The sequence below is a fragment of the Pseudomonas sp. JL27(2026) genome (assembly GCF_056933555.1).
The window spans coordinates 4,107,557-4,220,820 of sequence record NZ_CM167794.1 but is presented as its reverse complement, the minus strand read 5'-3'; the positions used below and the strand labels follow the sequence as shown (position 1 = coordinate 4,220,820).

Here is a 113,264-nt window from a genome sequence, read left to right as displayed (position 1 = left end):
TGGGCGGTGGCCTGCGCGGCAGCCTCGACGACGCCCTCACGGCCAAGGGCTGGGAGCAGATGCGTGGGGCGGTGATAGGCAGGGGGCCGTGGGACCGTGTGATCAGTTCGCCGTTGCAGCGTTGTGCACGTTTTGCCGAGGCATTGGCTGGGCAACTCGGGCTGCCAGTGCAGCTTGAGCGCGATCTGCAAGAGCTGCATTTCGGCGCCTGGGAAGGGCAGAGCGCAGCAGCGCTGATGGAAACCGACGCCGAGGCGCTGGGGCTGTTTTGGGCCGATCCCTATGGGTTCACGCCACCGGATGGCGAGCCGGTGACGGCGTTTTCTGCACGAGTGTTGGCGGCGGTAGAACGCCTGCATCAGGCCTATGCAGGTGAACGGTTGCTGCTGGTGAGTCATGGCGGGGTGATGCGTTTGTTGCTGGCGCAGGCGCGGGGATTGCCTCGCGAACAATTGCTCAACGTCGAGGTGGGGCACGGGGCGCTGTTTACGCTGCAAGTGCAGGCTCGGGGCCTGCTCAAGGAAGAGGTCTGAACGTGTTGCCATTGTGGATTGCCCTGCAGTTTCTCAGCAGCTTGCCAATTCGTCTGCCGGGTATGCCGCAACCTCGGGAGTTGGGGCGCTCGCTGCTGTTCTATCCATTGGTGGGGCTGTTGTTCGGCGTGTTGCTGTGGGCGTTTGACAGTCTGTTGATTGGTACGCCGCCGTTGTTGCACGCCGCTTTGCTGCTGACGGCGTGGGTGGTGCTCAGTGGTGGTTTGCACCTGGATGGCCTGGCTGACAGCGCCGATGCGTGGCTTGGCGGCTTCGGTGACCGCGAACGCACGTTGACCATCATGAAAGACCCACGCAGCGGACCGATTGCGGTGGTCACGCTGGTGTTGGTGTTGCTGCTTAAATTCGCCGCGTTGCTGGCGTTGGTCGAGCAGGGGCATGGTGTTGTTTTGATCATCGTTCCATTGATCGGCCGCGCCGCGCTGTTGGGGTTGTTCCTGACCACGCCCTATGTGCGTTCGGGTGGGTTGGGTCAGGCGTTGGCCGACCACTTGCCGCGTAAGGCCGGGTGGTGGGTGTTGGCGATCAGTGCGTTGGTGTGTGCGTTGATCGGCGGTTTTGGCGGCGTTTTGGCGATTGTTATCGCGGTGCTGGTGTTCGTCTGGTTGCGGCAGGTGATGCTGCGCCGTTTGGGTGGAACGACGGGCGATACTGCGGGGGCGTTGCTGGAATTGCTGGAGATGGCGGTGTTGGTGGGGTTGGCGTTGGTCTGATGGTGATTTTTTGAATTTACGGCCGTCATCGCGAGCAGGCCCCTCTCCCACAGAGGGGCGCTCGGCAGTACCTATGTGGGAGCGAGCCTGCTCGCGATGGCGGTCTTGTGGGCAGCACACTGTCTATCTGTAACTTGATTTAACAGACTCGCGGGTATATACACGCACCATGCTTGCCTCTCAATGTTTATGCACCAACCTGCGTCGTGCCGCCCGTGGCGTCAGCAGGCATTACGACGGCGCCCTCGACGGCTTCGGAATCAACGTTGCCCAGTATTCTTTGCTATGCAACTTGCAGCGGCTGGACCAACCGAGCATTTCCACCCTGGCTGAGGCCATGGGGCTGGATCGCAGCACGTTGGGGCGCAATCTCCGGGTGCTGGAAGGCGCGGGGCTGGTGCTACTGGTCGAAGGTGAAGACCAGCGCAACCGTATCGTGCAACTGACCCAGGCCGGAAGCGAGCGTCTCGCGGCGGCGTTACCCGCCTGGGAAGCGGCGCAGCAGCGCTTGATTGATCGTTTGGGTGCCGAGAAGCGTGCAACCTTGCTGGCCTTGCTGGACGAACTCGCCTGAGGTGGCGGGCCTTTCCAAACGTAAGCCCGAATTTAAGCCCGAACTCAAGCGGGTATATACCCGCGAACGGAGAATAAAAATGACATCGATGTGGCGTACCAGCGGTTGGGTGCTTCTTGGGAGTGCGCTGATTCTTGCGTTGTCATTGGGCGTGCGGCACGGTTTTGGGTTGTTCCTGCCGCCGATGAGCGCGCAGTTCGGCTGGGGGCGCGAGGTGTTTGCCTTTGCCATCGCCCTGCAAAACCTGATCTGGGGACTGGCGCAGCCATTTACCGGTGCGTTGGCTGATCGCTTCGGTGCCGCGAAAGTGGTGCTGGTCGGTGGCGTGTTGTACGCCGTGGGCCTGATGTGCATGGGCCTGTCCGACTCGGCAGTGACGTTGTCGCTGAGTGCCGGGTTGTTGATTGGTATCGGCCTGTCGGGCACGTCGTTCTCGGTGATTCTGGGCGTGGTTGGGCGTGCGCTACCGCCGGAAAAACGCAGCATGGGCATGGGCATCGCCAGTGCGGCGGGGTCGTTCGGACAATTCGCCATGCTCCCCGGGACCCTCGGATTGATCGGCTGGCTGGGCTGGTCGAGTGCGTTGCTGGTGCTCGGCCTGTTGGTCGCGTTGATTGTGCCGTTGGTGAGCATGCTCAAGGACAAGCCGCTGCCGGTGCTGGGGCACGAGCAGACGTTGAGCGAAGCGCTGCGTGAGGCCTGCTCCCATTCCGGTTTCTGGCTGTTGGCATTCGGCTTTTTTGTCTGTGGCTTTCAGGTGGTGTTCATCGGCGTGCATTTGCCGGCGTATCTGGTCGATCAGCACTTGCCGGCCGGCGTTGGCACCACGGTGCTGGCGTTGATCGGCCTGTTCAATATCTTCGGTACGTACACAGCAGGCTGGCTCGGCGGGCGGATGTCCAAGCCACGTCTGTTGACCGCTTTGTACCTGCTGCGCGCCGTGGTCATCGGGTTGTTCCTTTGGGCACCTGTCACGCAAACCAGCGCCTACCTGTTTGGCATGGCCATGGGCTTTTTGTGGTTGTCGACGGTGCCCTTGACCAATGGCACCGTGGCAACGCTGTTCGGTGTACGAAACCTCTCTATGCTCGGTGGTATTGTTTTCCTCTTCCACCAGTTGGGTTCGTTCCTCGGCGGCTGGCTGGGGGGGGTGGTCTACGATCGGATGGGGAGCTATGACTTGATATGGCAAGTGGCGATTCTCTTGAGCCTGTTGGCGGCCGCCCTGAACTGGCCCGTGCGCGAGCGTCCGGTGGCGCGGTTGCAAACGCTGGTGAGCGCGGCGTGAATCGTGTCGCAGTGTGGCTTGGCGTAGCCAGCCTGGGCGCGTTGTTGCTGGTGCTGGCCTGGTGGGGCTGGCATCAGGGCGGTCTGGCGCTGATGCAATTGGGCATGGGCGTTTGCTGAATCGCTGCTTGCGAGGTCTGCGCAAGGGCGAGTAACGTCGCCCTCTGACCTCTATCAAGGACGTACGACATGCTGATGCGCTGGTTAGCCGTTCCAGCTGTTCTGTTGGCCATGGCCGGTTCAACCCTGGCGGCCGAATGCCCGCCGTTGCTTTCTGGCGCTTTGCCCAAGTTGCATGCCAAGGAATCCATTGATCTGTGCCAGCGCTTTGCTGGCAAGCCGCTGGTGGTGGTCAATACCGCCAGTTTTTGTGGTTTCGCCCCTCAGTTCAAAGGCCTTGAAGCCCTGTATCAGCGCTATAAAGACCAAGGGCTTGAGGTGTTGGGCGTGCCGTCCAATGACTTCAGGCAAGAGTCCAGGGACGGTGCCGAAACCGCCAAGGTCTGTTATGTGAACTACGGCGTGACCTTCACCATGACCGAGCCGCAAAAGGTTCGCGGCGACGATGCCGTCCATTTGTTCAAAGCCTTGGCGCAGCAGAGCAGTGCGCCGAAGTGGAACTTCTACAAATACGTAGTCGACCGCCAAGGCAAGGTGATTGCCAATTTCTCCAGCCTGACCAAGCCCGACAGCGCGGATTTCATCGAGGCCGTGGAAAAGGCCCTGGCCTCCAGACCCTGATCGACGCCCATGAAAAAGCCCCGCTCTCTGACGAAGAGGCGGGGCTTTTTCAATTCAGCGGGCGAGCCGCCAGGGCTCGCGGTGAATCAGAAGCGGTAGGTTGCGCCTACACCGAAACCATTTGCCCAGTTTTCATACTTGGCGTTGTAGCTCTGGCCACGGTTGTTGTGGTTGTTGACCTTGACGGCTTCTTCCTTGAGGTAGGAGTAAGCGACGTCGATGGTCAGGTCGTCCGTTGGGCTCCAGCCAGCACCGAGGCTGAAGATCGTCCGGTCGCCAGTCGGGATGCGTGGGGAACGGTCGACGTTGTTGGTCGGTGCCTGGTCAAACGACAGGCCGGTACGCAGTACCCATTGCTTGTTCAGCTTGTACGAAGCGCCGATGGCGTGAGCCCAGGTGTCGTGCCAGTTCTGCTCTTCGGTGATGGAACCGAACTGACCGCCCAACGCAGGCTGGACGCCTTTGTTCTCGACGGTGATGTTTTCCAGGCGGCTCCAGCGGGTCCAGGTGCTACCGGCGTAGATCGTCCATTGGTCGTCGAGCTCGTGAGTGACCGAGAAGTCGACCGACTCAGGGGTTTGCAGTTTCAGCGAAGCGTCGTACTTCTGGCTCGGGTTCAGGCCAGCGGCGGCAAGCAGGCTGTAGTTGACCTTGGTGTCGCCTTCAAGTTTGTACTTCACTCTCGAGTGATAGGTCAGGCCCACGCGAGTGCTGTCGGTAACCTGTGCCAGGACACCGATGTTGTAGCCCAGCGCAGTGTCGTCGCCCTTGATCTTTACCTTGCCGTCTTTAGCGAGCGGGGTAATCGACAGGTTGGATTCCAGGGTGCCGTCGATACGGTTGATGGTCGGGCCGAAACCGATCGAAACCTTGTCGTTGAAGGCATAGCTGACGGTAGGTTGCAGCGTCATGACTTTAACGTCGCTCTTGCTGCCGAAGTAGCGGCCAGCAAAGCCTTTTTCGTAATCGGTCACGAGACCGAACGGTGCGTACATACCGATACCGAAGGCCCAATGGTCGTCGATTGGCTTGACGTAGTAGCCCATAGGTACGGCAATGAACGGCACCATGTCGCCGTCGTTGGTGCCTTTGTTCGGGCGCGAACGGGCGTCGCTGATGTCGGTGTGAGCGTCGAGCATGGCGACACCGCCAGTCACTTGTTCGCGCTTGATACGCGACATACCGGCAGGGTTACCAAAAATTGTACTTGCGTCGTCGGCGACAGAAGATCGCCCGGCAAAACCAGTGCCCATCCCACTGATGCTCTGTTCGTTGATGGCAAAGCCACTCGCGAAAATCTGCGTGGATGCCAACGTTACGGCGAGGCTGAGGGTGGTTTTGAGCATTACTTTTTTCATTATTAGAACTCCTGGTGATCACCGGGGCGAAAATTACCAACATTTTCGTTCCAGCGCCATAGGCTGTATCGCTTGAGTTAGAGCGGTTTTGTAGGACAATCCGACCAGATTCGTGTCTTTTGCGCGATCTTTAAAAAGTGGCGGATCAACAGGCGAGTTCGTTCAGGGGGCAAACGCAGGTTTGCCAGGCGCAGGTGAAGTCTCTCAAGCGGCCTTGGGGCTGGAATGTTTGACGCCAGATTCTTGCCATTCCCAGCAGGTCGTCTGCTTCGGGCAGCGGGGTGTTCTGTTCTTCTATCAGCAACCAGGCGATGGCGGTGGCGTAGCGCAGGTTGACGGTCAGTTCCAGGTGCGGGCCGCTCAAAAAAGCATGTTGGCTGGCCAGGCCGCGAACCAGGCTTGCGCGCTCGGGGTCCAGTGCCAGGTAATGGTCCCAGAGTGCCTGGTGACGAAGCTCGGCAATCCGGTATAGCCCATGTCCACGGCGGTCATGCAGGGCTGAGCCCAGGGCGGACTGACTGGCGGCAATGCCCAGCAGGAGGGATTCGGCGGTCCGGCTGTGGCGCCCGAGATAGATCAGTGTCGGGCGGATCACATAACGGCACAGTTCGCTGGCGGCGATACCCATAAGGCCCTCGAAACACGAAGTGGGCGGCGATACCTGAAGGGAGCTTGGCAGCTGTGAATCGACTCAGGCTCGCCGGAAGCGGATCAAGCCGCTTGAGTTGAAGTGTAGTGTCATATTCGAGCTGTAAAGGACTGTATTTAAAATATTTTCGGCTACGAGTTATAACCGTTATACCGGTTCGTGCTTAGGGTCGATTCAGTGCAAAGAGAAATATCGGGCAATAAAAAGCCCTGCTGGTTGGGCAGGGCTTTTGAGGTTTTCAGCCTTTCTGGCGTCTCAGGCAACCAGTGCCTGACGGGTACGCTCGATCACGGCCTGCAGCGGCTCTGCGCTGGAGTATTGATCGGGATACAGGCGTTCGCTGTGACGGGCGATGCCGTGTTCGTTCACCAGAGTGAAGCTGAAGCAGCCTTTGCGAGCGGCCATGATCAGGCAGTTCATTGGTGCAAAAGCGTTGGTTAGGGTGCGAATGGCATCCTGAGTATGGATTTGAGTCGACATAGTTATTAGATGTTCCTGCAAATGACACGGATAAGAACCGTGCAACGTTAAAACGTTCCAGTAACGTCGACCACCATTGGTCAAACGAAGAACCCGACTGGAACAAAGCAGCCAGTTTGAAGCGCATTGATTTTTGCGCGCTTGGGCCGGCAGGTAGGTACTTAGGAGGGCAGGCAACACATCAAGGGCAAAGGTTCTGGGCCCGGGGTGAAGATCCTGATCAATATGCAGGTTGGTTCGGTCAGAGTAAGTGAGCTTCGCAACACCCTTTGCATTCGATTCAAAGGCAGTGTTGACGCAAGGTTTACCTGGAAACCATCGAGGTGGTCGATCCCGCGTTGTCGGTAGAGGCTTCTCTTTAGGGAAGGCTGACCGTGAGGATTTGTTCGACCAGAATTGACTTTCAGCTTGGTACTAACGCCGCGGATACTAGCGGTTTGAATTTGAGAAAGGAAGTGTGTTAGGCAAAAAAGATTCGTGGCGCCGTCAAAAACGGCCTGGGCTAGGCGCTGGTGAAAGGGGGTAAGCCACGAAGACTGCAGGTTTCACGGAGGCGGAAGGTGCAGGTGACCGTTGGTCGGTTGGTCATGGCTTTACGACCGTGGAGTGCGAAGGGGGCTCGATATTGGTCGGCCCCACCTTGGGGCCCGGAGTTTTTGTAAGTGTGCGAAAAAAGTGCACCGATATAACCACCTCAACAGTACTTGTGCACATTAGTTGCGCGGATCGTCACCGCGCTGTCATCTGACCCTCAGCGGCAGTGGGTGCCTGTACTGAAAATTTAAGTCAATGAAAAACATCGGTTTTTTTTACTGGTGAAAAAATCGTCAGTTTGACTGCGGGCCCCATTCCACAGGGCTTGTGGCGAGTTCAGGGGCGGTTGTCCACTGAGTTATCCACAGCTTCTGTGGATTGTCCCTAGCGCTTGCTCTAGGACGGGCGTGCCGGGTTTTTTCGCCTTTACCCGTACGAAAAAAGGAGTAGAGTGGCGCGCCTTCTGATCTGCCTCACAGTGCTTTATGAAGTTTCGCTCAGTATCAACCTCTGCTACCTCCGCACCCACCGGTGTTACCCCACCCAAGCGATTTTCCATGCGCGTCGCCGAGTGGCTGCTCGACAGCCCGACCCTGGGCGATAACCCCAACGTCAAGCATTTCGCCGGGCGTTTGCTCAAGCAGCCTGCGCGTGAAGGTGTAGTGGCTGCGCAAAGTCGCCTGGGCCAGTTGATGTGCCGCGAGTGCGGCAATGCGCGAGACCGTCGGATCGGCCAGGACCTGCTGCGCCAGGCTGCTCGTGCGGGCGACCGGCGCGCCCAGCAGGAACTCGGTCGGATCGAAGACTGAGCTGTCCAAGCCTGCACGGCTTGGTTAACCTTCAAGCTTTATCTCATCGGCAGGAGTCGCCATGGCTATGGACTTGACCAGTGTATTGCTCGGTCTGGCAGGCGCGGCGCTGCCGCTGTTGGCGCTGGCCTGGCAACTGCAACGGCGCATGAGTGCCAGTCAGGCTGACCTGGCCCTGCTTGAAGAGCGTCTGAGCACGGCCCAACTGGCGCAGGACGGCCTCAATGCGCAACTCGATGCCTGCCGTGACGAAATCAGCGACCTGGGGCAGGCCAATGCAGCCAAGCAGGCCGATCTGGCGGCGGTCAATCGTGAAGTCGAGTTGTTGCAGATCGAGCGCGACAACGCCCGCGATGCGGCTCACGCCTGGAATCTGGAGCGCAGTAGCAAAGAGGCCGAGTTGCGTCGGTTGGACGCCCAGGCCGCCTCGCTCAACGCCGAGTTGCGCGAGCAGCAGGACAGTCATCAACAGCGCCTCAGCGACTTGCAAGGCTCGCGGGACGAGCTGCGGGCACAGTTCGCCGAGCTGGCCGGGAAGATCTTCGATGAGCGCGAACAGCGGTTTGCCGAAACCAGTCAGCAGCGCCTCGGGCAACTGCTTGACCCGTTGAAAGAGCGCATCCAGTCCTTCGAAAAACGTGTGGAAGAAAGCTATCAGGCCGAAGCCCGCGAGCGTTTCTCCCTGGCCAAGGAGCTTGAACGCTTGCAGCAATTGAACCTGCGCCTGAGCGACGAAGCGACCAACCTGACCCGCGCACTCAAGGGCCAGAAAACCCAAGGCAACTGGGGCGAGTTGATCCTTGAGCGTGTTCTTGAACATGCCGGCCTGGAGAAAGGGCGCGAGTATCAGACCCAGGTCAACCTCAAGGGGCCGGATGGCGAGCGTTTCCAGCCCGATGTCATCATCTATCTGCCTGGCGACAAGCAGGTGGTGGTCGACTCCAAGGTCAGCCTCACCGCCTATCAGCAGTATGTCGCGGCCGATGACGAGCAGATCGGTCAAGCGGCCCTCAAGCAGCACGTGCTGTCCCTGCGCAATCACGTCAAAGGCCTGGCCGGCAAGGACTACAAGCGTCTGGACGGCTTGCACAGCCTGGATTTCGTTTTGCTGTTCGTGCCGATCGAGGCCGCGTTTTCCGCGGCGTTGCAGGGTGAGCCGACGCTGTTTCAGGAAGCGTTCGACCGCAATATCGTGATCGTCAGCCCGACCACGTTGCTGGCGACGTTGCGGGTAATCGACAGCCTGTGGAAGCAGGAACGCCAGAGTCAGAACGCTCGGGAAATCGCCGAGCGTGCCGGGTGGTTGTACGATAAGTTCGTGCTGTTCATTCAGGATCTGGACGAGGTTGGCAATCGCTTGCAGCAACTGGACAAGGCCTACAGTGCTGCCCGTAACAAACTGACAGAGGGGCGCGGCAACCTGGTCAGCCGCAGTGAGCAGCTCAAACTGCTCGGTGCCCGTGCGAGCAAGAGCCTGCCAGCGGACCTGCTGGAGCGGGCGATGACGGATGCCGATGGGTTGGTCGAGCTGCCTGAGTAACTGCTGTTGTGGCCAGCCTCCAGGCCGTAATCACAACGGCAAATGCCGACTCAGCAACGCCCGCAATGCCGCCGGTTTCACCGGTTTGGCCAGGTAGTCCAGGCCCGCCGCATGCACCTGGGCCACCATCTCCGGCCGCCCATCGGCACTGATCACCACCCCCGGCACCGGCTCGCCCAGTTGCGTGCGCAACCAGGCCATCAGTTCGGTCCCGGTTTCACCGTCGTCGAGGTGGTAATCCACCAGCGCCAGGTGCGGGCGCACGCCGTCGCCCAGCAGCGCCGCACATTCTTCGCGGTTGCGGGCTGTCCAGACCTGACACCCCCAGCGTGTGAGCAGGCTATTCATGCCGATCAGAATGCTGTCTTCGTTGTCGATGCACAGCACTTGGGCACCATTCGGCAACGCACCGTTCAACTCGACGACTTGTTTGGGCGCGCTGGTTTGCGCACGCGCCAGAGGCACGCAGACACTGAACACGCTGCCCCGGCCCGGCCACGAACGTACCTGCAATGGATGGCCGAGCACGCGGCAGAGTCCGTCGGCAATCGCCAGGCCCAGCCCCAGGCCTTTTTCGGCGCGGGTCTGGTGGCTGTCGAGGCGCTTGAACTCTTCGAAAATCACCTGGCGCTTGTCTTCTGCAATCCCCGGCCCGCGATCCCAGACTTCCAGGCACAACTGATCGCCCTGGCGCCGAACGCCCAGCAGTACCGGGCCTTTGGCGTAGCGGAAGGCGTTGGTCAGGAAGTTTTGCAGCACGCGGCGCAGCAGTTTGATGTCGCTGTCGACCCGCAACCGGCTACCGCGCACGCGGAACTTCAGGCCCTGTTCCTGAGCCAGTGCCTTGAACTCCGCGCCGAGAATGTCGAACAACTCGTTGAGCACGAACGGCTTGCGGTCCGGGTTGATCTTGCCGTTTTCCAGGCGTGAGATATCCAGCAAGTCGCTGATCAGGTCTTCGGCCGAGCGCAGCGAACTGTCCAGGTGCTGCACCAGTTTCTGGGCTTCGGCGGGCAAGCCGTCGTCCTGGTGGGAGAGGGCGGCCGAGAACAGCCGCGCGGCGTTCAGGGGCTGCATCAGGTCATGGCTGACCGCCGCCAGAAAGCGGGTTTTCGACTGGTTGGCCGACTCGGCGGTGCCCTTGGCTTCGGTCAGCGCAACGTTCAGTTGCGACAGTTCATGGGTGCGCTCGGTGACCCGTCGCTCCAGCCCTTCGTTGGCCTCGGTCAGCGCTTGCTCGGCTTCGCGGAACGCGGTGATGTCGGTGAAACTCATGACGAAACCGCCCCCCGGCATCGGGTTGCCGATCAACTCGATCACCCGGCCATTGGGGAACAACCGTTCAGAGGTATGGGCGCGGCCCTGACGCATCCAGTGCAAGCGCCGTGCGACATGCACTTGCGCCTCGCCGGGGCCGCACAAGCCACGCTCGGCGTTGTAGCGAATGATGTCGGCAATCGGTCGGCCGACGCTGATCAGCCCGTCCGGGTAGTTGAACAGTTCCAGGTAACGCCGGTTCCAGGCCACCAGTTTCAGCGACTGGTCGACCACGCTGATGCCCTGGGTGATGTTTTCAATCGCGCCTTGCAGCAGGGCTCGGTTGAATTGCAGCACTTCCGACGCTTCGTCGGCGATCCGCACCACGTCCTCAAGCTGCATTTCCCGGCCTTCGATGGCGGCTTTCACCACGGCGCGGGTTGACGAGGCGCCCAGCACGCCGGCGAGCAGGCGTTCGGTGTGGGCGATCCATTCACCGTCAGCATTCTGGTTGGGATTGAAGCCTTTGCCCTGGCGATAAGCGAAGCGGATGAAGCTCTGGCGCGCCCGTTCTTCACCGACAAACCGCGCCGCCAATTGCAGCAGGTCGTCAATCTGCACCGCCAGCATTGAGCGGGCGTTTGGCCGGGCGCTGATCTCCTGACCAATGAATCGCCCGGCCTGCCAGTGTTCCGAGACCCGCGTACGCGACAACACCGAGACCCAGGCGAACAGTGTGAAGTTGCCGGCCAGCGACAGCACCACGCCTTGGGTCAGCGGCGTGATTGGCAGGTTCAGCGGGTTGCTGTGCAACCACGCCAGCCCCGGAAAACTGCTGAGAGGCCAGCCAAGGCTGTGGGCCGCAATCGGCAGAATCAGCGTGTAGAACCACAGGAAGGTCCCGGCGGCGAGGCCGGCGAACACGCCACGGCGGTTGGCCTGTTTCCAGTACAGCGCGCCGAGCATGGCCGGTGCCAGTTGGGTCACGGCAGCGAAGGCGATCTGGCCGATGGTCGCCAGGCTGGCGGTCGAACCGAGCAGGCGATAGGCGACATAGGCGAGCAGCAAAATCACCACGATGCTCACGCGGCGCACCGAGAGCATCCAGTAGCGGAATACTTCAAACGGCCGCTCGGCGTTTTTACGCCGCAGCAGCCACGGCAGCAACATGTCGTTGGAGACCATGGTCGACAACGCCACGCTGGCCACGATCACCATGCCGGTGGCGGCCGACGCGCCGCCGATGAACGCCAGCAGCGCCAGGGCTGGATGGGCCTGGGCCAGCGGCAGGCTGATCACGAACGAGTCCGGTAGTACGGAGCTGGGCAGCAGCATTTGCCCGGCAAGGGCAATCGGTACCACGAACAGCGCAGCCAGGGCCAGATAGGCCGGGAACACCCATTTGGCCAGGCGCAGGTCCTGGGGTTCGATGTTCTCCACCACGGTCACATGGAACTGCCGGGGCAGGCAGATGATTGCCATCATCGCCACACCGGTCTGCACCACCATCGATGGCCAGTTGATGGTTTCTTTCCAGTATTGCTCCAGGCGCGGCGCGAGCATGGCCTGATCGAACAAGTCATCGAAGCCGTCGTACAGGCCATAAGTGACGAACGCACCGACCGCGAGGAAGGCGAACAGCTTGACCAGCGATTCGAACGCAATCGCCAGCACCATGCCCCGGTGGTGTTCGGTGGCGTCGAGGTTGCGGGTGCCGAAGACAATGGTGAACAGCGCCAGAATCAGCGACACGATCAGCGCTGTGTCCTGGGCGCGGGTGCCCATGGCGTCGGCACCTGCACCGATCAGCAGGTTTACGCCGAGCACGATGCCCTTGAGCTGCAAGGCGATGTAGGGCAACACGCCGACCAGGCAAATCAGCGCCACCACCACGGCCAGGGATTGGGATTTGCCGTAGCGGGCGGCAATGAAGTCGGCAATCGAGGTGATGTTCTCCTGCTTGCTGATCATCACCATTTTTTGCAGGACCCACGGCGCGCATACCAGCAGCAGGATCGGCCCCAGGTAAATCGGCAGGAACGACCAAAGCTGTTCGGCAGCCTGGCCCACGGCGCCAAAGAACGTCCAGCTGGTGCAATAGACGGCCAGCGACAGGCTATAGACCCACGCACGCATGCGCGGCGGCAACGGGGTGCTGCGACGGTCGCCGTAAAAGGCGATGGCGAACATGATGGCCATATAGGCCAGGGCGACGGCGGCGATCAGCCCGCTGGACAGCGACATGGAAACTCCAGACAAAAGACACCGGACCTGCGACCGGCCTGACAGTCTCGCACGATGGTCGGGGTTCGTCAGTGTCGACCAAGGTCGTGGGGTGGCGGGGTGTCGCAGGCGCGGGTGCCAGTTGGATCTTTAGTGCATTTATGGGCCGTGAGCACAAGACAGCGGAGCACCCTCAATGCCAATGTGGAGCGAGCCTGCTCGCGATTGGCAGCCTCACTGATGCAACGCAATCTCGATCAACCGATGCAGTTCTTCGACTTCCAGCGCCGCCGCCGAAAACAGGATGCGAAACACCGTCGGCGCCACCACCAGATTGATCAGCCGGTCAACGCTTGGCTTCGGCTCGTCAGGGTAACGATCCAGAATGCTCTGCAATTGCCCGCCAATGATCGTCACGCAATAACCCGGCGTAGTGCTGGCTTGCACGTCGCGCATCATGTTGCGGCCGGGCTCGGAGCTCATCTCGTCCAGGTATTGCTCGGCCCAGGCCCGCAGGTCGCCGCGCAAGCTGCCGGTACTGGCCGGTTCGCTGTCGGGGCGCATGCGGGCGAGGGCGACGTCGGCCAACAACGCCGACAAGTCGCCCCAGCGTCTGTAGATCGTCGACGGTGTCACGCCTGCGCGGGCGGCGATTTGCGGCACGGTCACGGTGGAGCGCTCCTGTTCTTCCAGGAGTTGGCGCACTGCCAAATGGATGGATTCCTGCACCCGGGCACTTCGGCCACCGGGGCGTAACGCTTCTTTAATTGCCATGCAGCGGACCTTAACACAAAGAATTTGCTTTAAGCCTGGGCCGGTAGCACACTCCGCAAAAGCAAAATATTAGCTTTAGCGGAGCGTGCCCATGTCCAGCCCTGTCTCAAACCGTTCCAGTCTGGTGTTCCTGGCGATCACCTTACTGAGTTTTCTCGCCGCTTCCAGTGCGCCGACGCCGCTTTATCACCTCTATCAGGATGCGTTGCAGTTCTCTGCGGCGACCCTGACGCTGATTTTCGGTGTGTATGCCCTGAGCCTGCTGGCGGCGCTGCTGACGGTGGGCTCGCTGTCCGATTACCTGGGCCGCACACCGGTGATTTTCGCAGCATTGCTGCTTGAGATACTCGCGATGCTGCTGTTTATCAACGCCGAGACAGTTGCCTGGCTGATTGCCGCGCGGGTGATTCAAGGGTTTGCTACCGGCATGGCCACCAGCGTGCTGGGCGCAGCATTGCTCGATACCGACCGCCAGCAAGGGCCGCTGGTCAACAGTGTGGCGCCGTTGCTGGGCATGGCGTGCGGCGCGCTGGGCACCGGGTTGTTAGCCGAATACGCGCCGCAACCGCTGCAACTGGCGTACGGGATATTGGCCGTGGTGTTTCTGGTGCAGGCGTTGTATGTCTGGCGGCTGCCGGAGCGCGTCAGCCGCCAGCCGGGCGTCTGGGCGTCCCTGCGGCCAACCTTGCATGTGCCGCCGCAAGCGCGGCGGGCGTTGTGGCTGGCGTTGCCGGTGGATGTGGCGGTCTGGGCGGTGGGCGGGTTCTTCCTGTCCTTGGCACCTTCACTGGTGCGAGCGGCCACCGGGTCGACCTCGAACCTGATCGGTGGCGCACTGGTGGCGGTGTTGACGGTGAGCGGCGCGCTGATGATTTTCTCGCTGCGCAACCGTCCGGCGGACAGCGTTCTGCGGTTGGGCGCGAGCCTGTTGGCCGTGGGGATAAGCTTGATTCTGGTTGCCGTGCACAGCGCGAGTCTGCCCTTGTTCTTTGTGGCCACGCTGGTGGCGGGCAGTGGTTTTGGCGCGGGTTTCCTCGGTGCCTTGCGCAGCGTTGTGCCGCTGGCCTTGGCCCATGAGCGCGCGGGGCTGATGTCGGCGTTTTATGTGCTCAGTTACCTGGCGTTCTGCTTGCCGTCGCTTGCCGTCGGGAGCCTGACCCGCACCTTCGGCCTGATTGCCACCACCGATGGTTACGGCGCGGTGTTGATCGTGTTGTCCCTCGGTGCGCTGCTGGGGTTGAGGTTGCAGCGTCCGGCCAGCCTCTGCGGGGCGCCGAGCAACCCTTAGGCGCAGTTATTACCTGTTTCGGTTAGCCTTGGCGACCGCTGTGACTCACCTTCGAAGGAATGAACCGCGATGAAGATCATCCGCAGTAAAAGCTTCACCGGCGAACGCGCCTGGGCAGCGCTGGATATCGCCAACATGAATGGCATCACCACCCGGTTGCACTGGACCGATCAGCCCTACAAATGGCACACCAACGATGGCCAGGAAGTGTTCGTGGTGCTCGATGGCCAAGTGCAGATGCGCTACCGGGAAAACGGTGTCGAGCACGCGGCTATGCTTGAGGTGGGTGACATCTTTTACGCGCAGGTCGGCACTGAGCATGTGGCTCATCCTCAAGGCGCGGCGCGGGTGCTGGTGATCGAAAGCGAAGGCAGCGTTTGATCGATATATCTATAAAGTAGATAACAGATAGAGATATTACCCGTTATATAGATATTCGATTCAGTTCTACCATGGGCGCTACCTCACCAGAGGAGAGGAGTTCGCCATGTCATGCCCCAACAGCGTCAAACCCGGCCTTCGGCCATTGAGTCATTTGCAGCACCCCCGTGAAGTCGTCCGCCAGTTCACCCCCAACTGGTTTGCCGCCACCATGGGCACCGGGGTGCTGGCCCTGGCGCTCGCCCAACTGCCGACGTCGATTCCCGGCCTGCATGCCTTCGCCGAAGGTTTGTGGATGTTCAATATCTTCCTGTTTCTGCTGTTCAGCGCGCTGTATGCGGCGCGCTGGGCGTTTTTCTTTGAGGAAGCACGGCGGATTTTCGGGCACTCCACGGTGTCGATGTTTTTCGGCACGATCCCCATGGGGCTGGCGACTATCATCAATGGCTTCTTGCTGTTTGGCTTGCCGCGCTGGGGGGAGGGCGTGGTGCACGTGGCCGAGGTGCTCTGGTGGCTCGATGTTGCCCTGTCGCTGGCCTGCGGCGTGTTGATTCCCTACTTGATGTTCACCCGCCAGGAACACAGCATCGACCAGATGACCGCCGTTTGGCTGTTGCCGGTGGTGGCGGCGGAAGTTGCCGCGGCCAGCGGTGGTTTGCTGGCGCCGCACCTGACCGACGCGCATGCCCAACTGGTGGTGCTGACAACCAGTTACGTGTTGTGGGCGTTCTCAGTGCCGGTGGCCTTCAGCATCCTGACCATCCTTCTGTTACGCATGGCCTTGCATAAACTGCCTCACGAAAACATGGCCGCGTCGAGCTGGCTGGCGTTGGGACCGATCGGCACCGGGGCGCTGGGCATGTTGCTGCTGGGCAGCGACGCGCCGACGATCTTCGCGGCCAATGGCTTGCCAGGTGTCGGCGAAATCGCCGCGGGCCTGGGGCTGGTGGCCGGGATCACCCTGTGGGGGTTCGGCTTGTGGTGGATGCTGATGGCGGTGCTGATCACCTTGCGTTACCTGCGCGCCGGGATTCCGTTCAATCTTGGCTGGTGGGGCTTTACCTTCCCGCTGGGCGTGTATTCCCTGGCGACGCTGAAACTGGCCAGTACCTTGAACCTGACGTTCTTCAGTATTTTTGGCAGCGTGCTGGTGGTGGCGCTGGCGTTGATGTGGCTGATTGTTTCCGCGCGCACCGTGCAGGGCGCCTGGCGTGGCGAGTTGTTTGTTTCGCCATGCATTGCAGGATTAAAGAAATAATCGGCAAAGATTAGGTAAGCTTTTGTCCCTGGATGGTCTTTCGACATTCCAATAACAGCCTCCAGGCCACTCAGGGACATGGACGATGAGTCACCCTTCGCAATTCACCTTGCTTCGCACACGGCGTTTCCTGCCGTTTTTTGTTACGCAGTCCCTGGGGGCGTTCAACGACAACCTCTTCAAACAGTCGCTGATCCTCGCCATCCTCTACAAGCTGGCCATCGAGGGCGACCGTTCGATCTGGACTAGCCTGTGCTCAATGCTGTTCATCCTGCCGTTCTTTCTGTTCTCGGCGCTGGCCGGGCAGTTTGGCGAAAAGTTCGCCAAGGACTCATTGATACGCCTGATCAAGCTGTGTGAAATCGCCATTATGGCGGTGGGCGCTGTCGGGTTTGTCTTCGATCACCTGTCGCTGATGCTTGTGACGCTGTTCGCCATGGGTACTCATTCGGCGCTATTTGGCCCGGTGAAGTATTCGATCCTGCCCCAGACCTTGCACGAAGACGAGTTGGTCGGCGGCAACGGTCTGGTAGAGATGGGAACGTTCCTGGCGATTCTCGCGGGGACCATCGGCGCCGGGGTCATGATGTCCTCGACGCACTATGCGCCCATTGTCTCTGCGGCGATCGTGGCGGTGGCCGTGCTCGGTTACCTGGCCAGTCGCAGCATTCCCCGCGCTGCTGCATCGACCCCTGAACTGCGCTTGAACTGGAACATCTTCACCCAATCCTGGGCCACCTTGCAGTTGGGGCTCAAGCAAACACCTGCGGTGTCGCGCTCGATTGTCGGCAATTCGTGGTTCTGGTTCATGGGCGGCATCTACCTGACGCAGATTCCGGCCTACGCCAAAGACTGGATGCACGGTGACGAAACCGTGGTGACGCTGATCCTCACGGTGTTTTCGGTGGGCATCGCCCTGGGTTCGATGCTGTGCGAGAAGCTCTCCGGGCGCAAGGTCGAGATCGGCCTCGTGCCGTTCGGCTCCTTCGGCCTGACAGTGTTCGGGCTGCTGCTGTGGTGGCATTCGGGGGCGGTGCCGCAAAATGTCCTGGCGAACGACTGGCTGGCGGTACTCGGTTACCACGAAGCCTGGTGGGTGCTGATTGATATTCTCGGGCTGGGGATTTTCGGTGGTTTCTATATTGTGCCGCTGTATGCGTTGATCCAGTCGCGCACGCCGGTGCATGAGCGCGCCCGAGTGATTGCGGCGAACAACATTCTCAATGCGTTGTTCATGGTGATCGCGGCCGCGTTCTCGATCGCAATGCTGAGTGTCGTCAAGCTATCGATCCCGCAGTTGTTCCTGGTGATCTCGCTGCTGAACATTGGCGTCAACGCCTACATCTTCAAAATCGTTCCCGAGTTCAGCATGCGCTTCATGATCTGGCTGCTCAGCCATTCCATGTACCGCGTGCAGCACCGCAACCTGGAGGCTATCCCGGACGAAGGCGCTGCGTTGCTGGTCTGCAACCATGTGTCGTTTGTGGATGCACTGTTGATTGGCGGTGCGGTGCGTCGGCCGATTCGCTTTGTGATGTATTACAAAATCTACAACCTGCCGGTGCTCAACTTCATCTTCCGCACGGCGGGGACGATTCCGATTGCCGGGCGTCAGGAAGACATTCAGATCTACGAAAAAGCCTTCAAGCGCATCGCCCAGTACCTGAAGGACGGTGAGCTGGTGTGCATTTTCCCTGAAGGCAAGTTGACCGCCGACGGCGAGATCAATGAATTCAAGGGCGGGTTGACGCGGATTCTCGAAGAAACCCCGGTGCCGGTGATTCCGTTGGCGTTGCAGGGGTTGTGGGGGAGCTTCTTCAGTCGCGACCCGAACAAGGGCTTGTTCCGTCGGTTGTGGTCGCGGGTGACGTTGGTCGCTGGCGCGGCGGTGCCGGTCGAGGCCGCTCAGCCGGCACAGTTGCAGGCATTGGTAGGCGAGTTGCGCGGTGCCGTCCGATAGTCGGTGCCGGTGTTGGCCTCATCGTCGGATCGTCGCCCGGAACAAGCTCGCTTCCACGGTGGAGCGCGGTCAAATGTGGGAGCGGGCTTGCTCGCGAAGACGGTAGAGGCCTAAGCGCTGACTTTAAGCCCGATCAACCCGGCAATGATCAGCGCAACGCTGGCCAGCCGGAACAGCGCCATGGACTCGCCAAACAGGATGATCCCTGCGATGACCGTGCCGACCGCGCCCACGCCGGTCCAGATCGCGTAGGCCGTGCCCAGCGGCAGTTCCTTCATCGCCAGGCCCAGCAAGCCGAGGCTGATGGCCATGGCAATGATGGTCAGGGCGGTGGGGAGAGGGCGGCTGAAACCGTCGGTGTACTTCAGGCCGACAGCCCAGCCCACTTCAAACAGGCCGGCGAAAAACAGAATGATCCAGGACATGAAACACCTCCATCAATTGACGGGGCCGTCCCCTGATTGATAACTCGATCGAGCCGCGAGGTCGTCCCCGCGTTGGCGCGTAGAGTGCCCATTATCAATCTGGGGATCAAGTTTTCACTCAGTCCGCTGCTGGTTGGGCATCTCGTTCGCGGCCTTGCTTTTGTGGGAGCAGGCGGAACGCTGCCCGACCCGCTCCCACATTAGAGATCACACACTTTAGATGCCTTGCGGTATCTCTTCCCCGCCCAGCGCTTCAACCAGCGCCGGGAGGAATTCGCCGAAGGTCAGCATCATCAGGGTGAAGCTGGCGTCGAGTTGGCCGAGGGCTTCGTCGCCACCGTCCTGTTCCGCCTGATCCTGCAGCAGGTCTTCGAACTTCAGGCGCTTGACGGTCATCTTGTCGTCGAGCATGAACGACAACTTGTCCTGCCAGGCCAGCGACAACTGAGTGACCACTTTGCCGGTGCTCAGGTGCAACTGGATTTCTTCGCTGGTCAGGTCCTGACGCTTGCAACGCACGATGCCGCCGTCTTCGTGGGTGTCGCGCAGCTCACACTCGTCCAGTACAAAGAAGTCGTCCGCGGCTTTCTGGGTGGTGACCCATTCAGTCATGGTCGCGGTCGGGGCCATTTTTACGGTCAGTGGACGTACCGGCAACGAACCGATCACTTCACGCAGGGTGGACAGCAAGTCTTCGGCGCGTTTCGGGCTGGCCGAGTTCACCAGGATCAGGCCCTGTTTTGGCGCGATGGCAGCGAAGGTCGCCGAGCGGCGGATAAAGGCACGCGGCAGGAACGCCTGGATGATTTCATCCTTGAGCTGGTCACGCTCCTTCTTGTAGACCTTGCGCATTTGCTCGGCTTCGATCTCTTCGACCTTTTCCTTGAGCGCGTCACGCACAACGCTGCCCGGCAGAATGCGTTCTTCTTTACGGGCAGCGATCAGCAGGAAGTCCTGGCTGATGTGCACCAGCGGAGCGTCTTCGCCTTTGCCGAACGGCGCGACGAAACCGTAGGTGGTCAACTCCTGGCTTGCACAGGCACGCGCCGGTTTGGTCGCCAGTGCGGTTTCCAACGCCTCAGCATCAAAAGGCAGATCTTGGGTCAGGCGATAGATAAGCAGGTTTTTGAACCACATGGGGTGAGTCTCTCCTTTATACAAAGGAGCGCATTATTCTCTGCGAAGCGTCATAGGCCAACCCTCAGCTAAGCCTTTGGAAGGCTTGTAAAAATTATTTAAAAAAGTGCTTGCCAGAGGTTGGGTCGCTCCGTAGAATGCGCGCCACACCGAAGCGAAGGGTGATTAGCTCAGCTGGGAGAGCGTCTGCCTTACAAGCAGAATGTCGGCGGTTCGATCCCGTCATCACCCACCATTCGTTTCAAGTGTTACGCGCAGCGGTAGTTCAGTCGGTTAGAATACCGGCCTGTCACGCCGGGGGTCGCGGGTTCGAGTCCCGTCCGCTGCGCCATATTCGGTAACCTGGAACGCTGAACGCCAGGTCACCACAGGAAGCCCGCTAACGCGGGCTTTTTGCTGTAAAGAGTTCCATGCGAAGTGTATTGTTTCATCGAAATTCAGTTTTTTTAATTTTTTATCAATTAAATCAACACCTTACGAATTTTTGTGGCATAATGCGCCCCGCAACGAAGGTAAAGGGTGATTAGCTCAGCTGGGAGAGCGTCTGCCTTACAAGCAGAATGTCGGCGGTTCGATCCCGTCATCACCCACCATTTACGTTCAACGCTACGCGCAGCGGTAGTTCAGTCGGTTAGAATACCGGCCTGTCACGCCGGGGGTCGCGGGTTCGAGTCCCGTCCGCTGCGCCATATTCGGTAACCTGGAACGCTGAACGCCAAGTCACCACAGAAAGCCCGCTTAATGCGGGCTTTTTGCTGTCCGGGATTTGATAAATACCCGGCAGCTTTCTCGTCTGTCCGGCTGTCGATAACCGCCTCTTTATCTCCCGTTTTCCCGAATCTCTCCGCGCGCTTCGTTTGCGCAACTGAACCTCCCCCTGATTCACGTCAACGACCGCCCGAGCCAATTCCTTTACAACGAGGGTGGGACCTGAGTGGCTAATGCCCGTCAGTTAAGTGAAATCTCTGTGGGAGCGAGCCTGCTCGCGAAAACGGTGTGTGCGCAAACATTGATGTTGAATGTGCCGACGTCTTCGCGAGCAGGCTCGCTCCCACATGTTTCGTGCCCTAACTGACAGGCATTAGGCCTGAGTGGCCCCGTTCTCTGCCTGATGAACCTATAAAAACGAAAAGGGACCTGGCCAACGGGACCACCCGGCGCCAGTCCCGAAAAGGGATATTTCAATGGATTTGACTCTGCCGCGGCTGGCCATTCTGGGCTCGTCGTTGTTGTTCGTGCATCAACTCCACGCCAGTGAGCCGACCCCGGCAACGGTTTCTGTCACCCCTGCCAGCTCACTCATCGAGCAGGGCAAGTACGTTGCCCAGCTCGGCGACTGCATCGCGTGTCACACCGCCAAGGGTGGCGCGGTCATGGCCGGGGGGCTGGAGCTGAAAACACCGATGGGCACCCTGTACTCCAGCAACATTACGCCGGACCCGGACACCGGGATCGGCCGGTACACGTTCGAGCAATTTGATCGTGCGATGCGCGAAGGCGTGAACCCGGCGGGCGATAACCTGTACCCGGCGATGCCTTATCCGTCTTACGCGAACATGAGCGAGACGGACATGCGTGCCCTCTATGCCTATTTGCTGCAAGGGGTGACGCCGGTCAGCCAGGTCAATCTGGAAGCGGACATGAGCTGGCCGTTCAATCAGCGATGGGGGTTGTGGTTCTGGAACCAGATGTTTGTCGACAGCCAGCCTTTTGTACCGGACCCCGGCAAGGATGAAGTCGTTAACCGTGGCGCTTACCTGGTCCAGGGGCTGGGGCATTGCGGCGCCTGCCATACGCCGCGCGGCATTGCCTTCCAGGAGAAGGCCATGAGCGACGCCGGTTCCAGCGGCAAGCACTTCCTGGCAGGCGAAACGGTGGAAGAGTGGCGTGCCCTCAGCCTGCGTAACCTGTGGACGGTCGAGGACACCGTGCAGTTGCTCAAAACTGGGCAAAATCGCTTTGCCACGGTGTCCGGCAACATGGCGGACGTGATCCATCACAGCACCCAGCATTTCACCGACGGCGATCTGACCGCGATTGCGACGTATCTCAAGTCCCTGCCTGCCGGCAAAGACGATCTGCCGATGCCGCTTGAACCACGAACCCCGGCCGAACCTCCGGCAGCGTTGTTCACCAGCCGCGGCGGTTTGGGCTACACGCAATTTTGCGCCGACTGCCACCGGCCGGATGGCGGCGGGGTGAACGCGATGTTCCCGCCGCTGGCAGGCAACCCGAGCGTGGCCTCGGCCAACCCGACCTCGCTGCTGCACATCACCCTCACGGGTTGGAAAACCGCAGAAACGGCGACCCATCCACGGGTCTACACGATGCCGGGTTTCGCCCGGCTCTCGGATCAGGAAATCGCCGAGATCCTGAGTTTCGTGCGCTCCAACTGGGGCAACAGCGGCTCGGTAATCAGCGCTGCCCAGGTCAAACAGATGCGTGCGCAGCTCAATCCGACCACCGATTCCTCAACCTTCGAGACGCCGCGCCTGGCTGACATGCTGGCGGCACCCAATGCCGACCAGGTGGTCCGTGGCATGCGCCTGCACCTGCAAACCAAAGCGCTGTTGCCGGACAACGTGGGCAACTCGCTGAACTGCACCAGTTGCCACCTCAACGCCGGTACGGTGGCCGATGGCTCGCCGTTTGTCGGGGTGTCTGCGTTCTTCCCCGGTTACGCACCGCGTGCGGGCAAACAGATCACTTTGCAGGAACGTATCAATGGCTGTTTCAGGCGTTCGATGAATGGCCAGCCACTGCCGGTGCAGTCGCCGGACATGCAGGCGATGGTGGCCTACTTCGACTGGATGAAGCTCAACACCAAACCCGAGGACAAAGTCGCCGGGCGAGGTGTCGGCAAAGTCGACACGGCGCTCAAGCCGGACATGGAAAACGGTCAACGGGTCTACGCCAAGCAGTGCGCGGTATGCCACGGCGCCGAGGGCGAAGGCCTGAAACGTGCCGACGGGGCGCTGGTGTTCCCGCCGCTCTGGGGGGATGAGTCGTTCAATATCGGAGCGGGCATGGCGCGGGTCTACACTGCGGCGGCCTTCGTCAAACGCAACATGCCGATCGGCTTCCACGAGAAATTCCCGTTGGGGCAGGGCGGTCTGTCCGATCAGGAGGCCGTGGATGTCGCGGGCTACTTCTCCCGGCAACCGCGTCCGGACTTCCCGGACAAGGCGAAGGATTGGCCAAACGGCGGTAAACCGGTGGATGCGCGTTACTGATGCGATGCGCAATGCCTGGCCCCTGACGTGTTGTCCGCGTCAGGGGCCGGTTTGCCGTTACTGCTCAGCGTTGCGAGTGTGACGGTAATCACTGACGGCTTCGTACACTGCTTTGCGTAGCCGGTTGATACCGCCAATCGGTCGATGATCTTCCAGGCCAAACCACGGGTTGAACGACAGGTTATCGCAGTGCCGGTTTTGCGCCGGCGTGTCGAAGTCCTGGGCCGGGACCTTGATGCGCGCCACGGTCTCGAACGGTGCATCGCTTTCGCGCCACTCGATACTGGTGTCTTCGATAGGCATGTACTGGCTCGGGTCCTGACGCTGGATCTGCAAGACGAAACAGGCCGGTACCCGGTCGATGGACAGTTGCTGATTCAGCGCTGCACGCAGGAAGTTTGGCAGCGCCTGATTTTGCGTGGGCAGTGCATACGCCGGGCAGCTCTGTGGGTCAGGAGCCACGCGGAACTTGATGTTGGCCTTGCCGAATGTGTAAGGCGAAACGGAAAAGTACGTAGTCTGCGTTGGGCTGGCCGGGGCGGGTGCCAGAGTCGACAGGGCAATGAACAGATGACGCACCTGCCAACTGCGCGGGTCGACGCTGGGGAAAAACGCCATCGCCTTCTTGCCATCGGCCTGCGCGGCCACGTTCTGACGGTATTCGGCGACATCACTGACGAAGAAGTTCGGATGATTGAACATCACGAAATCCTGCTCGCCACGGCCCTGCTGTTCCTTGAGTAACTGGGGCCCCGGCACATCGAGCAACTTGATCGCCATGCCCCGAGCGTCGCGGATGCTGTCGAACTGCGGATAGGCATTGCCGTTGGACAGACGCAGGATCGCCTGCCAGGTTTTTCCACGGTCGGCGAAAACCCCTTGGCGCAGTTCGGGCGCCAGGTCCTGCAACACCTGAACCTCGGCCTTCACACAGCCATGGGCTTTGGCATGGGCATCACGCAGGTAGCGGGTGTTGTCCCGATGCTGGTCGACGATACGCACGGCCGTTTGAATGATGTCCTGGGTCATGGCGGCCTCGCCCTCGGGGATTTGCTCTTCCACCGACACCGGGCCTTGGTGTTGCCAGGCAAACACCGCCGTCGCCACTGCCCAGCTCAGCAGGCCAAGGCCCGCCAGCAACAGCAAGGCCTTAGCGATGAAGGTTGTGATGCGCAGCCAAAGGGTGCTCAACATGCGCGTGTCCTTTTCATCATGGGGAGGGTCATGGCAGTTGCGCTTCCAGAGGGCCGCCCAACACTTTCAGGTATTCCAGCAGCGCCCAGCGCTCCGTGGGTTTGAGCCAGCGGCCGATCACGCCGTTGCCTCGTTCGCCCGCGCGGAACTCGTGCCCGCCGTTGTGGTTGCCGGTGATCCGGGTGTCGAACACAAAACCGTTGGTGAAGGCCTCGGTGCGATAACCCAGGTGCAAGGGGTCGTATTCAAACGTGCCTTTATAGAAGGTGCTGTCGCGTTCATCTTGTGGCGAGAGCAGTTGATAGAGGTTGGGCACCGAGCCGTTGTGCAGAAACGGCGGTGTGGCCCACACGCCCGCCAGTGGCCGGGCCTTGTAGGCGCGTAGCTCGCGCACACCGATGGGCAGGCCGAAACCGTTCAGGTCGTCGCGTTCTGCGGCGCTGACATTGGCCTCGCGGTAGGCGCGCTCCTCCACGAACGCCGTGACGTACGCCAGGCCTTTGGCCACCGACACGCTGCTCAGGTCCAGCGGCTCGTGGGGCGTGGGGTGCAGTTTGACGTCCAGTTGCGCGAGCTCGGCCGGGTCCCATTGCAGGGCCGTCAGGTCGAAGCGCTGATCAGCAATGTTGCTGGCGGCACCGGGGTCGGTGCCGATGACTTCCACCGGGAGCATTGTCAGCGTCTGGAGCGGGCGGCCGTTTTCCTCGCTCACCTTCGGCACGTGGCAGCCTGCGCAGTTCTCGGCAAACAGGGCCCGGCCCTTGGCGGCGAGTGGTTTGTCGACGGTGCCCAGTAGGGGTTCCGGCCAGGTCGGTGGCTTGAGCTGTTTCAGCGTTTGCTCGATCAGGTGCAGGTCGCGTACCCGCACGCTCGACGGGTAGCGTGCATCACCCTTGAGCGGCTGACCGGCGCTGTCAAAGAAGCTCAGCGTGGCGCCTACGCCCAGGGCTTCGCCGATGTTGCGGGCCATGGGTTGTTGCGCAGAGCCGTTCCACTGCACCCAATCGAAGGTCCACATGTCCCACAGGTGCGGGTAGTCCACCGGGGCGTTGGCCACTCGGTAATTGTCCGGGGAAATGGCATCGCCGAAGCTTGCGTTGGCGATGCGCCCGAAGGCGTCGGTGCGGCCAGGGCCTTCTTCGGTAGGGTAGAGGCCGCGATGGGTGTCGTTCCAGGCCACGCCGAGGAAGGTGTCCAGTGAGGTTTTGAAGTCTTTGCGCAACTGCTCGTGACGGGTTGCATAGTCCTGACCCAGCACCTCGCGGGCAAAACGCTCGAACTTCCACGGGTTGTAATAGGTGGCGGCAAGGCTGGCCACCAGCGCCTGCCCGAAGCTGCCGCCACGCAAGGTGGGCACGCTGGACGGCAGCACGTGCTGCGCTGAACCACCGTCGATACGAATCGCCTGGCCGTTGAAACGCAGCTCGCCGGTGTGGCAGGCAGCGCAGGTAATATCCAGAAACTCTTCTTGGCTGCCGGTATTTTGATGGCGTGCGAAACCCACTGGAAGATTGCCAGGGTTGTTCAGCGAAGGTTTTTGGACCGGGTCTACCAGAAACCCAAAGCGCGCCAGGTACTCGGGGCTGGCAAAGCGTTGTGGCGAGAAGGGCAGCTCAAGGGCGGTGAACCAGGTGTAACGCAAGCCTTTGACCTGTGTGCCCTGGGGCGTGAAGTAATAGAGCTGACGCTCGGCGGCCGACCATTGATCGAGATAATGCACCTGCTCGGCCGGGGTATAAGCCGGCAGCCTGGGGTTGGCGACGTAATAAATCACCAAGGTCAACACGGCGAACAACAGCAAAAAAATCAGCAGCAACACACGGTGAAAAAGACGCAAGAGACTATCCTTATGATTTTTTGTCGTCTTATGCCTGAGCTTGAAAGGTGCGGCAAGTGGCCATTACGTCGGCAGTCGTCAGATGGGGCTGGTTACGCTATGAGCGGGGGATGACGGACGGCTCCTACCGATTATGAAAATGCGTTTAAATGCCTGAACTTATCAGACGTTTCCTGCTCTCATGCCGGTAGCCATTGGTCGTGGCGGCCTGATAAGCTCGCGGCTTTACTCGATTGCCCTTTAGGCGCATGAACAAGGAAATAGCATGAAACAGCATCGGTTGGCGGCGGCGGTAGCCCTGGTTAGCCTGGTACTCGCGGGTTGTGACTCGCAGACCAGCGTAGAGCTGAAAACTCCGGCGCAAAAAGCTTCCTACGGCATCGGCCTGAACATGGGCAAGAGCCTGGCTCAGGAAGGCATGGATGATCTGGATTCCAAAGCCGTAGCCCAGGGCATCGAAGATGCCGTCGGCAAGAAAGAACAGAAACTCAAGGATGACGAACTCGTCGAAGCCTTCGCCGCGCTGCAAAAGCGTGCTGAAGAGCGTATGGCCAAGATGAGCGAAGAGTCGGCAGCCGCTGGCAAGAAGTTCCTTGAAGAAAACGCCAAGAAAGCCGGTGTGACCACCACGGCTTCGGGCCTGCAGTACGAAGTCGTGAAGAAAGCCGATGGCGCTCAGCCAAAGCCGACTGACGTCGTGACGGTTCACTACACTGGCACCCTGACCAACGGCACTGTTTTCGACAGTTCGGTTGAACGCGGCAGCCCGATTGATCTGCCGGTCAGCGGTGTGATCCCGGGTTGGGTCGAAGGCCTGCAACTGATGCACGTAGGCGAGAAGTACAAGCTGTACATTCCTAGCGAACTGGCCTACGGCGCACAAAGCCCTAGCCCGGCAATCCCGGCCAACTCGGTGCTGGTATTCGACCTGGAACTGCTGGCCATCAAGGATCCGGCAAAACAAGACGCCGCCAAGTAATCCGCGTCTGTTATAAAACAACGCCCCGTTTATACGGGGCGTTGTTGTATCTGGCGTTCGGTGATGGATAAATGGCACGAACGGACGGGGTTGCCGGGAGTCATAGCATTGAGGGTGCCGGTGCTAGACGCACAAGGGTGCCAAGTCAATGAATTATTGGGTTTTTTTATGTGAGTAAAAAACGCCCGATCTGAGTCAGGCCCTTATGAAACGGGGCTTTCAGGCGTGAAATGCAGCTCTGTTCACAAGGTTATCCACAATTTGTGTGGATAACATTTCAGCAGGAGGGATGATGAAGACACCCTGGAGTTTCGCTCGGTTTTTACCTTTGGCGGGTCGGTTGATCAGCCGTGGGCGTTTACCCACCCTGTTGTTCGCCGTGGCCAGCAAGGGCGCCAGCCAGGGCAATCGCCTGGGCAAGCTTAAAGATGACCTGAAATTATTACAGGCATTGTGCCTGGCCTACTGGCGGGGCGAGTACCGGGCCATCAGCGGCAAGGCGATTGTGTCGGTGGTGGCGGGGCTGATGTATTTCCTCAGCCCGGTGGACGCCATTCCGGATTTCATCCCGGTGTTCGGCATGCTCGACGACATCGCGGTACTGGCCTGGCTGATGAAAACCCTTGATGACGAACTCAACGCTTTTCGCGCCTGGCGCAACCGCCAGGTGCCGGAAAAGCTGGCCGTGGTCGAGCGTTTGCCCGATACGCTGCAGCAACTCCAATTGCAGGGACCGAAAAAAACCTGAGCCGTTTCAGGATCATCCACAGATTGTTACCCCCTCGCGACCTTGGCGGCTGTTAGGATTACACTTCTAGGGAAAGTGCCGACTCGCTAAGTGTTGTTGTCCTACGGGGTAGTCATGGATATTCAGATAATTGCACGCGATGGTGAACCCGAATATGCGGTTCTGCCGTGGGCTCAGTATCAGGCTCTATTGAAGGCAGCAGGTGTCAACGAAACACCGCCACGTGAAACACCGGTCCGCCATGCGGCCGTACCTGGCCAGATTCTTCCGGGCCTGGACCAACTCAAAAGTCTGCGTGAAGGGAAGGGCATCGCCCTCGAGGCGCTGGCCCGCACAGTCGGAATCAGCCCGTCCTATCTAGCCCTGATTGAAAGTGGCGAGCGTCTGCCTGACGCTGCGATCCGCCGCAGTCTGGCCTGGGAGTTGACGGTGCCGGGTTGGAGGGACGAATCGTGAGCGTACGCATCAGCCGTCAACACTGGGACGGGTTGCTCGGCGAACTGGATCAGGCCCGTCGCCAGCGTCATCTACTGACCTACCGGGCGCTGCTCGAGCGTTTGCAGTTACCCAGCCCGGCCATGCAAACCCTCACCGCCGCCCTTGAGCATCTCGCGGCCCTGGACGCCCGAGCCGAGCAGCCACTGCGCAGTTCACTGGTGATCAGCCAGGGTGCCAGCCGTTTGCCGCGCACCGGTTTTTTTGAGTGCGTGGAACGCCTGGGACGTTTTTCCGGACCTTCCGATGGTGTCGCCGCAGCGTCCTGGCATGCCTCGGAAGTGGTGCGGGTGTTTGAATACGAATACCCTGAATCAGCGGAGGCCTGAATGCTCTGGCGACTGAAAGCGCGTGCCAGTTACTGGCTGGCACGTCGACTGTTTCACTGGACCTGGCTGGTGCGTCAACCGCGAGGCTGGAGCTGGCTTGAAGGGCAGTTTGCGCGGATGGCCAACCTGGGCGATGTAGGGGCGCAGAGTTTCTACGGCCACATCTTGGCGTTCCGGGGCCAAGGCCTCGGCGCACGCGAGGAGGGCGTGCGATTGTTGCGTCTGGCAGGGTTGGCGGGGGATGGCAAGGCGGCCTATCAGGTGGGCGTGATCAGCCTTGCCGGAACGCCGAGCAAGGCCCCGGATGCTGCCGAGGCGGCGCGCTGGTGGGCAATGGCGGCCAAGGCCGGGCATCCGCTGGCAGAACTCAAATTGAGTGAACTGGCGGCCCGTGCCGGCGCCGAGACTCAGACACCGTCGTCCACATGACCTGAGTAATCCAAGACGGCCCGTGAAGTGCAAGGCTTCCGGGCCCGGGTTTCTGCGAACAATCCGGGACGATTCAGTCAGTCGCCTCGGATTTTTCCGGTTTAACGAAACACCCTACAGTCACCGCCTACTTCGCTGACTTCTTTCCCTGCCCATTCGCTGCACAGTCTCGCGCTCCACTCCACATGCGCGAGACCTTGCAATGTTCGACCCCGGCGGGGCTTCGGTCCTGAGTAACATCATTGGCCATCTCGTCATTGCGGCCCTGAATCCTGAAAGCCCCGACGTAGAACAGCTCTTCAGCGATTTTCGGCTTAGCCTCAACGACTATGAGGCCTGGGCCGAGAGCTTCTGGACCGGTTGGGCGCTGGATGTCGAGCAGGTGTTCAATGTCGGCGATGACGTCAGCCTGACGGCGCCGAAGGGGTCGACCGAGCCTGTCAGTTCGAGCGTCGTGATGTGCCCGGCCGATGGCCCGTTGACCCTGGTGCACATGTTCCAGAGCACGCGTTTCGTGCCCATCGGCAACACGCCGGTGATGCTGGAACCCGTGCTCAAGGGGCGCAATGGCGACGTCGTCATCGGGGAGGCCATTCACAAGACCATCGGTCCCAGCGGCATTCTGGAAATCCCCGAATGCTGGCGCGGCCAACGCTATCGCATCACCTTTTACCCCGACGTTTCCCAAGACCAGGTCAAGGCCCTTTACGCCTCCTATCAGGAGGTGCTCGACAAACTGGAAGGCTGGCTGCGCAGCGAGTGGACGAACGAGTTTCAACCCCAGTGGGCGAGCTTTTCCGAGGCGGGTGTTCTCGGTCGCTTCAGCATACTGCAAGAGGCGGACTGGCGCGGGGTTGAAAGTGCGTTTCTGAGCCTGTGGGATGAGGTTCATCAGCTCTATCAACTGCTGGCCGGCCTGCACACCAACAGTGAAAAACTCCTCGAGTACCTGACCCAGGCAGAGCTGGACATCCTGCTCAAAGCCCCCGCGCAGGCAATCGCCAATGCGCTGCTGATCCTCAGTGATGAACCGCTGATGTTCATCTATCTGGCGGCCGTTATCAGCTGGCTGCGCATGCTGCCCCCCCAACACGAAGCCGAAGTCATGGCCCAGGTTCGTACCGAGGTGCTGATCGGCGTGTTGCTGGCGTGTGTCACCGGGGGGCTGGGCCTGGGGCTGGGCCTGAGCGCCAAGTCGCTGGGCAAGATCAAGTCCGAGCGTGCCCGCCACTGGCTGGCGGCCCTGAGCCTCAAGCTGGCGGAGCTCTCAAATGATCAGCGCCTGACAGCGCACGCCTCGGTGCTCAAACCGTTGATGGTCAATGCCCGAAACGCGCCGCTGGCACCGACCCCGAGTGTGCCGCTGAAAATCACCCCGGGCGAAGCGCCGACGCTCTACGTGAAAAACCCGGCGGCGCTCGCCCGGAACAAAACCGAACCAAGGTCGCGCCTCAGTCAGCAGGAACACCACGACGACGCCCCGAATCAGGCGAAAAACCCTAATGGCGACAGCGCTGATTGTGTGGCCCTGACCTGCACCAACAACTGCCCGGTGTCGATGGTCACCGGTGAGGAACTACTGACCCTTACCGACGGCGAACTCGATGGCGTGCTGCCGTTCGCCTTCACCCGCTTGTACCGCACCAGCGCCGTGGAGATCGATTGTGGCCTGGGTTTTGGTTGGAGCCATTCGCTGACACAGCGCCTGCACCTGACTGAGCAGGAGGTGGTCTGGACCGACCACGAGAACCGCCGCACGTCTTTTGTGCGGCCCACGGCGCAACGTCCGAGCATCCACAACAGCCTGTCCCGGGCGGCGATTTACCTGGGTGAAGACGCCAATGAACTGATCGTTGCGCCGGCTGGCGAGAGCGCTCGGTTCTATCACTTTCGCGACGGCCACCTGAGCGCAATTAGCGACGCCTACGGCAACCGTTTACGCATCACACGCGACCGGCAGGACCGGATCAAACGGCTGGACAACGGCGCCGGTCGGGCCTTGTTGTTGCGGTACGAGCGGGCGCACCTGATTGCCGTCGACTACCAATGTTTTCACCCGGCCGCGAACCTCGACGAAGCCTGGCGCACCGAGCAAACGCTGGTTAGCTATCGCTATGACGAATGCGATCACCTGGTCGAAGCCTGCAACGCTGCGGGCGAAAGCGAGCGTTACGACTACGACGAGCGGCACGTCATCCTGCAGCGGCAACTGGCCGGTGGCGCGAGTTTTTTCTGGGAGTGGGAGCGCGAGGGCAAAGCGTCACGCTGCGTTCGGCACTGGGCGAGTTTTGAGCAGGTCAACGCGCACTACGTCTGGGGTGACGACGGCCGCGTGACAGTGCAAAACGCCGACGGCAGCGAGGAGGTTTACGTCCATGACGACCGGGCGCGGCTGCTGCGCACGGTCGATCCGGCCGGGGCCGAGCGGCTCAATGCCTACGATGATCAGGGCCGGTTGATCGCCGAACAGGACGCCCTCGGTGCCGTCACCGAGTACCGCTACGACGAGGTCGGTCGGCTCATCGCACAGATGCCGCCCGAAGGTGAACCCACGATCTTCGAGTACCGCCACGGCTTCCTGTACCGGCGGTGCCGGGGTCAAGCCGTGTGGACAACCCTGCGCAACGCCCAGGGCGACATCACTGAAGCGAGCGACCCCGACGGCCACGTCACTCGCTACTACTACGACGACAAGGGTCAGCGGTTGTTGGTGCGTTACCCGGACCGCAGCGGCCACCAATGGACCTGGAACGCCCTCGGCCAGCTCACCGAAGAACAACTGCCCGACGGCAGCATACGGCGTTATGGCTACGACCCACTGGGCCGGATGGTGGTGCGCGAGGATGAACACGGCGCCGTCACCCGGTATCAGTGGGACCTGGTCGGGCGGCTGGTGCAGACCACGCTGCCCGGCGGCGCTCACCGCGCGTTCAACTACAACGCCTACGGCAAGGTCACCGCCGAGCGCGATGAGCTCGGCCGCGTCACGCGGTATGAGTACGACGACGATCTGCACCTGATCAGCCATCGCATCAATCCCGATGGCTCGCACCTGCGCTATCGCTATGACAACGCGCGGTTGCGGCTCACCGAGATCGAAAACGAAGCGGGCGAACAGTATCGGCTCGACTACACGCCCAGTGGCCTGATCGCTCAGGAAACCGGGTTCGACGGCCGACGCACCGCTTACGCCTATGACCTCAACGGTCACTTGCTGGAAAAAACCGAGTATGGCGACGACGGCTCGCAGCTGATCACGACGTACCAGCGTGATGTCCACGGTCGGTTACTGCTCAAAACCCTGCCTGACGGCAGCCCGGTCGAGTACCGCTACGACAGCCTTGGCCGGTTGGTGGGCGTCGATGACAGCCACGACTGGCCGCTGGAATTTCGCTATGACCGCCAGGATCGGCTGATCACCGAACATCAGGGCTGGGGCACGCTGCATTACTGCTATGACGCCTGTGGCCAGCTCAATCAGATGCGCCTGCCGGACACCAGCACGCTCGACTACCACCACGCGCAGGGCGGCGCACTCACGGCCATCGACCTCAACGGCGCCCGGCTGACCACCCACCACGTTGAATTCGCTCGCGAGCGTCAGCGTCAGCAAGGGCTGTTGCTCAGCGACTATCAGTACGACGAACAAGGCCGGTTGCAGGCGCACGCACTGTCGCAACAGGCCCAACCGCGCTATCGCCGCGACTACGCCTACAGCGCCAACGGCAACCTCGCCTTCATCGCCGACAGCCGCAATGGCCAGCGCAACTATCAGCACGACGCGCGTGACCGGCTGACCCACGTCCATCACGTCCGCGACCCGCAACCGGAGCGCTACAGCCACGACCCGGCCGGTAACCTGCTGATGCAGGACCGTCCCGATCACGCGATGCTCAAGGGCAATCGCTTGCTGATGCACGGCGACCGGCACTATGACTACGACGCCTTCGGCAACCTGATTCGTGAGCGTCGCGGCCGAGGGCAAACCCTCGTCACCGAGTATCGCTACGACTGCCAGCATCGGCTGATCGGCGTCACGCTGCCCGATGGCAGCCAGGCGAGTTATCGCTACGACGCCTTCGGCCGACGCACCGCCAAAACCGTCAACGACCTCACCACCGAATTCTTCTGGCAAGGCGAGCACCTGATCGCCGAACACAGCCGCGAGCATCACCGCAGCTACGTCTACGAGCCCGGCAGCTTCCGCCCGTTGGCCCTGCTCGACGGCGAAGGCCCGACCAAGGCCTGCCCGTTCTACTACCAACTCGACCACCTGGGCACCCCGCAGGAACTGACCGACTACAGCGGTGGAATCGTCTGGTCCGCGACCTACCAGGCCTACGGAAAACTCACCAGCGTCGAGCAGTCTGGCGAAGACGCCCTCGACCAGCCGCTGCGTTTCCAGGGCCAATACTTCGACCCCGAAACCGGCCTGCACTACAACCGCCACCGCTACTACCACCCCGACATCGGCCGCTACCTCACCCCCGACCCCAGCAAACTCGCGGGCGGGCTCAACGCCTATCAATACACCCCGAACCCTACGGGCTGGGTAGACCCGCTGGGGCTCAACACCTGCCCGGGCGCCAGCACCTGCAAGAAACCGGGAGAGGCGGAAGACCCGACGGGGCAGGCGAAGGTGGATGAGGGGGAGCCTGGGCTAGCAGCCCCGAAGGGAGAAAAAGAGTATCTGTACCGGGGAGATCAACGTGAGCCTGAAGATGTGTTTGACAATGGATTCAAAAGCAAGGGTAAAAGTAATGATTTACTACTCCACTCTATTGATAGCGATTATCCGCCAAGTGATTTCATTAGTACGTCGTATTCGAGAGATGTCGCGGTGCAGTTTGCGACAGGATTTCATACAAGAATGGGGTATTTGTATACGTTGAATAAGATCCCAGGTAGGGACCTTAAAAAGGAATTGGGAGCGATGTATCAGTTCGGAGCTGAAAAGGAGATTGCGATCCAGGGTGTTATCAAGAATGAAGATGTTCTAGGAGCGACATTGATGATAGATGATGGTCGTTCATTCGGTTACTCCATACCGAATCTGAATAGGAAGGTGAAGTGATGGTGTCTGTAAGAATAACTATTGGTGTGAGCGGTGCACAGGACGATGCAGTGTTTATCCTTGATGAAAAGACTGTTTCCATAAGGTTTGTAATGAATAACGGTTTTGAACGAGCTTATTCGGGTACGAATTTTTTTGATTGCTTTTCGCAGGTTAGGCTTGACTGTATTGATGTGACATTTTTTTGTAAGGGGGCTAAGATTAATGTTTATCCATCTAGTATGGCGTTGCAAATGTCTCTTGGTTTGAAGGCCTATGAACTTACTTTAGGGCGGGCTTGTGCACTGACTGATATGGTGTATATATTTGACTATGAAGATGAGGGGCTCGTGACGAATCCGGATTTGCAACGGGACTTTTTTATGCGTTGGTTGGCTTCGGATAAGATTGATGGCTGAGTTGTAAGTGTTTTTATGATTTTCTGTTGGCGGTAGATTGTGAATCATACACATGGTCTTTAATTTTGAGAGTGGTGTACTCTTGGTTTTTGACTGGATGGGTTGATTTGAAGTTTGGTGGTGAATGAGGTAGCTGTCACGCTGCTCGAAGTGGAGTATGGTGAGTAGCTTGTTCTATTTCTATAGGGCGACTTTTGTTGGTCGGAATTTAGAGTTGCGCGGCCTTTCTGTATGGGGATATATGTAATGTTGAAGTGGCCGGGAACTCGTCTTCCATTTGAACCTCGGCTTTCATACTGGTTGGGTGGGATCTCTATATACGATAGAGAGGAAACTCTTGGCGAGGAACTGTGGGTTTATAATCCGAACGAGATAATGCATAGAGAAGCTATTATTAAGGGTTATTTGTTGAGTAGGTATGAGAGCTTACCTTGTAGGCATAAATTTTTATTTTTTAAGATTCTTGAGGATGCGCTGGTATTGCCTGGTTATGATTTTTCAATAGAGTTTAAAAGTGACTATGATGTGAATTCTACTGTTGCATGGGATGAAACAGAGATAGACGATCCCCGTGGATTTTTTGAGGACATATATAGATTGGCAAGTGAGGCGTGGAAAGACGACCTTCACAAAGCCAGCCTTGAAGATCAATCCACTTGGTAACAGAGTGCTGGATGTTGCGAGCGCTGCGCACTCCTACGGGATGATGGTGATCTGTAGGAGCATGGCTTGCCCGCGATGGCGGTGGTGCAGGCAGCGAAATTTCTGGGCAAGGTTGTCGGAGATTTCGTTCGCATTGCGGCGGTGTGCGTGAACTGGTGCGTGATGGGCTTCGTCGATAGTCTTTGGTGGTCACTGCAAATTCAGTGACAGGGTGTGGAAGCCCTTCTATTGTTAGGCGCACAAAACAGCACCAGTTCGGCGTTTTTTGTCTGTGTTTTATGGTGGCTGTGCGCGGGGCACTTTCGAGTGCGCCGGGTGCCTGACGTCCCGGTCTTCCACATCCGCGTACAGCCGCCACCTATCGCGTGGAAGCGATTTCTGACGGTTTCAATCCATACGTTAGGAAGCCAGATCATGAAAACACTCACCCCGGATCCACCGTACGTTCCCCCGACTTCCCATCCTTCCAACCGTTACATGGCCCTCACCAGCAACTGCTCCGACATGCCGACCTTGTTCGTCGATACCCATGCACCGCTCGATGTGTTGCATGATGCGGCCGGTTATCGCATTCGTGCGGTCACGCAGGTGCTGGAAAACCTGGCCATGCGCGGAGAGATCAGCGCTGATTCGGTCATCCTGAATGATTTTGCCTTGCTGTGTGCCATCCCGCTGCGCGATGGTTGTGACCTGCTGGATGTGATCGGGCGGCGATTGCAGGCGCAGGCATCCACATAGCCGGATCGTTCCCACGCTTAACTGTCCACGTGGGAATGCTGTCGACAGATGCTCTGCGTTATCCCTGCGTGAGGGTGAGCAGAGCGTCACTTGGGGCATTCCGACCCGGGAGCGTGGGAACAACGATTGGATGGAGGACGTGTTGAGGGAAATGGACGTAATGAATGAATCGTTGGATCAGTTGATTTCAGACTTCCTGGCAACGGTGGAAGAGGCTGTGTCCCTGTTGGAGAAAGCGTTCGGTGAGCGCTGCATTCTTGGTTTGTGGCGCGGCGGGGCGTTAGAGCGCTGTGGAACCGTGGTGGATGACATCACGTATGAACTTCATGGGGTGGGCTGTGCGGTTTGTCTGCCGGATGTATGCATTGATTTTGATTACGGCCCGGATGGCCGAACAGACGGTTTTGATGCGTGGAGGTTGTACCTCTATGCCTGTGAACGTCCACTCGACTACCCGAAATACGTTGATCAGAACGTGCTGGACGTTGAACTTGCCCAGTACCTGGCCTCCGGGAAGGTGGAAAGGTTGTCGGATCCCTATTGCAGTTTGTATTTTTTGAAGGCTCGGTAATTGCCTTGGAAGTGGGTTAAACAGGGATGAGTCAGCGATATGTTCATTGAAGTAACCGATGTGTTTGTTTCAGGCACAGCCATCAACGTGAACTTTTCCTCGCCATTCGGTAGCGCCGCAGCCTTTTGGGACGGGAGCACTCCTGAGCCGGGCCGGAACTATGAGATTGAACTCACCTTGGACGAACAATTTTCCTGGGGTCACAACATCGAGCCCGCCCACAACAACGTTCCCTCCATCGATAGGGTTGAGGGGACGGTGCGCATCAGTGCTCGCCTGGTTTGCGTCGAAGCGGACGGTATTGCCGTCCTGGACCTGGGCGGTTCGGTGGTGTCTGCCGAGGTGGCAGGTGAGGTGGCAGTGATGCCGGCGTTTGTTTCGTTGAGATCGCAGGCGTTATCCGTTTGCCCGACGGGCGTTTGAAGTCGAGGGCAAATGCCGTGCTGGCCAGAGACGTTCATTTTTATATGCACCGATAAAGACCCCACCATGCAGCCCTACGAACCTGATGAACGCTACGAAGAACTCAACACCTGGATTGGCGATTCGCAGGAAACCCACTGGACCGCCTATACCACCGAGTTGGTGGCAATCACCGTGCTTTGCGACTTTACGCCGGCTCAATGGTCGCGCTTGGAGGCAACGGTCCTGTCAAAACCCGAGTACTGGCAGCAGCGCTGCGCCGTTTCTTTGGGGGAAGACCGGTCAGCGGCGGCCCTCGATATTCTCAAGTTGATGTTGATGAAGTCCGCGTACACCGATGTCCGGATCATGTGCATTTACGAACTGGACTGGGCCGAGATTCCGATAGAGCGCCTGTATGTTTCCAGCATCAAGGACGTTATCAATAGTCTCCCTGTTGGCCACGTAGAACCCGAGTTGAAAAGCCTGCTCGCGAAGGCAGAGTCGGCGGCGCAATAGTCTCAGCGGTGCCCGTTCAGCAGGGCTTCGGGTGCCACCGGCAATGCCCGGCTATCAATCACATGAACGCTGTACCCCGGCACATTCTTGGCGTGGTGTTTGGCTTGTGATGCGAGTTCCGCCAGTTGGCTGGCGTCGAGTTGGCCGCAGGCCTCCAGGTGCAGGTGAACGACGCCAATCGACAGCGACAACAGCGGGAATTCCTGACGCACACCCTGACGGTTGGGCGCGATAAAGCAGCCGGCCTCCAGGTGTTCGCTGCGGTAGAAGCGTCGGCACTGGCTGTGGAAGTCGTCGAGCAACTGGTTGAGGCGTTTGCGCCAGTCTTCCGGGCCGAGCACCAGCAGAAAGTCATCACCGCCGATATGCCCGACAAAGTCGCGGCTGGGGTCGACGCGATCATTCAGGCATTGCGCCAGGCACAGCAGGACTTCGTCCCCACGGCCGTAGCCGTAGATGTCGTTGAAGGGTTTGAAACTGTCGATGTCGACGTAGCAGATCACCGACTCACGGCCCTGTTGCAACAGACGCGTGAGGCATTGCTGGATTGGCACGTTGCCGGGCAGCAAGGTCAGCGGGTTGGCGTAGCGGGCCTGCTGGATTTTCAGTTCGGTAATCAGCTTGAGTACATCAATCACCCGGCCCAGCCCCAGGTAGCCACCGTTGAGGGTGATGATGAAATCTTCCTCGATGCGTTGACGCGCGCGGCTGGTGATGAGGCGGCTGACCTGTTGCAGCGACTGGCTGAGTTCGACGGCGAGGAAGTCGTCGTTCATCAAGCGGCTGATCGGCTTGCGGGCAAACAGGTCGGTCGCGAACGGCTTGAGCAACGCATCCGACAATGAATGCCGGTGGACGATGCCGCACGGCTGACCTTGCTCATCCAGCACCGCCAGCGAGTTCAGATTGGCCTGGCGACGGAACGCTTCCAGCACCGTGGCTGTGGGCGTATCACGGTCCACGGCCGGCTGCTCGTTGAGCAGGGCGCTGAGGTCGCTGCCTTCATCACTCAGTGCCACGGCGCTGCTGTCGTGCTTGGGCATCATGGCGCGGGCATCGTGAGGCGGGTGTTCCTGGGGGCGGCAGAGCAGGTAACCCTGGATCAGATCGACGCCCATTTCGGTGAGCACCGCCAACTCCTCGGGCAGTTCAATGCCTTCGGCGATCACCTGGGCCCGCGAGGCTTTGGCTATTTGCAGGATCGAGCCAACGAACTCTCGCTTGAGGGCGTCCTGGTGGATGCCGTCGATAAAGTGCCGGTCGATCTTCACATAGTCGGGCCGTAACTCGGACCACAGGCGCAAGCTGGAATACCCGGCGCCCAAGTCATCCAGGGCGATGGAAAAACCCATGGCGCGATAGTGATGCAGGGCGTTTTGCAGCAGCTGAAAGTCGTCGGTCGGCGTCTGTTCGGTGAGTTCGATTACCACCTGGCTCGGCGGGATGCCAAAGTCCTGGAGCATTTGCAGGGTCCGGCCCGGTTGGTGGCTGGCTTCAAGCAGGGATTCGGGGGAGACGTTGAGAAACAGTTTGCCCGGTAGTTGTTGCTCGCTGAAACGCCGACAAGCGCTGTGGCGGCAGGCCATTTCCAGTTCACTGAGGCGGCCCGCCTGACGGGCGACAGCGAACAGTGCGATGGGCGAGTGCAGCGGGCTATTGGAAGGGCCGCGGCTGAGGGCTTCGTAGCCCAGGATACGGCGTTCGGACAGTGAGACGATCGGCTGGAACAGGCTGTGCAAACCGCTTTGAGCCAGAATTGAACTCAAGGCACTCAGCTGTTCGGTCATGGTCATGGCGATCTCTGTCGATAAAAAAAGGACCGGACACCTGAGGTGTCCGGTCCTGTATTTCACGACAGAATGATGACTGTTTGATGACGCTCCGGGGAGCGTCAGCATTAAATTGCCATCACTTCTTGTTGCTGGCGACCGTGCTGTTCATTTTCAAGTAGTCCAGCAGAATGCGCCCGGTCTCGCTCAGGTAGGCATCGTCTTCTGGCTTGGTTTTGTCCGGCTCGGCGGCGACAGCGTCTTCGTCCTCTTTCTTCAGTTCCTTGAGCGGTTCTTCGCCTTTGGCCTTGCGGCGCATGTTTTCCATCGCCAGTTGCTTGGCTTCGATGTCGGCGTGTTGCGCACGGCGCTCGGCTTCGTTGAGGCTGACGGTTTTTTCCGCCATCAGCTTCTGGGCCAGTGCCAGTTTGTCGCGGATGAACACAAACTCTGCATCCTTGGCGCTACGCGCGTCATGTTCGGCTTTGAGCTGTGCAATGTACGGCTTGAACGGGTCGATGGCCGGCTTGATCGCAGGACGGATGGTGTCCCACGGCATGGCTTCAGGCAGGGCGCTTTCGCCGATTTCCTTGGTGTCGATGATCGACGGGTAGTCGATGTCCGGCAGCACGCCCTGATGCTGGGTGCTCTGCCCGGAAACCCGGTAGAACTTGGCCAGGGTCAGTTTCAGCTCGCCATGGTTCAACGGCTGGATGGTCTGCACGGTGCCTTTGCCGAAGGTCTGGCCACCGATGATCAAGGCGCGGTGGTAGTCCTGCATGGCGCCGGCAAAGATCTCCGAGGCCGAGGCAGACAAGCGGTTGACCAGTAGCACCATCGGGCCCTTGTAGAACGCGCCCGGGCTTTCGTCTTCGAGCACATCGACCCGGCCGTCGGCGTTACGCACCAGCACGGTCGGACCTTTGTCGATGAACAGGCTGGTCAGTTCGGTGGCTTCCTGCAAGGAGCCGCCGCCGTTGTTGCGCAGGTCGATAACCACGCCGTCGACTTTGTCTTTTTGCAGTTCGGTCAGCAGTTTCTTGACGTCGCGGGTGGTGCTCTTGTAATCCGGATCACCGGCACGGAACGCCTTGAAGTCGAGGTAGAAGGCCGGGATTTCGATCACCCCGAGCTTGTAGTCCTTGCCGTCCTGTTTCAGGTTGAGGATCGACTTCTTCACCGCTTGATCTTCAAGCTTCACGGCTTCGCGGGTGATGGAGACGATTTTGCTGGTCTGGTCGTTCGGTGCATTGCTGGCCGGGATGACTTCCAGGCGCACCACGGTGCCTTTCGGCCCACGGATCAGCTTGACCACTTCGTCCAGGCGCCAGCCGACCACGTCGACCATTTCCTTGTCGGCCTGGGCCACGCCGATGATCTTGTCGGCCGGAGCCACTTGCTTGGTCTTGTCCGCCGGGCCTGCCGGCACCAGGCGCACGACCTTCACCTGATCGTTGTCGCTCTGCAACACGGCGCCGATGCCTTCCAGCGACAGGCTCATGTTGATGTCGAAGTTTTCCGCGTTATCTGGCGACAGATAATTGGTGTGCGGGTCGTAGGACATGGCGAAGGTGTTGATGTACGCCTGGAAGATGTCTTCGGCGCGGGTCTGATCCAGGCGCGTGAGCTGATTTTTGTAGCGCTTGGTCAGCGTTTCCTGAATCTGTTTGGGCTCTTTGCCGGCGATCTTCATGCGCAGGACTTCGTCCTTGACGCGTTTGCGCCACAGGTCGTCCAGCTCTGCGTTGGTTTTGAGCCACGGAGCGTCCTTGCGATCGATCAGCAAGGTTTCCTTGGTGTTGAAGTCGATTTTGTCGACGCCCTTGTTCAGTTCGACCAGGGCGAATTCCAGACGCGCCTTGACGCGGTCCAGGTAGCGTTTGTAGATGATGAAGCCTGCGTTCAGGTCGCCGCTCTTGAGGAAGTCGTCAAATTGGGTTTTCCATTTGTCGAATTCGGCAATGTCGCTGGCCATGAAGTAGCTGCGCGAAGGGTCCAGCAGTTTCAGGTAGCTGTCGTAGATGATCACCGAGCGGGCATCATCCAGCGGTGGTTTGCTGTAGTGGTGGCGCTTGAGCAATTCGACGACATTAAGGCTGGCAATCACCTCGTCACGATCGGGCTGAAGCTTGTCCCAGCTATTGGCTGCGAACGAATGACTCGGCAGCGACAAGGTGCCGAGGCCAATAAATAGAGCGAGTGCGGTGCTGGGGAACAAATGCTTCATGCTGATTCGACGCGGGGGCAATTGATAACGCATATTAGGCCGTCTTTGAAGTTGCCGGTTCCACGAGGGCCGGTCGCATAATGCAAAAAGCCCGGCGCTACAGCAACGGGCTCAGTCCAGACTCACTATGGAGGCACTGTGAAGGCATTGCAAGGCGTTGAAGGTCATGTGGAGTGGGTTGAAGAGCCAAGTCCTGCGTGCGATGCAGGGCAAGTTCGCATTCGAGTGGCGGCGGCAGGCCTCAATCGTGCCGATTTGTTACAGCGGGCAGGGCTTTACCCTGCGCCTCCCGGCGCCAGTCAGGTGCTGGGGCTTGAATGTTCCGGGGTGATCAGCGAGGTCGGGCCGGGCTCGTCGTGGCAGGTCGGTGATCGTGTTTGCGCGTTGTTGGCGGGCGGCGGCATGGCCGAAGAAGTGGTGGTCGACGGGCGGCACGTCTTGCCAGTGCCGGAAGGTTTGTCGTTGGTCGAAGCGGCGGCCTTGCCTGAGGTTTACAGCACGGCGTGGCTGAACCTGTTTCAACTGGCGGCGCTCAAACCCGGTGAAAAAGTGTTATTGCACGCTGGCGCCAGCGGCGTGGGCTCGGCAGCGATCCAGTTGTGCAAGGCGTTCGGTAACCCGTGCTGGGTCAGCGTCGGTTCGGCGGATCGGCTGGCCTACTGCCAAGCGCTTGGTGCCCAGGGCGGCGTGGTGCGCACCGATGGCCTGGACAGCCTGACTGATCTGGGGCCTTTCGATGTGATTCTGGACCCGGTTGGCGGCAATTACTCGGCCCTGAACCTCAAGCTGCTGGCGCGCGATGGGCGTTGGGTATTGATCGGTTTGATGGGCGGTCGCGAAGCACACCTGGACCTGGCGCAGGTGCTGGCCAAGCGCATTCAGTTGCTGGGTTCGACATTGCGCAGCCGTGACGATCAGTTCAAGGCCGACTTGTTCAGCGACCTCAATCAGCACGTCTGGCCGCTGTTTGTCGAAGGACGCCTGAGCCCGCAACTGGCCCGGACCTTCCCGATCAAGGATGCCGAGGCGGCGTTTGCCGAGCTGGCGACCAATCAGGTGTCGGGCAAGTTGGTGTTGGTGATCGACGAAAGCCTGGTCTGACCTTGTGGGAGTGGGCTTGCTCCGGGCGGCGTTCCGATGAAAGCGGTTAATCATTCAACATTCATGTCGACTGATACATCGCCTTCGCGAGCAAGCCCGCTCCCACACGGGGTCTCGGTTACTTCCAGTGATGAATTGGCCAACCTGCTTTTTCAGCATGTTCGAGCAGGACCGGATCGGGATTCACCACGTGCGGGAAATCGACCTTGAGCAGCAACGGCAAATCGTTGCGTGAGTCCGAATAGAAACTCGCGCCTTCCAGGTTCTCCTCTTCGGCGTCCAGCCACTCCAGCAGCCGGGTGATCTTGCCTTCGCGGTAGGTCAGGGTGCCGACGGTATTGCCGCTGTACACCCCATGAGCCACTTCCAGCTCGATGCCGAGAATCTCGTCGATGCCCAGGCGTTCGGCAATCGGTCCGACCAGGTGGGTGCCTGAGGCGGAAATCACCAGAATCCGGTCACCGGCCTTGCGGTGGGCCGCGATGGTTTTGGTGGCATCGCTGAAGATGATCGGCTCGATGAAGTCCTCGACCCAGGGGCCGACCAAGTGCTCGACTTCTTCCGGTGTGCGACCGATCAAGGGTTCCAGGCTGAAGGCCATAAAGTCTTCCATGGCCAGTTTGCCGTGGCTGTAGGCGTCCATCAGTTCATTGTTGCGACGCATGAAGGACTCGGGGTCGACCCAGCCCAAACGGCCCATCTGTTCACTCCAGAGGGTGGCGCAGTCGCCGTGGATCAGGGTTTCGTCCAGATCAAAAATTGCCAGGGCCATTAATTCAGCTCTCTCTTTAACATCGGTGTGCACAGCAAAAGCATCAGGCTACCTCACACAGGGCCGTCGGATCGATGGAAAGTGCCAGGCGTTGACCGTCGGCATGCAAGTCGGCCGCCGAGCGGTTCAGTACGTCTACCACCAGTTCCACGCCACGGGCCTCGACCCTGTAACGGATGACGTTGCCCAGCAGGCTGTGGCTGCGGATGAGTGCATCGGGTTCACCCAGGACGCTCAGTTCGATGGCTTCGGGGCGAATCGCGATGCGGCTGTTGATGGGCCGTTGCAGCAGTTTGCTGGCGCTGGCGGCATCAAGCAGGTTGTAGTTGCCGATGAAACCGGCGGCAAACACATCCACGGGCGCAGTGTAGAGCGTCTCGGCATCGCCACTCTGTACGATCTTTCCCTGGTTCATCAGGAAAATCCGGTCAGACATGGTCAGGGCTTCTTCCTGATCGTGAGTGACGAAAATCGTGGTCAGCCCCAGTTCGCGCTGAATCTGTCGGATCTGTTCGCGCAGGTGTTTGCGGATCCGCGCATCAAGTGCCGACAACGGCTCATCAAGCAGCAACAGGCGCGGTCGGGTGACCAACGAACGGGCGAGGGCAACGCGCTGGCATTGGCCACCCGACAGTTGATGGGGGTAGCGGGTGGCGAAATCGTTCAGCTCCACCAGTTGCAACACGTCGAGCACGCGTTTGCGGCTGTCGTCGGCGTTGACCTTCTGCATGCGCAGGCCGAAGGCGACGTTCTGTTCCACGGTCATGTTGGGGAACAGCGCGTAGCTCTGGAACACCATGCCGATCCCGCGTTTTTGCGGGCTCAGCGGCACGAGGTCCTGGCCTTCCAGCAGGATCTTGCCGCCGTCTACCGCTGTCAGCCCGGCGATGCAGCGCAGCAGGGTCGACTTGCCGCAACCCGAGGGGCCGAGCAGGGTGACGAACTCGCCTTTCTGGATTTCGCAGTTGATGTCGCTGAACACCGGGGTGCCTGCCTGCCCTACTTGGGCGTAGCTTTTTTGCAGGTGTTGGACGCTGACGTAGCTCATTGGCTTTTGTCCTTGTTCAAGATATTGGCCGCCCAGGTCAGAACCAGCACAAAGAAGAAATAGGAAATCACCAGCGCGCTGGTGAAGTGACCGCTGCTGTTACGCATGTTGTTGAGGTAAACCTGCAAGGTTTCATAGCGCGTGCCGACGAGGATGTTGGCGAACACGAACTCACCGAACAGGAAGGAGAACGACAGCAGCAACGCCACCATCAAACCCTTGCGCAAGTTCGGCAGCACCACCAGGAACGCTGCCTGCCAGGTGCTGGCACCGAGCAGTTGGGCGGCGTCCATCAGGTCGCGCAGGTTGATCGCTTGCAGGTTATTGGTGATCGCCCGGTACATGAATGGCAACGCCACGGTGAAGTAGCAGCCGACCAGGATCCACGGTGTACCGACCATTGCGAACGGCCCCGAACCGTAGAGCTGCAACAGCCCCACCGATGACACCACCGGCGGCACGGCGAAGGGTAGCAGGATGAGGATGTTCATCAGCGCGTCGAGTTTCGGAAAGTGGTAATGCACCACGAACAGCAACGGCAGAATCAGCACCACCGAGAGGATCAGCGCACCCACGCACACCAGCAACGATTGGCCGAAGGCACTGAGAAAGCGCGGGTCACTCCACAACTGGATGTACCACTTGAAGGTAAAGCCGCTGGGCAGGATGGTGGCCGACCAACTGCTGGCGATCGAGTAAATCAGCGTACCGGCCAGCGGCAGCAACAGGATGGCAAACAGCAGGTAAACCACGACGCGGTGGTAAACCGCGACGGAGCCGGGTTCAGCGCGAGACATGGTAGCTCCTCTTCAACAGCAACTGATGGACGACGGTTACCAGGGTCATCAATGCCACCAGCACCACGGCCAGGGCACTGGCCATGTTCGGGTCCAGGGATATATCGCCCGAAACCATCGCTGCGATACGGATCGGCAGCACGTTGAAATTGCCGGTGGTCAGGGCGTACACCGTGGCGTAGGCGCCGAGGGCGTTGGCCAGCAGGATCACGAACGTGCCGAGCAGTGCCGGGGTCAGCACCGGTAAACCGATGTGGCGCCAGAACTGCCAGCCGTTGGCGCCGAGCAGTTCGGCCGACTCGCGCCAGTCTTCACGCAGGGCGTCAAATGCCGGGTACAGCAGCAACACGCCGAGGGGAATCTGGAAGTAGGTGTAGAGGATGATCAGCCCGGTTTTCGAATACAGGTTGAAGTCCTGAATGATCCCGGCCTGTTTGAGGATGATGGTGATGCTGCCGTTGAAGCCCAGCAGGATGATGAACGCGAAGGCCAGGGGCACGCCGGCGAAGTTGCTGGTCATGTTGGCGAACGCATTGACGAAGTTGCGCAGCTTTGAATCGACCCGGCGCAGCGAATAGCTGCCGAGGATCGCGATGACGATCCCGAACACGCTGGACCAGAAGCTGATCTCAAGGCTGTACTGGATCGCTTGCAGGTAGAACTTCGAGTTGAAGATCTTGTTGAAATTGGCCAGGCCCCAACCGAACTCCTCCGATTGCAGGCTGTTGATCAGCACCCAGCCGAGCGGGGCGATTTGAAACACGATGAAGAAGAGCGCGAAGGGCACCAGGCACAACGCCGCGAGCCATTTACCACGGGTGATGGCATTCACTTGAGCAGCTCCCGGCACACGGGTTTGTCGTGGGCAACGCCCAGCAACTCGCAGACCGTGCCGCACAGTTCGGTTTGTCTGGGGGTTGCATCGGGGTTGAAGCTGAAGGCATCGCCGATGACGAACAGCGGCACTTCGCGCTCTTCGGCGAGCAGGCCGTTGTGGGAGCGGTCGTTGTTCATGCCGTGGTCGGCGGTTACCAGCACCTGATACCCGGCGTCGAGCCAGCCTTGCAGGTAGTCGGCCAGGATGATGTCGGCCGAGCGGGCGCTGTTGCGGTACTGCGCGGTGTCGAGGCCGTGCTTGTGCCCGGCGTCGTCGATGTTCATGGGGTGCACCAGCAGAAAGTCCGGCGCATGGCACAGCCGCAGGTGTTCGGCGTCGGCGAACAGGTGCGAGTCGGGGTAGTGATCGGACCAGTAGAAATGCGCGTGCTGGATCGCCAGTTCGCGGTTGTCGGTATGGCGGTCGCGCGCCGCCATGAACGGCGAACGGTTGTACAGCTCACTGACCCAGTGATAGGCCGCTGCTGCGGTGGTCAACCCGGCATCGCGGGCGTAATGGAACACGCTGCGCTGGTTGGACAGGCGCGACACATTGTTGTGGACGATGCCGCTGGCAATCGGCGGGACGCCGGTCAGGATGCATTCATAGAGCGGGCGCGACAGGGACGGTAACTCACACTCCAGTTTGTAGAGTGCGGCACGGCCGGCCTGTGCGTAGGCCTGCAAGTGCCCCATGGCATGGCGGGCGACCTCGTAGTTGAGACCGTCGAGCACCACAAGGATGACGTTGTGCTTCATGGGGGAGGGGACTCCGCAAAACAGGAATTCAGGACACTCAAAACTCAACTCGATCCTTTGTGGAAGCGGGCTTGCTCGCGAAAGCGGATGGTCAGCCACATTGATGTTGAATGTGCCTGCGTCTTCGCGAGCAAGCCCGCTCCCACAGGGATCTCGATCAGATCTCCAGTCGGGGACCTATAGCGTTATTGCATGTTGATGATGACTTCTTCCTGCCATTTCTGTGGCAGCGACTTGGAGGTCTTCTCCCACGCATCCGCGTCCTTGATCGGGGTAACCTTTTTGTACTGCTCGTTCGGCAGCAGGTTGGCCTGTACGTCTGCCGGCAGGGTCAGGTGTTCGGCACGGATCGGGCGAGCATTACCGCGTGCCAGGTTGGTTTGGCCGGCATCGCTGAAGATGTATTCGCGGGCCAGTTTGGCGGCGTTCGGGTGCTTGGCGTATTTGTTGATGATGGTGGTGTAGCCGGAAATCACCGAGCCGTCAGACGGGATCAGCACGATGTAATCGTCCTTGTTGACCATCTTGTTGCGGTAGCTCAGGCCGTTGAAGTCCCAGACCACGCCGACTTCGACTTCACCCTTTTCCATGGTGGCAATCGTCGGGTTGGCCAGCGACAGGCGACCTTGCTTGGCGATCTCGGCGAACATCAGCAGCGCCGGTTGAATGTTCTTTTCATCGCCACCGTTGGCCAGGGCCGCCGCCAGTACGCCGTTGGCGGCCTGGGCTGCGGTGCTCACGTCACCGATGGACACCTTGTACTTGCCGGTTTTCAGGTCAGCCCAGGTTTTGGGGGCTTCGGAACCGTGCAGCAGCTTTTTGTTGACGATGAACGCGATGGTGCCGGTGTAGGCCAGCGCCCAGTTACCGTCCTTGTCCTTGGCCCAGTCCGGGACTTGGTCCCAGGTGCTTGGCTTGTACGGTTGAACCACGCCTTGCTTGACCGCAATCGGGCCGAACGCTGCGCCCACGTCGCCGATGTCGGCGCTGGCGTTGTCTTTTTCGGCGGCGAACTTGGCCACTTCCTGAGCCGAACTCATGTCGGTGTCGATGTGCTTGAGGCCGTAGTTCTTGGCCAGGTCTTCCCAGGTGCCTCGCCAGTTGGCCCAGTCATCGGGCATGCCGACGCTATTGACTGCGCCTTCCGCCTTCGCAGCGGCTTCGAGGGTTTTTAAGTCGGTGTCAGCCGCCATGGCTGCGGTGCACATGGCAATGGTCGAGCCTAACAGTGATGCCAGGAAAAGCTGTTTCATCCGAAGCTCCTTTGGGCGTATTGAACGCTGCGTGTTGCGATTGTTGGTCTAGGTCAGCAATACCTGAGCCAATGTAGGTGGGCTGGATGACACTTTGATGTCGGTGTCAGCGGCGCACGCTTTTTTTTCGCTCGGGAACAGGGGCCGCGAGGTAAGCGTAGACCAAGACCATAAGCCCGTTTTGCGGGGACTTGGCCGCTAATTTGCAGCGTTATGGCTCAGCCCTTCGGTGGCGTTGTCATGGTTCAGTCATATGGATTGCCTAGGCTTGCGCTATGTCTCAGGACGCTTTTTTTGGCGCAGTCCTGCCCCGAAACAGTGCTGGTCTAGTCCAGATAGGTAACGTTGATGCGCGATGAGGCAATCAAAGCGGTGACAGCCATCGGCCAGGTCCTGCAAGAGCAGATCGACCATGGCCTGCTGGCACCGGCCAGCAAGCTGCCGGCCGAGCGCAAGCTCAGTGAGTTGTTCGACACCACCCGGATCACGGTGCGCGAGGCGTTGTTGCAGCTCGAAGCCCAGGGGCAGATTTATCGCGAGGAGCGGCGCGGCTGGTTTGTCTCGCCGCCACGCCTGGCCTACAACCTGATGCAGCGCAGCCACTTTCACGCGATGGTCAGTGCCCAGGGGAGGGTGCCGTCGACCGAGGTGATTTCGGCACGCCTGCAACCGGCGTCAGCGGCGGTGTGTGCCTGGCTGCAACTGCCGGCATTGTCGAGCGTGATTCAGATCTGTCGTTCGCGGCGCATTGATGGGCGGTTGGTTTTGTATGTTGAGCACTATCTGAACCCGCAGTTTTTTCCGGGGATTCTGGGCTTCGATCTCAATCAGTCGATTACCGAGTTGTACGCACGGTATTACGACTTGCACTACGGGCGGGTACGGTTCGAGATTGTGCCGACCTCGTTGCCGGTGGATGCGGCGGCGGCGCTGAAAGTGTCGCTGGGGAGTCCGGGATTACGGATTGCGCGGGTCAATTACGATCAGCACGAGCGGCTGATCGATTGTGACCTGGAGTTTTGGCGACATGATGCGATTCATGTCGGGGTGGATGTGGTTTGAGTTTGGTTCGAGTGATATTGCAACGAGTGCAATGTCCTTCAAGATAACTTTTCGGGTTTGGCTGCTATCGCTATTTCGTTAAGTTTACGGTGTTGTGAGTAGTGTGTCCGTGGTGGAAAATTAAATATCTTGAAAGGAACGAGTTCACATTTGTCTGGTTAGGTTTGTGGGTTTCTATGTAAGGTTGGTTCAGTCGTTCATGTGGGCGGCTAAGGAGTTCTACTTACATAAGGAGTTGGATATGTCTCTCTCGAGGTTTTCGTTTTCTGCAACTATGGAGATTTTAGGGCGTTCGGTCAGAATATTGCCGGGAGGGCGCATTGGAACGCAATGGAATTATGGTAAGCCGACGCTGTTCCATTTTTTTTGCAGTGGTAATATATGCTCTTTTGGTGTTGCGGAGGGGGAAGAGGTCGGCTATGTAAATTGTGATAAAGACGGATACCTCCACCTTCAAAGTACAGCCAGGATGTTCTATTTGGCGGACGCTGATACGGGTTTGAATTTGTCGGGAGCAGATCTTCAAAATAACGCAAGAATAAGTCTGCATGCTTTTGGTGGTGGGCCCGTTCTGCAGTTTGAAGGGGCGGACGGCTTCAAGGATGTAGAAGTACACTATAATTTTCTGATAGCTGCGAACAAAGTAAAGATTGAGCGCATAGATCGTAGTTTTACATTTATCGTGCCAAACGGTAACGGTGCGTGGATTGATTACCCGAAAAGTGGGTCTTATGATCCCGAGCCTGTATCGATAGTATTGGATGTTAAAAGTATAGAAGTACAAGCCTCTTGAGGCTTTTACAGTAGGTTGCACGACTCATGTACTTCGATTTTTAGGGGCGGTCTGAAGTACCCACCGTTTTCTTGATACTCCAACCATTCGGAAATCAAAAAAACGGTGGCCTGCAAAAGTCAGGCTTTGGCTTCTCTTAATTCATTGTTTTTCCTTGAGTAGCACCTTGTTTTCACGCATCACAGGCGCACCTCTCCCGCAACCAGCAACCGTTTTCGCATCATCCATAGGTTCGACAAGGCAAGTAACGTGGTCTGTTGCGCGGTGTTTTTCATCAAGCCGCGATAGCGCACTTTCGTATAGCCAAACTGGCGCTTGATCCCCCGGAACGGATGTTCGACCTTGGCTCGCATCTAGGCCTTTGCGTATTCGAGCTACCGCCTAATGAGTCGGGTTGGTAATGACCACATCGGCCTCAGGAATGGTGTCGCCATCATCCGCCGCCGGGACATTTCGTACAGAAGCGGGCGAGCCTGCTGTTTGCCCCCGCAAAACTAGCAGTTCTGCTAGTACCCATCCCTCACGACTTTCTCAATACTCAACGCCTGCACCCAGAACCGTCGAGGCGCTCATCCCATGCCAACCCAACGCGACACACTGCTCTGCCTTTATCGCTATGACCCACTGGACCGCCTGACCGGACAGGCGCCACCCGATACCCCGAGCGTCAGCGCTTCTATTGCAAAAGCCGTTTGGCCACCGAGATACAGGGCGCAATTGGGTCTTCCATCGTCCAGCATGGCGACCAACTGCTGGCGCAACAGCAGAGCGACGGTGCTGCACTCGACACCACGCTGCTGGCCACCGATCAGCAGCGTTCGGTGGTGCACACACTCAAAGCCAATCACCCACGACAGTCCATCGCCTATTCGCCCTACGGCCACCGCCCCGCCGAAAACGGGTTGCTCAGCCTGCTCGGCTTCAACGGTGAACGACCGGACCCGGTGACCGGGCATTATTTGTTGGGCAATGGGTATCGGGCGTTTAATCCCGTGCTAATGCGATTTAACAGCCCGGATAGTTTGAGTCCGTTTAAAAAAGGTGGGTTAAATACCTACGCGTATGGCTTGGGGAATCCGGTTAACAGCAGCGACCCAACTGGTCATATCACTATTACTGGTATTGTATCTGCATTTCAACACAACGAACCTTTCTCGAAGATACCGCGTGCTTCAATTTCAACCAAAATAACAAAGCCAACAGTCGTAGCCCCGAAGGGATATCAACTTGCAGGATTCCATGGATCATCAAGCCAATACATAGAAAGTTTTGGGAAAGGAGTAAATCAAGAACACGTACGACGCCAAGCTCTGGGGAAAGGATTTTATGCAACACCAGATATTAAAGTGGCTGCAAGTTATGCTCGATCAACCGAATTCGGTAAGTACTCGCGTCGACTGGAATACAGTGAGCTTTTTCCTTACGCCGGGTTTTCTAACGATCCAATTACCGCCAATACCTCATACGTACTGACTCCCACTTCAGCGACCGTATATGGCGTTTACGTAAAAAATTACAACCTTATGAAACCAGATAAAGACTTCATTTTTAGCCCCAATAGGTTTCGCAGCGATACACCGACTCCTCTTAGGGATGCGGTACTTGTATTTCCACCTGAGATGCATAAAAGCATCATAGTGAGACCCCTCGACTCGCTAATTAACCTACCAACCCCTTATACAGATAATTTAAACATCAGGTCAAAATAGGGGGGCAGATAGAAGAAGTGGTAGAAAAAGTGGCAAAAAATAGACAAGTCTGAATTCCAGTTACTTAGGGAAGGTCTGAAGTAGTCAGCGATTTTTGATGCCTTCCTTGCTTGAAGTTCAAAAAACGCTGGCTTGGCCAGAAATCAGACCTTTCCTGTTCTTAACTCATCGTTTCACCCTTAAACAACTCCTTTTCAAGGCGCTTTTCCCGCATTACAGGCGCACCTGTCCCGCAACCAACAGCCGTTTTCGCATCATCCACAGGTTCGACAGGGCAAATAGCGTGGCCTGTTGCGCGGTGTTTTTCATCAGGCCGCGAAAGCGCACTTTCATATAGCCAAACTGACGCTTGATTACCCGAAACGGATGTTCAACCTTGGCGCGTACTTGGGCCTTGGCGTATTCGATCTTGCGTCGCAGACGACCGATCAAACTCCGTTTTCCGTGCTTTTTGTAGCTGCTGGGCCGCGCCGCAATCGACCAGATCATTTTGCGGCGCTGATGCTCAGGACGTTTGTCCACGCCGGTGTAACCGGCATCGCCTGACACGTAAGACTCCTCGCCATGCAGCAACTGATCGACCTGCGTCACGTCCGCCACATTGGCCGCCGTGCCCACCAGGCTATGCACTAACCCGGATTCGGCATCAACGCCGATGTGCGCTTTCATCCCGAAGAAATACTGATTTCCTTTCTTCGTCTGGTGCATTTCAGGATCGCGCTTACCGTCCTTGTTCTTGGTCGAACTTGGCGCATGAATGATCGTCGCATCGACCACCGTACCTTGGAGCAGCATCAAACCACGGTCGCCCAGATAGCCGTTGATGACCTGCAAAATCCCGCCGGCCAACTCATGTTTTTCCAACAGACGTCGGAAGTTAAGGATCGTGGTTTCGTAGAGGGCTTCTTCCATCGCCGGATCGCTGTAACCGAACCAGTTCTGCATCGAATGAACCCGCAACATGGCCATCAACGGATACGCCGGACGACCGCCTTCACCCTTCGGATAATGCGGATCGATCAAGGTAATCAAGCCCTTCCAGGGCACCACCTGATCCATCTGATCAGGAAACGCTCACGGCGGGTCTGCTTGCGTTTGCCGGCGTACTCGGCATCGGCGAAGGACATCTGTTTCATCGGGACTCAACCGTCGTGTTTGGGGCAGGCGGGTATTTCACCAGATTTGGAATCTCTTCTTCAGCGTTTCCTTAGGGTCAAGGCAGTCTTGGGGGCTTGCGAGCTGCCTTTTCCCATTATTACTTCGGTGGCCCTTCACCTGTGGCAATCACTTGCACGCTCATCCTCGGCGTCGCCAGGTCCAGCCCGGCTTCATCCAGATGCCGCTTGAGCGACAGGTTGAACGCCCTTGAAACTTCCCACTGTTTGATCGGTGCGGTCTTGAAGCGTGCGCGAAGAATCGCGCTGCCGGACTCGAAGCTTTCTACCCCTTGAATCTCCAGTGGTGACCAGATGTTGCGGCGTTGCAGTGGATCGGTGCGCATTTTCTGGCCGACATCGCGCATCAGTTTGATCGCGTCGTCGATGTCCATGTTGTAGGGCACGGCCACCCGGAAGATCGCGTAGCCGAATTCCCTGGAGTAGTTCTTGATGCTTTTGATTTCACTGAACGGGATGGTGTGGACGATGCCGTCGATGTCGCGCAGCCGCACGGTGCGGATGGTCAGGCCTTCGACGGTGCCCAGGTGGCCGCCGACGTCGACGTAGTCATCGATGGCCAGGGAGTCTTCGATGATGATGAACAGCCCGGTGATCAGGTCGGCGACCAGCGACTGCGCCCCGAAACCGATGGCCAGGCCGATCACGCCGGCACCGGCCAGCAGGGGCGTGACGTTCATGCCCATGTTGGCCAGGGCGACGATCAGCGCAATGATGAAAATCGCCACGAACAGCACGTTGCGGATCAGCGGCATCATGGTTTGCGCCCGTGCATTGGCCAGGCCTTTGCGTGAGCGAGTGAGGGCGTGATGCACGGCGGTGTCGCTGAGGATCCAGATCAGCCAGGCAAAGATCAGTGTGCCGGCGAGGCTGAACAGCTTGACGCTGACTTCATGGCCTTCACCTTCGGTAAAGCGGATCAGCGACATGCCCCAGACCCGTAAACCAAGTTCGATGAACGCCAGCCACACCATCAGGTGTGCCAGGGTGTAGAAAAAGCTTTTCAGGCGTTCCGAATACAGCGCATGGCGCTTGGGGCCGCGTTGGGGTTTGAGTGAGTGACGGCGGACCAGCCCGTTGATGACCATGCACAGCACCAGCAACACGGTGCAGATCAGCGACTGGCGCAGCGCGGTACTGGTGTCGCCCGCCGAGACGAAGGTGGCGAACAGCGAGATCGCCACCAGCACCAGCGCCGGCAAGTACCAGAAGGTCCCGAGGATATCGATGGTGTCGCTCAGGGCGCGGCGGGTCAGGCGTCGTGACAGCGGTTGATTGCGGATCAGGTGGGCGATGGGTCGACGGAATCGCAGGATGAACAGCCCGGTGGACAGCGCGGCCAACACATTGGCGAATGTCGCGGCGGTGTGGGCCAGGTGGCTGCCGAGGCTGGCGATCAGGCGCGGGTCGCCCAGGGCTTCGCCGAAGGCGGCAAAGCTGCCGATCAGCCAGAGTGGGCGAAAGGCGCGGTGACGCAGGATGTACAGGGCGCGATGGCGATGCGGGCCGTCGAGCAGGGAAAACGCGATCACGCAGATGGCCGAGAAACAGGTGCCCACCACCAGGGCATAGGCCAACACCATCGCCAGCTCCTTGCCCAGGGAAGAAGGCAGGGCGTAGCTCATGTAGACGGTGATCAGCAGCGCGATCAGCCACGGGCCAAGTTTGCGCAAGGCGAAGCGCAGCATGTCCAGGGCCTTGGGGTGTTGTGGCAGCTCTTCGGTCAGGCCGAAGCGCATCCGCACGCGGTGGCCGACCCAGATCAGCGCGGCGGCCAGCAGGCTCCAGAGCATCAGGATCAGGGCGAAGGCAAAGATGATCGGCAGCCATTCGCTGGCCGGCAACATCAGGGCGCTCAGTTCGTCCTGGGCCAGGTCGAACTCTTCGGACCAGCGGGTAATCGGGCTGTCGGCACCGGAAAACTGCTTTTCGAAATTGGCCAGGGTTCCGCCGATCAGCCCCAGTACGCCTTCTTCGGCGGGTGCCTGGGCTTTTTGGGTGACGTCACGCAGTTTCTTCAGGTCGGCCAGCAGCTTGGCCCGTTGCTGGTCGTTCTCCAGTGACTTGATCACTTCGTCCAGCGATTGCCCCAAGGGTTCCTGTGCTTGCGGCTGGGGTTTGTTCTGGCCAAGCAGGCTCGGCAGGCCGACGGCTTCGGCGGGAGCCATGGGCAGTAAAACCAGCAGACAGACAAGCAGGGTCAATGGCAACGCGAAGAGACGAGTGAGCACTGGGCGATCAACCTCCAGAGGGGCGGGTGGACCGAGTGTACGAGCCGACCAGAACCAATGCGAGGGTCACGGGTGCTTTATTCGTTGAGTTTGGCGAGGATCTTGTAAACCACGGTGGCGAGAATCAGCAGCATGCCGATCCACATCGAGAACACGCCAGCGTTCTTGTCGCGAAAGTTGAAGCCGATGGCCAGCAGGATCATCCCGGTGAGAATCGGAATGAGCATGGAGTGAAACGCGGACATCGAGATCATGGCGACAACCTTGTTTGAAGGGATACGTCCAGTCTAGGTGGCTTTTGTGAGACCGGGGGTGATGTGTATCAGAAATGAACCAGTAGAGCAGCAAAACCGTGTGGCGAGGGAGCAAGCGCCCTCGCCACATAGGCCCATCACTAACCCGGGGTTACGGCAATTCGCGGCAGGCGTAGAACGCGCTCAGCACTTTGACCAGGTGCGCCAGGTCATGGCTGCCGCACAGCTCGCGGATCGAGTGCATGGCAAACGTCGGCAGGCCAATGTCCACGGTGCGCACGCCCAGGTGGCTGGCGGTGATCGGGCCGATGGTCGAGCCGCAGCCCATGTCGCTGCGGACCACGAAGCTCTGAACAGGGACTTCTTCGGCCATGCACAGGTGACGGAAGAACCCGGCGGTTTCGCTGTTGGTGGCGTAGCGCTGGTTGCTGTTGACCTTGATCACAGGGCCGGCGTTGAGTTTCGGGCCGTGATTGGCGTCGTGCTTGTCGGCGTAGTTGGGGTGCACACCGTGGGCGTTGTCGGCCGAGACCAGCAGCGATTTTTGAATGGTGCGCACGAATTCGTCACCTTCAGGCAGCAGGCGGCGCAGGGTTTGCTCCAGCATCGGACCATCGGCGCCACACGCCGAGCAGGAACCGACTTCTTCGTGGTCGTTGGCCACGAACACGCAGGTTTCGTCGGTGTCGCTGGTGAGCAGCGCTTGCAGGCCGGCGTAGCACGACAGCAGGTTGTCCAGGCGCGCGCCGGCAATGAAGTCGTTGTTCAGGCCAATGACCGCCGCACTTTGGGTGTCGTAGAAACTCAGCTCGTAGTCGAGCACCACGTCGGCGTTCAGGCCGTGTTCACGGGCGAGTTGGTCGGTGAGTACGGCGCGGAAGTCCACGCGCTCGTCACCGGCAAATTGCGCGAGGATTGGCGGCAGTTCGGTCTGTGCGTTGATCGCCCAGCCCTGATTGGCTTCACGGTTGAGGTGAATGGCCAGGTTGGGAATGATTGCGATCGGCGCCTTGAAGTCGATCAGTTGGCTCTCGACCTTGCCGTCGCGGCGGAAAGTGACACGGCCGGCCAGTGACAGGTCGCGGTCGAACCAGGGGGCGAGCAATACGCCGCCGTAGACTTCGACGCCCAGTTGCCAGAAGCCCTGGCGTTGCAGCTCAGGCTGAGGCTTGACCCGCAGGCACGGGCTGTCAGTGTGCGCGCCGACCAGGCGGATACCGCCATGGAGCGGTGAGTGACGGCCCATTTTGATTGCGACAATCGAGGAATCGTTACGGGTGACGTAATAGCGACCATTGGCTTCGGTGGTCCAGGGCTCGCGCTCGTCAAGGCGCTGATAACCCGCCGCTTCCAGGCGCTGAACAAGGCTGGCCGTGGCGTGGAACGGGGTAGGGGAGGCCTTGAGGAAGTCGATCAGGCCTTGGTTCAACTCTTCGCGCATAAGTAGCTCCAGACAGCAATGGACGGGAGTTTAACGTATTGATCGCAGAATTGGCGGTGGACTATGGCAGTGGTTGCCCCCGAGATTGCGTCTGGAGGCGCCCCCCCCTGTGGGAGCGGGCTTGCTCGCGAAGGCGATGTATCAGGCAACATTGATGTCGACTGACACTCCCTCTTCGCGAGCAAGCCCGCTCCCACAGGTTAATCATTGGCCTTAGAACGGCGCCGGGCACTCAAAGCGCAAGCGCTCGCCCGATTGCGGATGGGTAAAGCTGAGCATGCTCGCGTGCAGGCACAGGCGCGGCCAGGCGGCCAGGGCTTGTGGATGGGCGTAGAGCCCGTCGCCCAGCAGCGGATGGCCAATGGACAACATGTGCACGCGCAACTGGTGCGAACGGCCGGTGATCGGTGTCAGTTCTACCCGGCACCAGTCGCCACAGCGTTCCAGCACGCGCCAGAAGGTCAGCGCGTTCTTGCCGAACTCATGGTCTACCACGTGGCGCGGTTTGGTCGGCGGGTCATAGCGCAATGGCAGATCGATGCTGCCGCTGTCCAGCTCCGGCTGGCCCCAGCACAGGGCGGTGTAGGCTTTTTCGGTTTCGCGGTCGTGAAACTGCCGAGACAGTTCGCGATGGGTATCCGGGTCGAGAGCCAACAGGATGATGCCGGAGGTTTCCCAGTCCAGTCGATGGACGATGCGCGCTTGCGGGTAGCCGTTCTCTTGCAGGCGAGTGATCAGGCAATCCTTGTTGTCGTCGGCGCGGCCGGGCACCGAGAGCAGCAGGGTAGGCTTGTTTACCACCAGTACGGCGGCGTCCTGATGGATGATGTGAATATTGGACAACGGCATTAAAACAGCCTCGTAACAAACGTGTGGGAGCGGGCTTGCTCGCGAAGAGGCCGGAACATCCAACATCACTGTTGACTGTACCGACGCCTTCGCGAGCAAGCCCGCTCCCACATTAGACCGGCAGGTGTTCTGACTGCCGTGGTTCCCAGCCGGATCGACTCAGCGATCTGGCAGGGTGATATTGAGTTCCAGAATCGAGCAGCTGCCCTGGTTTTCCAGTGCGACATGCACGTCATCGGACCCGATATTGACGTACTTGCGGATCACCTCTACCAGTTCCTTCTGCAAGGCTGGCAGGTAATCAGGGGTGCTGCGCTGGCCGCGTTCATGCGCCACGATGATCTGTAGACGCTCTTTCGCTACCGACGCGGTGCTTACTTTCTTGTTGGCACGAAAGAAGTCAAAAAGATTCATTATCTACCTCCAAACAGGCGCTCGAAGAATCCCTTCTTCTCTACATCGAGGAATCGATGCTCCACGGTCTTGCCCAGCAGACGGTCGACGGCATCGCTGTACGCCTGGCCGGCGTCGCTCTGGTCGTCGAGAATAACGGGCACGCCCTGGTTGGAAGCCTTGAGGACCGCTTGCGATTCCGGGATGACGCCCAGCAGGGTCACCGCCAGAATCTCTTTGACGTCTTCGACGCCCAGCATTTCGCCGTTACTCACGCGCTCAGGGTTGTAGCGGGTCAGCAGCAAGTGTTCCTTGATCGGGTCTTCGCCGTTTTCGGCGCGGCGCGACTTGCTGGCCAGCAGGCCCAGCATACGGTCGGAGTCACGGACCGAAGACACTTCCGGGTTGGTCACGACAATCGCTTCGTCGGCGAAGTACATGGCCAGGTGGGCGCCTTTCTCGATGCCCGCCGGGGAGTCGCAGACCACGAACTCAAAGTCTTCCTTGAGTTGCATCAGGACTTTTTCCACGCCTTCCTGGGTCAGCGCGTCTTTGTCGCGGGTCTGGCTGGCAGCCAGTACGTAGAGGTTTTCCAGACGCTTGTCTTTGATCAGGGCTTGTTGCAGGTTGGCTTCGCCGTTGACCACATTGACGAAGTCATACACCACGCGACGCTCGCAACCCATGATCAGGTCGAGGTTACGCAAACCGACGTCGAAGTCGACGATGACTGTTTTGTGGCCGCGCAGAGCGAGGCCGGTACCGATAGCGGCGCTGGTGGTGGTCTTACCCACACCACCCTTGCCGGATGTAACCACGAGAATCTTGGCCAAGGTGTTTCACCCCTAAGGAAAAAGGACATTTAGCCCCTGAAAAACATCTCTTGAAAAACTACTGCAGTCGGACAGCCTTGGCTGGAATTTGGACAACAACAGGGTTTACCGCTGGCAAACGCTGTTTTGCGCCTTTTTCCTACTTCGTTTGAGCCGTTTTCGCTACGTTTTAGAGATGCTTGGAAAATGCGGCAGTATCCGTTAAAGCCGAATGATGTTCAACACGTCACCCGACAGGCTGACTTGTACGCCGTAGCCCCACAGCGGATCGCGCCGCAGGTCTTCGGAAACCTTGTAATGGCCCGCGATGGAGAGTAGTTCAGCGCTCAATTGCTGACAGAAAATCCGTGCCTTGGTATCACCCTTTACACCGGCCAGCGCACGACCGCGCATCGGGCCGTATACATGGATGTTCCCATCGGCGAGAAGTTCCGCGCCCGGGCTGACCGACGAAATCACTACCAGATCGCCACCTTGGGCATAAATCTGCTGCCCGCCACGCACCGGCGAGGTGATGATCCGGGTGGGTTTGACGGTCGGTTCCGGTGGTTTTTCCGGTTTTTTCGCAACGACGCCTTCGTGAGGGTCAAGCAGCCGTTCGCGGGCGCCGGACGGCGGCAGCACGGGCAAATCCACGGCAATGGCTGCCGCGATGTCTTCGATGCGGCTGGCGCGAATCGCCAGGGTGCGCAGGCCATGCTGGCGACACACGCGCATCAGGCCCGGCAGGTCGACCGCGCCTTCGCTGGCGGGCAGTTTGTCCAGAGCCAGGACCAGCGGCGCATTGCTGAAGAAATTCGGCGCCTGGGCAACCTTGGCGGCCAGTTGGCGGTCGAGGTTGTCGAGGTCATTGCGGGCCAGTTCCAGCACCGTGATGGCGAGCATGCTGCCCTTCAACTGGAACACGGGATCTTGGTCTAGCAGTTCGGTTTGGCTCATGGTCGGCATACAACGGCTTGTCACTAAAAGTGCCGAGACTTATAACGAGAACGCCCGCGAGCCGCAAGCCGGGCGAACCGTTGTAGAATGCGCGGCCATTGTCTTTCCGGAACCGTTAATGGATCGCCCGCACTTTCGAGCTGCATTTTTTCTTCCGCGTTTTTGGCCGCTGTGGCTGGGTTTGGGCCTTTTATGGCTGATTGTCCAGCTGCCTTATCCGGTTTTGCTGCGCATTGGCCGAGGCCTGGGCGCGCTGATGTATCGGGTGGCCGGCGACCGACGGCGCATCGCGCAGCGCAATTTGCAGCTGTGCTTCCCGGAAAAATCCGCCGCTGAACGCAAACGCCTGCTCAAGGACAACTTCGCGTCTACCGGCATCGCCTTCTTCGAGATGGCCATGAGCTGGTGGTGGGCCAAACCGCGCCTGGCGCGCCTGGCGCATGTCGAAGGGATGGAGCATTTGAAACAGGCCCAGCGGGACGGCAAAGGCGTGATTCTGATGGCGCTGCATTTCACCACGCTGGAAATCGGCGCGGCGTTGCTCGGCCAGCAGCACACCATCGACGGCATGTACCGCGAGCACAAGAACCCGTTGTTCGACTTCATCCAGCGTCGGGGCCGTGAGCGGCACAACCTGGATTCGCTGGCGGTCGAGCGCGACGACGTGCGCGGCATGCTCAAGTTGCTGCGCGCCGGGCGGGCGATCTGGTACGCGCCGGATCAGGACTACGGCGCCAAGCAAAGTATCTTCGTGCCGTTGTTCGGGATTCAGGCCGCCACTGTCACCGCGACCAGCAAGTTTGCGCGTCTGGGCAAGGCACTGGTGGTGCCGTTCACCCAGGAGCGTCTGGCGGACGGCAGCGGTTATCGGCTGGTGATTCACGCGCCGTTGAGCGGGTTTCCCGGCGAGAGTGAAGAGGCCGATTGCATCCGCATCAACCAATGGGTCGAAAGCGCCGTGCGCGAGTGCCCCGAGCAATACCTCTGGGCCCATCGCCGCTTCAAGAGCCGGCCACCGGGCGAACCAAAACTGTACGACAAGCGCGGCTGATACGCTCCCGTCAACCCGATCCCTAGCAATGGAGTGTTGCGATGAACCCAGCAGAACCGGTTACAGGGTTGATTCTTTCCGGCGGCGGGGCTCGGGCGGCGTATCAGGTGGGGGTGCTGGCGGCAATTGCCGAGCTGTTGCCGGCCGGCGCGGCGAATCCGTTTCCGGTGATCGTCGGTACCTCGGCCGGGGCGATCAACGCGGTCAGCCTGGCCAGCGGGGCAATGGACTTCACGGCAGCGATCCAGCGCCTGACTGCCTTCTGGCAAGGCTTTCGCAGCCATCGGGTGCTGCGCAGCGACTGGCCCGGCGTGATCCATCAAGCTACCCGGTTTGTCAGCCACAGCCTGCTGGGCATTGGTGCTCCGGTGCCGGTGGCGCTGCTCAACAGCTCACCGCTGCGGGACCTGTTGAACGACAAACTGCACCTGTCCGGCATCAACGAAGCCATTGCACAAAAGCAACTGCATGCGGTGGCGGTCACGGCATTCGGCTATGAGTCGGGGCAAGCCGTGACGTTTTATCAGGGCGGCCGAACCATCGACGCCTGGTTGCGTCACCGGCGCATTGGTGTTCCCACGCAATTGACCGTCGAGCATTTGCTGGCGAGTTCAGCCATCCCGTTGTTGTTTGCCCCGGTCAAGATCGATCAGGAGTATTTCGGCGACGGCGCGGTCCGTCAGTCGGCGCCAATCAGCCCGGCCCTGCACCTGGGGGCGAGCCGGGTGCTGGTGGTGGGGGTGAGCGGCAACCCGCGCGGCCTCGATCCCGATAATCCCTTGCAGCGTACTTACACCGGTCAGCAGCCGTCGTTGGCGCAGATCGGTGGACACATGCTCAACAGTACGTTCATTGACAGCCTGGAAAGTGATATCGAGTTGTTGCAGCGCTTGAATCAATTCAGCCATTTGATGCCGGCCGGTACGCCGACCCACAGCCTGGGCGTGGCACCGGTGGAGGTGCTGGTGATTGCGCCGAGCCAGCCGATCGATGAGATCGCTGCTCGCCATCGCCAGGAGTTGCCGGCCGCATTGCGCCTGTTTCTGCGCGGGCCGGGTGCGACCAAGACCAGCGGTGCCGGGGTGTTGAGTTATTTGCTGTTCGAGGCGGGATATTGCAGCGAGCTGATCGAGTTGGGGCGGCGCGATGCCTTGGCCAAGCGCGGGGAGTTGTGCCGGTTTCTCGGCTTGGCGGAGCCTGTGGTTTCGGCTTGAAATCGGCGGTGACGCCATCGCGAGCAGGCTCGTTCACACAGTTGATCTTTGTTGTGCTTAAGATCCCCTGTGCGAGCGAACCTGCTCGCGATGCTTTTGACGGTCAGAAGTGGAACTTCACCAGCAAGCTCGCGGTGTTCTGATCGGTATCAAAGTACTGGCTGTCCTTGATCCCGTACTTGTTCTTCCAGTAGTCGTATTCGATACCCACGTACAACTGCTTCTCACCGAAACTCAGGGCTTTGCCCAGGTCGTATTTGATCTGCGGGTTGATGTGCAGGTTGGCGTGGTACTCGCCTTTGGAGTTCTTGTCGTTGTCGACGACCCAGTCGATGAAACCATCGATGAGAATGTCCGATTTGCCCACGGGAATGGTGTAGGCCCAGACCGGTGTGATCTGCCAGACGTTGTCGCCGGCACGTGAACCTTCGGTCTGACGGTTGTAGAAGTTCAACTGGAAGTAGTCGAAACCGGGAATCGCCAGGTCGAAGCCCGGGCCGACCAGGTACGACTCGGTGTCGCCTTCACCAAACTCGTAGGTCATGGCCAGCAGGACGTCCTTGATCGGGCCGAACGCCAGTTTCTGATCGAAGATCTTGCCGAACGAAAGACGCGGGCTGATTTCACCGTAGTAAGTGTTCGGGCCGAGATTGCCGTCCTTTTTGCCGTTGTAGAAGATCTTGTCGACGAACAGGAAGTTGTCCCCGTACTTCCACGCGTCGGCATGTTCGAAGGTGACTGTCTGCTGGATTTGCGGGTTGACTTCGAAGTTCTGGCCGTACAAGTAAGTCAGGCTGTTGTTTTGCCATTGCAGCAGGTCGCCAGCCATCGCCTGGCCCCCGGCCAGCAAGCTTCCCGCCAGCATCAGGCTATTCACGGTGCGTTTCATTCGGTGCTCCCAAAAGTCAGTAGTTCCACGTTTTTTTAAACCGGCGCTCTGGTGTGGCGCCTTACTTCGATGCAGCAAAAGTTATCCTTTCGGTCAGCTTTCTGGCTGTTGGCAAGTGCTGAGTCAAGGTTTTAAAAAGCCAAAAAACTCCCGATCGGCTGTCCGCAAACAGTCGATGGAGAGTGATGTCGGGTTGCCTTGGAACTGGCCAGCGCCGGGATAAGTTGGCTTGCTGGTCAGGAATTAAATCCGGGCTTTTTTTTAGACCCGTTTCAGGCGGCCGCGCAGAATACTGGCTACCGCCCCATGGCTCAAGCGCCCCGCAACAGAGCACTGCTATCAAGTCTGTCATCGTGTTGTTCCTCGATTGTTCTTATTGTGAAGGCGCAGACAGCCGCTGACGGCGACCGGGCGTATCGCCGGCCGGCCTGTCATGCGGGTATTCGTGTCACGGGTGAAACCGGATAACGATGGAGGGACGGGCGGACCGTCCGGTTATCCGTCAGTGCTGATGAGCGTGGCAGTCGTTGATGGCGGCGCGTTCGGTGCCGCCGAGGATGTTGAACAACAGGTTCAGCGAGAGCGCGCTGAGGGTCGCCATGGCGATGCCGCTGTGGGTGATCGGGCTCATCCACAACGGCAGGTGGGCGAAGAATTCCGGGCGAACCACCGGGATCAGGCCCATGCCGATACTCACGGCCACCAACAGCTGATTGCGGCGGTCGGCGATGTCGGCTTCCTGAAGGATCTTGATGCCGGTGGCGGCGACCATGCCGAACATGGCAATCGCCGCGCCGCCAAGGACCGCCGGTGGAATCGAGGCCACCAGAAACGCCGCTTTGGGCAGCAGGCTCAGCATCACCAGCAAGCCGCCGGCGACAATGGTCACTGAGCGGCAGCGTACGCCGGTCATCTGCACCAGGCCGATGTTCTGGGCAAAGGAGGAGTGGGTGAAGGTGTTGAAGAACCCGGCGAAGAACGACGCGCCGGCATCACACAGCAAACCGCGGCGCAGCATGCGTGGGCTGACTTCCTGGCCGGTGATCTTGCCCAGCGCGAGGAACATCCCGGTGGATTCGACGAAAATGATCACCACCACCAGGCACATCGACAGGATCGGTGCCAGTTCAAATTCAGGCATGCCAAAGTGCAGTGGCGTGACGATTTGCAGCCAGGGTGCCTGGGCCATGCCGCTGAGGTCGACCATGCCCAGCACGCCGCAAAGCACGTAACCCAGGCACATGCCGATCAGCACCGAAATGTTGACCCAGAAGCCGCGCATGAAGCGATGAATCAGCAGGATGGTGCCCAGCACCAGGGCGGCGATGGCCAGGTAGATGGGTGAGCCGAACTGGGCGGCGCCGGCACCGCCACCGGCCCAGTTCACGGCGACGGGAAACAGCGATAAACCGATCGAGGTGATGACAGTGCCGGTCACCAGCGGAGGGAAGAAGCGCACCACTCTGGACATGAATGGCGCGATGATCATGCCGAAGAACCCGGCTGCGATGGTCGCGCCGAAGATCCCTTGCAGGCCGATACCGGGCATGCCGGCCATGGCCACCATACTGCCGACGGCGGCGAAACTGGCGCCCATCATCACTGGCATGCGAATGCCCATGGGGCCGATGCCCAGCGACTGCACGATGGTGGCGATGCCGGCGACCAGCAGGTCGGCGTTGATCAGGAAGGCGATTTCTTCACGACTCAGGTCGGCAGCCTGTCCGATGATCAGCGGCACCGCGATGGCCCCGCCATACATCAACAGAACATGTTGCAGGCCGATCAGGATCAGTTGCAAAAGGGGCAGTCGGGCAATGGCGGGTGCGTCGGGGATGCGCGCTTCGGATGACTCGGACATGCAACACCTCGGATCTTTTTTATTCTTGTGATTGAACAGCCGTCGGGTTGCTCACAGCTGTCCTTTGCAGCATTCATATTTGTGGCAAGGGAGCTTGCTCCCGCTGGGTCGCGAAGCGGCCCTTCTCTTTGAAGAGCCGGGGGGCTGCTGCGCAGTCCAGCGGGAGCAAGCTCCCTCGCCACAAAAGCCCGCTTTAAACAGGCCTTTGTGTTGCTTAGTTGGTGCGGGCTCCCTGAACAATCCAGGCGCCGATCAGGTCACGTTCCTGCTGGGTCATCTGGGTAATGTTGCCCAGTGGCATGATCTGGCTGGCGACAGCCTGAGCCTGAATGCGCGGGGCGTTTTGGCGGATCTGTTCCGGGGTGTCGAACATCACGCCGGCCGGTGCCGTACTGAACAACGGGCTCGTCGGCTTGGCCGAGTGACAGACCGCGCAACGCTCCTGAATCACGCTGTGCACCTTGTCGAAGGCCGGGCCGGTATTCGAGGCTTGGGCCGGCGCCGTTGCAGGGGCTGTGGCCGGAGCGGATTCAACCGGTTTGGCACCACCACCGAGGGCGGTTTCCGGCAGCGGTTGGTACTCGATCTTTGCCGGTGCCTTGGCCACTTCCGGGCTGTTCATCGGCGCAGGGCCGGTGACGTAAGCCAGGCTGATCATGCCCACCGCCGCGACGGGCAAGGTCCAGGCGAACTTGTGGCTGTCGTGGCGGGTGTTGAAGTAGTGACGCACCAACACCGCCAGTACTGCGATCCCGGCCAGGATCAGCCAGTTGTATTGGCTGCCATAAGTGCTCGGGAAGTGGTTGCTGATCATGATGAACAGCACCGGCAAGGTGAAGTAGTTATTGTGCCGTGAACGCAACAAGCCTTTGGCCGGCAACGCCGGATCGGGCGTGCGGTTCTCGGCAATCGCCGCCACCAGTGCCCGTTGGGCCGGCATGATGATGCGGAACACGTTACCCACCATGATGGTGCCGATGATCGCGCCGACGTGCAGGTAAGCCCCGCGACCGCTGAACACTTTGCTGAAGCCGTACGCAGCACCGATGATCAGCACGAACAGGATTGCGCCTAGCAGAGCAGGGCGTTTGCCCAGCGCCGAGTCGCACAGGAAGGAGTAGATGAACCAGCCGACGAACAGTGAGCCCAGACCAATGGCCACGCCTTCCGGTCCGCTCAGGGTGCTGCCAGGTGCCAGGAGGTAAAGCGTCGGGTTGGAGTAGAACACCACGCACAGCAGCGCGATCCCCGACATCCAGGTGAAGTAGGCTTCCCATTTGAACCAGTGCAGGTTGTCCGGCATGGTCGGGGGGGCCAGTTTGTACTTCTCCAGATGGTAGATCCCGCCACCGTGAATCGCCCAGAGATCGCCGGCCAGACCGTTTTTCGGGTTGACCCGATTGAGGTTGTTTTCCAGCCAGACAAAGTAGAACGACGCGCCGATCCAGGCCACGCCAGTGATCATATGAACCCAACGCACGCTCAGGTTCAGCCATTCCAGCAGATGTGCTTCCACAGTCTTTACCTCTCGCCCGTCACGCGCGTTGTCGCGTGATGGACCTTCTCTTATTGGTGGGGGGCGAGGATCAACCGCTCATCCTCTTTGAAGAAATGCTCATCGCAGTTATTGCCTGTGCCACTGCGATCAACCACCAGGAAGTCATCCCGCTTTTCGATCGTCAGCACCGGGTGGTGCCAAACGCCGCGATGGTAATTAATGCCCTGCCTGCCGTTGGTGACGAAGGCGCGGACCAAGCCTGATACAGGTTCATCGCCAAGTGGCGCGACCACGATCAGAAAGGGGTTGCCGAGCAACGGTATGAAAGCCTGGCTGCCCAGCGGATGGCGCTCCAGCATGCGCAACGTCAGCGGCATGTCCTGCGCGTCGGCGCGGAAGATGCTGATGATCGCCTTGTCCTCTGGCGTGGCGGTTTCCACCGTCGCCAGTTTGTGGAAGCGCAGGGTCGAACCGTTGTTGATCATGAAGTGATCGCTACCGTCGGTTTCAATCACGTCACCGAAAGGGGCGAAGGCTTCTTTGGTCAGCGGTTCAATCGTCAGTGTGCGCATGCTGGTCTTCTTACCTTGAATTCGTTGTTGTCTGTTCTATTGCTATCGCGAGCAGGCTCGCTCCCACATTCGACCGCATTCCCCTGTGGGAGCGAGCCTGCTCGCGAATGGCCTCACCGCTTACTTCGCGACCTTGCCCAATACACGCAGGCGACTGACACCACCATCCGGGAACACGTTCAGGCGGATGTGGGTGATCGGTCCCAGTGCCTTGATCTGCTCGGCGAAGGTGTGTTCGGCGTGCATTTCCAGCTTCTGGCTTGGCAGCAGTTCGCGCCAGAACAGCGACTGGGTTTCGATCTGGCTGTCGGTGCCGCCCTTGACGAACGCACCCTGGACCGAGCAGGTATCCGGGTAGTTACCCTTGAAGTGCAGGGTGTCGACGATGATTTTTTCGATCTCGCCCGCATGGCCCAGCGCGACGATGACCCAGTCATTGCCTGGCGTGCGGCGACGGGCGGTTTCCCAGCCATCGCCCATGTTGATGCCGCGGCCCGGGTTGAGGATGTTGCTCATGCGGCCGAAGTGTTCGTCGGAGCAGGCCAGGGCACGACCGCCGTTCAGGGCGGCGGCCAGGTCCACTTGCTCGTTGTCGCCCACCGCCGACCAGTCGCGGAACGGAATGCCGTACACCCGCAGACGGGCGACGCCGCCGTCCGGGTAGATGTTGAAGCGCAGGTGGCTGAACGCCTGGTCGTTATTGATTTCGTGGTAGTGGTGGCTGTTGCCTTGCAGCTCGACGGCCGACAGCACTTCAGTCCACTGGGTGTTTTCGTCCGGTTCGCCCGAGACCAGGAAGCAGGCTTCCAGGGAGGCCGATGGTGGGTAGTTGCCGGTGAAGAACGAAGTGTCGATGTCCACGCCCTTGATTCGGCCCGGCACGCCGAGGCGGATCACGGCGCTGTCGTAGCCTTCGAAGCGCTTGCGGCGCGACTCCCAGCCGTCCATCCACTTGCCGTTGTCATCGAACACGCCCTCCTTCCATACGGCAGGGGTCGGTTGAAACAGACGATTGGCGTCTGCGAACCAGTCATCGGTGACCGAGATGATCTTGGTGCCCAGGCGGGCGTCGGCCAGGTTGACGAACTTCTCGAAAGGTACGGCGTAAGCTTTCATTCTTCTTGTCTGCCTTTAATTAAGTTGGCTTGGGATGCTTGCAGGGCCCTGGGCTCGTTCTGCGTTCGGAAACTCGCTCGGGCCAAGGTCGCTATAGGGTCAGTAATCGGAACAACGCGATCTTGTTGATCTCCGCCAGCGCGCATTTGAATTCGGTGTCGGCCGAGTTGTGAATGCGCGTTTCGAACGCCGCGAGGATCTGATGCCGGTTGCTGCCTTTTACCGCCATGATGAAGGGAAACTTGAACGTGGCTTTGTAGGCGTCGTTCAGCTCGGTGAAGCGCTGGAACTCATCGCTCGAGCATTGGTGAATACCGGCGCCAGCCTGTTCATGGGTGCTGGCTTCGGTCAGTTGGCCCTGGACGGCAGCTTTGCCGGCCAGGTCCGGGTGAGCGTTGATCAGGGCCAGCTGGCTTTGGTGATCAGCGCGGAGCAGGATGTCGCTCATGCGCTGGTGCAGGGTTTCGATCTGGTCGATCGAAGCGTCCTGGCCCAGGTCGAAGGCCTTCTCGGCCACCCATGGCGAGTGTTCGTAGATGTCGGCGAAGGCTTTGACGAAGGCGTCGCGGCTCAGGGTCGATGGCTTCAGGGTCTGGAAGGCAGTCATTGTGCAGCCCCTTGGTACGGGTGGGTTTGGTGCCAGTGCCGGGCGATGTCGACCCGGCGGGTGAACCAGACCTGATCAAAACTCTTGGCGTATTCGATAAAACGCTTCAACGCGGCCAGTCGGGCAGGGCGGCCGATCAGGCGACAGTGCAGGCCGATGGAGAGCATTTTTGGCGCGTCGGCGCCTTCAGCGTAGAGCACGTCGAACGCATCCTTGAGGTACTGATAGAAATCGTCGCCCTTGTTGAAACCCTGAACCTGAGTGAAGCGCATGTCGTTGGTGTCCAGGGTGTAAGGGATCACCAGGTGCGGCTTGCCGGTCGGGTTGTTCGGTTCCCAGTAGGGCAGGTCGTCGTCGTAGGTGTCGCAGTCATAGAGGAAACCGCCTTCTTCCATTACCAGCCGACGGGTGTTCGGCCCGGTGCGGCCGGTGTACCAGCCCAGCGGGCGCTCACCGGTGATTTGGGTGAGGATGCGGATCGCTTCGAGCATGTGCTCGCGCTCTTGCGCTTCGTCCATGTATTGGTAGTCGATCCAGCGGTAACCGTGGCTGCAAATCTCGTGGCCGGCATCGACCATGGCGCGGATCACGTCCGGGTGGCGCTGGGCGGCCATGGCCACGGCGAAGACAGTCAGCGGAATGTCGAATTCCTTGAACAGTTTGAGGACCCGCCAGACGCCGGCACGGCTGCCATACTCGTACAGCGATTCCATGCTCATGTTGCGCTCGCCTTGGAGCGGTTGTGCCGAAACCATTTCTGAGAGGAAGGCTTCGGATTCTTTATCGCCATGAAGGATGTTGCGCTCGCCGCCTTCCTCGTAATTGAGCACGAAGGACAAGGCGATGCGGGCATTGCCCGGCCAGTGCGGGTGAGGAGGGTTGGAGCCGTAACCGATCAGGTCGCGTGGGTAGTCAGCGCTCACTGCAGTCTTCCTTCTTATTCGAGGTTGCTTATTCGCGATAAGGGGTGTGTGGCGGCCTGACGATGAGGTGGCAGGCTGGTGTCACAGCGATGGGCTGATTGTATACAACTTTATATTTGTTTTGTAAGCCTGATTTTTTGACTTTTTCATCGGCTGTCACCGGCTCGTTGGTTCAACGTTAATGTGCAAGAAACCTGCCTGATCGATCAGCTAATGGATGAAAGGTCTTTGCTGTTCGGGGTTTGGCTGAGGATTGGCGTAATCACCCGGTTTAGAGAATTGAGGGAAAATACGTCGTTTTTATTGTGTACAATTTGTGTTGAAAGTGTCTTAATCATCCGCTCGCCGCTGCTTTTCGTGCTCCGAAAAGGTGCGGTCTCCTTTTAAACTGACTCCGGGAGGCGCGAGGTCTGGCTGCCGTGAAGGCAGGCAGGCACGCAGAATCAATGGGACGTTTGACTACACACGTTTTGGACGCTGCACACGGTTGCCCGGGCGGCTCGATCAAGGTCGAGTTGTACCGTGTTGAAGGTTCGCAGCTGGAGCTGGTCGCCAGTGCGCTGACCAACAGTGACGGCCGTTGCGATGCTCCGTTGCTGCAAGGCGATGACTACCGTTCCGGGGTTTATCAATTGCAGTTTCATGCTGGTGATTACTACCGCGCTCGCGGCGTGCAACTGCCACAGCCGGCCTTTCTCGATGTGGTAGTGCTGCGGTTCGGCATCTCGGCCGAGCAGGATCACTACCATGTGCCGTTGCTGATTTCGCCCTACAGCTATTCGACCTACAGAGGAAGCTAGGACTCCCCCCAAGCTGGTTTTCTCAGAAGCCACTGCGCAAATAGCTTCTTTGGTCTTTCGCCCGCTCACACTGCGGGCTTTTTTTCGTCTTCAGGAATGAGGTGTGTCTGATGACGCCTTCGCGAGCAAGCCCGCTCCCACATTTGATCGTCGTCGAGCACAGATACTGTGTGCACTGAAGATCCAGTGTGGGAGCGGGCTTGCTCGCGAAGCTTTTGCTCTTTAGCGGCTCAACAGCGACGCAGCACCCGCGCCACCGAACAACCCCGCACTGATCCGGTTAAACCAGCTCTGGCCCTTGCCGCTGCGCAGATAGCGCGCCGCGCCATGGGCGCCGAGGCCGTAAGCCAGCTTGCACAGCAGGTCCAGCACCGTCCAGGTGGCGATCATGATCAGCAGCTGTGGCAGAAACGGCTGCTGCGCGCTCAAGAATTGCGGCAGGAACGCGGCGAAGAACAGGATGTCTTTCGGGTTGCTGGCGCCCAGCACAAACGCGCGCCCGAACAACGCCCGAAACCGTGGGGTCGGCGCTGTTTGCGGGACTTCAGTGGCGTGGGCCGGTTGTCGTGATTGCTGCCAGCTCTGCCAGGCGAGGTAGAACAAGTACAGCGCACCGATGATTTTCAGCGCGCTGAACAGTTGCTCTGAAGCCAACAGCAGCGCGCCCAAACCCAGCGCCGAAGCGCTCAGCAGGCAGATCGAGGCAATCACCCCGCCCAGAAACGCCGGGTAAGAGCGGCGTAACCCGTAGTTCAGGCTGTTGCTGATCATCAGCAACGACAAAGGGCCCGGTATCAGGATCACCACCAGGGCGGCGCCACTGAACAGCAGCCAGGTTTCCAGACTCATGACGTTCCTCCATTTGCACAAAAGCCCCACACGAGGAGGGTGAGGCGATTCAAACGGCTTGCTGCAAACGATCAGCAGCAAGCTATCTTCGCAACCTACAAGAAAATGAACTTGGCGATGAAGATCGCACACAGTACCCACAAACTGATGGAAATTTCCTTGTGCTTGCCCGTGCCGGCCTTCAGCACCACGTAGGTGATGAAGCCCAGCGCAATGCCATCGGCAACCGAGAAGGTCAGCGGCATCATGATCGCGGTAACGATGGCCGGAATGCTGTCAGTGGCATCGTTCCACTTGATGTGTTCCATGCCGCCCATCATCAGCATTGCGACATAAATCAGCGCGCCGGCGGTGGCGTAAGCCGGAATCATCCCGGCCAGTGGGGCGAAAAACATTGCCGCAATAAACAGCACACCTACGGTCACGGCGGTAAGCCCCGTCCGACCACCTGCGGCCACACCCGCGGCGCTTTCCACATAGCTTGTTACTGGAGGCACACCGACCAACGCACCCAATACGCTGGAAGCGCTGTCGGCTTTCATGGCGCGGGAGAGGTTTTCGATCCTGCCGTCTTCGCCGACCAGATTGGCACGCTGGGCAACCCCCATCAGGGTGCCGGCGGTGTCGAACATGTGCACGAAGAGAAACGCCAGTACCACGCTGATCATGCTGACGTTGAACACGCTGGCAACGTTCATGGCCATCCAGGTTGGCGCCAGGCTAGGTGGGGCCGACATGATCCCTTCGTAATGCACCAGGCCCAGGCCCCAACCGGCCAGGGTCACGGTGATGATGCTGATGAGGATTGCACCGAATACACGGTGGTAGCTCAGCACCGCGATCATCAGGAAGCAGATGGCCGCGAGCAGCGGGCCGGGCTCGCGCAGGGAGCCGAGTTTGATCAAGGTCGCCGGGCTGTCGACAACGATGCCTGCGGTTTTCAAACCGATCAGCCCCAGAAACAGGCCCACACCGGCACCCATGGCAAAGCGCAGGCTCACCGGAATGCTATTGAGCAGCCATTCACGGATCCGGGAAAAGGTCAGGATCATGAACAACACGCCGGAGACAAACACCGCACCGAGGGCTGTCTCCCAGTTGTAGCCCATGGTGCCGACCACGGTGTAAGTGAAAAACGCGTTCAGGCCCATGCCCGGCGCCAGGCCCACGGGCCAGTTGGCGTAGAGGCCCATCAACAGGCAACCGAGCGCGGCGGCGATGCAGGTGGCGACAAATGCCGCACCGTGGTCGATACCGGCGTCCGCCATGATGTTGGGGTTGACGAAAATGATGTAGGCCATGGTGATAAAGGTCGTGAGACCTGCAATCAATTCGGTCTTCACCGTGGTGCCATGCAAACTGAGTTTGAAGATGCGTTCCAGCCAGCCATTGCGTAACGGCGGCGAGAGTTCCAGCGTCGGGGATTCGGATTTGCGGCTTTCCACAGCGAGTACTCCTCAAGAGTTTTATTGTTATTTCCAGAGCCGGACACAGGAGGTGGGCAGCGGCTCTTTGAGGTACTTGCGAATTTGTTGACTGACTGGTCAGGAACTCGCACGTGGCGAATTATGCTTTTGTATACAAATAAAGCAAATAATGTTTTTTGGTTTGTCGACGAAAAGAGTGGCGATAAGGATATATCGCCAGAAAGGACACCTTCGCGAGCTGACGTTCGACGGTGCCAGCGCCATGCCGATTGTCAGCCGCTTGAAAAAGAGCAGTTTCGTCATCACCTGAGTGAGCTGCGGGACTTTTACTGTGTACGTCGCGATGCGTTCCAGTCGGCGCTGGAAACCCGTTTTGCTGATTTGGCGGAGTGGAATGTGCCGCAGGGCGGGCTGTTTTTCTGGCTGACGTTGAAGCAGCCGCTGGATACCCGGACGTTGCTCAAGGCGGCGCTGGCCAATGATGTGGCGTTCATGCCGGGCGAGTCGTTTTTCCCTGAGCCGGATCGCAATCATGGGCATCTGCGGCTGAACTTCAGCCACATTGACCCGGGCGCGACTGGACGAAGGGCTCAAGCGATTGGCAGCGGCGGTGCGTCAGGCACAGGTTGCGCAAGTCGCGTGAGGGAAGGCTGAAAACAAATAAACCGGCGAATGGGCTAATGCCAATCAGTTAACGTCACTTTTACGAGGAATGCTTCAGGTTGTTTGCCAGACTCGAGAACCACCCCCTCACCCTAACCCTCTCCCCAAAGGGGCGAGGGAACTGACGGCGGTGTTCATTCGAGTGAAATCGACCTGAAAGTCCGAGTCGAACTCAGGTTTTGAAAGGCGTGGAGATCTGCTCCCTTTCCCCTCGCCCCTTTGGGGAGAGGGTTGGGGTGAGGGGTAGATTTCAGATCAAAACAGAGCATCCAGACGCTGAGTTTTCTTAACTGACGGGCATTTGGCGAATGGGTCGGTTTATTTTTGTGCGGGATTTGTGCTGATTGTGCTGGCCTCATCGCGAGCAAGCTTTGCTCCTACGAGGGCAGGGGTGATCAAAATATTTGTGAACGCCACTCATCTGTAGGAGCAAGGCTTGCCCGCGATGGCGCCCTCAAGAACACCTCAAAAGCATCAGGCCGCTGCAAACCGCTTGTCCAGATAATCGATGATCACCTTGGACTCATACATCCAGGTGGTCTGGCCGTTCTCTTCGATGCGCAGGCACGGGACCTTGATCTTGCCGCCTTGCTCCAGCAGGGCCTGACGATCCTGTTCGTTGTTCTTTGCATCGCGCAGGGCCACCGGCACGTTCAGGCGGCGCAGGGTACGGCGGGTTTTCACGCAAAACGGGCACGCGTGGAACTGATACAGGGTCAGGGCCTTCGCGGCTGTTTCAACTTGAGCCTGAGCAGCGGCAGGGCGCTGCTTTTTGCCTGGACGGGTGATGAAGTCGATGAAAATGATCAGTTGGCCGAGGCCGACGCGTAGCCCTTTGATAAGTTGTGCTTTGACGGACACGAGAGCCTCACAGGCAATTGGAAGGGGCGCGCAGCTTACCTGATTTTTCACAGGCAAAAAAAACCGGCGATGAATGCCGGTTTTCTTCGTGCTGCGTGTTACTTGATCAGGCTGAGAAACTCGCTGCGGGTTGCCGCATTTTCGCGGAATTCACCGAGCATCACCGAGGTGATCATCGTCGAGTTCTGTTTCTCCACACCGCGCATCATCATGCACATGTGCTTGGCTTCGATCACCACTGCAACGCCCAGGGCGCCGGTGACCTGCTGGACCGCATCGGCGATCTGGCGGCTGAGGTTTTCCTGGATCTGCAGGCGACGCGCATACATGTCGACGATGCGTGCGACTTTCGACAGGCCCAGTACTTTGCCGCTCGGGATGTAGGCCACGTGGGCCTTGCCGATGAACGGCAGCAAATGGTGTTCGCACAACGAGTAGAGCTCGATGTCCTTGACCAGCACCATTTCGCTGTTGTCGGAGCTGAACAAGGCACCGTTGGTGACTTCTTCGAGGGTCTGTTCATAACCGCGGCAAAGGTACTGCATGGCTTTGGCGGCACGCTTTGGCGTGTCGAGCAGGCCTTCACGGGAGACATCTTCGCCCAGTTGGCCGAGGATCTGGGTGTAATTCTGTTCCAGGGACATGAAACTACCTGTGGGATTTTACGCAAAGGGCAAGGGTACGGCGGCGGGCACGACGCTGCAAGCGTGATGACAGCGCTTTACTCGTCGCGACCTTCCATCATGGTTCGTTTGAGCATCACATAAACCGCACCGGCGCCGCCGTGTTTGGGCTGGCACGACGTAAAGCCCAACACCTGTGGATGCTGGCGCAACCAGGTGTTGACGTGGCTTTTGATCATCGGCCGCTTGCCGTCCAGGCGTACGGCTTTGCCGTGGGTGACGCGCACGCAGCGGATTTCGAACTTGGTTGCTTCGGCCAAAAATGCCCAAAGGGTTTCCCGAGCCTTTTCGACGTTCATGCCGTGCAGGTCGAGGCTGCCTTCGAACGGAATCTGGCCGATCTTGAGCTTGCGTATCTGGCTTTCCTGCACACCGTCGCGGGCCCACATCAGTTCGTCTTCCGGGCCGACGTCGATCACGAACTGGTCGGACAGGCCGTCCACCGCCGCAATGTCGGTACGCACGGTAGCCGCTTGACGCAGCTTGGCGATTTGCGTGCGGTCAGCCTTGGGTTTGCCGGTTTCGGCGCGATCGTGCTTGATCGGCTTGACGCCTTGGATCGCGCTTTTGAACAGGGAAAAATCGTCGTCTTGCATGTCAGCCTCCGCGAAGGGCGGCCAGTTTACCCAACTCGGGCGATGCGGGCGCGGCAAAACGCCGTGGGTGTCGTTCAGTCGTGTTTTTTCATCAGGTGCGGGGCCATGTTCAGCGCCCGGGACTGGCGCGAGCGGCGACGGCAGCGGCGCCAAAGCGCGATGCCTGAATACAACAGCAACAAGCCGATGGCCAGAACCACGGCCGAACCTGCCGGGCTCGCGTTGAGTTCGCCAAGGGCCGTCGGACGGCCAAACAGGCTGGCGGCACCGGCCAGGGCCAGTAATACGCCGAGTGTGGCGAGCAGGGCAGAACAGGCTGCGCCGAAGCGAAACCGCCAGTTGCTGGGGCCTTTGGGCCGCAAGCGGCGTGCGTCAAAACCATCGGATAGCTTCATTCCGACCTTCCTCAATGGGTATCGGCCCTTCGACCGGGAGATGACGGGGATGTTCCTGAGGCTAAGGCAATTGCAGCAAATGAGAGTCTTTTACGGATGAGCGGCGCGGGCGGCCGCTCACCTGTTTTCGATCAAGTCAGATCTTTGGTCAGGGCGAGGGTGGCAAAGTTGTCGGCCATGATCGCCATTTCGGTCTGCTGTACATGTTCGGCGCTGAGGATTCCACCTTTGTAGGGCAGGTCCCGCGTGGCGCAGGCGTCTTCGACCAGGGTGCAGCGAAAGCCCAGGTTTTTTGCCGCGCGCACCGTGGTGCTGACGCTGGAATGGCTCATGAAACCGCAGACGATCAGGTCCAGGGAGCCGAGGTCTTGCAGGCGTTTTTCAAGTTCCGTGCCGTGGAAGGCACTCGGCAGCAGCTTGCCAATGATGGTTTCGTCGGCGTGCGGCTCCAGGCCTGGAATGAATTCACCGCGCTCACCTTGCGGGTCGAACAGGCCACCGACGGTGCCGAGGTGGCGAACATGCACAACCGGCCGGCCGGCATGGCGGGCGGCGGCGACCAGCAGCTTGATGTTGTCGACGGCAGTATCCATGCCGTGCAGGGCCAACGGGCCGCTGAGGTACTCTTTCTGGGCGTCGATGATCACTAGGGTCGCGTGGCTCAAACTGGCAGGTGCATAACCGCGGCCGCTGAGTTGAAACATCGTCTTTGGAACGGACATTCTGGGGCTCCTTCGAGTGGGGCTTTTGCGACATTGTCCTCTGGCTGAGCGCTTCTGTGAATCGCTACTATCGTAGGCACCGTCGTTGCTGGCCTGCAGACTCTCAAGAGCAGCGCCTATGTTCAATCAAAAGCTAAAAATCAGGATGGCTCCTACATTTGCGCGATCCTTTTTCATGCGTCGTCGGGGCGGGTTTAGGCTGTTAGAATCGCCAGTCGTTTTTTTTGGAGTTTTGCCCCGTGATCACTTCCCGCCTGCGTACTTTGCGCGACCATATCCGTTGGGCCGTCAGCCGTTTCCATGGGGAGGATCTGTTTTTCGGCCATGGGACCGACAACGCCTGGGACGAAGCCCGTCAGTTGGTGCTCGGTGCGTTGCATCTGCCGTGGGAAATCGCCGACAGTTACCTTGACTGCGCCCTTGAAGACGATGAACTGGTGAACCTGCAACGCCTGCTCAAGCGCCGCATTGAAGAGCGCATCCCTACTGCGTACCTGCTGGGCGAGGCGTGGTTCTGTGGCATGTCGTTCATTGTCGACGAGCGGGTGTTGATCCCGCGCTCACCGATTGGCGAACTGATCGAGAAACGTTTCGAACCGTGGCTGGGTGCTGAGCCTGCACGGATTCTCGACCTGTGCACCGGCTCGGGCTGCATCGGCATCGCGTGTGCGTATGAGTTCCAGAACGCCGAAGTGGTGCTGGCCGACCTGTCGTTTGAAGCCCTGGAAGTAGCGAACCAGAACATCGAGCGTCATGGCGTCGATGAACGTGTGTTCACGGTTCAGGGTGATGGTTTTGACGGTTTGCCGGGTCAGCGGTTCGACCTGATCGTGTCCAACCCGCCGTATGTGGATGCGGAAGATTTTGCCGACATGCCGGACGAGTACCAGCATGAACCCGAATTGGGCCTGGCCTGCGGTGACGATGGTTTGAACCTGGTGCGGCGCATGCTGGCCGAAGCGGCGGACCACCTGACCGAAAAGGGTCTGCTGATCGTTGAAGTGGGCAACAGCCAGGTTCACGTCGAAGCGTTGTACCCGGAGGTGGATTTCGCCTGGCTGGACTTCGAACGCGGTGGGCATGGTGTGTTTATGCTGACTGCCGAGCAGTGCCGTCAGCATCAGGCGGTATTTGCTTCCCGCGTTTAAGTTCGGTCAATGTGGCGAGGGAGCTTGCTCCCGTTGGGCTGCGTAGCAGCCCCTTGCTTCTCAATGAGTTGGCAGGATTGCGACCGCTTCGTGCTGGAACGCCAGCCCGGTCGAACGGGAGCAAGCACCCTCGCCACAAGCGCTTTAGCGGTGTGTCGCAATCCAGATCAGCAACCCGGCCTGGAACACCGAGAACGCCACCAGGCAGGTGATGGTGAAGCGCAGCCCGCTGTCTTCGCGCTTGAACTTGGCGACTTTATCGTCCTGCTTCTTGATTTTGACTTCCTGTTCCGCCAGGTTCTGTTCGGCTTGCTGAAGCATCTGCGCGGCTTCGAGAATTTCCACGAACTGCAGTTTTTCGGTGTTCCAGTCACCCAGCAGGTCGCCGACGGTCGTCTCTTTGACGCTGCCCTTCAAATGCTGGGCGTCTGCGTAGACCACATCGAAACCTTGAACGCGCAAAAAGTGATCGCGGCGCAGGCGCGTGTCTTCGTTGAGGGCGTCCTTGTTGTTCAGGTTCATGCCGTCGACCTGATAGCTTGACCACTTTTTCTTCGCCCAGGTAATCCCTTGAGCGGCCAGAAAACGGCCGATACCACGGTTCGACGGTTCGATCTGCAAACCGCTGTCCGGGCCGAAGTGCACACGCCGTTCGGTGTGGTCGACCCACACGTCCAGATGATTCTGCTCTTTGCGCACGCGCTGGCCGGGCAGGGTGATGCTCATGCGCAGCAAGCTGTGCTGCTTGTTGTTGCGCTCGGCATAGCCGAACTCGACAAAGCGCAATGGCCGCCCACCCGTGGCGCGGTCAGTTTGCAGCGGCGCCAGGCGGAGCATCTTGTGGTGCTCGACATGGACGTCCGACCACGGTAGCTCGACCGCTTCTTTGGCGGTTTTGTCGGCTACTGTTTCGGTTGAATTCTGGGTATCAGTCATAACGGCGAGATCCTGTCCAAGCCCGGCATGTCGGCAGCAAGTGAATTGTCGACAAAGACTTATCGGCCGCTTTTTTCAGGACTGGAGAACAAAACCGCTTAACTGGCGGGAAGTCCGTCTATAAAGCTCAAGATCCGTGCCCCGAGTTCAGCGGCCAAGGGCAATTGCGGGTCCTTGTACGATGCCATTTGTCGCTTGACGTCATTGGGCACGATGCGCAGCACGTGGTTCATGCCCTCGATCAACGCCAGTTGGGCGTCGGGTTTGGCGGCCTTCAACAGTTGAGCGTCGCCGACGCCGACCTGGATGTCGTTGCTGCCCTGGATAATCAGTGCCGGCATCTTCAGTTGGCCGAAAACGGCTGCCGGGTCCTGGCGAAACAGCGAGATCAGGTACGGTTGCACGCTGGGGCGGAAAATCACTTGCAGCTGTGGCGGCACATTCTCGTCGACCTGGCCGGCCTTGAGGCTGTCGAGCAGTTCGCTTGCGCGCAGCATCAGCGCAGGCGGCAAGCGATAGCCCAGCTGCTGGCGCAACACCTGGTCCACCGGGCGGGCGCTGCCGGACACGGAAATCACTGCCGCAGCGCCAGCCTTCGGCGCAGCCAGGCTGGCGATCAGCGCACCCTCGCTGTGGCCGAGCACAATCAAGGGGCCCAGGCGTGGATCGGCCTTGAGCTTCTGCCCCCAGGCCACCGCGTCGGCGACGTAGGCCTCGACCGACAGATTGCGTTCGTCCGGTGTCGCGGCGAGGCTGGCGGCCACGCCGCGTTTGTCGTAACGCACGCTGGCGATGTTGTGTTTGGCCAGCACCCAGGCCAGGCGCTTGAGGCTGTCGTTGCGCCCGCCGTCGGGGTTATTGCCGTCACGGTTGGTAGGGCCCGAGCCCGGAATGATCAGGACAACCGGCACCGGGCTGTCGGATTTTGGCAGCAACATCGAGCCATACAGCTCGCCGTTGCCGGTGTCCAGGCTGATCGGACGTTGCAGGACAGTGGCCTGGACCACACTGGAAAGCAGGCCGGTAAACAGGGTAAGGCTCAAGGCAATAACTCGCAGCATCATCACGCCATCATTCACAAGGTGTCGGTTGGACTTGCAGGCACCGATAAGGTTCGAGGATGAACTAGTTGGGTAGCCTGCGTATACTCGCCCGCACTACATATTCAGGTTGAGTTACTCAGCGATTTCACGGAGCGCCCTGCATGTCCGGCAATACCTACGGCAAGCTGTTCACTGTCACCACCGCGGGCGAAAGCCATGGCCCGGCGTTGGTCGCCATTGTCGACGGCTGCCCGCCGGGGTTGGAGTTGTCCCTGGACGACCTGCAGCGTGACCTTGACCGCCGCAAACCCGGCACCAGCCGCCACACCACCCAGCGTCAGGAAGCCGACGAAGTCGAAATCCTCTCGGGCGTGTTCGAAGGCCGCACCACCGGTTGCGCCATCGGCCTGCTGATCCGCAATACCGACCAGAAGTCCAAGGACTACTCGGCGATCAAGGACCTGTTCCGCCCGGCCCACGCCGACTACACCTACCACCACAAGTACGGCGAGCGCGATTACCGCGGCGGCGGTCGCAGCTCGGCGCGTGAAACCGCCATGCGCGTGGCGGCCGGGGCCATTGCGAAAAAGTACCTGGCCACCCAGGGCATCGTCATTCGCGGCTACATGAGCCAGCTCGGTCCTATCGAAATCCCGTTCAAGACCTGGGAGTCGGTTGAGCAAAACGCATTCTTCAGCCCGGACCCGGACAAAGTGCCGGAGCTTGAGGCCTACATGGATCAACTGCGCCGCGACCAGGATTCGGTCGGCGCGAAGATCACCGTTGTGGCAGAAGGGGTGAAGCCGGGTCTTGGCGAGCCGATCTTCGACCGTCTCGACGCAGAACTGGCCCACGCGCTGATGAGCATCAACGCAGTAAAAGGTGTGGAAATCGGCGCCGGTTTTGCCAGCGTGGCCCAACGTGGCACCGAGCACCGTGACGAGATGACCCCGGAAGGTTTCCTGAGCAACAACGCCGGCGGCATTCTGGGCGGGATCTCCTCGGGCCAGCCGATTGTGGCGCACCTGGCCCTCAAGCCCACGTCGAGCATCACCACGCCGGGCCGTTCGATCGACGTGCATGGCACCCCGGTGGACGTCATCACCAAGGGCCGCCACGACCCGTGCGTCGGCATCCGCGCCACGCCGATTGCCGAAGCGATGATGGCCATCGTGTTGATGGACCACCTGCTGCGCAATCGTGGGCAGAACGCCGACGTGCGTGTCAGCACGCCGGTGCTGGGCCAGCTGTGATGCCATGCCCTGACGTCGCTGCGGTCTGATGGCCGTGGCGGCGCTGCCGTACTGGCGGTTATCCAGTTTCTATCTGTTCTATTTCGCCTTGCTCGGTTCGACGGCGCCGTTCCTGGCGCTGTACTTCGATCACCTGGGGTTTTCGGCTGCACGGATTGGCGAGTTAGTGGCGATCCCGATGCTGATGCGCTGCGTGGCGCCAAACATTTGGGGCTGGCTCGGTGACTACACCGGTCGACGCCTGGCCATCGTACGCTTTGGCGCGGTCTGCACGCTGCTGACCTTTTCCCTGATCTTTGTCAGCAAGAGCTACGCCTGGCTGGCGATGGTCATGGCGTTGCACGCGTTCTTCTGGCATGCGGTGTTGCCGCAGTTCGAGGTCATTACCCTGGCGCATTTACAGGGCCAGACCTCGCGCTACAGCCAGATCCGCTTGTGGGGTTCGATCGGTTTCATCATCACCGTGGTTGCACTGGGGCGGCTGTTCGAATGGTTGAGCCTGGACATCTACCCGGTGACGCTGGTGGTGATCATGGGCGGCATTGTCGTCAGCAGCCTGTGGGTGCCGAACGCCCAGCCGGCGCAAGGCAATCGCCTGTCGGGCGAGGGCTTTCTCATGCAACTGCGCAGCCCCGGTGTGTTGGCGTTTTATGGTTGTGTGGCGCTGATGCAGATGAGCCACGGGCCGTATTACACTTTTTTGACCTTGCACCTGGAGCGCCTGGGCTACAGCCGTGGCGTGATCGGCCTGCTCTGGGCCCTGGGCGTGGTGGCCGAAGTTCTGATGTTTTTGTTCATGAGCAAGATTCTTGCGCGGTTTTCCGTGCGCCGGGTGCTGATGGCGAGTTTCCTGCTGGCGGCGTTGCGCTGGTTGCTGCTCGGCTCGTTGGCTGAGTTCCTGTGGGTGCTGCTGTTTGCGCAGGTTTTGCACGCGGCCACTTTCGGCAGTTTTCACGCCGCTGCCATCCATTTCGTGCAACGTAGCTTCGGCGCTCGCCAGCAAGGTCAAGGGCAGGCGTTGTACGCCGCGCTGGCCGGCACCGGCGGTGCGCTCGGCGCGTTGTATTCCGGTTACAGCTGGAACGCGTTGGGCGCTACATTGACCTTTAGTATTGCCAGCCTCGCAGCTTTGGCTGCAGCCGTTATCATTGCCACACGTATGCAAGAGGACAGGCCATGAGCCTTACCCGTGAAGAACTGGCCCGACAAATTATAGATGCCGGGCGTTTTCTGTATGGCCGCGGCTGGTCGCCGGCCACCAGCAGCAATTATTCGACAAGACTGTCGGCCACCGAGGCCTTGCTCACCGTCTCCGGCAAGCACAAAGGCCAGTTGGGCCTCGACGATGTACTCGCAACGGACCTGTCGGGCAATAGCCTGGAACCGGGCAAGAAACCGTCCGCCGAAACCCTGCTGCACACGCAGTTGTACCAATGGCGTGCCGACATCGGGGCGGTGCTGCACACCCATTCGGTGAATGCCACGGTGCTGTCGCGCCTGCTCCAGAGTCACGTCATCACGTTTGAAGACTATGAGCTGCAAAAGGCCTTCAGCGGCATTGCGACGCACGAGTCCAAGGTCCGCGTGCCGATTTTCGACAACGATCAGGACATCGAACGCCTGGCGTCCAAGGTTCAGCCGTGGCTCGACGCGCACCCCGATTGCGTCGGCTATCTGATTCGCGGTCATGGCCTGTACACCTGGGGCTCGAAGATGAGTGATGCACTGCGCCAGATCGAGGCCTTCGAATTTTTGTTCGAGTGCGAGCTGAAAATGCGTTCGTTGACCCACCGATAACGCGCACTTCACCCGAAGTCGCCAACCGTCTGATGAAATGCCTTGCCAGACCGGCCTGTAAAAGCCGGACGGCAGCGCCGCTAATGAGGAATTGCCAGTATGAGCAGCCTGTCCGTTTACCACGTTTCCAGCCCCGACCTGCCGAACAAGGTCCTGACCCATTTCGAAGACATCGCCTCGACCCTGGCCGAGCAGGGTGTGCGCTTCGACCGCTGGCAGGCCGCCGCGAAGATCCAGCCGGGCGCGAGCCAGGCAGAAGTGATTGCCGCTTATCAGGTGCAGATCGACAAACTGATGACCGAGCGCGGTTACATCACGGTCGATGTGATCAGCCTTAACAGCGACCACCCGCAAAAAGCCGAGTTGCGCGCCAAGTTCCTTGACGAGCACCGCCATGCTGAAGACGAAGTCCGGTTTTTTGTCGCGGGCCGTGGGTTGTTTACCCTGCACATCGGTGACTATGTGTACGCCGTGCTCTGCGAAAAAAACGACCTGATTTCTGTCCCTGCCGGCACCCCGCACTGGTTTGACATGGGCGAGCACCCGCACTTCGTGGCCATCCGCCTGTTCAACAACCCGGAAGGCTGGGTGGCCAATTTCACCGGCGAAGACATCGCCAGCCGTTTCCCGCGTCTGGAGGACTGAAACGATGACGATCAAAGCCATCCTGACTGACATCGAAGGCACCACCAGCGCCGTGAGTTTTGTGTTTGAGGTGTTGTTTCCGTATGCCGAGCGACATCTGGCCCTGTTTGTTCAGCAGCAGGGAGGCCGCCCGGATGTTCAGGCGCAACTGGAGGCGGTGCGTGTCGAGAGCAACGAGCCCCAGGCCAATCTTCAACGCGTGATAGAGATTTTGCAGGGCTGGATTGCGCAAGACCGTAAGGCCACCCCGCTCAAGGCCCTTCAAGGAATGATTTGGGAGCAAGGTTATCGAGACGGAGAGCTCAAGGGTCATGTATACCCGGACGCCGTTGCGGCGCTGAAACAATGGCACCAGGCCGGTTATCAACTGTTTGTTTATTCGTCCGGTTCGATCCAGGCGCAAAAGCTGATTTTCGGCTGCTCCCAGGCGGGTGATCTGTCGCCGTTGTTCAGCGGCTACTTTGACACCACCTCCGGGCCCAAGCGTGAAGCAAGCTCCTATGAGCGCATCACCCAGGCCATCGGCTGTGCGCCGCAGCAGATTTTGTTTCTCTCCGACATCGTTGAAGAACTCGACGCCGCACGCCTGGCCGGCATGGCCACCTGCGGGCTGGTGCGCGAGGGCGGGACGCTGGCCGGGCATGCCAATGTCACGACCTTCACCCAGATTGATCCCGCCACGTTCTGATGCACAGCGACTGACAGATGGCGGCCTACCGTCGTGTGTCAGTCGCGGCCTACAAGGTCTGTAAACGTCCAGCGGTTCACAATGGACTTGCCATCTGTAGGACATGTAGGACGTTGCCTGTTGGTAAGTCGTCCATCCCTGTTTGTCACTTTCCCGACTTGTTTAATCTTTCGCCTGTGTAACTCTTTGGTCTCGAAGTATTTGCCGGTCTGTACCGTACTGGGCACAGGGCAATGTCGCGGTTTTATGAGGAAGAGGGAGCAGGATGAAAACAGTACCCCCCGTGGAGGGGCCTGTGTCGAAACCGCCGAAACGGCTGCGTCCGGACGCTGCGGGCAAACCCCTGAGCGAGAAGGAACTGGAAATCCTGCGCTGGGCCAAGGCCGGGAAAACCGTGTGGGAAATCAGCGTGATCAAGGCCATTTCAGAGGCGACGGTGAAGTTCCACCTGAGCAACATCTACACCAAGTTGCGGGTGAGCAATCGGGCGCAGGCGGTGGGTGAAGCGGTCAACCGGGGGTTGCTGGGGTGAAACGCATCAGGCCGTGCAGCGCGATGGCGTACACGGCCTGAAGGTGCGGGCGGCAGGGCTCAGGCCGAATAGTAGGTCGGCAGGGCGAAACGTTGTTGGCTTTGCAGCATGGAGATTTGCGGCAGCTCGCTGGCTTGTTCTGCCAGGTCACGGCGGATGGCGCTGATCACCCACGATAACTGATCGCCGGCATGCAACTGCGCGTAGGAGATCGAGCGTTTGAACACTTTGCCTTCGGTGCTGCGCAACGTCAGCAAAATACCGCCGTCAGGTCGTGCCTGAGTGGTGACGTCGAAATGGGAGAACAGGGACGAAAATTTTTCCTGGATCAGATTCATGTCTATCAGCTCCGTGAGTACGTAGGTGCAACATGGAGTGATAGCTGCAGTGATTGTGCCAGTATCTTGTTTTAAAAAATTCCTTGTTTATCAATAAGTTATAAATTGTGTGGATTTTCTGTTTCGTGCATTTTGCATGAATGGCCATCGTGCATCCTGCATTTTGCCGGGAGGTGCGTTGCTGTTTCAGCCGTTGCCCGAGTGGGCCTGGACGCCTTATGGCGAAGCCGCCGGGGCAAAACCCGGGCAAAAACAGACCCGATCCCGGATACAAATCATTTCAAAAACCGCATGTACAGCGTCAGAGCCCCTGACGTACTTTTCGACCTGTCCCAACGCTTGTTTTTCCACTTTGCGCATCTCTGACGAGAGGTACGCGATCGTCCCTCATTCAGGGATGAAGTAGCACAGAACACCGAGCACTGCATGTTCGCCCGACAATAAAAACCAGGCCCTCAAGTGGGCCGAACGGGAGCAACCATGAGCAGCACACCGAACGACATGATTACCTGGGGCATGATGCTCCGTAAGTTGCCGTCCATGGCCAAGGCCCTGCCACGTGTTGTCAGGGGCCTGAGAAGCGCCAACGTCAAGCAGCCCGATCAGCCTTGCGGGCTGGGGTGGTATTTCGAGCAGTCCACGTTGCGCAACCCTGATGGGCCGGCTCTGTTGCAGGGCGAGGTGGTGCTCAGTTATGCACAGGTCAATCAATGGGCCAATCGCATTGCTCATCACCTGATGGCTCAAGGCATTGGCAAGGGCGACGTGGTCGGGATCTTCATCGAAAACCGTCCGGAGCTGCTGGTCACGGTGCTGGCGGTGGCCAAGATCGGTGCGGTCAGCGCCATGCTCAACACCTCGCAAACCCAGCAGGCGCTGGTGCATAGCATCAATCTGGTGAACCCTGTGGCGATTGTCGTGGGGGCGGAACTGGTGGACGCGTATGCGGCGATTCGCGAGCAGGTCGCCATCGAGCCGGTGCGGACCTGGCTCGTCGCCGATCAGGACACGACCCGCGACCCTGGCACCGCGCCCGCCGGGTTCATCAACCTGATGGCCGCCAGTGCCCAGGCTTCTGCCGAGAATCCTGCGAGTAGCCAGCGGGTCTACCTCGATGACCCTTGTTTCTACATCTACACCTCGGGCACCACCGGGCTGCCCAAGGCCGGAGTGTTCAAACACGGGCGCTGGATGCGGACCTCCAGTATTTTCGGCTTGATCGCCCTGGATATGCGCCCCGAGGACGTCGTGTACTGCACCTTGCCGCTGTACCACGCCACGGGGTTGTGCGTGTGTTGGGGCTCGGCGATTGTCGGGGCTTCCGGGTTCGCCATACGGCGCAAGTTCAGCGCCAGCCAGTTCTGGAGCGACGCCCGTAGATACCGCGCCACGACCATCGGCTACGTGGGTGAATTGTGCCGCTACCTGATCGATCAGCCACCCAGTGCAGACGATGCGGATAACACCGTGGTGAAGATGATCGGCAACGGTTTGCGTCCCGGTGTGTGGAGCGCCTTCAAGCAGCGTTTTGCGGTCAAACACATCTGTGAGCTGTACGCCGCCAGCGACGGCAATATCGGGTTTACCAACATGCTCAATTTCGACCACACCATCGGTTTTTCCCTGATGTCCTGGGAACTGGTGGAATACGCTCACGACAGCTGTGCGCCCGTGCGCAACAGCCAGGGCTTCATGCAGAAAGTCGGCAAAGGCCAGCAGGGTCTGTTACTGGCGAAAATCGATGACAAGGCGCCGCTGGACGGCTACACCGACCCGCAGAAGACCGAGAAAGTGGTGCTCCACGACGTTTTCGAAAAGGGCGACCGTTACTTCAATACCGGCGATTTACTGCGCAATATCGGTTTCGGGCACGCCCAGTTCGTCGATCGCCTGGGCGATACCTACCGCTGGAAGGGTGAGAACGTCTCGACCACCGAGGTTGAAAATATCCTTTTGCAGCACCCGCACATCGCCGAGGCCGTGGCCTATGGGGTGGAAATCAGCAACACCAATGGCCGCGCCGGGATGGCGGCGATCACGCCTGCGGAGTCGCTGGCGACCCTGGACTTCAGTGAATTACTGAGTTTTGCGCGCCAGCAGATGCCGGCTTACGCGGTGCCGTTGTTTCTGCGAGTGAAGGTCAAGATGGAGACCACCGGGACCTTCAAATACCAGAAAACCAGGCTCAAGGACGAAGCGTTCGACCCCGGTAAAACCGGCGATGACCCTATCTACGCGTGGCTGCCCGGCTCCCACACCTACGTTCAGGTCACCGAGCAGGTGCTGGCGGATATCCATGGCGGCAAGTTCCGTTATTGATTTTGGCTATGGCCGCCCGAGAGAAAAAAGGAGTGACACACCCAAAGCCGCTCGGGAAACTAGCGGCTTTGCGATTGACCGAAAGTGGAGCCCCCAATGACAGACAAAAACCGCCAGATGAGCCCGGAAGAAGCCGCGGAGTTTGCCGAGCAGGTATTCAACAAGGCCCGCGAGGGTGATGCCGCGATGCTGGCCGCGCTGCTCAGCAAAGGCTTGCCGCCGAACCTGCGCAATCACAAGGGCGACACCTTGTTGATGCTGGCGGCCTACCATGGCCATGTCGATGCCGTGAAAGTGCTGCTGGAGCACAAGGCCGATCCGCAAATCCGTAACGATAACGGCCAGAGCCCGATTGCCGGCGCGGCATTCAAAGGTGATCTTGAGGTCGTCAAGACGCTGGTCGAGGGTGGCGCCGAGGTTGAGGGTTCATCCTTCGATGGTCGTACCGCGCTGATGATGGCGGCAATGTTCAACCGCACCGCCATTGTCGATTACCTGATCAGCAAGGGCGCCAATCCCAAGGCCCTGGACGCCAACGGCGTATCTGCCCTGGATGCCGCCAAAACCATGGGCGCCGTCGACACCACGGCACAGTTGCAGAAACTGCTCGGCTGATCACGAACCCTGTGGCGAGGGAGCTTGCTCCCGCTGGGGCGCGAAGCGGCCCTGAATCCTGAAACCCATTTGTATCTGATACTCCGAGTACTCTGGATCACGACTGCTTCGCAGCCGAGCGGGAGCAAGCTCCCTCGCCACAGGGTTGCGCTTGACCTCGGGCTCGGTATCCCTTCGCGAATACGCTATCCTTCGCGGCCTCAAAATTCCCTCGCTACAGGATCTGCCCCATGAAAGCCGCACTCGTCGAACTCATCAGCAAAATCAGCTCTGGCTGCATGGGCGAGGCGCAGATCGTGCAGATCGCCGACGAGGCGGCGCAGGCTTATGCTGACCCTGCGGCTTTTCTGGTTGCCAACCCGGACATCAACTACGACGACACCTTCCCGATTCCGTTGGGTGAGTGGGTCGTCGTCGGCAGCCTGCCGGAAACCGTGCTGTTCCAGGCCGACACCTACATGGACCTGTTCGCCCAGATCGTTGAATCGTTCGGGCCGGGCGTGGTGTTCAACATCAAGCCCAAGCAACTGGCCAAGACCGAAGCGCTGACGGCGCTCAACCGCATCCAGATCCAGCTGGGCAGCATGAACCCGGAAAACGGTGGTTATGTGCTGATGAACTTCAGCCAGTTGCTCGATGACGAAATCCAGGCAGTGCTGGTCTATGGCAACGACGTGCCGCGCGTGCTGGCGTTGTGTGCCGAGGTCGGTATTGCCGCTGCACCGTCGCTGGAAGCGCTGAAAGTGGCGATCCACGTTTAAGCCCGCAATAAAACGAAACCCCGCTCAGGCCCGACTATCCTAAGGACTGTACGAAAAGTTGCCGAGTGGCGATCAGGCAAGGCAAAAACAGGCGAGGAAGCGGAGTTTACGGGTTGTAAATGAGCATTCCGAGCCTGTTTTTAACGCAGCATGATCGACACGCAGGCAGTTTTCGTACAGAGCCTAAGACTGCACACCATTACTGGGGAGCGACATCATGGGTAATACGTTCAACGGCCTGATCGGTCTGATTGTTCTTGTACTGGATATCTGGGCCATCATCAACGTACTGAAAAGTGGCGCAGACACCGGGATGAAGATCATCTGGGTGCTGTTGATCGCCTTGCTGCCGGTGCTGGGGCTGATTATCTGGGCCATCGCCGGTCCACGGGGCAACGTGCGACTGTAGCGTCACTCAAATCAGCCATGCCCCTTCAAGCTCCAGCAGGGCTTGTTTGCGCGCCAGGCCACCGGCGTAACCGGTGAGGGTGCCATTGCTGCCGATCACGCGGTGGCAGGGGATGATGATCGAAATCGGATTGGCGCCATTGGCGGTCCCGACGGCGCGGATCGCCTTGGGGTTTTCGATGTGCCGCGCAAGCTCCGCATAGCTCCAGGTACGGCCGTAGGGGATACGCTGTAATGCCTGCCACACCTGCTGCTGAAACACCGTGCCCTGGGGCGCGAGGCGCAGGTCGAAGACTTCGCGTTTACCTTCGAAGTATTCATCCAGTTGCCGACAGACGGTATCGAGCTCCCGCCCGGCCTCAACCCACTGATCATCCGGCGTCCAGCGCGCGTGGCTGTCCATGTACAGCAGGCGCAGGCCCTGTTCATCCCCGGCCAGCAGCAGTGGCCCGATGGGGCTTGGGTGGTAGCGGTAAAACATCATGAGGCTCCGGCGGTGGTCTGGCGTAAAGATAGAGCCAGAAGGTTCGACCTGTCATGTTCGGCGACGTAGAATGCGCGCCTTTCCTTGGTCAATCGCCTGCCTTGCGCCTGCGAATGACCATCATGGGCGGGTAACCGTCCGTTGCCACCCGCACTCACCGGAGCACTTCCCATGAGCACCACCACAACCAGCGAGTACCTGGAAACCCTCTACGAAGGCTACGGCCAGCGTTTTCGCATGGAAAAACTGCTGCACGAAGTGCGCACCGAGCACCAGCACCTGGTGATTTTCGAGAACCCGCGCATGGGCCGGGTCATGGCACTGGACGGCGTGATCCAGACCACCGAGGCCGATGAGTTCATCTACCACGAGATGCTCACCCATGTGCCGATCCTGGCCCATGGCACTGCCAAGCGCGTGCTGATCATCGGCGGTGGCGACGGCGGCATGCTGCGCGAAGTGGCCAAGCACCGCAGCATTGAACACATCACCATGGTCGAAATCGACGGCACCGTGGTCGACATGTGCAAGGAATTCCTGCCGAACCACTCCAAAGGTGCGTTCGATGACCCACGCCTGAACCTGGTGATCGACGACGGCATGCGTTTCGTCGCCACCACCCAGGAAAAATTCGACGTGATCATCTCCGACTCCACCGACCCGATCGGGCCGGGTGAAGTGCTGTTCTCGGAGAACTTCTACCAGGCGTGCCACCGCTGCCTGAACGAAGGCGGCATCCTGGTGACCCAGAACGGTACGCCGTTCATGCAGATCGAAGAAGTGAAAACCACCGCCGGGCGCCTGCGCAGCCTGTTCCCGGACTGGCACTTCTACCAGGCCGCCGTGCCGACCTACATCGGCGGCGCAATGACCTTTGCCTGGGGCGCGACCAACACGGCGTATCGCAAACTGTCCCGCGAAATCCTGAGCCAGCGGTTTGCTGGCAGCGGCATCATCACGCGCTACTACAACCCGGAAATCCACATTGGCGCCTTCGCCTTGCCACAGTACGTGCTGCAAGCCGTGAACAAACCAAGCAACGACTGATCACCTGCAATAAAAAAGGGCCGCAAGGCCTAATGCCAGTCAGTTAAGTGAAATCTCTGTGGGAGCGAGCCTGCTCGCGAAAGCGGTGTGTGCGCAAACATTGATGTTGGATGTGCCGACGTCTTCGCGAGCAGGCTCCCACACGTTTCGTGTCTTAATTGACAGGCATTAGCCGCAAGGCCCTTTTTTGTGTTTCCAGATATTCGTTACACAAAATTTTCACAAACCCTCCAAGACAATTCGCCAGCGCCGATTTTTGGGCTACACCTGATGCAGTTCCCCGTTCCAGAGGGCTGGAAGACACCGTCGCCGGTCTCGGCCAGTTATAAATGGCAATGCCGTGAACGATCGTGCAACATTTGCGCACCGCGAAAGCCCCGGGCCAGGTAGTGGTCAACAGAGGGTAGGGCGCAGCAACTTCTTTGCAACTTAAACTTCCAATGGGTCCTAAAACGACATGGCAAACCCGGACGCCCTGAATCAGCAGCGAGCTTCAAACCGCCTGCTGCAACCGACCGTCAAATCGCACCTGGCCTATACGCTGCTGTGCGCCCTGATCATCATGGTGATGCTCTCGGTATTGCGCGTGGCGCTGCTGGTCTACAACCGGGAGATGATCCTCAATACTCCGGCCTCGACCTTTGTCGAAGCGTTCGCCAACGGCCTGCGCTTCGACTTGCGCCTGGTGGTGTACCTGAGCATCCCGTTGCTGCTGGCGCTGTTCAGCGTGCGGGCAATGGCGGCGCGCGGCTTTTTCCGCTTCTGGCTGACCGTTGTCTCGAGCATTGCGCTGTTCCTTGGCCTGATGGAGATGGACTTCTACCGCGAGTTCCACCAACGCCTTAATGGCCTGGTTTTCCAGTACGTCAAGGAAGACCCGAAAACCGTGATGAGCATGCTCTGGTACGGTTTCCCGGTGGTGCGTTACTTGCTGGCCTGGGCCGTGGGCACCTGGTTGCTGAGCCTGGCGTTCAAGGGCGCCGACCGTGCGACCCGGCCACGTGGCCCGTTCAGCGGTGGCAGCATCAGCACCCGCCAGGTAGCGCCGTGGTATGCGCGTGTCGGCGTGTTCGTGGTGTGCCTGTTGATTTGCGTGGTGGCCGCTCGCGGCACCCTGCGTCAGGGCCCGCCATTGCGTTGGGGTGACGTTTACACCACCGACTCGAACTTCGCCAACCAGTTGGGCCTCAATGGTTCGTTGTCGCTGATCGCGGCGGCCAAGAGCCGCATGTCCGAAGAGCGCGACAATATCTGGAAGCCGACGATCCCGCAGGAGCAAGCGCAGCAGACCGTGCGTGACATGCTGGTGATGCCGGACGAGAAACTGGTCGACGCCGACATTGCCGCTGTCCGTCGTGACTACACGCCGCCGGCCGACAAGACCCTGCCGATCAAGAACGTTGTCGTGATCCTCATGGAAAGCATGGCCGGTCACTCGGTGGGCGCTTTGGGCGGCCCTGGCAACATCACGCCGTACCTCGACAAACTGTCGAAAGAAGGCCTGTTGTTCGACCGCTTCTTCTCCAACGGCACCCATACCCACCAGGGCATGTTTGCCACCATGGCGTGTTTCCCGAACCTGCCGGGTTTTGAATACCTGATGCAGACCCCGGAAGGCAGCCACAAGCTGTCCGGCCTGCCGCAGTTGCTCAGTGCGCGCAAGTTCGACGACGTGTATGTCTACAACGGCGACTTCGCCTGGGACAACCAGTCGGGTTTCTTCAGCAACCAGGGCATGACCAACTTCATCGGGCGTAATGACTACGTCAACCCGGTGTTCTCCGACCCGACGTGGGGCGTGTCCGACCAGGACATGTTCGACCGTGGTTTGCAGGAGCTGAAGGCCCGCGAAGGCAAGAAGCCGTTCTATGCGTTGCTGCAAACCCTGTCCAACCACACGCCGTACGCCTTGCCGACCCCGTTGCCGGTCGAGAAGGTCACCGATCGCGGTAGCCTGAACGAGCATTTGACGGCCATGCGCTACGCCGACTGGGCGTTGGGTCAATTCTTCGAGAAGGCCCGCAAGGAGCCGTACTTCAAGGAAACCCTGTTTGTCATCGTGGGTGACCACGGTTTTGGCAACGAGCGCCAGATCACCGAAATGGACCTGGGCCGCTTCAACGTACCGATGTTGATGATTGCACCGGGCATCCAGGAAAAATTCGGTCAGTTGGACCACACCGTGGGCACACAGATCGACATCGTACCGACCATCATGGGTCGATTGGGTGGTGAAGTGCGCCATCAGTGCTGGGGCCGTGACCTGCTGAACCTGCCGCAAGGCGATACCGGTTTTGGCGTGATCAAGCCGTCGGGCAGCGAGCAGACCACCGCGATCATTACCGCGGACCGGATCCTGGTGCTGCCTAAAGAAAAAGAAATGGCACCGAAGATGTATGCCTACGAACTGGGGGCCAACCCTCATTCCGAAATCATCCCGGATGCGCCGCAAACGGCCGAGATGAAGAAAAAGCTCGAGTCGTTCCTGCAAACTGCAACCAAAAGCCTTCTCGATAACACCGCCGGTGTTGTCGATGGCAAGCCCGACTAACGGTTGGCGCACAAAAAAAGAGGCCCGCGAGGGCCTCTTTTTTTTGCCTGTTGAATCGGTCGACGGTCAAATCCTGCCAAGCAGCAACAGAACCACTAATACGACCACCACCACGCCGATCACACCGGACGGGCCGTAGCCCCAGCTGCGCGAATGCGGGAAGACCGGCAGGCCACCGATCAGCAGCAGGATCAGAATCACGAGAAGAATGGTGCCCATATCGGTTTCCTTATTGGCGTGTGATGGAGAGTCGCAAGGGTTGAACAACAGATGTGATTGCAATAAAACCGAGCGCCTTAAAATGTCCGACTCAGGCGCATGAAAGAAAATTCAATGTTTCTTTACTGCTTTTTGGACACTGATTTATTTCGATTTTAGTTGGGGCCAGACAGGGCTGCATCACGCCTGCTATCGCGAGAGTGGCAGCACGTTTGCGAGCCTCTCAAGCGCTTCGGTTTGCCTGAGGCATTCAGCACCCTGATGGTGCGTGGGTGTCGCAATGTCCTTCGCTACACTGGCCATATCTTCCCCGGAACAACTAAGGCAAGGGCTATGCAAAATCGCATGATGATCACGGGTGCCGGCTCCGGCCTGGGGCGGGAAATCGCACTGCGTTGGGCCCGTGAAGGCTGGCGGTTGGCGTTGTCGGATGTCAGTGAGCCTGGTTTGCAGGAAACCCTCCTGCTGGTGCGCGAGGCGGGTGGCGAAGGGTTCGCCCAGCGTTGCGATGTGCGCGACTACTGCCAGTTGACAGCGTTAGCCCAGGCCTGCGAACAGAAGCTGGGTGGCATCGATGTGATCGTCAACAACGCTGGCGTGGCCTCGGGCGGGTTCTTCAGTGAGCTGTCGCTTGAAGACTGGGACTGGCAGATCGCGATCAACCTGATGGGCGTGGTCAAGGGGTGCAAGGCTTTCCTGCCGCTTCTGGAAAAGAGCAAAGGCAAGATCATCAACATCGCCTCCATGGCGGCGCTGATGCAGGGCCCGGCCATGAGCAACTACAACGTGGCCAAGGCCGGTGTGGTGGCGTTGTCCGAAAGCCTGTTGATTGAACTGGCGCAGCAGGACGTCAGCGTGCATGTGGTGTGCCCGTCATTCTTCCAGACCAACTTGCTGGACTCTTTCCGGGGGCCGACCCCGGCCATGAAAGCTCAGGTCGGCAAGTTGCTGGAAAGTTCACCGATTACTGCCACGGATATCGCGGACTACATTTACCAGCAGGTTGCCGCTGGAGAGTTCATGATCCTTCCCCATGAACAGGGCCGCATGGCCTGGGCGATCAAGCAAAAGGATCCGCAACGGCTCTACAACGAAATGACCGTGATGGCCGACAAGATGCGCGCCAAGGCCAGGCAAAGCACCTGCTGAACTTGCCCGCCCAAGGCTGTGTCGTTAGGGTTGCCGCATCTGGCAACTCTGACGAGACATTTACATGCTCAACTACCTTTGGTTCTTTCTCGCGGCGTTGTTTGAAATCGCCGGTTGTTACGCCTTCTGGATGTGGCTGCGCCAGGACAAAAGCGCCTGGTGGATTGCCCCGGCCCTGATCAGCCTGACGTTGTTCGCGCTGTTGTTGACCCGTGTCGAGGCGAGCTACGCCGGCCGGGCCTATGCCGCTTACGGTGGCATCTACATCATCGCGTCTATTGGCTGGTTGGCCGTGGTCGAGCGCGTGCGGCCGCTGGGTTCGGACTGGTTGGGCGTTGCGCTGTGTGTGCTGGGCGCGAGTGTCATTCTGTTCGGCCCACGCTTCTCGGCACCGTAACCCCAGGCGTTCATTGATGAGGTTTGCAGGATAGGTCTGTAAGGAGCATCCGGTGGCGTTGTAGGGCGAGACTGTTTTGCCCCGCGTGCATTGAAGCGTTGCCCGGTGGCGAGCATCTTCAAGGTCCGGTTACCTCAAGGACTAGAGCCATGCTTGTACTCAGCCGCGTTGTGGGCGAATTGATCTCCATCGGCGACAACATTTCCCTGCGCATCCTCGCGATCAACGGCAACAACATCCGTTTTGGCATCGAGGCACCCCCGAACGTGAATGTGCACCGCGCTGAGGTCTACGAGCGCATTCAGTCGCGCCGCGCCCAGTCCAAGGGGCGCTGAGATTTCAGTCGAACAAATGCTTGGGGACGTCGTGCTTGAGCATCAGTTGGCATTGTTCGCTTTCCGGGTCGAAGACAATCAGCGCCTGGCCCTTGCTCAATGCGCTGCGAACCCGGAGTACGCGGGTTTCCAGCGGCGTTTCATCGCCATTGTCGGTACCGTCGCGGGTGACGAAGTCTTCGATCAGGCGGGTGAGGGTGTCGACTTCAAGTTGGTCGTGGGGGATCAGCATAGGCACCTCGGCTAAACAATGGCGTGATGCTACGGCGAATGAGCCACGGGGGCCAGCCTGCCGGGTTCTGTGGTGCCATGACGGCCGCCATCGCGGCAGGCTCGCTCCCACCGTTAGCGGCGGTGTTCACACAGAATGTGTTCAACGCCTATCCATTGTGGGAGCTTGCTCGCGATGGCGATTTTCAAGGCGCCATGGCGCTCGGCTCACAACTCTCCGGGCGCTGCCCGATCAGGTTAACCCTTGCCCCGGATCAAGCGGCGCAAGGCAAAACGATTCGGATGGCAGGCCTCGGCCACGGCGCGGGGCAGTGGCAGCGGTTCGTTGTCCAGCCAGGCGGCGAGCAATTCGCCGGACAGCGGCGCAGTGATCAAGCCGCGTGAGCCGTGACCGCTGTTGACATACAAACCGTCGAGCCAGGGGCAAGCAACGTCCGGCACCTGCCGGGCGTCCTTGCTCAATGCCGCATAAGCCTGGGCAAAGGCCTGGTTGTCGGCCAAAGGGCCGACGATGGGCAGGTAGTCGGGGCTGGTGCAACGGAACGCCGCGCGGCCCTGAAGTTGCTCCGGGTCCAACTGTTCGGCGTGCAGGCGGCTGACCAGGTCGGTGGAAATCTCCTTGAGCAACTCAAGGTTACCCAGGTGTTCGGCGGTGGTCGGGGTCAGGTCATCGCTCTTGAAATCGAAACTCGCGCCCAGGGTGTGTTCACCCAAACGTGCGGGGGCGACGTAGCCTTCGGCGCACACCACGGTGGCCAGGCTCAGGCTTTGCGCGGTTTGGGGGAGGCGGGTGATCTGCCCGCGAATGCGTTTGAGCGGCAGTTCGGCGCTTTGCGCAAAGCGTTTGATCTCGGCGGCGCCGGCCAGGATCACCACCGGTGCACTGGCCAGCAACGTCTCGCCGTCCCAGGCTTGCCACTGGTCATCGACCTTGCGCAGCTCCAGCGCTTCGCGGTGCATCAACCGCTGCACATTGGCGTGTGTCGCTTGCCATTGGCACAGCGCGGGCGGGTGAACCCAGCCGCCCTCCGGGTAGAACAACCCACCATGGGTCAGCTCGATCCCAGCCCTGGCCTGCGCGTGCGGTTGATCCAGCACATGCACCAGATCAGCCGCAAACGCGGCGGCCAACTGCGCCTGGCGCTCCGCTTCCTTGGCATTGAATGCCAGTTGCAGCACCCCGCAACCGTCCCAGTCGACACCGCGCTGCAAGTGTTCGAGCAGTCGACGGGTGTAGCCGAAGCCGCTGATGATCATTTGCGACAACGCGGTGCCGTGGGCCGAGAGTTTGAGGTACAGCACGCCTTGCGGGTTGCCCGAGGCTTCCTGCGCCAGTTCACCGTGACGCTCCATAATGCTGACCTGCCAGCCGCGTGCAGCGAGGCTGGCCGCACTCGCACAACCGGCCAGCCCGGCACCGATCACCAGGGCGCGACGTTCGCCGACCACGGGCGTGGGCCGGGCAAACCATGGTTTGGTCGCCACTGGGGCTGGCGTCTGCTCGGGCCAGCCGAGAAACGCGCCGCGCAGGATTTCCCACTTGTGCCCGATGCCCGGCGTGCGGCGCATTTTGAAGCCTGCCGCATTCAGCAAACGGCGCACCCAACCGGTGCTGGTGAACGTACTGATCGTCGAGTCAGGGGCTGCCAGCCGGGCCAGTTCGGCAAAGAGCTCGGCGGTCCACATGTCCGGGTTCTTGGCGGGGGCAAAACCGTCGAGAAACCAGGCATTGATGTGCGCGTCCAGTTGCGGCAGTTGTTCCAGTGCATCGCCGATCAACAGGGTCAGGGTTACGCGGCCGTTGTCCAGCACCAACCGCTGGAAGCCCTGATGGATCGCCACGTACTGGGCCAGCAATGGGTCGGCAAAGGCCTTGAGTTCCGGCCAGAGGGCCAGGGCCCGTTGCAGGTCGCTGGGGCTCAGCGGGTATTTCTCGACGCTGACAAAATGCAGCCGTGCGCCGGCCATCGCTTGTTGTTCGAACAACTGCCAGGCGCAGAGAAAATTCAGCCCGGTGCCGAAACCGGTTTCGCCAATCACAAATAGACCGTCGGCCGCCAACGCGGCGAAGCGTTCGCTCAAGCGGTTTTGCTCGATGAACACATAGCGGGTTTCTTCCAGGCCCGACTGGTCGGAGAAGTACACATCGTCGAACACCCGCGAGTGCGGGCGTCCCTGGTCGTCCCAGTCGAGTTGGGCGTGGGGCATTACAGGATTCATGGCGGGCTCGGCAACGGCTGGGTGGCTATTCTAGCCGATCACCAGAGCGGCGATTGATCCATGACAAGCGTCATGACCTTTGCCCAGACAAACGCTGGGGCAATCCGTTAGTCTTGCTCGATCTTGGAAGGGAGCCGCCCATGTTCGAATCTGCCGAAATCGGTCACGCCATCGACAAAGAAACCTACGACGCCGAGGTCCCGGCCTTGCGCGAGGCCTTGCTGGAAGCGCAGTTCGAGCTTCAGCAGCAGGCGCGCTTTCCCGTGATCGTGCTGATCAACGGCGTTGAAGGCGCGGGCAAGGGCGAGACGGTCAAGTTGCTCAACGAGTGGATGGACCCGCGACTGATCGAGGTGCGCACCTTCGATCAGCAAACCGATGAAGAACTGGCGCGGCCACCGGCCTGGCGTTACTGGCGCCAACTGCCGGCCAAGGGCCGAATGGGCGTGTTCTTCGGTAACTGGTACAGCCAGATGTTGCAGGGCCGGGTGCATGGCGAGTTCAAGGATGCCCGGCTCGATCAGGGCATCGCCGGCGCCGAGCGCCTGGAAAAAATGCTCTGCGATGAAGGCGCGCTGATTTTCAAGTTCTGGTTTCACCTGTCCAAGAAGCAAATGAAGGCGCGGCTCAAGGCCTTGCAGGACGACCCGCTGCACAGTTGGCGCATCAGCCCGCTGGATTGGCAACAATCGAAGACCTACGACAAATTCGTGCATTTTGGCGAGCGGGTACTGCGTCGCACCAGTCGCGACTATGCGCCCTGGCATGTGATCGAAGGCGTTGATGCTCACTACCGGAGTTTGACCGTCGGCAAGATTCTGCTTGAAGGCCTGCAAAGTGCGTTGAAGGCGCCCAAGGTCAAAAGCAGCGGCATGAACCCGGCGCCGCTGCCATCGTCCGTCGACCAGCTCAGCCTGCTCGACAGCCTGGACATGAGCCAGCACCTGGAGAAGGACGATTACGAAGAACAACTGATTACCGAGCAGGCGCGCCTTTCCGGGTTGATGCGTGATAAACGCATGCGCAAGCACGCCCTGGTGGCGGTTTTCGAAGGCAACGATGCCGCCGGTAAGGGGGGCGCGATTCGCCGCGTTGCCGCTGCCCTCGACCCGCGCCAGTACCGTATCGTGCCCATCGCCGCCCCCACGGAAGATGAGCGTGCCCAACCGTACTTGTGGCGGTTCTGGCGACAGATTCCCGCCCGTGGCACGTTCACCGTATTTGACCGCTCCTGGTATGGCCGGGTGCTGGTCGAACGCATCGAGGGGTTTTGCAGCCCTAATGACTGGATGCGCGCCTACGGCGAAATCAACGATTTTGAAGAGCAGCTCAGTGACGCCGGGGTCATTGTGGTGAAGTTCTGGCTGGCCATAGACAAGCAGACTCAGCTGGAGCGTTTCCAGCAGCGTGAGGAAATCCCGTTCAAGCGTTTCAAGATCACCGAGGACGACTGGCGTAACCGCGACAAGTGGGACGATTACCGCGCCGCCGTCGGCGACATGGTCGATCGCACCAGCACTGAGGTCTCGCCGTGGACCCTGGTTGAAGCCAACGACAAGCGCTGGGCGCGGGTCAAGGTTTTGCGCACAATTAACCGGGCGCTGGAAGAGGCGTTTGAAAAGTCCGACAAGCACGACAAGAAATTGAAGAAGGCCACTAAGTGAGGCGATGGTTACGCCTGCGCGTGGTGAATGCGGCGCGAGGTTGCTCAGGGCTAAAGGCCTGAACGTGGCGAGCATCAAGCCCTGGGAGCTTAACGAAGTGTTCGCCGAACAGGCATCAACTGATGCGCTCGCGGCTCAAGAGCTGGACTCGCTCGATATAGGCGCGGATCTCCCGTTCAGCTTCTTCATGGTTGCTGAACGGACCTTCCAGGGTATTTTCCCGGGTGCTGAAATACAGGTCGCCATTCACGCGGCTTAACCGGTCACAGCGAAAGTGAGTGGCCGGGGCGGTGTCTTGGGCGCGCATGCCGTACATGGTGATCTCCTGTCGCGTGGGCGGTCCTGGAACAAAATCAGCTTAAGTCTGAACACCTTGATGCGCCCAACCTTCGGATCAGCGGCATACCGCCAATTTATCGATGCGACGCTGACTCATGCCGGTCCGTCAAGGTCGCGCTCCCACAATGGACGCGGTGTTCCAGTCCTTGACTGACAGCCATCAGGCGACGGTGACCATTTTATTCGCGGCTTGTTGTGCATTGTGTCTGTGTGAGGCGTTGGCGGCAGCCTAGAATGGGGGCTCGTTGTCTGACCTTGGGGGTCGCATGCACATTTCTTCCGGTCGCTGGGTTTATGGTCTGTTTCTCGCCTTGCTGACCGCACTGCTGTGGGGAATCCTGCCGATCAAACTCAAACAAGTGCTGCTGGTGATGGACCCGGTCACGGTGACCTGGTTTCGCTTGCTGGTGTCCGGTGGCTGTCTGTTCGTCTACCTGACGGCGACCCGGCGTTTGCCGAGCCGCAAGGCGCTCGGCCCGAAGGGCGGCTGGTTGGTGGCGATGGCCGTGCTGGGGCTGGTGGGTAATTACGTGTTGTACTTGATGGGCCTGAACCTGCTGAGCCCCGGCACGGCGCAGTTGGTGGTGCAGATGGGGCCGATCATGCTGTTGATCGCCAGTGTGTTTGTGTTCAAGGAGCGTTTCAGCCTGGGGCAGGGGGTTGGCCTGCTGGTGCTATTGATTGGTTTCGGGCTGTTTTTCAATCAACGCTTGATCGAACTGCTGACCTCGCTGAGTGACTACACCGCCGGTGTCCTGCTGATTCTGGCGGCGTCGACTGTGTGGACCTTTTATGCCCTGGGCCAGAAACAACTGCTGACGGTGTGGAACTCGTTGCAGGTCATGATGGTGATCTACCTGTTCTGTGCGTTACTGCTCACGCCCTGGGTTCATCCGTTGGAAGCGTTGCAACTGAGCCCGTTGCAGGGTTGGTTGCTGCTGGCGTGCTGCCTGAACACGCTGATTGCCTATGGCGCCTTTGCCGAAGCGCTGGCCCATTGGGAAGCCTCGCGGGTCAGCGCGACGCTGGCCATCACGCCGCTGGTTACCTTCGCCGCCGTGGCGCTGGCCGCCTGGTGGTGGCCGGATTACGTGCATGCCGAGCAAATAAACGGCCTGGGGTATAGCGGTGCGGTGCTGGTGGTGCTGGGTTCGGCGCTGGTCGCGCTGGGGCCGTCGCTGATCGCCGGGCTCAAGGCCCGACGGGTGCGGATGGCGGTCAGTCGATAGGCCGCGTCATCGTTCTTCCTCGGATCGCCGCCCGGAGCAAACCCGTCCCACATTTGACTGCGACCTCAAGGTAGATTCGGTCCAGTGTGGGAGCGGGCTTGCTCGCGAAGACTGACTGCCAGTCACTGCAAATCAGCCTTTGCTGCCAGCCTCCAGCATGTTCTGCGGCTTGACCCAGGCATCGAACTGCTCATCCGTCAGGTAGCCCAACTGCAACGCTGCCTCACGTAATGTCAGCCCTTCGCCATAGGCTTTCTTGGCGATTTCTGCCGATTTGTCGTAGCCGATGTGCGGGTTCAGCGCCGTCACCAACATCAAGCCGCGTTCCAGATGCTCGGCCATTTGCGCAGCGTCCGGCTCCAGGCCCGCGACGCAGTGCTGCTGGAAGTTGCTGCAACCGTCGGCCAGCAGGCGAATCGATTGCAGCAGGTTGTGAATGATCACCGGTTTGAACACGTTCAGTTGCAGGTGACCCTGGCTGGCCGCAAAGCCGATCGCCACGTCGTTGCCCATGACCTGGCAGGCGAGCATCGACAATGCTTCGCACTGGGTCGGGTTGACCTTGCCAGGCATGATCGAACTGCCGGGTTCATTGGCCGGCAGCTTCACTTCGGCAAAACCGGCGCGAGGCCCGGAGCCCAGCAGGCGCAGGTCGTTGGCGATTTTCATCAGGGTCACGGCCAGGGTTTTCAGCGCCCCGGACAATGTGGTCAGCGGCTCATGGCCCGCCAGTGCGGCGAACTTGTTCGGCGCAGTGATAAACGGCAGGCCGCTGAGGGCAGCCAGTTCGGCCGCAATCGCTTCGCCAAAGCCGTGGGGTGAATTGAGCCCGGTGCCAACAGCGGTGCCGCCCTGTGCCAGTTCGCACACGGCTGGCAAGGCACTGCGGATGGCCCGCTCGGCGTAATCGAGTTGGGCGATGAACGCGGAAAGTTCCTGGCCGAAGGTAATTGGCGTGGCGTCCATCAGGTGGGTGCGGCCGGTCTTCACCAGGTTCATGTGTCGGGCGGCCTGCTCTGCCAAACCGCCGGAGAGTTCATTGATCGCCGGCAGCAGATGGTGCTGCACAGCTTGCACCGCCGCGATGTGCATGGCGGTGGGGAAGCTGTCGTTGGAACTTTGCGAGCGATTGACGTGATCGTTGGGGTGTACCGGCACCTTGCCGCCACGCGGGTTGCCGGCCAGTTCGTTGGCGCGGCCGGCAATCACTTCGTTGACGTTCATGTTGCTTTGGGTGCCGCTGCCGGTCTGCCAGACCACCAGCGGGAACTGGTCGTCGTGCTGCCCGGCGAGGACTTCGTCGGCGGCCTGTTCGATGAGGCGGGCAATGTCGGCGGGCAGGTCACCGTTGCGATCATTGACCCGGGCCGCGGCTTTCTTGATCAGCGCCAGGGCATGCAGCACCGCCAGCGGCATGCGTTCGTTGCCGATGGCGAAGTTGATCAGCGAACGTTGCGTCTGAGCGCCCCAGTAGGCGTCATCCGGGACTTGCACCTGGCCAAGGCTATCGGTTTCGATACGACTCATCGGTCACACTCCTGTAGGTCTGATTGCGCAGTTTAGGCCGTGATCGCGCGCTGTGGTTCCATCAGTCGGTTTTTCTGCTCTCAGGCCCCGCCCATCAGGTGCAGCAAGGCTTGGGGGTTGAGCGTCGGCGTTTTTTAGGCGCAGAATGGCGCCCCTTGGGGTTTTACCTCGCCTGCTTAAAAGGAAACTCGATGACTCGTCTTCGTGCCATCTGTACCGCGGTTGCTCTGGTTTGCGCCAGCGGCCAGGTTTTTGCCGATACCGCCAGCCACAACGCCAGTGCCGAAGCTTTCCTGACCCTGGCGCACGCTGACAAACTGGGCACCCCGGTGTACATGCAAGTGCAGCAAATGTTCGCTCAGCGTTTTGAACAAGCCCAGGCACCGGCCTCGAAAAAAGCCCTGCTGGAAACCTACCAGGCCAAGGCCAACGCCGCCCTGGACCAGGCCATTGGCTGGAACAAGCTGAAGCCGGACATGGTCAAGCTCTACACCAGCAACTTCAGCGAGTCCGAGCTCAAGGACCTGGTTGCGTTCTACCAGTCCCCACTGGGCAAGAAAGTCCTGGAAAAAATGCCTCAGCTGACTCAGCAGTCGGCCCAGATGACCCAGGCCAAGCTGGAAAGCGCAGTGCCTGTCGTCAACAAGTTGCTGGCTGACATGACTGATGAAATCACACCTAAAACGGCGCCAGCCAAGAAGAAGTAAGCGGAGTCAGGAATGACCATGCAACAACGTATCGAATCGGCACTCGGCGCATTGAGCCCGACGCATCTGCACGTACTGGATGAAAGCCACATGCACAGCCGCGGGTTGCAGACCCATTTCAAGGCGGTGGTGGTCAGCGAGCAGTTTGCCGGACTCAATAGCGTCAAGCGCCACCAGAAGGTCTACGCCACCCTGGGTGACCTGATGGGCGAGTTCCATGCGTTGGCGCTGCATACCTACACCCCTGAAGAATGGGTGAAAGTGGGCGCAGCCCCGGCCTCGCCGACCTGCGCCGGTGGCAGCAAGCATTAACCACAGGTTTTTTGCTAGAATCCGCAACGCGCCGCTCACCCGGCGCGTTTTTTTTCGTATCCGGTTCACCCTTTACGAGGGTAGCCACCTGGAGATTACCCATGACTCAATCCATCGTCGTGGCGGCACTGTATAAGTTCGTCACCCTGGAAGATTACGTTGCCCTGCGCGAGCCCCTGTTGCAGGCAATGGTCGACAACGGCATCAAAGGCACCTTGCTGATTGCCGAAGAAGGCATCAACGGCACCGTTTCGGGCAGCCGCGAAGGCATCGACGGGCTGATGGCCTGGCTCAAGAACGACCCGCGCATGGACGACATCGACCACAAAGAGTCGTACTGCGATGACCAGCCGTTCTACCGCACCAAGGTCAAACTCAAGAAAGAAATCGTCACCCTGGGCGTTGAAGGCGTCGACCCGAACAAAAAGGTCGGCACCTACGTTGACCCGCAAAACTGGAACGCGCTGATCAGCGACCCTGAAGTGCTGCTGATCGACACCCGTAACGACTACGAGGTGTCGATTGGCACCTTCGAAGGCGCCATCGACCCGAAGACCACCAGTTTTCGCGAATTCCCGGACTACATCAAAGCCAATTTCGACCCGGCCAGACACAAGAAGGTCGCGATGTTCTGCACCGGCGGCATTCGCTGTGAAAAGGCGTCGAGCTACATGCTCAGTCAGGGCTTCGATGAGGTGTTCCACCTCAAGGGCGGGATTCTCAAGTACCTCGAAGAAGTGCCGCAGGAAGAAACCAAATGGCAGGGCGATTGCTTTGTGTTCGATAACCGCGTCACCGTGCGCCACGACCTGAGCGAAGGCGACTACGATCAATGTCATGCCTGCCGCACTCCTGTGAGCGTCGAAGACCGTGCATCCGAGCACTACGTGGCTGGCATCAGCTGCCCGCATTGCTGGGATAAGCTGAGTGAGAAGACCCGCCGCAGCGCCATCGACCGCCAAAAGCAGATTGAACTGGCCAAGGCTCGCAATCAACCGCATCCGATTGGTTACAACTACAAGCAAACATCCACCGAGGCCTGAACCATGTCCGCGCGCCTGATCTATGTAATGGACCCGATGTGTTCCTGGTGCTGGGGGTTCGCTCCGGTGGCCGAAGCACTGGTCGAGCAGGCGCAAGCGGCGGGTGTTGAGTTGCACCTGGTAGTGGGTGGTTTGCGCACCGGCAGCGGCGCGGCTCTGGAACCGACGACCCGGCGCTACATTCTGGAGCACTGGCAGGCTGTCACCGACGCCACCGGTCAGCCGTTCAAGTTCGAAGGCGCGTTGCCCGATGGTTTTGTCTACGACACCGAGCCTGCGTGCCGGGCGTTGGTGACGGCGCGCAGCCTGGCGCCGGACTGCGCCTGGAAACTGCTCAAGCTGATCCAGCAGGCGTTTTATACCCAAGGTCGCGATGTCACCCATGCCAGCGTGCTGGTGGAATTGGCCGAGCAGGCGGGGTTGCCGCGCATTGAATTCGCCGCAGCCTTCGACCGTGCCGATCAGCATGCGGCGACAGCAGCGGATTTCACCTGGGTTCAGGACCTGGGCATTGCCGGGTTCCCGACCCTGCTGGCTGAGCGTAACGGTCAACTGGCGTTGCTGACCAATGGCTATCAGCCGCTCAGCGAGCTCTCGCCGTTGCTGGGCCGCTGGCTGGAGCGCGCTGCCTGTGCCTGACCTGCCTGATGCTGCACCCTCTGCGCATGTCGACCGGTTGAGCTGGGCGGAAATCCGCCGCCTGGCACTTCACCATAAAAAATCCCTGTGGATCGCCAACGGGGTCGCCGTGCTGGCGACCTTGTGCAGTGTGCCGATCCCGCTGCTATTGCCATTGCTGGTAGATGAAGTGCTGCTGGGGCATGGCGACGCGGCACTCAAGGTCATGAACCACGCACTGCCGGCAGGCTGGCAAGTTGCCGCGGGCTACATCGGTTTGATGTTGTTGGTGACCTTGGCCCTGCGTTGCGGCGCGTTGTTGTTCAACGTCCTGCAAGCGCGGTTGTTTGCCCGGCTGGCCAAGGACATTGTCTATCGCATTCGCGTGCGGCTGATCGAACGGCTCAAGCGTATCTCGCTGGGCGAGTACGAAAGCCTGGGCAGCGGCACTGTGACCACCCACCTGGTTACCGACCTGGACACAGTCGACAAATTCGTCGGCGAAACCCTCAGTCGTTTTCTGGTGGCGATGCTCACGCTGGTGGGCACGGCGGGCATTCTCATGTGGATGCACTGGCAACTGGCGCTGCTGATTCTGCTGTTCAACCCGTTGGTGATCTACGCCACCGTGCAGTTGGGCAAACGGGTCAAACACCTGAAAAAACTCGAGAACGACAGCACCTCGCGCTTCACCCAGGCGTTGACCGAAACCCTGGAGTCGATCCAGGAAGTGCGCGCCGGTAACCGTCAGGGCTTTTTCCTCGGACGCTTGGGATTGCGGGCGCAAGAAGTGCGCAACTACGCCGTGAATTCCCAGTGGAAAAGCGACGCTTCCAGCCGTGCCAGCGGGTTGCTGTTCCAGTTTGGCATCGATATTTTTCGTGCAGCGGCAATGCTCACCGTGCTGTTTTCAGACCTGTCCATCGGCCAGATGCTCGCGGTGTTCAGCTACTTGTGGTTCATGATCGGCCCGGTCGAACAACTGCTCAACCTGCAATACGCCTATTACGCGGCCGGTGGTGCGCTGAGCCGGATCAACGAGTTGCTCGCGCGCGCCGATGAACCGCAGTACCCCGGTGGCGTGGATCCGTTTCAGGGGCGTGAAACCGTGGGGATCGAGGTGCAAGGCTTGAGCTTCGGTTATGGCGATGAGCTGGTGCTCGATCAACTGAACCTGTCCATCGCACCCGGCGAAAAGGTCGCGATTGTCGGTGCCAGCGGCGGCGGCAAAAGCACCCTGGTGCAATTGCTGTTGGGGCTGTACACACCGCAATCGGGCAGCATTCGTTTTGGTGGTTCGACCCAGCAGGAAATTGGCCTGGAGACCGTGCGCGAGAACGTTTCGGTGGTGCTGCAACATCCGGCGCTGTTCAACGACACGGTACGGGCCAACCTGACCATGGGCCGTGAGCGCAGTGATGAAGCCTGTTGGCAGGCACTGGAAATCGCCCAGCTCGACGTTACGATCCGCGCCCTGGCGCAGGGCCTGGACAGCATCGTCGGGCGCTCCGGCGTGCGTCTGTCCGGCGGGCAGCGCCAGCGCCTGGCCATCGCCCGCATGGTCCTCGCCGACCCTCGGGTGGTGATTCTCGACGAGGCCACCTCCGCACTGGATGCGGCCACCGAATACAACCTGCATCAGGCGCTTGCGCGCTTCCTGCGCGGGCGGACCACGCTGATCATTGCTCATCGCCTCTCGGCGGTGAAGCAGGCTGACCGTGTGCTGGTCTTCGATGGCGGCCGGATCGCCGAAGATGGCGACCATCAGCAACTGATTGCCGACGGTGGCCTGTACGCCAAGCTCTATGGGCATTTGCAGCAGCTGTAAGGGCGTGCGGCTCAGTCCCAGATCACCTTTAACGCGTCTGCGTCGCCGCTGTGAGCAAACTGTTGCATCACCACCGAACAGGAGTCGCATGGCGCCATGGTGGTGGCGACTGTGACCGGCCCGCGGGTGGCGTCATCCGGGTATTTGTCGCGAATTACCTTGATCAACTTGCTTTCGCTGTCCAGCGATGTGGGTCTGAGGGTCAGCTCGGGGGTGTATGTCGACATGTCGGTGATGGTGCGAGGAATTGATTCGAGCTTGCCGTGTGCGGACACGCTGAGAGACGTCGCGGGGAAGCGTGTGTTGAAGTCGACATTAATGTAGGTGGTAGTGCCTACCGTGACTTCCTGAGTGCGGTGCTTGGCAAATAGCGGTAAAAACCGCGTGTCACCGCCAGCACCCGATACGCTGACATACACTTCGACGTGGCCGTCGGCGCGGGTTATTTGGGCGTAACCGATGTTTCTGGGGCGATCCATGTTTTTGTGTTTTTTGACAATGTTCTGAAGTTCTTTCATCGTCTTGGCAATGTGCAGATCGCTCAGCTCATCGAGTTTGAACAGCGACTTGCCAAACAGGTCGTTGAAAATCTTTGCGGTTTGTTGGCGCAAGGCTTCTGGCGCAGCCTTGGTGCGTGTCCAGGTTTTTGTCGTGACAGGGTACTCGCAGACAATCATGCGCGTTCTATGGTCGAACATCATGGCTTCGCCTGGCGTTGTTGCGACCTTTACATGCTTCAGGTCCGCAGGCGGATTCAACGGGCCACCGAGCGGTATCGCAATCTCATCCATGGCGCTGGCTGCCTGCTTCACTTTATCCACCCCGTAGATTCGAGCGGTATTGTTGGCCTGTATCGAGCCGATGAAGACCGTATGGAGTTCCTTGTAGAGTGGGTCTGTTTGAAGGCTTGCGTCGGGTATGCGTTGTAGTCTGTGTGGGCCAGAGAGGCTCTGTCCTTTCGCGATCTCGGCAAAGTAGTAGTCGGTCGCGTTGAGTTGGGTGAACAGGTACTCTGATTTAGCATTGGTCTTTGACTCGATGATCAATGTACCGACTTGGCGGAGATCGTCATCAAGTCCGTCATACATACCCGAGACCTTGATTCGACCGTACATCCCCTCTTGAAACTCGATGGCTCCATTGAGCCGAGCCTTGGGCGTAAGTGTCTTGATGCCCAGTGCTTTCCTGGCTCCCTCGTATCGGGTCCACACACCCCCCGACTCGGTATAAAGTTGACCGTCCAGCGCCAGAACAGGCCTTTTGCGGCCTGCTTTTACCGGTGCGGGGGTGTAGATCTTGTCGCCAAACCAAGGGCTATAGCCTTCATTCGCGTTGTAGCTATTCAGTGCGGGCGTGGGTGCGAGATCACGGTAGACATAGGTATTGAGACAAACAGTATCTCCCGGGGCGCGACGAACTCGGCAGGTCTGGAGCTTGAAGGTTTCACTGGCATCAATGGTGTCGACACGGCGCAGGGCTCCTTTGTCTAGCCGATAAGGCACGTCATCAATCAGCAAAGTGTTGCGACCGTCCACTTCGGGGATGTTCTGTACGCGTGCCGTTTCTGGCAGGTCAAAGACTACCCTGTTGTCGATTTCGGCAACTCTGGCGTATTCGGACCGACCAATAGAGATCTCATTTGCCTTAATGCTCAGCTTGGGGCCGTAAGGCTTGCCCGATAACGGGTCAATCAGGTGATAGTCTGGTTTACTGGCCAAGCCTGTATTGCGTAAGGGAATGTCTTCAATGCCGCGTACGGTTGCTAACTGATCACCCGCGACTCTGGGTTTCCAGGTGCCGGGCGTGGTGGATTTGGCCATGGCCCCAATGACGTCGTAATCTGCGGCCCGGCCGGCCAGTGTCTTCACCTTGGACACGCCTTTGTGGCCGAGCCTCAAAGCAATTCTGGATCCTGATTTGAGTAGCGAGGGGAGACCGTCCAGTGGGTTCAGGTTTTGTGCCGTTGCAATGAGTAGCTTTTTTGTCAGGCTGCCAAAACCTGGAAGGGTGGCTCGCACACCCAGTTTTCCTGCGGTCATTGCCAGCCTCACGGCACCTGATACGAACTTGCCAATAGGAATCAGGAAGGAAGCTAGTTCAAGACCTAATCCGAGTACACCTTGAAATATCCGAGCGGCGTTGCCTGAGGCGATGTCTTCGATGCTGCTCCAAAATGGAACGATTGCTTTTAAAGTGTTGATGGCTTTGTCGTTACGGGCTTGTATACGATCAAACTCGGTTTCTCCCCGGGCATAAGCAAGCATCTGATCTTTGTCGAAATACAAGTGATGCTCGTTAATCAATTCAGCTATTTGGCGTGAGCGCTCAGAGGATAATGTCTGAGGGATGAAGTCGGCCTCTTCGTCGGATTGCTGTTCATCGAGTGTGCTCCCTTGTCTCATGAGAATGGCTTTGCAGCTTGCACCTGGAGTAGGGGGCATACCGGTTTCATGCGCATTCCAATCGAATGGAAGCGTTTTGACGCGCAAGGAAATCTTTGCAGTGATAGCGGAAGCAACTTTCTCCGGTATTACTCGAAGCCCTGCGCCAATGAGTGTTCGATCAAATGAGAGGAGAGTGCGAATGATTCCAGCTGCTGGTATGCACTCATAATACGAGTTTTTGTTTTTGTAGGCGGTGGTCAAAATAAAGCCCTTCCGGGCTCTGGTCGAGTTTGAGGCTTGCCCATTTTCGATAAATACCGAGTCGCCCGAAATGGCTGCTATCAAGGCATAAACTCTTACGGTGCCGCGTTCTATAGCTTTGCGATCAGGCATGGGTAATGTTGCTAAAAGGCTTGTAATCAATCGTGCATAGGCCTGTTTTTGTACGCCGAGGTAGGCGTTGAAATCATTCTGAAACGCTGCGCGAATGTCAGGCAGGTATTTGCCGTCTGGGGAATACAAGATGGATGAATCGATGAATATGGCATTTTTGTGTATTTGTATTTTGCGATCGCCGTCAAGGCGGATCCAGAGCGTGCTTCTTTGTTTTCCATCGGGTGTTGTCCTGTACCATTTTTGACCTTGATCGAACATTCCGGACGCGTACACATCAAGGAAGCTGAAGGATTCCGTGGGGGCACTTTTTAATGTGGGGACGTCAAAAAAACTGTTTGCCCACGTAATGGGCTCAGCGAGTAATTTGAATCCGTCTGATATGAATGTGTTGGGTCCCAATAGCGTTGCCATCTCCTGTTTAGCGAGCTCCAATCGTTTGGGAGGGTCCTTGTCAAGTTGAGTGACGGCATGACTCAGTGCTTGTGCGTGATCGTCGAGCGCAGACACGGATCGCTCGATTTCTTCCTTCGTATAGCTGGCATCGGTTCTTTCACGAATAACGCCATTGGTGATTGCCCACTCTACGGTGGGGCGAAGTCGTGTGAGGGTGATGAAATTCAGATCATCGACAGAGGCTCCAGAAATTTTACTGATGGGCAAATCCACCAGTTGCTGAAATTTCAGAAGTTGCAACAAGAGTGGATCAACAGCGTAGGCAAGATTGACGCCGTGGATGAAGTTTACCCACACAACAGAACTTCTATAAGCAAGGTCAGATGGAATGTCCTGTACCTGAAACTCTATGGGGAACTGCGATATAAAAACACGCCCAAGTAAAATCGCCTCATTCGTGGACAATGCACGTCCCGACTCAAGCAGGTGCGACTCAAACTCTGTTTGCAGGGTTTGGTAGCTCTTTCCCCAGTTCGAGTGTTGATTCAGGTTGTAACCGACGAGGGTGCCGGGTTGGTCTGACACTCTGCTGCACCAGAGCCGGAGTGCCTTGGCCACCAATTTGATTCGAATGTCGGGCGAGGTTTCTTCATCAGGTTTGCTTGCGTACCAGTCCAGCGCTTTGAGCAGCGCATTTCCGAGCGCCTGAGCTTTGTCAGTATTTAATATCTTTTCCAGATAAGCCGAAGGCGATTCACGAAGGGTCTGGGGTGTGAGGTTGTTAAGTAGATCGCCGGCGAGGTAGTCAATCGGCTGGACCTTGGCGTCTGGCAAGTGCTGCTGGATAACCTTGATAAAGGTGCTGTCAGTCAGTTGTCGCACGATACTTTCCGCTGTTATCTCCCTTGTTTCATCGGGGGGCAAGGCATTGCGAATGGTTTTTAACGTGTTCCTGTCACTCAAGGTCGGACGCCGGTACAGGCTGTCGATATCAATGCCGCCCTCAAACCTGGGAGAGTGTCTGGCGAGTTTCTCTTCCAGGGCGCGGATCACCGTCAGGTGTTCGGTAGTATTTTTCGGATCCCAGGGCGTGAGGCCGTAATACGTTGCCATTCTGGAAACAGTGACGAGGCCATCGAAACGAATTTGACCCCCGAGTGTCTGGGCTGCCTGATCAATAGTGGTAATCCAGGCGCTCCACTTTGGTTGACCGGTCAGCACTAGCGGGAGCGTCGTTGCCTTGTCCGTGAGGAGTGTTTCATAGACGCCACGACCCTCGACGATAGTGACTTTCAAATAGCTGTAAGACGCTTTCAGCTGTTGGCAGAGTGCTCGGTAGTCTGGGTCTTTGATCAACGCCTGAAGGGCAATTTGGCCTCGCTCGTTATCCTGTGCCATGGGCGAGAGCGGGCGAGGTTTTATGAGGGTGTCTGCTAAATACTCGGGTGGTATTTTGCTGTCGCGCAGGAGTGACAACAGGAGGTCATAGTCTTCCTGCCGGGCTTGATGCAGCTGTGCATAGGTCGGCGTTGTGTCGAGTATGTTGTCGGGTGGTGTAATGGAGGCGGAAGCCGTTGTTTGCATGGCAATTATTTCTTCTGGGCGTTAATCGGGTTGAGCTTTGCGTGAGGTCTGGAAGTGAGTGGCAAAGCGATTCCTTAGTTAAACGCTCATCAGAAATCAGCGGTGGTAGATATGTAGTGGGCTTGCTTAAGTGGCCGCCGGCGCTTTAGTGCATTGCAGGGGGCAGAATGTCCTCGTGCTTGCGGGGAGGGGGAACGCCTCCTAGTCTTGCGGGAGTGGTCGGATCTGGACGATGATCAGGCAGTGCCTATTCAAGGGACCTCATGAAGCCAAAACGGACGCTGGGAACGCCGCGATTGCTGGGCATCGTCTGGCCTTTCATTGCCGTGGTGATTTTTCAGGCACTGCTGGGGAGCGTCAGCATGTACATGCTGTCGGCCGTGCGCAGCTACGTGGGCGGCGAAAGCCTATGGTCCAAGGGGCAGAAAGACGCGATCTACTACCTCAATCTTTATGCCGACAACCGCGACGAATCGCTCTTCCTCAAATACCAGACCGCCATCAGCGGGCCCCAGGGCAGTCATGACCTGCGAATAGCGCTGGATCGCGATCCGCCGGACCTGGACGCTGCCCGGGCGGGGGTCTACAAGGCGGGTAATCACCCGGATGACATGCAAAGCGTCATCTGGATGTACCTGAACTTTCGCCACGTCGGTTATATGGAGCAGGCGATCGACCTCTGGGCGGTGGGCGATGCCTATCTGGTGGAGTTGGATGAGCTTGCCCAGGAAATGCATCGTGGCATTGCCAGCGGCCGGGCCAGCAGTGATGACATACAACACTGGAAAACGCAGATTCTGGCCATTAACGACGCGGTCACCCCGGCTGCGAAAGCGTTCAGTGATGCCTTGGGCGAAGGTTCCCGGTTCATCCTGAGGGTTTTGCTGGCCGTTAACTTCGCCACTGCCCTTGGGTTGATCGTGCTGGCACTGTGGCGCACCCAGAAGCTGTTGCAGCAGCGCCACCAGTTCGCCAATGCCCTGGAGCTTGAGAGGGAGCGGGCGCAGATCACCCTGCAATCGATTGGCGACGGGGTCATTACCACCGATGTCGACGGCTCGATTGCCTACATGAACCCGGCGGCCGAGGCGTTGACCCACTGGAAAGCCGAGCAGGCCGGTGGGCTGCCGCTGTCTGCATTGTTCAATTTGCTGGATGAAAATGCCCAGAACGATGGTTTTAACCTGATCGAGCACATCCTGAGTGGCGAGCTGCGGGGGGGCAGTGAGCATTCAAAACTTATCCAGCGCCTGGATGGCAGTACCGTGTCGGTGACCCTGGTCGGGGCGCCGATCCACAACAGCGGTAAGGTCAGCGGCACGGTGCTGGTATTGCATGACATGACCCAGGAGCGGCAATACATCGCCAATCTTTCCTGGCAGGCGACACACGATGCGCTGACCGGGTTGGCCAACCGCCGCGAGTTCGAGTATCGGCTGGAGCAGGCTTTGCACGCGCTGGCGCGCCTGCCCGCCCGTCATGCCTTGATGTTTCTGGACCTGGACCAATTCAAGCTGGTTAACGATACGTGTGGGCATGCGGCCGGTGACGAATTGCTGCGCCAC

Annotated in this window: 105 protein-coding genes, 4 tRNA genes and 3 pseudogenes (2 of these 112 running past the window's edge); 62 read left to right on the top strand and 50 right to left on the bottom strand. The window is 59.3% G+C overall.

The window, feature by feature from the left end; genetic code table 11:
• From cobC to AC1Z1G_RS19195, 6 genes are all read left to right on the top strand, one after another.
• Positions 1-533, top strand: partial view of an alpha-ribazole phosphatase family protein gene (gene cobC / locus AC1Z1G_RS19220; RefSeq protein ID WP_483621812.1) — the 3' portion only. It extends 43 nt beyond the left edge of the window; only the last 533 of its 576 coding nucleotides appear in the window; the start codon falls outside the window, past its left edge; it ends in the stop codon at positions 531-533.
• Between the two features lie 2 nt (positions 534-535).
• Positions 536-1,267: an adenosylcobinamide-GDP ribazoletransferase gene (locus tag AC1Z1G_RS19215; RefSeq protein ID WP_483621810.1), complete on the top strand. Its 732-nt coding sequence runs from the start codon at positions 536-538 to the stop codon at positions 1,265-1,267.
• 169 nt (positions 1,268-1,436) lie between these two features.
• The gene (locus AC1Z1G_RS19210; RefSeq protein ID WP_483621808.1) at positions 1,437-1,841 is read left to right on the top strand and encodes a MarR family winged helix-turn-helix transcriptional regulator; all 405 of its coding nucleotides are present in this window, start codon (positions 1,437-1,439) and stop codon (positions 1,839-1,841) included.
• Between the two features lie 79 nt (positions 1,842-1,920).
• A complete protein-coding gene (locus tag AC1Z1G_RS19205; RefSeq protein ID WP_483621806.1) occupies positions 1,921-3,129 on the top strand; it encodes an MFS transporter in 1,209 nt (402 codons plus the stop codon).
• Positions 3,126-3,248: a hypothetical protein gene (locus tag AC1Z1G_RS19200; RefSeq protein WP_347901468.1), complete on the top strand. Its 123-nt coding sequence runs from the start codon at positions 3,126-3,128 to the stop codon at positions 3,246-3,248. The genes AC1Z1G_RS19205 and AC1Z1G_RS19200 overlap by 4 nt, the downstream gene beginning before the upstream one ends.
• 69 nt (positions 3,249-3,317) lie before the next feature.
• Positions 3,318-3,869 carry a glutathione peroxidase gene (locus AC1Z1G_RS19195; RefSeq protein ID WP_483621804.1) on the top strand — a complete coding sequence of 184 codons (552 nt, stop codon included), beginning with the start codon at positions 3,318-3,320 and terminating at the stop codon, positions 3,867-3,869.
• Between the two features lie 86 nt (positions 3,870-3,955).
• On the opposite strand, the gene AC1Z1G_RS19190 is transcribed toward AC1Z1G_RS19195, so the two are convergent.
• The 3 genes from AC1Z1G_RS19190 to AC1Z1G_RS19180 form a co-directional block, all read right to left on the bottom strand.
• Positions 3,956-5,227 carry an OmpP1/FadL family transporter gene (locus AC1Z1G_RS19190; protein WP_483621802.1) on the bottom strand — a complete coding sequence of 424 codons (1,272 nt, stop codon included), beginning with the start codon at positions 5,225-5,227 and terminating at the stop codon, positions 3,956-3,958.
• Between the two features lie 145 nt (positions 5,228-5,372).
• On the bottom strand, positions 5,373-5,855 hold the full coding sequence (locus tag AC1Z1G_RS19185) for a hypothetical protein (protein WP_347901465.1): 483 nt from the start codon (positions 5,853-5,855) through the stop codon (positions 5,373-5,375).
• A gap of 276 nt (positions 5,856-6,131) precedes the next feature.
• On the bottom strand, positions 6,132-6,356 hold the full coding sequence (locus AC1Z1G_RS19180) for a hypothetical protein (RefSeq protein WP_007898912.1): 225 nt from the start codon (positions 6,354-6,356) through the stop codon (positions 6,132-6,134).
• Between the two features lie 1,019 nt (positions 6,357-7,375).
• On the opposite strand from AC1Z1G_RS19180, the gene AC1Z1G_RS19175 reads away from it, so the two are divergent.
• Positions 7,376-7,699: a sel1 repeat family protein gene (locus tag AC1Z1G_RS19175; RefSeq protein ID WP_483621799.1), complete on the top strand. Its 324-nt coding sequence runs from the start codon at positions 7,376-7,378 to the stop codon at positions 7,697-7,699.
• Between the two features lie 175 nt (positions 7,700-7,874).
• Complete coding sequence (locus AC1Z1G_RS19170) at positions 7,875-9,239, top strand: DNA recombination protein RmuC (protein WP_483627917.1); 1,365 nt, start codon at positions 7,875-7,877, stop codon at positions 9,237-9,239.
• Between the two features lie 30 nt (positions 9,240-9,269).
• On the opposite strand, the gene AC1Z1G_RS19165 is transcribed toward AC1Z1G_RS19170, so the two are convergent.
• Positions 9,270-12,740 (bottom strand): hybrid sensor histidine kinase/response regulator, encoded by a 3,471-nt coding sequence (locus tag AC1Z1G_RS19165; RefSeq protein ID WP_483621797.1) that lies wholly within the window; start codon positions 12,738-12,740, stop codon positions 9,270-9,272.
• Positions 12,741-12,953: 213 nt separating this feature from the next.
• Positions 12,954-13,493 carry a TetR/AcrR family transcriptional regulator gene (locus tag AC1Z1G_RS19160; protein WP_483621795.1) on the bottom strand — a complete coding sequence of 180 codons (540 nt, stop codon included), beginning with the start codon at positions 13,491-13,493 and terminating at the stop codon, positions 12,954-12,956.
• 91 nt (positions 13,494-13,584) lie between these two features.
• Here AC1Z1G_RS19160 and AC1Z1G_RS19155 point away from each other — a divergent pair, with 91 nt between their 5' ends.
• The 4 genes from AC1Z1G_RS19155 to AC1Z1G_RS19140 all read left to right on the top strand — a co-directional run bounded on the left by AC1Z1G_RS19155 (position 13,585) and on the right by AC1Z1G_RS19140 (position 18,380).
• Complete coding sequence (locus AC1Z1G_RS19155; protein WP_483621794.1) at positions 13,585-14,781, top strand: MFS transporter; 1,197 nt, start codon at positions 13,585-13,587, stop codon at positions 14,779-14,781.
• 69 nt (positions 14,782-14,850) lie between these two features.
• Positions 14,851-15,162: a cupin domain-containing protein gene (locus tag AC1Z1G_RS19150; protein ID WP_483621793.1), complete on the top strand. Its 312-nt coding sequence runs from the start codon at positions 14,851-14,853 to the stop codon at positions 15,160-15,162.
• A 106-nt stretch (positions 15,163-15,268) separates the two neighbouring features.
• Positions 15,269-16,420 carry a TDT family transporter gene (locus AC1Z1G_RS19145; RefSeq protein ID WP_483621791.1) on the top strand — a complete coding sequence of 384 codons (1,152 nt, stop codon included), beginning with the start codon at positions 15,269-15,271 and terminating at the stop codon, positions 16,418-16,420.
• Positions 16,421-16,505: 85 nt separating this feature from the next.
• Positions 16,506-18,380, top strand: coding sequence for an MFS transporter (locus tag AC1Z1G_RS19140; protein WP_483621789.1), 1,875 nt, complete (start codon positions 16,506-16,508; stop codon positions 18,378-18,380).
• A 110-nt stretch (positions 18,381-18,490) separates the two neighbouring features.
• Here the strand turns inward: AC1Z1G_RS19140 and sugE are convergent, their stop codons facing one another.
• Both sugE and rdgC read right to left on the bottom strand, forming a co-directional pair.
• Positions 18,491-18,805, bottom strand: coding sequence for a quaternary ammonium compound efflux SMR transporter SugE (sugE, locus tag AC1Z1G_RS19135; protein WP_483621787.1), 315 nt, complete (start codon positions 18,803-18,805; stop codon positions 18,491-18,493).
• 216 nt (positions 18,806-19,021) lie between these two features.
• Positions 19,022-19,942 carry a recombination-associated protein RdgC gene (rdgC, locus tag AC1Z1G_RS19130; protein ID WP_483621785.1) on the bottom strand — a complete coding sequence of 307 codons (921 nt, stop codon included), beginning with the start codon at positions 19,940-19,942 and terminating at the stop codon, positions 19,022-19,024.
• 159 nt (positions 19,943-20,101) lie between these two features.
• Here rdgC and AC1Z1G_RS19125 point away from each other — a divergent pair.
• From AC1Z1G_RS19125 to AC1Z1G_RS19105, 5 genes are all read left to right on the top strand, one after another.
• Positions 20,102-20,177 (top strand) — tRNA-Val (locus AC1Z1G_RS19125).
• A 19-nt stretch (positions 20,178-20,196) separates the two neighbouring features.
• Positions 20,197-20,273 (top strand) — tRNA-Asp (locus AC1Z1G_RS19120).
• Between the two features lie 186 nt (positions 20,274-20,459).
• Positions 20,460-20,535 (top strand) — tRNA-Val (locus tag AC1Z1G_RS19115).
• Between the two features lie 19 nt (positions 20,536-20,554).
• Positions 20,555-20,631, top strand: a tRNA-Asp gene (locus AC1Z1G_RS19110).
• Between the two features lie 495 nt (positions 20,632-21,126).
• Complete coding sequence (locus tag AC1Z1G_RS19105) at positions 21,127-23,175, top strand: c-type cytochrome (protein ID WP_483621783.1); 2,049 nt, start codon at positions 21,127-21,129, stop codon at positions 23,173-23,175.
• A gap of 57 nt (positions 23,176-23,232) precedes the next feature.
• Here the strand turns inward: AC1Z1G_RS19105 and AC1Z1G_RS19100 are convergent, their stop codons facing one another.
• Positions 23,233-24,369 (bottom strand): catalase family protein, encoded by a 1,137-nt coding sequence (locus AC1Z1G_RS19100; protein WP_483621781.1) that lies wholly within the window; start codon positions 24,367-24,369, stop codon positions 23,233-23,235.
• 28 nt (positions 24,370-24,397) lie between these two features.
• Positions 24,398-26,206: a di-heme-cytochrome C peroxidase gene (locus tag AC1Z1G_RS19095; protein WP_483621779.1), complete on the bottom strand. Its 1,809-nt coding sequence runs from the start codon at positions 26,204-26,206 to the stop codon at positions 24,398-24,400.
• 265 nt (positions 26,207-26,471) lie between these two features.
• On the opposite strand from AC1Z1G_RS19095, the gene bamJ reads away from it, so the two are divergent.
• From bamJ to AC1Z1G_RS19030, 13 genes are all read left to right on the top strand, one after another.
• Positions 26,472-27,185 (top strand): BamJ family beta-barrel-assembly machinery protein, encoded by a 714-nt coding sequence (bamJ, locus tag AC1Z1G_RS19090; RefSeq protein WP_483621778.1) that lies wholly within the window; start codon positions 26,472-26,474, stop codon positions 27,183-27,185.
• Between the two features lie 292 nt (positions 27,186-27,477).
• Complete coding sequence (locus AC1Z1G_RS19085; protein WP_483621777.1) at positions 27,478-27,933, top strand: YkvA family protein; 456 nt, start codon at positions 27,478-27,480, stop codon at positions 27,931-27,933.
• Positions 27,934-28,047: 114 nt separating this feature from the next.
• Positions 28,048-28,389, top strand: a complete 342-nt coding sequence (locus AC1Z1G_RS19080) for a helix-turn-helix domain-containing protein (RefSeq protein WP_483621775.1) — start codon at positions 28,048-28,050, stop codon at positions 28,387-28,389.
• On the top strand, positions 28,386-28,757 hold the full coding sequence (locus AC1Z1G_RS19075; protein WP_003179080.1) for a hypothetical protein: 372 nt from the start codon (positions 28,386-28,388) through the stop codon (positions 28,755-28,757). The genes AC1Z1G_RS19080 and AC1Z1G_RS19075 overlap by 4 nt, the downstream gene beginning before the upstream one ends.
• A complete protein-coding gene (locus AC1Z1G_RS19070) occupies positions 28,758-29,186 on the top strand; it encodes an SEL1-like repeat protein (RefSeq protein WP_483621771.1) in 429 nt (142 codons plus the stop codon).
• A 202-nt stretch (positions 29,187-29,388) separates the two neighbouring features.
• On the top strand, positions 29,389-34,260 hold the full coding sequence (locus AC1Z1G_RS19065) for an RHS repeat-associated core domain-containing protein (RefSeq protein ID WP_483621769.1): 4,872 nt from the start codon (positions 29,389-29,391) through the stop codon (positions 34,258-34,260).
• Entirely contained in the window at positions 34,260-34,658 is a 399-nt protein-coding gene (locus AC1Z1G_RS19060; protein WP_483627915.1) for a hypothetical protein, read from the top strand. Before AC1Z1G_RS19065 ends, AC1Z1G_RS19060 begins: the two co-directional genes overlap by 1 nt.
• A 246-nt stretch (positions 34,659-34,904) precedes the next feature.
• Complete coding sequence (locus AC1Z1G_RS19055) at positions 34,905-35,321, top strand: hypothetical protein (protein ID WP_483621767.1); 417 nt, start codon at positions 34,905-34,907, stop codon at positions 35,319-35,321.
• Between the two features lie 66 nt (positions 35,322-35,387).
• Positions 35,388-35,528, top strand: a complete 141-nt coding sequence (locus tag AC1Z1G_RS19050) for a hypothetical protein (RefSeq protein WP_483621766.1) — start codon at positions 35,388-35,390, stop codon at positions 35,526-35,528.
• A 207-nt stretch (positions 35,529-35,735) separates the two neighbouring features.
• Positions 35,736-36,059 carry a hypothetical protein gene (locus AC1Z1G_RS19045; RefSeq protein WP_483621764.1) on the top strand — a complete coding sequence of 108 codons (324 nt, stop codon included), beginning with the start codon at positions 35,736-35,738 and terminating at the stop codon, positions 36,057-36,059.
• A 160-nt stretch (positions 36,060-36,219) separates the two neighbouring features.
• The gene (locus tag AC1Z1G_RS19040) at positions 36,220-36,630 is read left to right on the top strand and encodes a DUF6896 domain-containing protein (protein WP_483621762.1); all 411 of its coding nucleotides are present in this window, start codon (positions 36,220-36,222) and stop codon (positions 36,628-36,630) included.
• A 39-nt stretch (positions 36,631-36,669) separates the two neighbouring features.
• Entirely contained in the window at positions 36,670-37,053 is a 384-nt protein-coding gene (locus AC1Z1G_RS19035) for a hypothetical protein (protein WP_483621761.1), read from the top strand.
• A gap of 66 nt (positions 37,054-37,119) precedes the next feature.
• Entirely contained in the window at positions 37,120-37,551 is a 432-nt protein-coding gene (locus tag AC1Z1G_RS19030) for a HEAT repeat domain-containing protein (RefSeq protein ID WP_483621759.1), read from the top strand.
• Between the two features lie 2 nt (positions 37,552-37,553).
• Here the strand turns inward: AC1Z1G_RS19030 and AC1Z1G_RS19025 are convergent, their stop codons facing one another.
• Both AC1Z1G_RS19025 and AC1Z1G_RS19020 read right to left on the bottom strand, forming a co-directional pair.
• Positions 37,554-39,344, bottom strand: a complete 1,791-nt coding sequence (locus tag AC1Z1G_RS19025; protein WP_483621757.1) for a bifunctional diguanylate cyclase/phosphodiesterase — start codon at positions 39,342-39,344, stop codon at positions 37,554-37,556.
• Positions 39,345-39,459: 115 nt separating this feature from the next.
• Positions 39,460-41,547 carry a carboxy terminal-processing peptidase gene (locus tag AC1Z1G_RS19020; protein WP_483621755.1) on the bottom strand — a complete coding sequence of 696 codons (2,088 nt, stop codon included), beginning with the start codon at positions 41,545-41,547 and terminating at the stop codon, positions 39,460-39,462.
• 138 nt (positions 41,548-41,685) lie between these two features.
• Between AC1Z1G_RS19020 and AC1Z1G_RS19015 the strand changes: the two genes are divergently transcribed.
• Positions 41,686-42,648: a zinc-binding dehydrogenase gene (locus AC1Z1G_RS19015; RefSeq protein ID WP_483621753.1), complete on the top strand. Its 963-nt coding sequence runs from the start codon at positions 41,686-41,688 to the stop codon at positions 42,646-42,648.
• Positions 42,649-42,766: 118 nt separating this feature from the next.
• Here the strand turns inward: AC1Z1G_RS19015 and AC1Z1G_RS19010 are convergent, their stop codons facing one another.
• The 6 genes from AC1Z1G_RS19010 to AC1Z1G_RS18985 form a co-directional block, all read right to left on the bottom strand.
• Positions 42,767-43,420 (bottom strand): HAD family hydrolase, encoded by a 654-nt coding sequence (locus tag AC1Z1G_RS19010; RefSeq protein WP_483621751.1) that lies wholly within the window; start codon positions 43,418-43,420, stop codon positions 42,767-42,769.
• 43 nt (positions 43,421-43,463) lie between these two features.
• On the bottom strand, positions 43,464-44,468 hold the full coding sequence (locus AC1Z1G_RS19005) for an ABC transporter ATP-binding protein (protein ID WP_483621749.1): 1,005 nt from the start codon (positions 44,466-44,468) through the stop codon (positions 43,464-43,466).
• Positions 44,465-45,265 (bottom strand): ABC transporter permease, encoded by an 801-nt coding sequence (locus AC1Z1G_RS19000; protein ID WP_483621747.1) that lies wholly within the window; start codon positions 45,263-45,265, stop codon positions 44,465-44,467. The genes AC1Z1G_RS19005 and AC1Z1G_RS19000 overlap by 4 nt, the downstream gene beginning before the upstream one ends.
• Positions 45,252-46,097: an ABC transporter permease gene (locus AC1Z1G_RS18995; protein WP_483621745.1), complete on the bottom strand. Its 846-nt coding sequence runs from the start codon at positions 46,095-46,097 to the stop codon at positions 45,252-45,254. The genes AC1Z1G_RS19000 and AC1Z1G_RS18995 overlap by 14 nt, the downstream gene beginning before the upstream one ends.
• A complete protein-coding gene (locus tag AC1Z1G_RS18990) occupies positions 46,094-46,900 on the bottom strand; it encodes an alkaline phosphatase family protein (protein ID WP_483621743.1) in 807 nt (268 codons plus the stop codon). The genes AC1Z1G_RS18995 and AC1Z1G_RS18990 overlap by 4 nt, the downstream gene beginning before the upstream one ends.
• Positions 46,901-47,085: 185 nt before the next feature.
• A complete protein-coding gene (locus tag AC1Z1G_RS18985) occupies positions 47,086-48,153 on the bottom strand; it encodes an ABC transporter substrate-binding protein (RefSeq protein ID WP_483621741.1) in 1,068 nt (355 codons plus the stop codon).
• Positions 48,154-48,501: 348 nt separating this feature from the next.
• On the opposite strand from AC1Z1G_RS18985, the gene AC1Z1G_RS18980 reads away from it, so the two are divergent.
• A complete protein-coding gene (locus AC1Z1G_RS18980; protein WP_483621739.1) occupies positions 48,502-49,215 on the top strand; it encodes a UTRA domain-containing protein in 714 nt (237 codons plus the stop codon).
• Between the two features lie 241 nt (positions 49,216-49,456).
• Entirely contained in the window at positions 49,457-50,008 is a 552-nt protein-coding gene (locus tag AC1Z1G_RS18975) for a hypothetical protein (protein ID WP_483621738.1), read from the top strand.
• A gap of 179 nt (positions 50,009-50,187) precedes the next feature.
• Here AC1Z1G_RS18975 and AC1Z1G_RS18970 read toward each other — a convergent pair.
• A pseudogene (locus tag AC1Z1G_RS18970) lies at positions 50,188-50,361 on the bottom strand (transposase); the annotation flags it as partial.
• Between the two features lie 339 nt (positions 50,362-50,700).
• Between AC1Z1G_RS18970 and AC1Z1G_RS18965 the strand changes: the two are divergent.
• Positions 50,701-51,717, top strand: a complete 1,017-nt coding sequence (locus AC1Z1G_RS18965; protein ID WP_483621736.1) for an RHS repeat-associated core domain-containing protein — start codon at positions 50,701-50,703, stop codon at positions 51,715-51,717.
• Positions 51,718-51,930: 213 nt separating this feature from the next.
• Here AC1Z1G_RS18965 and AC1Z1G_RS18960 read toward each other — a convergent pair.
• The 8 genes and pseudogenes from AC1Z1G_RS18960 to minC form a co-directional block, all read right to left on the bottom strand.
• Positions 51,931-52,853 (bottom strand): annotated as a pseudogene (locus AC1Z1G_RS18960) (IS5 family transposase).
• Positions 52,854-52,972: 119 nt separating this feature from the next.
• Entirely contained in the window at positions 52,973-55,123 is a 2,151-nt protein-coding gene (locus AC1Z1G_RS18955; RefSeq protein ID WP_483621734.1) for a mechanosensitive ion channel family protein, read from the bottom strand.
• Positions 55,124-55,200: 77 nt separating this feature from the next.
• Complete coding sequence (locus tag AC1Z1G_RS18950) at positions 55,201-55,377, bottom strand: hypothetical protein (protein ID WP_347901432.1); 177 nt, start codon at positions 55,375-55,377, stop codon at positions 55,201-55,203.
• A 151-nt stretch (positions 55,378-55,528) separates the two neighbouring features.
• Positions 55,529-56,818, bottom strand: a complete 1,290-nt coding sequence (locus AC1Z1G_RS18945; RefSeq protein ID WP_483621733.1) for a M18 family aminopeptidase — start codon at positions 56,816-56,818, stop codon at positions 55,529-55,531.
• A gap of 213 nt (positions 56,819-57,031) precedes the next feature.
• Positions 57,032-57,667, bottom strand: coding sequence for a pseudouridine synthase (locus AC1Z1G_RS18940; protein WP_483621731.1), 636 nt, complete (start codon positions 57,665-57,667; stop codon positions 57,032-57,034).
• 159 nt (positions 57,668-57,826) lie between these two features.
• Entirely contained in the window at positions 57,827-58,081 is a 255-nt protein-coding gene (gene minE / locus AC1Z1G_RS18935; RefSeq protein WP_019693048.1) for a cell division topological specificity factor MinE, read from the bottom strand.
• Positions 58,081-58,893, bottom strand: a complete 813-nt coding sequence (gene minD / locus AC1Z1G_RS18930; RefSeq protein WP_347901429.1) for a septum site-determining protein MinD — start codon at positions 58,891-58,893, stop codon at positions 58,081-58,083. Before minD ends, minE begins: the two co-directional genes overlap by 1 nt.
• A gap of 201 nt (positions 58,894-59,094) precedes the next feature.
• The gene (gene minC / locus AC1Z1G_RS18925) at positions 59,095-59,832 is read right to left on the bottom strand and encodes a septum site-determining protein MinC (protein ID WP_483621730.1); all 738 of its coding nucleotides are present in this window, start codon (positions 59,830-59,832) and stop codon (positions 59,095-59,097) included.
• Between the two features lie 118 nt (positions 59,833-59,950).
• Here minC and AC1Z1G_RS18920 point away from each other — a divergent pair, with 118 nt between their 5' ends.
• Both AC1Z1G_RS18920 and AC1Z1G_RS18915 read left to right on the top strand, forming a co-directional pair.
• Positions 59,951-60,883 (top strand): lipid A biosynthesis lauroyl acyltransferase, encoded by a 933-nt coding sequence (locus AC1Z1G_RS18920; protein WP_483621729.1) that lies wholly within the window; start codon positions 59,951-59,953, stop codon positions 60,881-60,883.
• A 41-nt stretch (positions 60,884-60,924) separates the two neighbouring features.
• Positions 60,925-62,097, top strand: coding sequence for a patatin-like phospholipase family protein (locus AC1Z1G_RS18915; protein WP_483621727.1), 1,173 nt, complete (start codon positions 60,925-60,927; stop codon positions 62,095-62,097).
• 103 nt (positions 62,098-62,200) lie between these two features.
• Here the strand turns inward: AC1Z1G_RS18915 and AC1Z1G_RS18910 are convergent, their stop codons facing one another.
• From AC1Z1G_RS18910 to puuE, 7 genes are all read right to left on the bottom strand, one after another.
• Positions 62,201-62,986, bottom strand: a complete 786-nt coding sequence (locus AC1Z1G_RS18910) for an outer membrane protein OmpK (protein WP_483621725.1) — start codon at positions 62,984-62,986, stop codon at positions 62,201-62,203.
• A 502-nt stretch (positions 62,987-63,488) separates the two neighbouring features.
• On the bottom strand, positions 63,489-64,847 hold the full coding sequence (locus AC1Z1G_RS18905) for a nucleobase:cation symporter-2 family protein (RefSeq protein WP_483621723.1): 1,359 nt from the start codon (positions 64,845-64,847) through the stop codon (positions 63,489-63,491).
• A gap of 214 nt (positions 64,848-65,061) precedes the next feature.
• A complete protein-coding gene (locus tag AC1Z1G_RS18900; protein ID WP_483621722.1) occupies positions 65,062-66,363 on the bottom strand; it encodes a urate hydroxylase PuuD in 1,302 nt (433 codons plus the stop codon).
• A 50-nt stretch (positions 66,364-66,413) separates the two neighbouring features.
• Positions 66,414-66,917 carry an ureidoglycolate lyase gene (locus AC1Z1G_RS18895; protein WP_483621720.1) on the bottom strand — a complete coding sequence of 168 codons (504 nt, stop codon included), beginning with the start codon at positions 66,915-66,917 and terminating at the stop codon, positions 66,414-66,416.
• A gap of 120 nt (positions 66,918-67,037) precedes the next feature.
• The gene (alc, locus tag AC1Z1G_RS18890) at positions 67,038-68,033 is read right to left on the bottom strand and encodes an allantoicase (RefSeq protein ID WP_483621718.1); all 996 of its coding nucleotides are present in this window, start codon (positions 68,031-68,033) and stop codon (positions 67,038-67,040) included.
• Positions 68,034-68,124: 91 nt separating this feature from the next.
• Positions 68,125-68,640: a 2-oxo-4-hydroxy-4-carboxy-5-ureidoimidazoline decarboxylase gene (uraD, locus tag AC1Z1G_RS18885; protein ID WP_483621716.1), complete on the bottom strand. Its 516-nt coding sequence runs from the start codon at positions 68,638-68,640 to the stop codon at positions 68,125-68,127.
• Positions 68,637-69,563: an allantoinase PuuE gene (gene puuE / locus AC1Z1G_RS18880; RefSeq protein ID WP_483621714.1), complete on the bottom strand. Its 927-nt coding sequence runs from the start codon at positions 69,561-69,563 to the stop codon at positions 68,637-68,639. Before puuE ends, uraD begins: the two co-directional genes overlap by 4 nt.
• Before the next feature lie 446 nt (positions 69,564-70,009).
• On the opposite strand from puuE, the gene uraH reads away from it, so the two are divergent.
• Positions 70,010-70,363 carry a hydroxyisourate hydrolase gene (gene uraH, locus AC1Z1G_RS18875; protein WP_483621712.1) on the top strand — a complete coding sequence of 118 codons (354 nt, stop codon included), beginning with the start codon at positions 70,010-70,012 and terminating at the stop codon, positions 70,361-70,363.
• 222 nt (positions 70,364-70,585) lie between these two features.
• Here the strand turns inward: uraH and AC1Z1G_RS18870 are convergent, their stop codons facing one another.
• The gene (locus AC1Z1G_RS18870) at positions 70,586-71,212 is read right to left on the bottom strand and encodes a LysE family translocator (RefSeq protein WP_483621710.1); all 627 of its coding nucleotides are present in this window, start codon (positions 71,210-71,212) and stop codon (positions 70,586-70,588) included.
• Between the two features lie 95 nt (positions 71,213-71,307).
• Positions 71,308-72,657: an NCS2 family permease gene (locus AC1Z1G_RS18865; protein WP_483621708.1), complete on the bottom strand. Its 1,350-nt coding sequence runs from the start codon at positions 72,655-72,657 to the stop codon at positions 71,308-71,310.
• Positions 72,658-72,927: 270 nt separating this feature from the next.
• On the opposite strand from AC1Z1G_RS18865, the pseudogene AC1Z1G_RS18860 reads away from it, so the two are divergent.
• Positions 72,928-73,282, top strand: a pseudogene (locus tag AC1Z1G_RS18860) (PLP-dependent aminotransferase family protein); the annotation flags it as partial.
• Between the two features lie 494 nt (positions 73,283-73,776).
• Here the strand turns inward: AC1Z1G_RS18860 and AC1Z1G_RS18855 are convergent.
• The 5 genes from AC1Z1G_RS18855 to AC1Z1G_RS18835 form a co-directional block, all read right to left on the bottom strand.
• The gene (locus AC1Z1G_RS18855; protein ID WP_483621706.1) at positions 73,777-74,163 is read right to left on the bottom strand and encodes a glutathione S-transferase N-terminal domain-containing protein; all 387 of its coding nucleotides are present in this window, start codon (positions 74,161-74,163) and stop codon (positions 73,777-73,779) included.
• A gap of 98 nt (positions 74,164-74,261) precedes the next feature.
• Positions 74,262-74,807 carry a GTP cyclohydrolase I FolE gene (folE, locus tag AC1Z1G_RS18850; RefSeq protein ID WP_483621704.1) on the bottom strand — a complete coding sequence of 182 codons (546 nt, stop codon included), beginning with the start codon at positions 74,805-74,807 and terminating at the stop codon, positions 74,262-74,264.
• 77 nt (positions 74,808-74,884) lie between these two features.
• Positions 74,885-75,442: a Smr/MutS family protein gene (locus AC1Z1G_RS18845; protein WP_483621703.1), complete on the bottom strand. Its 558-nt coding sequence runs from the start codon at positions 75,440-75,442 to the stop codon at positions 74,885-74,887.
• 74 nt (positions 75,443-75,516) lie between these two features.
• Positions 75,517-75,837, bottom strand: a complete 321-nt coding sequence (locus AC1Z1G_RS18840) for a hypothetical protein (protein ID WP_483621701.1) — start codon at positions 75,835-75,837, stop codon at positions 75,517-75,519.
• A gap of 131 nt (positions 75,838-75,968) precedes the next feature.
• Positions 75,969-76,559, bottom strand: a complete 591-nt coding sequence (locus AC1Z1G_RS18835) for a cysteine hydrolase family protein (protein ID WP_483621700.1) — start codon at positions 76,557-76,559, stop codon at positions 75,969-75,971.
• Positions 76,560-76,798: 239 nt separating this feature from the next.
• Between AC1Z1G_RS18835 and prmB the strand changes: the two genes are divergently transcribed.
• Positions 76,799-77,707, top strand: a complete 909-nt coding sequence (prmB, locus tag AC1Z1G_RS18830; protein WP_483621698.1) for a 50S ribosomal protein L3 N(5)-glutamine methyltransferase — start codon at positions 76,799-76,801, stop codon at positions 77,705-77,707.
• 144 nt (positions 77,708-77,851) lie between these two features.
• On the opposite strand, the gene AC1Z1G_RS18825 is transcribed toward prmB, so the two are convergent.
• Both AC1Z1G_RS18825 and AC1Z1G_RS18820 read right to left on the bottom strand, forming a co-directional pair.
• Positions 77,852-78,643 (bottom strand): hypothetical protein, encoded by a 792-nt coding sequence (locus tag AC1Z1G_RS18825; RefSeq protein WP_483621696.1) that lies wholly within the window; start codon positions 78,641-78,643, stop codon positions 77,852-77,854.
• 98 nt (positions 78,644-78,741) lie between these two features.
• On the bottom strand, positions 78,742-79,752 hold the full coding sequence (locus AC1Z1G_RS18820; protein WP_483627913.1) for an alpha/beta hydrolase: 1,011 nt from the start codon (positions 79,750-79,752) through the stop codon (positions 78,742-78,744).
• 95 nt (positions 79,753-79,847) lie between these two features.
• Between AC1Z1G_RS18820 and aroC the strand changes: the two genes are divergently transcribed.
• From aroC to AC1Z1G_RS18790, 6 genes are all read left to right on the top strand, one after another.
• Entirely contained in the window at positions 79,848-80,939 is a 1,092-nt protein-coding gene (gene aroC / locus AC1Z1G_RS18815) for a chorismate synthase (RefSeq protein WP_483621694.1), read from the top strand.
• A 28-nt stretch (positions 80,940-80,967) separates the two neighbouring features.
• On the top strand, positions 80,968-82,119 hold the full coding sequence (locus AC1Z1G_RS18810) for an MFS transporter (RefSeq protein ID WP_483621693.1): 1,152 nt from the start codon (positions 80,968-80,970) through the stop codon (positions 82,117-82,119).
• Positions 82,116-82,736 (top strand): methylthioribulose 1-phosphate dehydratase, encoded by a 621-nt coding sequence (locus AC1Z1G_RS18805; RefSeq protein WP_483621691.1) that lies wholly within the window; start codon positions 82,116-82,118, stop codon positions 82,734-82,736. Before AC1Z1G_RS18810 ends, AC1Z1G_RS18805 begins: the two co-directional genes overlap by 4 nt.
• 99 nt (positions 82,737-82,835) lie before the next feature.
• A complete protein-coding gene (locus AC1Z1G_RS18800) occupies positions 82,836-83,381 on the top strand; it encodes a 1,2-dihydroxy-3-keto-5-methylthiopentene dioxygenase (protein ID WP_483621689.1) in 546 nt (181 codons plus the stop codon).
• Positions 83,382-83,385: 4 nt separating this feature from the next.
• Entirely contained in the window at positions 83,386-84,069 is a 684-nt protein-coding gene (mtnC, locus tag AC1Z1G_RS18795) for an acireductone synthase (protein WP_483621687.1), read from the top strand.
• A 295-nt stretch (positions 84,070-84,364) separates the two neighbouring features.
• A complete protein-coding gene (locus tag AC1Z1G_RS18790; RefSeq protein ID WP_483621686.1) occupies positions 84,365-84,601 on the top strand; it encodes a response regulator transcription factor in 237 nt (78 codons plus the stop codon).
• A 59-nt stretch (positions 84,602-84,660) separates the two neighbouring features.
• Here AC1Z1G_RS18790 and AC1Z1G_RS18785 read toward each other — a convergent pair whose 3' ends face one another.
• Positions 84,661-84,939 carry a DUF3509 domain-containing protein gene (locus AC1Z1G_RS18785; RefSeq protein WP_483621684.1) on the bottom strand — a complete coding sequence of 93 codons (279 nt, stop codon included), beginning with the start codon at positions 84,937-84,939 and terminating at the stop codon, positions 84,661-84,663.
• 480 nt (positions 84,940-85,419) lie between these two features.
• On the opposite strand from AC1Z1G_RS18785, the gene AC1Z1G_RS18780 reads away from it, so the two are divergent.
• The 4 genes from AC1Z1G_RS18780 to AC1Z1G_RS18765 all read left to right on the top strand — a co-directional run bounded on the left by AC1Z1G_RS18780 (position 85,420) and on the right by AC1Z1G_RS18765 (position 89,043).
• Entirely contained in the window at positions 85,420-87,258 is a 1,839-nt protein-coding gene (locus tag AC1Z1G_RS18780; RefSeq protein WP_483621682.1) for a long-chain-acyl-CoA synthetase, read from the top strand.
• Positions 87,259-87,354: 96 nt separating this feature from the next.
• On the top strand, positions 87,355-87,873 hold the full coding sequence (locus AC1Z1G_RS18775; protein WP_483621680.1) for an ankyrin repeat domain-containing protein: 519 nt from the start codon (positions 87,355-87,357) through the stop codon (positions 87,871-87,873).
• A 230-nt stretch (positions 87,874-88,103) separates the two neighbouring features.
• Positions 88,104-88,634: a hypothetical protein gene (locus tag AC1Z1G_RS18770; RefSeq protein ID WP_483621678.1), complete on the top strand. Its 531-nt coding sequence runs from the start codon at positions 88,104-88,106 to the stop codon at positions 88,632-88,634.
• 217 nt (positions 88,635-88,851) lie between these two features.
• Entirely contained in the window at positions 88,852-89,043 is a 192-nt protein-coding gene (locus tag AC1Z1G_RS18765) for a PLDc N-terminal domain-containing protein (RefSeq protein WP_483621677.1), read from the top strand.
• Positions 89,044-89,049: 6 nt separating this feature from the next.
• On the opposite strand, the gene AC1Z1G_RS18760 is transcribed toward AC1Z1G_RS18765, so the two are convergent.
• A complete protein-coding gene (locus tag AC1Z1G_RS18760) occupies positions 89,050-89,523 on the bottom strand; it encodes a methylated-DNA--[protein]-cysteine S-methyltransferase (RefSeq protein ID WP_483621675.1) in 474 nt (157 codons plus the stop codon).
• A gap of 174 nt (positions 89,524-89,697) precedes the next feature.
• Between AC1Z1G_RS18760 and speE the strand changes: the two genes are divergently transcribed.
• Entirely contained in the window at positions 89,698-90,573 is an 876-nt protein-coding gene (speE, locus tag AC1Z1G_RS18755; RefSeq protein WP_483621673.1) for a polyamine aminopropyltransferase, read from the top strand.
• Between the two features lie 457 nt (positions 90,574-91,030).
• Positions 91,031-93,124 (top strand): LTA synthase family protein, encoded by a 2,094-nt coding sequence (locus AC1Z1G_RS18750; protein ID WP_483621671.1) that lies wholly within the window; start codon positions 91,031-91,033, stop codon positions 93,122-93,124.
• A gap of 66 nt (positions 93,125-93,190) precedes the next feature.
• Here AC1Z1G_RS18750 and AC1Z1G_RS18745 read toward each other — a convergent pair whose 3' ends face one another.
• On the bottom strand, positions 93,191-93,343 hold the full coding sequence (locus AC1Z1G_RS18745) for a DUF3309 family protein (RefSeq protein WP_347901391.1): 153 nt from the start codon (positions 93,341-93,343) through the stop codon (positions 93,191-93,193).
• Positions 93,344-93,676: 333 nt separating this feature from the next.
• On the opposite strand from AC1Z1G_RS18745, the gene AC1Z1G_RS18740 reads away from it, so the two are divergent.
• The 3 genes from AC1Z1G_RS18740 to csrA all read left to right on the top strand — a co-directional run bounded on the left by AC1Z1G_RS18740 (position 93,677) and on the right by csrA (position 95,224).
• Positions 93,677-94,492, top strand: a complete 816-nt coding sequence (locus AC1Z1G_RS18740) for an SDR family oxidoreductase (RefSeq protein WP_483621670.1) — start codon at positions 93,677-93,679, stop codon at positions 94,490-94,492.
• 64 nt (positions 94,493-94,556) lie between these two features.
• The gene (locus AC1Z1G_RS18735; protein WP_483621668.1) at positions 94,557-94,889 is read left to right on the top strand and encodes a YnfA family protein; all 333 of its coding nucleotides are present in this window, start codon (positions 94,557-94,559) and stop codon (positions 94,887-94,889) included.
• A gap of 149 nt (positions 94,890-95,038) precedes the next feature.
• Positions 95,039-95,224 carry a carbon storage regulator CsrA gene (gene csrA, locus AC1Z1G_RS18730; RefSeq protein ID WP_347901389.1) on the top strand — a complete coding sequence of 62 codons (186 nt, stop codon included), beginning with the start codon at positions 95,039-95,041 and terminating at the stop codon, positions 95,222-95,224.
• A 4-nt stretch (positions 95,225-95,228) separates the two neighbouring features.
• Here the strand turns inward: csrA and AC1Z1G_RS18725 are convergent, their stop codons facing one another.
• Both AC1Z1G_RS18725 and mnmC read right to left on the bottom strand, forming a co-directional pair.
• Positions 95,229-95,456, bottom strand: a complete 228-nt coding sequence (locus AC1Z1G_RS18725) for a YheU family protein (RefSeq protein WP_347901388.1) — start codon at positions 95,454-95,456, stop codon at positions 95,229-95,231.
• A gap of 236 nt (positions 95,457-95,692) precedes the next feature.
• Positions 95,693-97,675: a bifunctional tRNA (5-methylaminomethyl-2-thiouridine)(34)-methyltransferase MnmC2/FAD-dependent 5-carboxymethylaminomethyl-2-thiouridine(34) oxidoreductase MnmC1 gene (gene mnmC, locus AC1Z1G_RS18720; RefSeq protein ID WP_483621666.1), complete on the bottom strand. Its 1,983-nt coding sequence runs from the start codon at positions 97,673-97,675 to the stop codon at positions 95,693-95,695.
• 140 nt (positions 97,676-97,815) lie between these two features.
• Here mnmC and pap point away from each other — a divergent pair, with 140 nt between their 5' ends.
• Positions 97,816-99,339: a polyphosphate:AMP phosphotransferase gene (gene pap, locus AC1Z1G_RS18715; protein ID WP_483621664.1), complete on the top strand. Its 1,524-nt coding sequence runs from the start codon at positions 97,816-97,818 to the stop codon at positions 99,337-99,339.
• A 115-nt stretch (positions 99,340-99,454) separates the two neighbouring features.
• Here the strand turns inward: pap and AC1Z1G_RS18710 are convergent, their stop codons facing one another.
• On the bottom strand, positions 99,455-99,655 hold the full coding sequence (locus AC1Z1G_RS18710; protein ID WP_483621662.1) for a DUF6316 family protein: 201 nt from the start codon (positions 99,653-99,655) through the stop codon (positions 99,455-99,457).
• Positions 99,656-99,944: 289 nt separating this feature from the next.
• Between AC1Z1G_RS18710 and AC1Z1G_RS18705 the strand changes: the two genes are divergently transcribed.
• Positions 99,945-100,907: a DMT family transporter gene (locus AC1Z1G_RS18705; RefSeq protein ID WP_483621660.1), complete on the top strand. Its 963-nt coding sequence runs from the start codon at positions 99,945-99,947 to the stop codon at positions 100,905-100,907.
• Between the two features lie 132 nt (positions 100,908-101,039).
• Here the strand turns inward: AC1Z1G_RS18705 and AC1Z1G_RS18700 are convergent, their stop codons facing one another.
• On the bottom strand, positions 101,040-102,434 hold the full coding sequence (locus AC1Z1G_RS18700) for a class II fumarate hydratase (RefSeq protein WP_483621658.1): 1,395 nt from the start codon (positions 102,432-102,434) through the stop codon (positions 101,040-101,042).
• Positions 102,435-102,625: 191 nt separating this feature from the next.
• On the opposite strand from AC1Z1G_RS18700, the gene AC1Z1G_RS18695 reads away from it, so the two are divergent.
• The 5 genes from AC1Z1G_RS18695 to AC1Z1G_RS18675 all read left to right on the top strand — a co-directional run bounded on the left by AC1Z1G_RS18695 (position 102,626) and on the right by AC1Z1G_RS18675 (position 106,942).
• Positions 102,626-103,141 carry a DUF2059 domain-containing protein gene (locus AC1Z1G_RS18695; protein WP_483621656.1) on the top strand — a complete coding sequence of 172 codons (516 nt, stop codon included), beginning with the start codon at positions 102,626-102,628 and terminating at the stop codon, positions 103,139-103,141.
• A 12-nt stretch (positions 103,142-103,153) separates the two neighbouring features.
• Complete coding sequence (locus AC1Z1G_RS18690; protein WP_483621654.1) at positions 103,154-103,453, top strand: BolA family protein; 300 nt, start codon at positions 103,154-103,156, stop codon at positions 103,451-103,453.
• 101 nt (positions 103,454-103,554) lie between these two features.
• Positions 103,555-104,496 carry an oxygen-dependent tRNA uridine(34) hydroxylase TrhO gene (gene trhO / locus AC1Z1G_RS18685; RefSeq protein ID WP_483621652.1) on the top strand — a complete coding sequence of 314 codons (942 nt, stop codon included), beginning with the start codon at positions 103,555-103,557 and terminating at the stop codon, positions 104,494-104,496.
• 3 nt (positions 104,497-104,499) lie between these two features.
• Positions 104,500-105,135 carry a DsbA family protein gene (locus tag AC1Z1G_RS18680; protein WP_483621650.1) on the top strand — a complete coding sequence of 212 codons (636 nt, stop codon included), beginning with the start codon at positions 104,500-104,502 and terminating at the stop codon, positions 105,133-105,135.
• Positions 105,128-106,942 (top strand): ABC transporter ATP-binding protein, encoded by a 1,815-nt coding sequence (locus AC1Z1G_RS18675; protein ID WP_483621649.1) that lies wholly within the window; start codon positions 105,128-105,130, stop codon positions 106,940-106,942. The genes AC1Z1G_RS18680 and AC1Z1G_RS18675 overlap by 8 nt, the downstream gene beginning before the upstream one ends.
• Before the next feature lie 11 nt (positions 106,943-106,953).
• On the opposite strand, the gene AC1Z1G_RS18670 is transcribed toward AC1Z1G_RS18675, so the two are convergent.
• Positions 106,954-111,699 carry a hypothetical protein gene (locus AC1Z1G_RS18670; protein ID WP_483621647.1) on the bottom strand — a complete coding sequence of 1,582 codons (4,746 nt, stop codon included), beginning with the start codon at positions 111,697-111,699 and terminating at the stop codon, positions 106,954-106,956.
• A 263-nt stretch (positions 111,700-111,962) separates the two neighbouring features.
• On the opposite strand from AC1Z1G_RS18670, the gene AC1Z1G_RS18665 reads away from it, so the two are divergent.
• Positions 111,963-113,264, top strand: the 5' portion of a protein-coding gene (locus AC1Z1G_RS18665; protein ID WP_483621646.1) for an EAL domain-containing protein. 1,158 nt of this gene lie beyond the right edge of the window; 1,302 of the gene's 2,460 nt are visible here — the first part of the coding sequence; the start codon lies at positions 111,963-111,965; its stop codon lies beyond the right edge, outside the window.

Bases quoted from the DNA above. Each gene is read 5' to 3' on its own strand.
- AC1Z1G_RS18990 (WP_483621743.1), bottom strand. From the start codon at position 46,900: ATGAAGCACAACGTCATCCTTGTGGTGCTCGACGGTCTCAACTACGAG.
- AC1Z1G_RS18690 (WP_483621654.1), top strand. From the start codon at position 103,154: ATGACCATGCAACAACGTATCGAATCGGCACTCGGCGCATTGAGCCCG.
- AC1Z1G_RS19000 (WP_483621747.1), bottom strand. From the start codon at position 45,265: ATGTCTCGCGCTGAACCCGGCTCCGTCGCGGTTTACCACCGCGTCGTG.
- aroC (WP_483621694.1), top strand. From the start codon at position 79,848: ATGTCCGGCAATACCTACGGCAAGCTGTTCACTGTCACCACCGCGGGC.
- AC1Z1G_RS19005 (WP_483621749.1), bottom strand. From the start codon at position 44,468: ATGAGCTACGTCAGCGTCCAACACCTGCAAAAAAGCTACGCCCAAGTA.
- AC1Z1G_RS19060 (WP_483627915.1), top strand. From the start codon at position 34,260: ATGGTGTCTGTAAGAATAACTATTGGTGTGAGCGGTGCACAGGACGAT.
- AC1Z1G_RS19140 (WP_483621789.1), top strand. From the start codon at position 16,506: ATGAGTCACCCTTCGCAATTCACCTTGCTTCGCACACGGCGTTTCCTG.
- sugE (WP_483621787.1), bottom strand. From the start codon at position 18,805: ATGTCCTGGATCATTCTGTTTTTCGCCGGCCTGTTTGAAGTGGGCTGG.
- AC1Z1G_RS18940 (WP_483621731.1), bottom strand. From the start codon at position 57,667: ATGCCGTTGTCCAATATTCACATCATCCATCAGGACGCCGCCGTACTG.
- alc (WP_483621718.1), bottom strand. From the start codon at position 68,033: ATGAAAGCTTACGCCGTACCTTTCGAGAAGTTCGTCAACCTGGCCGAC.
- AC1Z1G_RS19070 (WP_483621771.1), top strand. From the start codon at position 28,758: ATGCTCTGGCGACTGAAAGCGCGTGCCAGTTACTGGCTGGCACGTCGA.
- AC1Z1G_RS18705 (WP_483621660.1), top strand. From the start codon at position 99,945: ATGCACATTTCTTCCGGTCGCTGGGTTTATGGTCTGTTTCTCGCCTTG.
- AC1Z1G_RS18710 (WP_483621662.1), bottom strand. From the start codon at position 99,655: ATGTACGGCATGCGCGCCCAAGACACCGCCCCGGCCACTCACTTTCGC.
- AC1Z1G_RS19160 (WP_483621795.1), bottom strand. From the start codon at position 13,493: ATGGCAATTAAAGAAGCGTTACGCCCCGGTGGCCGAAGTGCCCGGGTG.
- AC1Z1G_RS18975 (WP_483621738.1), top strand. From the start codon at position 49,457: ATGTCTCTCTCGAGGTTTTCGTTTTCTGCAACTATGGAGATTTTAGGG.
- AC1Z1G_RS18845 (WP_483621703.1), bottom strand. From the start codon at position 75,442: ATGCAAGACGACGATTTTTCCCTGTTCAAAAGCGCGATCCAAGGCGTC.
- AC1Z1G_RS19035 (WP_483621761.1), top strand. From the start codon at position 36,670: ATGTTCATTGAAGTAACCGATGTGTTTGTTTCAGGCACAGCCATCAAC.
- AC1Z1G_RS19145 (WP_483621791.1), top strand. From the start codon at position 15,269: ATGTCATGCCCCAACAGCGTCAAACCCGGCCTTCGGCCATTGAGTCAT.
- minC (WP_483621730.1), bottom strand. From the start codon at position 59,832: ATGAGCCAAACCGAACTGCTAGACCAAGATCCCGTGTTCCAGTTGAAG.
- mnmC (WP_483621666.1), bottom strand. From the start codon at position 97,675: ATGAATCCTGTAATGCCCCACGCCCAACTCGACTGGGACGACCAGGGA.
- AC1Z1G_RS18735 (WP_483621668.1), top strand. From the start codon at position 94,557: ATGCTCAACTACCTTTGGTTCTTTCTCGCGGCGTTGTTTGAAATCGCC.
- pap (WP_483621664.1), top strand. From the start codon at position 97,816: ATGTTCGAATCTGCCGAAATCGGTCACGCCATCGACAAAGAAACCTAC.
- AC1Z1G_RS18945 (WP_483621733.1), bottom strand. From the start codon at position 56,818: ATGCGCGAAGAGTTGAACCAAGGCCTGATCGACTTCCTCAAGGCCTCC.
- AC1Z1G_RS18915 (WP_483621727.1), top strand. From the start codon at position 60,925: ATGAACCCAGCAGAACCGGTTACAGGGTTGATTCTTTCCGGCGGCGGG.
- AC1Z1G_RS19080 (WP_483621775.1), top strand. From the start codon at position 28,048: ATGGATATTCAGATAATTGCACGCGATGGTGAACCCGAATATGCGGTT.
- AC1Z1G_RS19195 (WP_483621804.1), top strand. From the start codon at position 3,318: ATGCTGATGCGCTGGTTAGCCGTTCCAGCTGTTCTGTTGGCCATGGCC.
- AC1Z1G_RS19040 (WP_483621762.1), top strand. From the start codon at position 36,220: ATGAATGAATCGTTGGATCAGTTGATTTCAGACTTCCTGGCAACGGTG.
- AC1Z1G_RS18825 (WP_483621696.1), bottom strand. From the start codon at position 78,643: ATGACTGATACCCAGAATTCAACCGAAACAGTAGCCGACAAAACCGCC.
- AC1Z1G_RS19025 (WP_483621757.1), bottom strand. From the start codon at position 39,344: ATGACCATGACCGAACAGCTGAGTGCCTTGAGTTCAATTCTGGCTCAA.
- AC1Z1G_RS19105 (WP_483621783.1), top strand. From the start codon at position 21,127: ATGGATTTGACTCTGCCGCGGCTGGCCATTCTGGGCTCGTCGTTGTTG.
- bamJ (WP_483621778.1), top strand. From the start codon at position 26,472: ATGAAACAGCATCGGTTGGCGGCGGCGGTAGCCCTGGTTAGCCTGGTA.
- AC1Z1G_RS18840 (WP_483621701.1), bottom strand. From the start codon at position 75,837: ATGAAGCTATCCGATGGTTTTGACGCACGCCGCTTGCGGCCCAAAGGC.
- AC1Z1G_RS18980 (WP_483621739.1), top strand. From the start codon at position 48,502: ATGCGCGATGAGGCAATCAAAGCGGTGACAGCCATCGGCCAGGTCCTG.
- AC1Z1G_RS19065 (WP_483621769.1), top strand. From the start codon at position 29,389: ATGTTCGACCCCGGCGGGGCTTCGGTCCTGAGTAACATCATTGGCCAT.
- AC1Z1G_RS18670 (WP_483621647.1), bottom strand. From the start codon at position 111,699: ATGCAAACAACGGCTTCCGCCTCCATTACACCACCCGACAACATACTC.
- AC1Z1G_RS19180 (WP_007898912.1), bottom strand. From the start codon at position 6,356: ATGTCGACTCAAATCCATACTCAGGATGCCATTCGCACCCTAACCAAC.
- AC1Z1G_RS19185 (WP_347901465.1), bottom strand. From the start codon at position 5,855: ATGGGTATCGCCGCCAGCGAACTGTGCCGTTATGTGATCCGCCCGACA.
- AC1Z1G_RS19055 (WP_483621767.1), top strand. From the start codon at position 34,905: ATGTTGAAGTGGCCGGGAACTCGTCTTCCATTTGAACCTCGGCTTTCA.
- AC1Z1G_RS18910 (WP_483621725.1), bottom strand. From the start codon at position 62,986: ATGAAACGCACCGTGAATAGCCTGATGCTGGCGGGAAGCTTGCTGGCC.
- AC1Z1G_RS19175 (WP_483621799.1), top strand. From the start codon at position 7,376: ATGAAGTTTCGCTCAGTATCAACCTCTGCTACCTCCGCACCCACCGGT.
- mtnC (WP_483621687.1), top strand. From the start codon at position 83,386: ATGACGATCAAAGCCATCCTGACTGACATCGAAGGCACCACCAGCGCC.
- speE (WP_483621673.1), top strand. From the start codon at position 89,698: ATGAGCACCACCACAACCAGCGAGTACCTGGAAACCCTCTACGAAGGC.
- AC1Z1G_RS19010 (WP_483621751.1), bottom strand. From the start codon at position 43,420: ATGGCCCTGGCAATTTTTGATCTGGACGAAACCCTGATCCACGGCGAC.
- AC1Z1G_RS19045 (WP_483621764.1), top strand. From the start codon at position 35,736: ATGAAAACACTCACCCCGGATCCACCGTACGTTCCCCCGACTTCCCAT.
- uraH (WP_483621712.1), top strand. From the start codon at position 70,010: ATGGGACGTTTGACTACACACGTTTTGGACGCTGCACACGGTTGCCCG.
- AC1Z1G_RS18895 (WP_483621720.1), bottom strand. From the start codon at position 66,917: ATGCGCACACTGACGATTGAACCGCTGACCAAAGAAGCCTTCGCCCCT.
- AC1Z1G_RS19155 (WP_483621794.1), top strand. From the start codon at position 13,585: ATGTCCAGCCCTGTCTCAAACCGTTCCAGTCTGGTGTTCCTGGCGATC.
- AC1Z1G_RS18725 (WP_347901388.1), bottom strand. From the start codon at position 95,456: ATGCTGATCCCCCACGACCAACTTGAAGTCGACACCCTCACCCGCCTG.
- AC1Z1G_RS18775 (WP_483621680.1), top strand. From the start codon at position 87,355: ATGACAGACAAAAACCGCCAGATGAGCCCGGAAGAAGCCGCGGAGTTT.
- AC1Z1G_RS19205 (WP_483621806.1), top strand. From the start codon at position 1,921: ATGACATCGATGTGGCGTACCAGCGGTTGGGTGCTTCTTGGGAGTGCG.
- AC1Z1G_RS18765 (WP_483621677.1), top strand. From the start codon at position 88,852: ATGGGTAATACGTTCAACGGCCTGATCGGTCTGATTGTTCTTGTACTG.
- csrA (WP_347901389.1), top strand. From the start codon at position 95,039: ATGCTTGTACTCAGCCGCGTTGTGGGCGAATTGATCTCCATCGGCGAC.
- AC1Z1G_RS18745 (WP_347901391.1), bottom strand. From the start codon at position 93,343: ATGGGCACCATTCTTCTCGTGATTCTGATCCTGCTGCTGATCGGTGGC.
- minE (WP_019693048.1), bottom strand. From the start codon at position 58,081: ATGAATCTTTTTGACTTCTTTCGTGCCAACAAGAAAGTAAGCACCGCG.
- AC1Z1G_RS18680 (WP_483621650.1), top strand. From the start codon at position 104,500: ATGTCCGCGCGCCTGATCTATGTAATGGACCCGATGTGTTCCTGGTGC.
- AC1Z1G_RS19165 (WP_483621797.1), bottom strand. From the start codon at position 12,740: ATGTCGCTGTCCAGCGGGCTGATCGCCGCCGTCGCCCTGGCCTATATG.
- AC1Z1G_RS18695 (WP_483621656.1), top strand. From the start codon at position 102,626: ATGACTCGTCTTCGTGCCATCTGTACCGCGGTTGCTCTGGTTTGCGCC.
- AC1Z1G_RS18785 (WP_483621684.1), bottom strand. From the start codon at position 84,939: ATGAATCTGATCCAGGAAAAATTTTCGTCCCTGTTCTCCCATTTCGAC.
- AC1Z1G_RS18760 (WP_483621675.1), bottom strand. From the start codon at position 89,523: ATGTTTTACCGCTACCACCCAAGCCCCATCGGGCCACTGCTGCTGGCC.
- AC1Z1G_RS18750 (WP_483621671.1), top strand. From the start codon at position 91,031: ATGGCAAACCCGGACGCCCTGAATCAGCAGCGAGCTTCAAACCGCCTG.
- rdgC (WP_483621785.1), bottom strand. From the start codon at position 19,942: ATGTGGTTCAAAAACCTGCTTATCTATCGCCTGACCCAAGATCTGCCT.
- AC1Z1G_RS18920 (WP_483621729.1), top strand. From the start codon at position 59,951: ATGGATCGCCCGCACTTTCGAGCTGCATTTTTTCTTCCGCGTTTTTGG.
- AC1Z1G_RS18870 (WP_483621710.1), bottom strand. From the start codon at position 71,212: ATGAGTCTGGAAACCTGGCTGCTGTTCAGTGGCGCCGCCCTGGTGGTG.
- AC1Z1G_RS18835 (WP_483621700.1), bottom strand. From the start codon at position 76,559: ATGTCCGTTCCAAAGACGATGTTTCAACTCAGCGGCCGCGGTTATGCA.
- AC1Z1G_RS18740 (WP_483621670.1), top strand. From the start codon at position 93,677: ATGCAAAATCGCATGATGATCACGGGTGCCGGCTCCGGCCTGGGGCGG.
- AC1Z1G_RS19210 (WP_483621808.1), top strand. From the start codon at position 1,437: ATGCTTGCCTCTCAATGTTTATGCACCAACCTGCGTCGTGCCGCCCGT.
- uraD (WP_483621716.1), bottom strand. From the start codon at position 68,640: ATGACTGCCTTCCAGACCCTGAAGCCATCGACCCTGAGCCGCGACGCC.
- AC1Z1G_RS18800 (WP_483621689.1), top strand. From the start codon at position 82,836: ATGAGCAGCCTGTCCGTTTACCACGTTTCCAGCCCCGACCTGCCGAAC.
- AC1Z1G_RS19085 (WP_483621777.1), top strand. From the start codon at position 27,478: ATGAAGACACCCTGGAGTTTCGCTCGGTTTTTACCTTTGGCGGGTCGG.
- AC1Z1G_RS18700 (WP_483621658.1), bottom strand. From the start codon at position 102,434: ATGAGTCGTATCGAAACCGATAGCCTTGGCCAGGTGCAAGTCCCGGAT.
- AC1Z1G_RS19100 (WP_483621781.1), bottom strand. From the start codon at position 24,369: ATGTTGAGCACCCTTTGGCTGCGCATCACAACCTTCATCGCTAAGGCC.
- AC1Z1G_RS19150 (WP_483621793.1), top strand. From the start codon at position 14,851: ATGAAGATCATCCGCAGTAAAAGCTTCACCGGCGAACGCGCCTGGGCA.
- AC1Z1G_RS18985 (WP_483621741.1), bottom strand. From the start codon at position 48,153: ATGAAACAGCTTTTCCTGGCATCACTGTTAGGCTCGACCATTGCCATG.
- AC1Z1G_RS18780 (WP_483621682.1), top strand. From the start codon at position 85,420: ATGAGCAGCACACCGAACGACATGATTACCTGGGGCATGATGCTCCGT.
- AC1Z1G_RS19190 (WP_483621802.1), bottom strand. From the start codon at position 5,227: ATGAAAAAAGTAATGCTCAAAACCACCCTCAGCCTCGCCGTAACGTTG.
- trhO (WP_483621652.1), top strand. From the start codon at position 103,555: ATGACTCAATCCATCGTCGTGGCGGCACTGTATAAGTTCGTCACCCTG.
- AC1Z1G_RS18950 (WP_347901432.1), bottom strand. From the start codon at position 55,377: ATGATCTCGATGTCCGCGTTTCACTCCATGCTCATTCCGATTCTCACC.
- AC1Z1G_RS18810 (WP_483621693.1), top strand. From the start codon at position 80,968: ATGGCCGTGGCGGCGCTGCCGTACTGGCGGTTATCCAGTTTCTATCTG.
- AC1Z1G_RS18770 (WP_483621678.1), top strand. From the start codon at position 88,104: ATGAAAGCCGCACTCGTCGAACTCATCAGCAAAATCAGCTCTGGCTGC.
- AC1Z1G_RS19020 (WP_483621755.1), bottom strand. From the start codon at position 41,547: ATGAAGCATTTGTTCCCCAGCACCGCACTCGCTCTATTTATTGGCCTC.
- AC1Z1G_RS19030 (WP_483621759.1), top strand. From the start codon at position 37,120: ATGCAGCCCTACGAACCTGATGAACGCTACGAAGAACTCAACACCTGG.
- folE (WP_483621704.1), bottom strand. From the start codon at position 74,807: ATGTCCCTGGAACAGAATTACACCCAGATCCTCGGCCAACTGGGCGAA.
- AC1Z1G_RS18905 (WP_483621723.1), bottom strand. From the start codon at position 64,847: ATGTCCGAGTCATCCGAAGCGCGCATCCCCGACGCACCCGCCATTGCC.
- AC1Z1G_RS18805 (WP_483621691.1), top strand. From the start codon at position 82,116: ATGAGCCTTACCCGTGAAGAACTGGCCCGACAAATTATAGATGCCGGG.